The following is a 108,458-nucleotide window of genomic DNA, read 5'->3' on the forward strand; positions in this document are numbered from 1 at the left end:
CGCAAACCGCGTCAGAGCGCAGGTGCGCGGCACATTCAGCGTTGCCAGCCGTTGGGAGGGCGACAGTTTCATTCATGCCAGTCGAAAGGACCCGCCCATGACACAGGTCGGCAAGGACACGCTCGGAACCCGCGATACCCTCACCGTCGATGGCAAGGACTACGCCTATTACTCGCTCGCCAAGGCCGGCGAGAAGGTCGGCGACGTTTCCCGGCTGCCCTTCAGCATGAAGGTGCTGCTGGAAAACATGCTCCGCTTCGAGGACGAAGGCCACACCGTCGGGACCGAGCATGTGGAAGCGATCGCGAAATGGGCCGACAACCCGGTCCGGGGGCGGGAAATCCAGTATCGGCCGGCACGCGTCCTCCTCCAGGATTTCACCGGCGTTCCGTGCGTCGTCGATCTTGCTGCAATGCGCGATGCGATCAAGAAGCTCGGCGGGGATACGGCCAAGATCAACCCGCAGGTACCGGTCAACCTCGTGATCGACCACTCCGTGATGGTCGACGAATTCGGCCATCCGCAGGCGTTCGAAAAGAACGTGGAGCTCGAATACCAGCGCAACGAAGAGCGCTACGACTTCCTCAAGTGGGGGTCCAAGAGTTTCGAGAACTTCTCCGCCGTTCCTCCCGGAACCGGCATCTGCCACCAGGTGAACCTGGAATATATCGGCCGCGGCGTCTGGTCGACCGAGGACCAGGACGGCAACCTCACCGCCTACCCCGATACCTGCGTCGGGACGGACAGCCACACGACCATGATCAACGGTCTCGGCGTGCTGGGCTGGGGCGTCGGCGGGATCGAGGCCGAAGCGGCGATGCTCGGCCAGCCGATTTCCATGCTCATCCCCGAAGTGGTCGGCTTCAAGCTGACCGGCCAGATGGCGGAAGGCGTCACGGCGACCGATCTCGTGCTGACCTGCGTCCAGATGCTGCGCGAGCATCAGGTCGTCGGCAAGTTCGTCGAGTTCTACGGACCCGGTCTCGCCTCGCTGACGCTGGCCGACCGTGCGACCATTTCCAACATGGCGCCGGAATATGGCGCCACCTGCGGCTTCTTCGGCATCGACGACAAGACGCTCGAATACCTGCGCCTGACAGGCCGTGACGAACACCAGATCGCCCTCGTGGAAGCCTATTCGAAGGCGCAGGGCATGTGGATCGATCCGTCGATCGATCCGGTCTTCTCCAGCACCCTCGAACTCGACCTGTCCGCCGTGGTGCCCAGCCTTGCCGGACCCAAGCGTCCGCAGGACAAGGTTGCGCTTCCCCAGGTCGACGAACTGTTCAACAACGACCTGCGCGAAGTCTACAAGAAGAGCAGTCCGCACCGCGTCGATGTGGCCGGCAAGGACCACGATATCGGCGACGGGGATGTCGTCATTGCCGCTATCACGAGCTGCACCAACACCTCCAACCCCGACGTCCTCATTGCAGCCGGACTGGTCGCGAAGAAGGCACACGAGAAAGGCCTGAAGCCCAAGCCCTGGGTTAAGACCTCGCTCGCTCCGGGGTCGCAGGTGGTGACGGACTATCTCGAGAAGAGCGGCTTGCAGGACGATCTCGACGCGCTGGGCTTCGACCTGGTCGGTTACGGCTGCACCACCTGCATCGGGAACAGCGGCCCCCTGCCCGGCCCGATCAGCGACGCGATCAACACCAACGACCTAGTCGCGGCCAGCGTCCTTTCGGGCAACCGCAACTTCGAGGGCCGCGTGAGCCCGGATGTGCGTGCGAATTTCCTCGCCAGTCCGCCGCTCGTGGTCGCCTACGCCCTCAAGGGGACCGTTACGGAAGACATCACGACCACGCCGATCGGGCAGGACAGGGAAGGCAACGATGTGATGCTGGCCGATATCTGGCCGAGCAATGCCGAAATCGCCGAACACCGTGCCGCGAACATCGACCGCGAGATGTTCGAGAGCCGCTATGCCAAGGTCTACGACGGTGACGAGCACTGGCGTTCGATCAAGGCGGAAGCGAGCGACACCTACAGCTGGAATCCGGGCAGCACCTACATCGCAAATCCGCCGTTTTTCGACGGAATGGAAATGACCCCGAAACCGGTGGCCGACATTACCGGTGCCAAGCCGCTGGCGATCCTCGGCGATTCCGTGACGACCGACCACATCAGCCCGGCCGGTTCGATCAAGGAAGACAGCCCTGCCGGCGAGTATCTGAAGGAACGCCAGATTTCGAAGGCGGACTTCAATTCCTACGGCAGCCGCCGCGGCAATCACGAAGTGATGATGCGCGGCACCTTCGCCAATATCCGGATCCGCAACGAGATGGTCCCCGGCGTGGAAGGTGGATACACCATCTACAACGGCGAGCAGATGCCGATCTACGATGCCGCGATGAAGCACAAGGAAGACGGCACGCCGCTGGTCGTGATCGGCGGCAAGGAATACGGCACCGGTTCGAGCCGCGACTGGGCGGCCAAGGGCACCATCCTGCTGGGCGTGCGCGCCGTCATCGTCGAGAGCTACGAGCGAATCCACCGCTCGAACCTCATCGGGATGGGCGTTCTGCCGCTCCAGTTCCGCGAGGGCGAATCCCGCGACACGCTGGGACTGACGGCCGACGACAGCTTCACCATCAAGGGGCTCGCCAGCCTTAAACCGGGCCAAGACGTCGAGGTGGAAGTCACGCGTCCCGACGGCACCAGTGCCAGTTTCACCGCGCTTTGCCGGATCGATACGGCGAACGAGATGGAATACTACAAGAATGGCGGCATCCTGCATTACGTGATCCGCAAGCTGGCAGCCTGACAGGCGAACGGCTCCGCCTCGCCCGTTAAGCGGGCGGCAACGACGCATGGAGCAATCCTTCCCGACCGGGATCGGGGAGGATTGCCGTGCGGACAGAATACAAGTCGATCCTGATACTTGTCGCCCTGGTGTTGAGCCCGTCGCCTGCGAAGGCAAGGGAAGACCCGGCCGGAACCCGCATAGACTATAATGGCTTTGCCGCGCTCACGGCGGAAGTCGGGGGTTACCGTGAGGGTCGCCTTCTCGACCCCGAGCAATTTTTCGAAGAGGCTGCCCGCCAAGGCGCTCTGCTTCTCGACACGAGATCGGCCGACGCATTCGCGCGTGGTCACATAGAAGGCGCGGTCAACCTGCCGTTTTCCGATTTTACCGAGGCTTCGCTGGCCCGGGTTATCGGCGAAGATCGCGATCGGCCCATCTTCATCTACTGCAACAACAACTTCACCGACGATACCGAGCCCGTGGCCACGAAGAAGGCGCCGCTCGCACTCAACATCCCCACGTTCATAAACCTCTACGGCTATGGCTACACCGATGTCTGAGAGTTGGACGGAGCCATGAGCACGGCTGAGGTCGCATGGGTGTCCGCCGACTGAAGCCCTTGCGCAGCGCACGGCGACCATAGCCGGCAACGAAAAAGGGCGGCCCGCAAGGACCGCCCTTTCATTCGAGCCGTGCCGGAAGGGGGCGTCAGCCGCGGTCCTTGCCCTTGAGGTGCTTGCGGCCGAGAACGCCTGCGGCTGCCAGCCCGAAGAGGATCAGCATCGGCGGAGCCGGAACCGGCGTGCCGCCAGTCGTGCCGGGCGTCCCGGAGGTGCCGTGGCTGGTCGAACCGCCGCCACACTTGCGGCCCTTGCAGTCGCCACCGCTCGTGCTGCTCGTCATGTTGCCCGAGCTCGACGTGCTGGTGGAATTCTCGTTGTGATTGTTGTTCTCGTTCGAGTTGTTGTTCTCGTTATTGTTATTGTTGTTATTCTCGTTGTGGTTGTTGTTCTCGTTCGAGTTGTTATTCTCGTTGTGGTTGTTGTTATTATTGTTGTTGTGGTTTTCGTTGTTGTTCGACTGCTCTTGATCCTGGTTCTGGTTCTGGTTCTGATCCTGGCTCTGCTCGTTCGAGTTGTTGTTCTCGTTGTCGATGTCGATATTGCCGGAGCTGCTGGAGGACGTCGAAGTCGAGGTCGAGCTTCCGCCCGTCGAGGTCGAGGTGGAGCTACCGCCGGTCGATGTCGAAGTCGAGCTGGACCCGGTCGTGCCGCCGAAGCTGCTGTTGTCGATGTCGATATCGATATTGATGCCGTCATTGCCCGAGGTCGAGCTGCTGCCGGACGTCGATCCCGAACCGGAGGTGGTCGAGCTCACGACGACGCTGCCGCCGCTCGAACCGCCGCCGAAGAAGCCGCCGAAGAAGCCACCGCCGAAACCGCCACCGAAGCCGCCGCTTCCGCCGATGACCGTCACGCCGCCGCTTCCGCTACCGCCACCGCCGACGATCGGACCAACCGGGCCGAGCGGGAGGGGTGCAGGCACCGCCGCAAGGGCGACCTGGTAGGCAGGTGCGCAACCGTCGGCACCGCGAATGTAGCCCGCTTCGGAGTAGCTGCTGGAATAGGAACCGCCTTCCGCGTAGGCCGCTCCGCCAGCATGCGACCCGCCGCCTGCGTAGGACGCGCCGGCATGGGCCGGGCTGCCATAGGCCGCACCAGGCGCGCCCGGGCCGCCGATCGGTTCGCATTCTACCGTGCGATGGACGACGCGGCGACGCACTTCGACCGGCTCTTCGTCCGGGATGAAGCGAACGCGCTTGTCCTTGATGTAGCGAACTTCGGGCTCGCCCTTCACGCTCTCGACCTTGTCCGACTTGTAGGACGGCGCGTCGGTTACCATCGGTTCGGCGACATGGACTGCGCCACCGGCGAGGATCGCGGTGCCGGCCGCAGTGGCCGAAAGTTTTGCCAGGGCCATTTTGACGGACATGGTCGGGTTCTCTCTTTAGCCTGTGGGAAGACAGAACCGACGGCGGGTCCGCTGATTGCCACTTCCCTGTGCTCTCCAAGAACCCCAAGAACCGGCAGGTCGGCAACGCGATTAACCATCAAATGGTCGGGTGGGCGCAAAAAAATCGCTCGAAATTCGCGGTTTGGCGTGAGTTGTTCCACTATGGGACCGAAACCCGGCCAATCCTTTGCGGTGCATCAACCCTCTTCGTCAAACAGCCCCGTCTGAGCGCCTGCCGAGGGGGACGAGGGCGGCGCGAGTCCCAGATGCTGCCACCCGGCATCGTTGAGGCATCGCCCGCGCGCCGTCCGCGCGATCAGGCCGAGCTGGATCAGGTAGGGCTCGACCACCTCTTCCACCGTATCGCGCGGTTCGGCGAGCCCCGCCGCTAGCGTTTCGACGCCCACCGGCCCGCCCTTGTAGGTGGTGGCGATCATGGTGAGGTAGCGCCGGTCCATCGCATCGAGGCCGAGAGAATCGACCTCCAGCCGGGTAAGGGCGTCATCCGCCACCTTTGCCGTGATCGCGCCGTCGCCTGCCACGTGGGCAAAGTCGCGCACCCGGCGCAGCAGGCGTCCGGCCACCCGCGGCGTACCGCGCGACCGGCGTGCGATCTCCCGCGCGCCTTCCGGTTCGATCGCCATGCCCAGCTTGCCCGCGCCGCGCGTGACCACCCGTTCCAGTTCGGCGTGGGTGTAGAAGTTCAGCCGCACCGGGATGCCGAACCGGTCGCGCAGCGGCGTGGTCAGCAGGCCCTGCCGCGTGGTCGCACCCACCAGGGTGAAGGGCGGCAGGTCGATCCTCACGCTGCGCGCCGAGGGGCCTTCGCCGATGATGATGTCGAGTGCGCGGTCCTCCATTGCCGGATAGAGCACTTCCTCGACCACGGGATTGAGCCGGTGGATCTCGTCGATGAAGAGCACGTCCATCGGCTCGAGATTGGTCAGCAGCGCGGCGAGATCGCCCGCCTTGGCGATGACCGGACCGCTTGTGGCGCGGAAGCCCACGCCCATTTCCTTGGCGACGATCTGCGCCAGGGTGGTCTTGCCGAGGCCCGGCGGGCCGAAGAACAGGACATGGTCCATCGCCTCGCCCCGCCCGCGCGCCGCCTCGATGAAGACGCGCAGGTTCTCGCGCGCGGCCTCTTGCCCGACGAACTCGGCCAGCGACTGGGGCCGCAACGCCGCGTCCGGGTCCTCCGGCTGGCGGTCGGGCGAATGGAGGGGAACGGGGTCGGTCATCAAAACGGGTTCACCGTGTAGCCGTCCTGCTGCAGCAGGGCATGGGCGGTCATCGCGGAAGTGGCGACTTTCACGCCTTCCATCAGGTCGCTCGTCTCGTCCACGCCCTGGCCGACCGCGCTTTGGCCGCACACGATGATGCGCACGCCGTGGTCGAGAAGCGCGCGGACCAGTCCGGCGCTCGGGTTCTCGGCCCCGTCGAAGCGGGCGGCGTAGGCAGTCGCGTTCAGCACGTCCATCGTCGCGCCGCCATGGACGACGATCGCCGCCTGCGTCTGTGCGACCGGATGGCCGGCCCTGGCGTGCATGTTGATCAGCCGCGCGGCGCTGTTGAACGTGGTGTTGGACCGCTGACCGCTCGCCTGGCGCGCCGCATCGAACGCCACCTTGAATTGCGTATCGGCGGGGATCGTCACGGTCGATGCGATTTCGGCCGTCGCGCCGTACTCGGCAAAGACCGGCCCGTATTCGAAGCGCGAGGCGTCCGGGTCCTGCGCCATGGCAGGAGTTGTCAGGGCCATTGTGGCGAGCAGCAGCAACAGTCTCATCGCGTTCTCCATCATCCCGCCGCCCGCTTCAGGGCCACGCGGATCAGGTCGCCCTCGGTTGCGCCTTCGCCCAGTTCGGCCTGTGCGGTGGCGACGGCGCGGGCGGCCACGGCGGGCTTGAAGCCCAGGTTCTCAAGCGCGCTGACCGCATCGGAGCTGGCCCCGCCCACCGGCGCGGCGGCGCTCACGGCTCCGTTGCCTCCGCCGCCGGGCATCGCGCCCGCCTTGTCCCTCAGTTCGTTGACGATGCGGCCCGCCAGCTTCGGGCCCACACCCTGCGCGCGGGCGACCATCGCGGCATCGCCCTGCGCGCAGGCGGATTGCAGTTCGCCCGCCGAAAGGGCGGACAGGATGGCGAGCGCCACCTTGCTGCCGACGCCCTGCACGCTGGTGAGGAGGCGGAACCAGTCGCGTTCGCCAGCTTCCGCGAAGCCGAGCAGGCGCATGTCGTTCTCGCTCACCTGCAAGTCCGTATAGACCGTGCAGCCTTCGCCCTTCTCTCCCAGAGCGGAGAGCGTACGGGCCGAGCAATGGACGAGGTAGCCGACCCCGCCGACGTCGATCACCGCCCAGTCCGCGCCGGTTTCATCCAGCAGGCCTTTCAGCTTGGCGATCACGGCCGATGCGCTCCGCCAGCAAGGAGAGACATGGACCGCATGGACCACTGTCCTGGGGCAAGAAACGTCACTGAAAACCCGCGCTTTTTTTTGGGCGTTGTCGAATGGCTCGCGAGGCGGTGCATGGCGTGCAGATGGCACGAAAACCGCGTGTAGGAAAGCGCGGCGGCCTCGCAAGCCCCGGCTCGACACGTCGGGCAGGCACGGTATGGATGGCAGGCATGAGCTGGAACACGTTCGGGCGGGTCTTCCGCTTCACCACATGGGGCGAAAGCCACGGCCCCGCGATCGGCTGCGTGATCGACGGCTGCCCTCCGGGCATCGCGCTGTCGGAAAGCGATATCCAGCCGTTCCTGGATGCACGCAAGCCCGGGCAGAACAAGTTCACCACCCAGCGGCAGGAGGCCGACGCGGTGCGAATCCTGTCGGGCGTATTCGCGGACGAGGACGGGCAGCAACGGACCACCGGCACGCCGATTTCCCTGCTGATCGAGAACACCGACCAGCGATCGAAGGACTATTCGGACATCGCCGGCACCTATCGCCCGGGCCACGCCGACTACGCCTATGACGCGAAATACGGCTTTCGCGATTATCGCGGCGGCGGGCGCAGCAGCGCGCGCGAAACCGCCATGCGGGTCGCGGCGGGCGCGGTGGCGCGCCTGCTGCTGCCCGAAGTGAGCTTGCGCGCCTGGGTGAGCGAGATCGGCGGGGACAAGGTCGATCCGGCGAATTTCGACGCCGACGAGATCGCGCGCAATCCCTTCTGGTGCCCCGATGCCGAGGCCGCGAAGCGCTGGGAAACACTGGTGGACGATGCGCGCAAGGCCGGTTCCTCGCTCGGCGCCGTGGTCCAGTGCGAGGCGACCGGCGTGCCCGCCGGCTGGGGTGCGCCGATCTACGCCAAGCTGGATGCGGAACTCGCAGCCGCAATGATGAGCATCAACGCGGTCAAGGGCGTGGAGATCGGCGACGGGTTCGACGCCGCGCGGCTGACCGGCGAACAGAACGCCGACGCCATGCGGCCCGGCGAGGGCGACGAGGCCGCCCCGCGTTTCGAGGCGAACCATGCCGGCGGCATCGCCGGCGGCATTTCCACCGGACAGCCGGTGACGTGCCGCGTGGCCTTCAAACCGACCAGCTCCATCCTCACGCCGGTCGACAGCATCACGCGCGAAGGCGAAGCGGCGCAGGTGCGCACCAAGGGCCGCCACGATCCGTGCGTCGGCATCCGCGGCACGCCCGTGGTCGAAGCGATGATGGCGCTGGTTCTGGCCGATCAGAAGCTGCTACACCGGGCGCAATGCGGGTGAGGTTCGCTTTCGATCCGGTTGCGGAACCCGGCGCGACCTGACCGCCCATGCAGACCCTGCCCTCACCCGAATTCGCGATGCTGCTGACCGGCCTCCTGCTGGCGGGAACGGTGTGCGCGGGGCTGTTGACCAGCCGTATCGGCTTCCCAGCCATCGTCGGCTTCCTGGCGCTGGGTATCCTTGCCGGGGTGGAAGGGCCCGGCGGCATCGCCTTCGACGATTACCGGCTGACGCAGGGCGTGGGCATCGTGTGCCTCGCCTTCATCCTGTTTTCGGGCGGGCTCGACACGAAATGGCGGTCGGTCCGGTCCATGCTGGTCCCTGCGCTGGTGCTGGCGACGCTGGGCGTGGGCATCACCGCCGGCATCGTGGCGGTGGCGGCGATCTACCTGCTCGATTTCGCGCCCTTGCAGGCCTTCCTGCTGGGCGCGGTGGTCGCATCGACCGACGCGGCCGCCGTTTTCTCCGTCCTGCGATCGAGCGATCTCGACCTGCAGGACGAGGTGCCAGCCCTGCTGGAACTCGAATCGGGCTCGAACGACCCGATGGCGATTTTCCTCGTCACCGCATTGCTGGCCTTTACCGCAGCCACGCCCGTTTCGCCGCTGGCACTGGTACCGGAATTCGCCCAGCAGATGATCGTGGGCGCAGTGGTGGGGCTGGCCGTCGGCTATGTCCTGCCCGAAAGCCTGCAGCGCATGGGATTGCGGCAGGGAGGCCTCGCATTCGTCGTTTCCATCGCCGGGGCGTTGATTTGCTTCGGGACCGCGGATCTGCTCGGCGGGAACGGGTTCCTGGCAGTCTACGTCGCAGGCGTCTTCGCCGGAACGCGCGCCTTTGCCGCCAAGCCCATCGTGCGCACCTTCCAGGACGGGCTGGCCTGGCTGGCGCAGGTGGTCATGTTCCTGACGCTGGGTCTGCTGCTGACGCCGTCCAACCTCCTGCCGGTCGTGGGCGCAGGTATGGCGGTCACGCTGGTCCTCATCTTCGTGGCGCGCCCGCTGGCGGTGTTCGCCTGTCTGCTCCCCTTTCGCCGGTTCGATGCGCGCACGATGCTGTTCGTGTCCTGGGCAGGCCTGCGCGGCGCGGTGCCGATCGTGCTGGCGATCTTCCCCATCGTCGCTGGTGTGGAAGGCGCCTTCGCCATCTTCAACGTGGTGTTCTTCGTCGTGCTGGTTTCCAGTGTGGTGCAGGGCCCCAGCATCAACCGGGTGGCGAAACTGTTGCGGATCGGAGACGCGGCCGACCCCGCGAAAGCGCGGTCGGGAGCGTAACCGCCGCTAAAGTGCGGCTTTCCGTAAGTTCCAAATCGCTGATTGAAAATTCCGATGTTAGCAATCGCAACATATCGCTTTTGTGCACCGCAGCAGTGCCTATCTGACAGCCACGAGTTTCAACCCGAACACGGAGAAAAACCATGGGTATCATCGGAAGCCAGATCAAACCGTTCAAGGCCACCGCCTTCCAGGCCGGCAAGGACTTTTTCGAAGTCACCGACGAAGATGTGAAGGGCAAGTGGGCCGTCTTCTTCTTCTATCCGGCCGACTTCACCTTCGTCTGCCCGACCGAGCTGGAAGACCTCGGCGAGAAGTACGAGATGCTCCAGAAGATGGACGTCGAAGTGTACGGCGTTTCGACCGACACGCATTTCAGCCACAAGGCCTGGCACGACACCAGCGAGCGCGTCGGCAAGCTTAAGTTCCCGTTCCTGGGCGACCAGCTGCACACGCTGTCGAAGAACTTCGACGTACTGCGTGAAGAGATGGGCCTTGCCGATCGTGCGACCTTCGTGGTCGATCCGGACGGCGTCATCCAGATCATGGAACAGACCTGCGAAGGCGTGGGCCGCAATGCCAACGAACTGACGCGCAAGATCAAGGCCGCGCAATATGTCCGCGCCAACCCCGGCCAGGTCTGCCCGGCCGCGTGGGAAGAAGGCGAAGACACGCTGGCCCCCTCGCTCGACCTCGTCGGCAAGATCTAAGCTACAGCGACACGACTACCATGGCGGCCCGGGCCTCGCGTCCGGGTCGTCACTTCCTTTCCAATCTCCATCCGACAGGACATTCGCGCCATGCTCGACACCGCCATGACCCAGCAGCTCAAGCAATACCTCGCCAATCTGCGCGAGCCGATCGAGCTTGTCGCCACGCTGGGTGACGATGCGAAGAGCGCGCAGACGCGCGAACTGCTGGAAGAGATCGCGGCGCTGCACGACATGGTCAGCGCCGGTTTCGACGGTACGGACGAACGCGTACCCAGCTTCGTCATCCGCCGCGCGAGCGACCCGCAGAAATGGGTCCGCTTCGCCGGCCTGCCGATGGGCCATGAATTCACCTCGCTGGTGCTCGCCCTGCTGTGGGCCGGTGGCCACCCGCCCAAGGTGGACGCGGACCTTCTGGAACAGGCCGAGCGCCTGGAAGGCGATTTCGCGTTCGAGATGTTCTTCTCGCTCAGCTGTCACAACTGCCCCGACGTGGTGCAGGCGCTGACGCTGCTCGCCCTGACCAACAGCCGCGTGACCGCGACGCTGGTCGAAGGCGGCACCTTCAAGGACGAGGTCGAACGGCGCGACATCATGGCCGTGCCGGCGACCTTCCTGAACGGCGAACCGTTCTACAACGGCAAGATCGACCTCGCCGGAATCCTGGCGAAGCTCGACACAGGCGCGGACGCGCGCGAAGCCGAGAAGCTGAACGCCATGGACCCGTTCGAGGTACTGGTCGTCGGCGGCGGCCCGTCGGGCGTTTCCGCCAGCATCTATACCGCGCGCAAGGGCTTTCGGACCGGCATCGCGGCAGAGCGCTTCGGCGGCCAGCTGCAGGACACGCTCGGCATCGAGAACCTGCCTGGCACCAGCTACACCGAGGGCCCGAAGCTCTCGGACGATCTGGCGAAGCAGGTCGCGGACAACACGATCGAGCGCATGGACCGCCTGCAGGCCGAGGAGCTGGTGCCCGCCAAGGTGCGTGGCGGGCTGCACACAGTGCGCTTTGCCAATGGGGCCGAACTGAAGGCGCGGGCGCTGATCCTCGCGACCGGGGCGCGCTGGCGCAATCTGGGCGTGCCGGGCGAGCAGGAATACCGCAACAAGGGCGTCGCCTATTGCCCGCACTGCGACGGCCCGCTGTTCAAGGGCAAGCGGATCGCGGTCATCGGTGGCGGGAATTCCGGCGTCGAGGCGGCGATCGACCTTGCCAAGATCGTCGATCACGTGACGCTGCTCGAATTCGCGGACAGCCTGCGCGCGGACGAGGTGCTGCAGGCAAAGCTGCGCAGCATGGATAATGTCGACATCATCGTGAACGCGGCGACCACCCGCGTGAACGGGGACGGCAAGCGCGTAACCGGCCTCACCTACAAGGACCGCGCCACCGACGCCGAGCACGATATCGAACTGGCCGGTATTTTCGTCCAGATCGGCCTCGTCCCCAATACCGAGTGGCTGAAGGACAGCGGGCTCGCACTCAGCGAACATGGCGAGATCGAGATCGCCAAGGACGGCGCGACCAACATTCCCGGCATCTACGCCTCGGGCGATGCGACCACCGTTCCCTTCAAGCAGATCGTGGTGGCGATGGGCGCAGGTTCCAAGGCGGCGCTGGGCGCGTTCGATTACCTCATCCGCAACGAGGCGACCGACGAGGTCGCGCAGGCGGCCTAACGGTTAGCGACGCCGTTTGAGCACGAGATAAAGCGCACCGTCGCCCCCGTGGCGGCGGTGCGCTTTTCGTATGGCGGCGATGTCGCCCGCGTGCGGACCCGCGGCCAGCCAGTCGAGCATCTTGGCCCGGATCGCCCCGCGCCGCTGGCCCCTGTCCGCCGCATCGACCGGCCGCGAACGCCCCGCGATGACCAGCACCAGCCGCGCGCCCATCGTCTTCGCCTGGAACAGTCCGCTTTCGAGCCGGTGATACGCCCCGTCGAGCGTGTGCCCGTGCATGTCGAGAGTGAAGTCGGGCGCGACCTGCCCTGCCTTGAGCTTCCGGTCCCAGTGCGAATCGAGACCGCCATCGCCGCGCGGCACGGACGGGTTTGGCGGCGTGCGTGTGGGTAGGGAAAGATCGCGCCGCTTCGGCTCCGGACGCGCGACCGGGGAGGACGTAGCGGGAGCGGGTGAAGGTGGCGGCGCCGGCGCGGGGACAACCTTGCGCGGTCGCCGTGCCGGATGCAGCGGTTCGACCGTCGCCGCCAGCTTCTCCCACGCCTGCGCTTCGGCGTCGGTCAGGCCGCGCGGATGGGTCATTGCCCGCGCAGGCGGGCGAGCGTCCCTTTCGGCACCAGGATCAGCGCTTCGCCGCGACCGGTCATGCCGCCTGCGATGAGGCGCGAATCCTCGCCCGCACCCCAGAACGTATCGAACCGGTTGGTGCCCTTGATCGCGCCGCCGGTATCCTGCGCGACCCACAGGCCGTTGGCTTCCGGCCGGTCGAGTTGCAGCCAAACCGGAGCGCCATAGGGCACGAAGTTCGGATCGACCGCGACCGAGTTCTCGCGCGAAACCGCGACGCCGAGCGAGCCAAGCGGCCCGGCACCGGTCAGTTCGCGGAAGAAGATCCAGCTTTCGTTGAGGCGCATGAGATCGCGGCCCGCCTGCGGGTTCTCGCGAATATACTGCATGATGCCCTGCATGGAGCCGGAATACTTGCCGGGCCCTTCGCCCAGCAGCCCCCGCTCGCGCATAACGCCGCCGATGCCGGTATAGGCATGGCCGTTCTGGCCGGCATAGCCGATGCGCACGACATCGCCTTCGGGCGTGATGAGGCGGCCCGAACCCTGGATCTGGAGGAAGAAGACCTCGACCGGATCCGCAGCCCAGGCGATTTCCAGCCCGCGCCCTTCCAGCGCCCCGTCCTCGATTTCGGCCCGCGTGTAGTAAGGCACGTGGTTGCCGAATTCGTCCGTCCGGCCGAGCGGCGCACGCCCCTGTCGTTCGCTTTCGGGCGTGTCGGCGGGCCATGCGCGGACGAGATCCGCGGGCATCCCGTAGATCGGCACTTCGTAGCCCGGACGGCGGGTGCGAGAACCGCGGATCTCGGGCTCGAAATAGCCGGTCGCGAACGCCTTGCCGTCAGCGACGCGGACGGTTTCGAAATGGGTGACGAAGAAGGCGCGCGGATCGCCGGTCCAGCTGCGTGCCGCGTCGCACGGCACCTGCCAGTCGACGGGCCGCGTCAGGCCCGAGGCGTCTTCCCGGCTGGTCGCCCAGCCGCAGCTGCCGACGAACGCGGTCAGCGCGCCGGCTGCATCGTCGCGGCTTATCGGAAGAGCGGCGACGCCCTGCGCAGCGAACAGGGCGGTGCCCCCGGCGGTCGTCGCCACAGGGGCGATCGCCCCTCCGGCCCCGCCTGCGGGAATGACGGCACAGGCGGAAAGCAGCGCGAGGCCGCCCATCGCGAAGAGGCGAAGCGCGGCGCGCATAGTTTCGGGTCAGCCCTGGTCGGTTTCGTCGAGCAGCCAGTCCGGATCTTCCGAACGCACATCGCGCTTGAAAGTCCAGACGTCCACGCTCTCGATCGCGTCGTCAAGCGACCCGGCAACGACATTGCCGTCCCGGTCGCGCGTCACAGCCGCGATGTCGGAAACGAAGCGGACGCGGATACGCGCCGTCCTGTCGACCAGCGAAGCGGCATCGATCTTCGCATCCTCGATCCGCACCAGCGTGTTGTCGAGCGTTTCGCCCGCTTCCTCGCGCGCGGCGATCGCGGCGTCGAAACCGGCATAGACGTCTTCGTCGCACAGCTCGCGCAGCGTTTCGCGATCACCGGTCCAGAACGCTTCCAGGATCATCCCGTACGCCCCCTTCGCTCCTTCGAGGAAGGCGGTGATGTCGAACTGGCGATCCGCCGCGGCGATCGACCGCACGCCGCTTTCCACAGCCGGAAGGACTCCGGGCATTTCCTGCGGCAGCTGGCGGGCGGGCGCCAGCGCCGGCCGGGCCTGCGCAGCGTCGCGGCGCTGCTCCTCGAACCGCTTGGGAATCGATTCTTCCTCGCCCTCGTGCCGTTTGCCGAGCACCGAATAGAGCTTCATGCCCAGGAAGGCGGCAATGACGGCCAGGATGACGATCTGAATAATCACGGAAGAGTCCATACAAGTGTCCTGCGAACGGCACGGCCCGTTCCGAGCCGGAACAACCGCGCTTTCAACATGTGCCTTAAATAGGAGGCGATTACAAATGAACAACGCAGGGCGGCTTTTCGTTTCACCGCCGCCATCGCCCCCGCTGTCGCACGTTGCGGGGGGCGTGCGGCGGTGCTAGGCGCGCGGGCCGAAGACCCGATCCGGCGCGGCAGCCGCGCACAACAAGAAAGATTTCCGACATGGCCGACGAAGGCGACATCCTGACCGATCTTGACGCAGCGCAGAACAACGGTGCCAACGGGGCCGACAACCAGCCCGTGGCCGGCATCGTCTCGCAATATGTGAAGGACCTGTCGGTCGAAAACCCGAACGCGCCGGAATCCTTCCGCTGGGACCAGCAGCCGCAGATCGACCTGCAGTTCAACATCGCCGCGCGCCCGCTGGAAGGCGAAACGCACGAGGTGGAACTGAAGGTCAACGTGACGGCCAAGTCCGACAGGGGCAACGTGTACCTCGTCGAACTGTCCTATTGCGCCGTCGTCGGCATGCGCAACCTGCCGGAAGAACAGGGGCACATGTTCCTGTATGCCGAAGCGCCGCGCCTGCTGTTCCCCTTCGCCCGCCGGGTCCTTTCGGACGCGACTCGCGATGCCGGTTTCGCGCCGCTCGTCCTCGATCCGATCGATTTCAACGGGCTCTACGTCCAGCAGATGCAGCAGCGCCAGGCGCAGGGCGGCGATCCGGGCGCGATGTCGATCCCCGGTTCGGAAAACTGAGCCCATTTCCTGACGCGGGCCTGACGGCGTGAGCCTGCTCAAGAATGTCGGAACGATCGGCGGGCTGACCATGGTCAGCCGCGTCGCCGGCATGGCGCGCGAGATGATCTTCTCGCGCGTCCTCGGCGCCAATACGGTGACCGATGCCTGGTTCCAGGCCTTCATCATTCCCAACGTCTTTCGCCGCCTGTTCGCGGAAGGCGCCTTCTCCGCCGCCTTCGTGCCGATGTTCTCCAAGCGCCTGCACGGGGATGGCGGGATAGAGGATGCGCGCAGCTTCTCCGACGATGTGCTGAGCGTCTTTCTTCCGGTACTGATCGCGCTGTGCGCGGTGATGATGCTGGCGATGCCGTTCGTCATCCGCCTGCTGGGCGATGGCGGCGCGGCGCCTGCCGACTTCGCGATGGAAGTCGATTTCGCGCGCATCATGTTCCCCTACATCGTGCTGGTCAGCCTGGTGACGCTGTTCACCGGCATGCTCAATTCCGTCAGCCGCTTCGCGCCCGGGGCCAGCTTCCCGATCATCCTCAACCTGGTCCTGATCGCGGCGCTCCTCCTGGGCGACCACGCCATGGCCGAATGGGGCTGGACCGTCAGGCAGGTCGGCTACAGCCAGGCATGGGCCGTGACGGTAGGCGGCGCGATCCAGCTCGTCTGGCTCTATGTCTGGACGCGGGTCGAGGGCTTCCGCCCACGCCTCCTGTGGCCGCGCATCACACCCGAGGTGAAGCGCCTGTCGATCATCGCGCTGCCCGCCGCGATCGGCGGCGGCGCGTACCAGATCAACACGCTGGTGCAGCTCTACTTCCTGAACCAGCTGGAAAGCGGTTCGATCAGCTACATGAATTATGCCGACCGGCTGAACCAGCTGCCGCTGGGCATCATCGGCATCGCGCTTTCGACTGCCATCCTGCCCACACTTTCACGCTTCGTCAGCGCGAAGAACCGCGAAGGGGCGGACCGCATCCAGTCGGATGCGATCGAGCTGTCTATGCTGCTGACCATTCCCGCGGCCGTCGCCCTGGCGATCTGCGCCGTGCCCTTCGTCACCATGATCTTCCAGGGAGGCCGGTTCAGCCTCGATCAGGCCGTGGTGACGGGCGAGGTGCTGGGCGTGCTGGTCACGGGCCTGCCCGCCTATGTCCTCGTGAAAGTGCTGGTCCCCAATTTCTACGCCCGGTCCGATACAAGGACGCCGGTCTATGCCGCCTTCATATCGCTCGCGGTGTTCCTGGCCGTCTGCCTGGCGAACAACGGGCTCGCCTTCGGAGGACCGGTTTCGATCTTCGGCCAGTCGACAACACTGCCCGCGTTCGGGTTCGAAGGTGCGGGCTACGGCGTGGTGGGCATCGCGCTTGCCAGCGTGGTAGGGGCATGGATCAACGTCGCCTATCTCTACGCCGTACTGGTCAGGCGCGGCTATTACACGATCCCGCTGGGGCTCGTGGGGCGGGTCGGGCGGCAGGTGGTGGCGGCCGCGGCCATGGGCGCCGCCTTGTGGTTCGCCCGCGACTTGCTTACGGGCTGGTACGATGCCGGCCTGTTCGCGCGCGTAGGCGCCCTGCTCGCGCTTATCGGGTGTTCGGCGGTCGTCTATTTCGCCATCGCCTACGTGCTCGGCGCGATCGATCGCCAGCGCATCGTCACGCTGACCAGAAGAAGAGAGCCCTGATAAGCCATGCGCGTCGTTTCCGGCATCCAGCCGACAGGCAACCTCCACCTCGGCAATTATCTGGGCGCGATCCGCAACTGGGCGCGCATGCAGGACGAGCTTCCCGATGGCAGCGAGTGCCTGTTCTTCCTGGCGGACCTCCACGCGATCTCCATGCCGCACGATCCCGCGCAGTTGCGCAGCGCGACGCTGGAAATGGCCGCCGCGCTGGTCGCGTGCGGGATCGACCCGGACCGTTCGATCCTGTTCAACCAGGCGCAGGTTCCCCAGCACGCGGAACTGCAATGGCTGCTTAACGGCACGGCCCGGATCGGCTGGCTCAACCGGATGACGCAGTTCAAGGACAAGTCGGGCAAGAACCGCGAAGGCGCGAGCGCGGCGCTGTTCACCTATCCCGTACTGCAGGCGGCCGACGTGCTGGTCCATCAGGCGACCCACGTGCCCGTGGGCGAGGACCAGAAGCAGCACCTGGAACTGGCGCGCGACATCGCGGCCAAGTTCAACCACGATTTCGCATCGGAAGAGGAACCGGTCTTCACCCTTCCCGAGCCGATCAGCCCGCCCGATGCGGCCCGCATCATGAGCCTTCGCGACGGCTCGAAGAAGATGTCCAAGTCGGACCCCAGCGACATGAGCCGGATCAACCTCTCCGACGATCCGGACGAGGTGATGAAGAAGGTCAAGAAGGCCAAGACCGATCCCGAGCCGCTGCCGTCCGAGCGTGACGGACTGGAAGGGCGGCCCGAAGCGCTGAACCTCGTGACCATCTACGCCGCGCTGACCGATTCCAGCGTGGATGCGGTGCTTGCCGACCACGGTGGCGAAGGGTTCGGCGCGTTCAAGCCGGCGCTCGGCGAAGTGCTGGTCGAGACGCTGCGCCCCATCTCGGCCCGGTTCACCGACCTGCTGCAGGACCGGGAAGCGATCGATGCCATCCTGGCGCGCGGCGCTGCGAAGGCGCGCGAGCGGGCGGTGCCGACGCTGGAGGCGGCCTACTCGGCGCTGGGCTTCGTGCGCGGCGACGGAACGCGCTGAAACAGCGACGAATTCAAAATTCGTTCATTTTCCGTTCCTTATCTGTTACCCTAACGACTCGCGGCGTTGGTGGGAACGACCGTCAGAGCACAGCGCTTCTATCGGTACACACGGGAGGTGAGCGCCCCCGTTCCAAGGAACAGATGATGACACAGAACACACGCAACAGGGGCCGCATCGTCCGATGGGCGTCGGTTCCTCTTCTCCTCGCCAGCCTCGGTGCGTGCACCACGCCGTTCAGCGCCGATGTCTCGCGTTTCGAAAGCCAGCTCCCGGCGCCGCAGGGCCAGACCTTCGCCGTCGTGGCGGATGATCCCGATCTCGCCGGCGGGCTCGAGTTCGCGCAGTATGCGGACTTGGTCGAGGAAGAGATGAGCCGTCTCGGTTACAGGCAGGCCGGCTCGCCCGAAACGGCGAACCTGCTGGTCCGTTTCGATTACGGCGTCGATAACGGTCGCGAACGCATCCGGCAAAGCGCATTCTACGATCCGTGGTACGGTTACAGCCCCTACCGCTCGCGTTTCGGATACCCCTATCGCAGCCGCTTTCGCAGCTTCGGCGCCTGGGGCTACGGCTTCAGCGATCCCTGGCTCTATGGCGGCGGGCTCGACGCCACAACCGTCTATACCAGCGGCATCGACCTGAAGATCGACGATCGCGCGACCGGGCAGCGCCTGTTCGAAGGCAAGGCCGAGGCGGTCAGCCGCTCCAAGCGCCTGCCCTATCTCGTGCCTAACCTGGTCGAAGCGATGTTCACCGATTTCCCGGGTCGCTCCGGCGAGACAGTGCGCATCTCGATCAAGCCCGAAGACAGCTGATCGAACCACAGTATCGGACAAGCAAAGGCGGGCTGAAAGGCCCGCCTTTTTTGTTGACCAAACCGCCTTCGACTTTCACATCTTCGTCATGAGGGCGGGACTGTTTCTTACGATACTCGTGGCCGGGCTCGCGACGGCACAACCTGCCCATGCGCAGGGCGAACCGCATCATACCGACAAGTTCGGCGCGCCCGCCGGATGGATCAGCGGCGGATACGACAGGTCCTGCTACATCGAGCGCATCGGGGAGACCGACCTGCCCGACCTGGTCCTGCATTCCGAACCCGGGCTTGCGAACCAGCTGATCCTGCCCCTGTTCGATGCCGCCGGGGAGCCGTCGAATGCAGACCGGTTCGCCATCCGGATAGATGGCGACACCACACCGGTTCAGCGCAGCCCGCTCATCGCTTCGTCGGTGCTTCATGCGGTGGACGACCGGCTCGACCGCAAGTTGCGCACAGGCACCGAGCTGACGATCCTGGGTGACGGGAATGTCCTGCGCAGTATTTCCCTCAAGGGAAGTGCCGCTGCGATGCGGGCGTTCGACCGGTGCCTTGCAGCAGTAGCCGAAGGGCCCCTCCCGCCCACGATGCCGCTGCTGCAGACAATTCCCCCACCCCGGATGCTCGCCATCACGCCGCCCCCGATCGCGACAGCGCCGCCCATGCGTTTGGCGGCGGGGTACCCCGCCGTCCCCATCGACCGCGAGAGCTGGATCACGATCGACGACTATCCCGCGAGCGCGCTTCGCCAGCTGCAGGAAGGCCCGGTCGGTGTTTCGATGCAGATCGATAGCCTTGGGCGGGTGGAGCAGTGCGAAATCCGGAGTTCGAGCGGCTACGCCCAGCTGGACGACTGGACCTGTCGGATCCTCACAAGGCGCGCGACATTCGATCCCGCAACCGACGACAACGGCAATCCGCAGGCCGGCTCCTACGCGACCGTCGTTCGCTGGGTCCTGCCGCCGGATATCCTCGAAGAGGAAGATGAAGAAGGCGAGCCGACCTGCGGCGACTGAAGCGACGCGCGGCCTAGCGCCCGCGTCCGCGAATGGCGGCGATGCCGACACCGATGGCGACCGCGCCGATCAGGAAAGCAGGGGGAAAGCCCGCCGGGGGCGTTTCCGCTCCGTCCAGAAGGCTGAGCGCGTAGTTCCCGAAATGGATCGCGCCGACGAGGATCACGAACGAGGCCAGGACCGTGCGCCAGTCCCATGCCCCCCAGCCGAAATTGGCGGCGAATACCTGCCGCAGGATCGTGGCGAGGATCACCAGCACCACCAGCCCGAGGCCTAGCAGGACGAGCGCGCCCAAGGCGAACAGCGGGTTCGAGAAATCCATCATGCGCGGCCGGTCGATCCGAAGCCGCCAGCCCCGCGCGCCGTTTCATCGAGATCGCCCACTTCTTCCCAGGCTGCCCGGGTCACGGGAGCGATCACCAGCTGCGCGATTCGGTCGCCCCGCGCGATGCCGAAAGGCTCGGCCCCGTGGTTGATCACGATGACCTTCAGTTCACCGCGATAGTCGGAATCGATGGTCCCGGGCGTATTGGGAACGGTCAGCCCGTGCTTCAGGGCGAGACCAGACCGCGGGCGAACCTGGATTTCGTAGCCATCGGGTATCGCGACCGAAAGGCCGGTGGCGACCGCGTGGCGCATAGCGGGCTGGATCGTGATGTCCTCCGCTGCAAGGATGTCCATCCCGGCTGCGCCTTCGGTGGCGTAGCGCGGCAAGTCGAGCCCCTCCCCGTGCGGCAGGCGCTTTACCCGGACCGTGACCGGCTCACTCATCGTCCATATTCTCCAAAGCGTCGGCCACGCGGGCGATCAGTTCGTGCGCGACTATTTGCTTGGGCATCTGGGACAGCGATTCGACCCCCGTGCTCGTGACGATATGAATCTCGTTGTCGAGACCTCCCATCACGCCGTCCGACACGTCGTTGGCGACGATCCAGTCGACACCCTTGCGCTCCCGCTTGGTTTTCGCATTGCGCACCACATCCTCGGTTTCCGCCGCGAAGCCGACCAGCAGGCGCGGCCGCTGCGCGCCGCTTGCGACGGTCGCGAGGATGTCGGGGTTTTCCGCCAGCATCAGGGCCGGCGGGGCCGAACCGCGCTTCTTCATCTTCTCGGGCGCATAGTCCTTGGTCCGCCAATCGGCGACGGCGGCAACCATGATCGCCGCATCGGCCGGGAGTGCCCGCCGGACGGCCTCGGCCATGTCGCGCGCCGATTCGACGTCGATCCGGTCGACACCCGGCGGCGTCTGCAAGTGCACGGGACCGCTTACCAACGTTACGCGCGCCCCGGCGTTTGCGGCGGCGGCGGCGATGGCGAAACCCTGCCTTCCGGAAGACCGGTTGGCGAGATAGCGGACGGGATCGATCGGCTCGTGCGTTGGACCCGCCGTCACGAGGACGTGGCGGCCGTAGAGCGGTCGATGCTCGATATCCGTCTCGAACGCGGGCTGGCCGTCCAGTGGATCGAACCCGGACTCTTGCGTAACGGCATTGGGAAAACCGGCGGGTTCGTTCCAGCCCAGGGCTTCGGGACGCGCGCGGCCTGCGCCGGTGCTGACTTCGTGGTTGATCGCGTCGGGATCGGTCGGAGGCGCGGATGTCGCACCGCCCTTGCGCGCCAGCAGCGGCGCAGCGGGAGACGGTGCATCCACGTCCTCGCCTTCGTCCGGCAACGGTTCCGGTGCAGGTTCGGGCTGGCGCGACATGCCCCGCGGAATGATCGAGGAAAGCAGCCCTCCCAGACCACCGCGGCGGGGCTCGTCCTCGTTCGCTTCGTCGTCCAGCGTGTCTTCGAAGTCGTCCTCGCCCCCGGCCAGCGCCTCCGGTGCGTCGGCCGCCATGCCGAAGAAGGCGGCGATCTCGGCCCAGATGAGCTCCGGTTCGGGCAAGCGTCCGGGGCCGAACTCGCCGCAGGCCATGGGGCCGATATCCGGGTCCACGACCTCGACCCCCGCATGGCGCAGGACGCCGACATTGCGCTGCGTCGCGTCGTGCTGCCACATGCGGACATTCATGGCCGGTACCGCCATCACCGGCTTGTCCGTCGCAAGGATCAGCGTGGTCGCCAGGTCGTCCGCGATCCCGGTCGCCATCTTGGCCAGCATGTTGGCCGTGGCCGGACACACGACGACCAGATCGGCTTCGCGGCTGAGCTGGATATGGCCCATTTCCGCTTCGTTCTTCAGGTCCCACAATGTAGTGTAGACCGGGTTCTCGCTGAGGGCCGCGAGCGACATGGGGGTGACGAACTGCTGGCCGCCCTCCGTCACGACGCACGTGACGCTGCCGCCGCCCTTGCGGATCAGGCGGACCAGTTCGCAGCTCTTGTAAGCGGCGATCCCCCCGCCGACGATCAGGAGAATGCGCGGATACCCGGTCTCGTTCACCGGCGGCCCCACATCTGCGGCACGGGCGTGATCATGTTTCCGGGGCTCCCTTCCTCCATCGCGCGCAGCCTAGCGCGGCGTTCCGCGCCCTGCCAGTCCCCCAAACGGCCCGCGACGATTTCCTTGGCGTGCTGGCGGAAACGCCGGCTATGGTATCCGGAATATAGGAGGGGGTATCGATGCGACTGATCCTGACCGCGCTCATATTCGTGGGTGGCCTGTTCTTCCTTGTGACCGGCCTGTGGTTCCTGGTCGAACCCGTCAGTGCTGGCAGCAATTTCGGCCTGATCGCGAGGGACAGTTCCGGACTGGCCGCCATGCGGGCCGACTTCACGGCATTCTTCGTGATGGCCGCCATTTGCATGCTGGCGGGTGCATGGCTGCGTCGCGGGTCGCTGCTGCTGATCCCGGCCGCCCTGTTCGGCATCGCCTTGGCCGGACGGATCGTCAGCGCGCTGGTCGACGGCACGCAGGATGGCTTCTGGCAGCCCATGCTGGTCGAAGCGGGCACGGTCATCGTCCTGCTGATCGCGAGCCGGATCCTACCGCATAGGGTCTGACCGGAGCGGCGAGGAACCGGTGCAGCGCGATCAAGACGCGCGCCAGCCCGGCCCAGACGATGCCGAACAGCGCGCCGTTGGGGAGCAGGATTTCCGGCCGGCCCAGGACCAAATCCATTTGGAGGCTGACGAGCAGCAGCGCGAATACGCCGACCGGCACGCCTGCCGCCACGAAGGTGAACCATCCCAGGTCGCTCGTCAGCCGGCGAACGTTCATGGTGGCCAGCGCGGCTATCGGCCAGACGACGAAGAACGCGAACGGGATCGCTATCAGGAAATAGAACCAGAATTCGGCCGTCAGGCGCGCGGCCGCTCCTTCCAGTCCGGCCGGCGGGAAGGGCGTGCCGATATAAAGGTCGAACGCCAGCGCGGCATGGGCGATGCCGGTCGTCACGATGGCGCTTTCCAGCAATGCGAGCGCCTCGCCCTCGTCCGGGCGATAGGCCATCAGCCGATCCAGCCGAGGGCGACCGCCCCTCCCGCAAGCCCGGCCCCGATCACACCTGCCAGGAGGTATCCGAACAGCCCGCGTGAGCGGCGCCGGCTACGTTCCCACATCAATTCGATTTCGGGCAACGGCGGCGGTTCGGGTGCGCCGCCCTTCGCCGGGAAACGGTCCTCTATGCGGCGGATCAGGTCGGGCAGGCGCAGCAGCGTGTCGACATCGGTCCGGATCCGGTCGGCAATCGCGGCCTCGGGGCCCAGCTCGTCACGGATCCAGTTGCGGACATAGGGGGCGGACACGTCCCACATGTTGATCTGGGGATTGAGCTGCGTGGCGATCCCTTCGACCATGACCATGGTCTTCTGCAGGAGCAGCAGGTGCGGCTGGGTCTGCATGTCGAAATCGCGCGTGATCGCGAACAGCCCGTCGAGCATCTGGCCGACGCTGAGCTCGCTCACCGGCTTGCCGCGCATGGGCTCACCCACGGCGCGCAGCGCGGTCGCGAATTCGTCCACCGAATGATAGCTGGGCACATACTGCGCCTCGAAGTGGATTTCCGCGACGCGGCGATAATCTCCGGTCGTTAGGCCGTACAGGATTTCGGCCAGCCACATGCGCGCCTGCCGATCGATCCGGCCCATGATCCCGAAATCGATCGCAACGATGGTCCCGTCCGCCTTCACGAACAGGTTCCCCTGGTGCATGTCGGCGTGGAAGAACCCCGCGCTGATCGCCTGCGTCAGGAACGCGAGTACGAGCCGTTCGGCCAGCGCCGGCAGGTCGTGCCCCGCCTCGATCAGCGCCTCCCGGTTGCTGATCTTGATCCCGTCCACCCACGAAACCGTGAGGACCCGGCCATTGGTCCGGTCCCAATCGATGTCCGGCACCTCGTAGCCGGCGATCGCCCGCATCGCGACAGCGAGTTCGCTCGCCGACGCGGCTTCGCGCCGCAGGTCCAGTTCGCGATTGGTCCAGCGCTCGAAATTGGCGATGGTGAGGCGCGGACGCAGGCGACGCGCTTCTCCGCCCATCGCTTCCAAGTGCGCGGCGGCCCAGTGATAGGTCTTGATGTCGCGGGCGAACTGTTCGCGAATGCCCGGGCGCAGGACCTTGACCGCGACATCGCGGCCATCGGTAGTCACTGCGCGATGGACCTGCGCGATCGAGGCCGCGCCCACGGGTTCCTCGTCCAGCGACGCGAAAAGCGCTTCGACCGGCTGGCCGAAACTCGTCTCGATCGAGCGGCGTATCTGCTCGAACGGCGCAGGGGGGAGGTTGTCCTGAAGCGACAGCAGGTTTCGCGCGGCATCCTCGCCCACGATGTCCGGCCGGGTGGCGAGCGACTGGCCCAGCTTGATCGCAGCCGGACCGATCGCGCGAAAGGCGCTCGCGTAATCGGGCTCCTTCGGCTGGTGCGCGCCGAACCGGGCCAGACGCGCCAGGCGCTTGACCGGCAGCGGCGTGTTCGGATCGTTCTCGATCCCGCGCAGCGCACCGTGGCGCGCCAGTGTGCGCCCCCATTTCAGCAGGCGCCAGATATGCTTGGAAGGACGGCTCACGCGATCAGGTTTTCCATCCGGAATGGATCGCGACCGCCCCGCCCAGGATCGGCTCCACCCTCGTCTGGGTGAAGCCCGCGGCGCGGATCATCGATTCGAATTTTGGCATCGGCGGGAAGCGGCGGATCGATTCGGCCAGATAGCGATAGCTGTCCTCGTCCTGCGCGATGACCTTGCCCATCTGCGGCATGATTTTATGCGAGTAGACGTCATAGACATCCTTGAAGCCCGGCCAGGTAGTGGTCGAGAATTCGAGGCAGAAGAAGCGGCCACCGAATTTCAGCACCCGGTGCGCCTCGGCCAGGGCCCGGTCGATGCGTGTCACGTTCCTTATGCCGAACGCGATCGTGTAGGCATCGAAGCTGCGCGAGGGAAAGGTCAGCTCTTCCGCGTTCTGCCGGCTCCAGACGAGGCTGTCGTGCCCCCGTTCCATCGCCCGCTCGACGCCCACGTCGAGCATGTCCTGGTTGATGTCGGCGACCGTGACGCTCGCCCCCTGTTCGGCCATGCGGAAAGCGATGTCCCCGGTGCCGCCCGCCATGTCGAGGATCGATTCGCCTTCCTGCGGCTTCACCCGGCGCACGAAGCGGTCCTTCCACAGGCGGTGCATTCCGCCCGACATGGCATCGTTCATGATGTCGTATTTCGACGCGACGCTGGAAAAGACGCCGCCGACACGGGCGGTCTTCTCGTCCTCGGGAATGTCCTCGTAGCCGAAGGATACGGTCTTGGGTCCGGTCATGCCGCTCGCCTTACGGGAGTTTCCGGAGGGGGCAAAGGCTGATAGCGCGCGCCGGTGCCCGAACTACCCGAAGTCGAAACCACCGTGCGCGGACTGGCGCGCTTCCTCGATGGGCAGCGCATCGTCCACGCCGTGACCAACCGTCCGGACATGCGCCGCCCCTTCCCCCCGGAACTGGCCCAGATGCTGACGGGCGCACGAGTGACGGGCCTGGGGCGGAGGGCCAAGTTCGGGCTGATCCATACCGATCGCGACCAGACCCTGATCTTCCACCTGGGAATGAGCGGGCGCTGGCGGATCGATCCCGCGTCGGCGGAGAAACACGATCACCTGCTGATAGAGACCAACGCCCACCGCTTCGCGCTGCACGATCCACGGCGGTTCGGATGGGTGGACCTGGTGGCGAGCGATTCGATCGAACACTGGCCCAGCTTCGTCGGCATGGGGCCCGAACCGCTCGGTCCCGAGCTGACACCGGAATATCTCGCGCGTGCGCTCGCAGGGCGCAAACAAGCGATCAAGCTCTTGCTGCTGGACCAGCGGATCGTGGCGGGTCTTGGCAACATCTATGTCTGCGAGGCGCTCTACCGGGCGCGCATTCATCCACGAAAGCCGGGCGGCAAGGTCTCCGGCGCGGCGCTGGCGCGACTGGTCCCCGAAATCCGCGCCGTCCTCGAGCAGTCCATCGCGGATGGAGGCTCCACCTTGCGCGACTACGCCCGGCCCGATGGCGAGCTGGGCTATTTCGCGACTCGCTTCGACGTCTATGGCCGCACGGGGGATCCATGCCGCCGGGACGACGGGGGTACCATCCGCAGGATCGTGCAGGGCGGACGGAGCACCTGGTTCTGCCCCCGGTGCCAGCGATAGGCGCGGGGACCGGACCTGCGGGCAGGATTTCCTTGACGATTCGGAGCAGCGGACCTATGTGGCGCGCTTTCCGGCGGGCTTCCGCCGTTCCCAGAGACCACCGAGAGACCATCCGGTCGCCACTCGCGGCCCGAGACAAGGACGAACATGGCCAACACGCCGCAAGCCCGCAAACGCATCCGTCGCAACAATCGCCGTGCGGAAATCAATACCGCCCGCATGAGCCGTATCCGCAGCTTCCTGAAGAAGGTCGAATCGGCCGTCGATGCCGGTGACAAGTCTGCGGCGTCCGATGCCCTGAAGGCTGCGCAGCCGGAACTGGCACGCGGCGTTGCGCGCGGCGTGCTTCACAAGAACACGGCGGCGCGCAAGATGTCGCGCCTGTCGAAGCGCGTTTCCGCGCTCTAAGCCGACATTGCTGACCGGCCGACCCCGGACGGGGTATCGGCCTTGTTCGAAAACGGGCTCGCGCAGCTTCTGCGCGGGCCCGTTTCGCGTTGTCATAATGGCTCCGATACCGGCTTCGCGACAACGCAAGGAATCCTCGCGATTCGCATTTGAAAACCGCGATTGTGCAGGACAAATTACGAAGAAAATTCATGCTTTCCAGACCATTAAACGAAGGTCTGCGGGGTTGGTCGCTGTCAAGCAAACATTGTGACAGTAAAATGAAAATGTTTGCTTGCCTGACGCGTCTCCACCTGCCTATCTGAATGTCCGCTCGGTGCTGGACGGAACCGGGCTCACAAAGACCGAAACGCGACACACAGTCGAATCGAATCACGATTCCGGCGACGGGACAACCGTGTTTGCGGAACGGGGGGTAATGACGGAGAGCCGGCGGGGTCGCGCCGGACTGACAGAAGGTCGAGTGGAATGGCGAATGCAAACGGGAAAGCGACCGCCAAGCTGGAAGAGGCGGACGCGATGAGTGCAGAGGAAATGGAAGCGGTGAACCTGGCGGCCGACTGGGCCGACATCAGCACCGGCCTGCGCAAGGATCTGGGGCATCAGCTTCACAGTCAGTGGATCAAGCCGATCCAGCTTGGCGGTTTCTGCAAGCAGACGGGCACTCTCGATCTCTACCTGCCGTCCGAGTTCTACGCCAATTGGGTCCAGGACCGCTTCGCAGACCGCCTCTCGCTGGCCTGGAAGATTGCGCGCAGCGAAGTTCGCACCGTGCGCATTCAGGTGCACCCGGGCCGGCGCAAGCTGCAGGATCTCGACCTCAACGACGGGCGCCGCGCGGCGAACGACGGGGCCGACACCAGCATGATCGCAGTGAGCGCCGGCACGATGGGCGATGCGGGTTTCACGTCTTCTGTCGGGCTCGACCCGACGCTCACCTTCGCCGCATTCGTGACCGGCGAAGCGAATATCCTTGCCTGCAATGCCGCGCAGCGCATGGCAGCCACGGAACAGCCGCAGTTCAGCCCGCTCTACATCAAGGGCGCGACCGGACAGGGCAAGACGCACTTGCTGCACGCCATCGGCCACGCCTATCTCAACGCCCATCCGCGGGCGCGCATCTTCTACTGCAGCGCGGAGCGCTTCATGGTGGAATTCGTGCAGGCGCTGAAGAGCGGCAAGACGCTCGAATTCAAGGCGCGCCTGCGCGGTTTCGACCTCCTGCTGGTCGACGATATCCAGTTCATCATCGGCAAGGCGTCGGCGCAGGAAGAACTGCTTTACACGATCGATGCGCTGCTGGCCGAAGGCAAGCGGCTGGTCTTCGCAGCGGATCGCGCGCCTCAGGCTCTGGACGGCGTCGAGCCGCGGCTTCTGAGCCGCCTCTCCATGGGTCTCGTCGCGGACATCCAGGCGGCCGACATCGAGCTGCGCCGCAAGGTCCTCGAATCAAAGCTGACACGCTTTGCTCCGCTTAGCGTGCCCGAGGACGTCATCGATTTCCTCGCGCGCACCATCACGCGCAACATCCGCGAACTGGTCGGCGGACTGAACAAGCTGGTCGCCTATGCGCAGCTCACCGGGCAGGAAGTCTCGCTTTCCCTCGCCGAGGAACAGCTGACAGACATACTGAGCGCCAATCGCCGCCGGATCACCATCGACGAGATCCAGCGCACCGTCTGCCAGTTCTACCGGATCGACCGGAGTGAGATGAGCAGCAAGCGCCGTGCGCGTGCGGTTGTTCGTCCGCGGCAGGTGGCAATGTACCTCTCCAAGGTCCTGACCCCTCGCAGCTATCCGGAAATCGGACGCAAGTTCGGCGGACGCGACCATTCCACGGTCATCCACGCCGTCCGCCTGATCGAGGATCTGCGTCAGCGGGACGCGGACATGGACGGCGACGTGCGCAGCCTGCTGCGCCAGCTCGAAAGCTGATCCGACCCTTCCTTTCCTGCACATCCGGCGCACAGCTTTTCCGCAGGTCCATCCACGGGCCTGTCGACAGGCAGTGCACCGGTTCTTAACTGCCTTTCCATGGCCTTGTCCCCCGATCGGCTCGAGCGCTTCGCGCGCCATATCGTCATCCCGGAGATTGGCGGCGCCGGCCAGGTCGCGCTTTCCGACGCCCATGTGACGCTCGTGGGACTGGGCGGCATTGGATCGCCGGTACTGCAATATCTGGCCGGAGCCGGCGTGGCGCATCTCACCCTGATCGACGACGGGACGGTCGAGGAGAGCAATCTCCAGCGTCAGACGATCTACGCCGAACGCGATATCGGGCACGGCAAGGCGGCCTGCGCGCGGCGCTGGCTGGCCAATTTCGACAAGCGGATCGAAGTCGAACTGTCCGACCGGCGGATCGATACGTCGACCGCTCCGGAAATACTGTCCGGGACCGACCTGGTCATCGACGGGACCGACAATTTCGCCACGCGGCTCGCCGTGTCGGACGCATGCGTCGCGCATGGCATCCCGTTGCTTTCAGCCGCCGTGGGGCGCTTCCAGGGACAGGTCGCGGCATTTGCGGGCCACCGTCCCGACCAGCCCTGCTATCGCTGTTTCGTGGGCGACGCTTTCGATGCGGACGATTGCGACACCTGTGCCGATGAGGGGATGCTTGGCGCGATGGCCGGATGGGTGGGAAGCTTCGCCGCGATGCATGCCGTGCGCGTGCTGTGCGAAGGCAAGGCCGCGTTCGGCAAACCGCAATGGGGCACGCTCTTCCTGCTCGACGGAATGGCCCCCTCGATGCGTCCGCTGACGATCGCGAAGGATCCCGATTGCCGGACCTGCGGCGGATAACCGCCTATTCGCTGCCGCACACGACGAAGGTTTCGACCGGCTCGCCACTGCCGGGGCGGTAGCGTGCCGTGCCGTCGGCGTTGAGGGCGAGATAGATCGCGCGGGTGCTTTCCCCGTCCCCGACGGTTTCGCGCAGGGTTATCGCGACGCTGTTCCCGTCGGCCACGACATCGGTGACCGGGCCACCGGTCTCGAAGAAGCTGACCTCGCTGGCGCCCACCGTGACCGCGCGGAAGGCGGGATTGTAGGTGTAATCGAGGGCGCAGGCCTGCCGGTCCGGCGCATAGACCCCGCGGAAGCGTTCGGGCACCGTCGTCGAAGCCGCCCCCTGGGCAGACGCCACGGACGAAGGACAGCGGCGGTAAGTCGCGCTTTCCCCGCCCCCCCGGCGCACGCGCATTTGCCCGTCGCCTTCCATGGCGAGGTAGACGGCGGATTGCCCGGCCAGCGTCACGGCGAGCGCCTCGTCCCGGCCGCGAATGTCGCCTGCTGCGCCTCCGCCATCGAAGAAGCTGATCGCCTCGCCCGTCACGGTGAACCGGTTGCGGTTTTCCGCGCGGCATTCCTCGACGCTGCGCGCCCAGACACCGCGGAAGCGCGCCGGTATGCGGGCGAACTGGCGTGTCCCGCCCGGAATGCCAGCCTTCTCGGAAACCTGCGCGTCTTCCTCGGCTACCCGCTGGTCTACGCTAGGCGCGGCTTCTCCCGTCGCCGAGTCATCGCCACTGCCGACACCTCCGCCGCCCGAACAGGCGACCAAGCCGAAAGCGAGAGCGAAGCGGGCAAGGGCTTTGGTCGTCATGCGGCGAAAACGTCCGTCCCGCGTTTCGCGTTCCACCCGGACGACGGGCGCGTCAGGCGAGCAGATCCTCCACCCAGTCGGGCACCAGCTCGCCCGCCGGGCCGTGACGCGATTCGTCGAACCAGTGCGATCCCTCGCCCGGTTCGAGGTTGAGTTCGAGCGTGCGCGCCCCTGCCATCTTCGCTTCCTGCACGAAGCCTGCCGCCGGATAGACCGCGCCCGACGTGCCGATGCTGACGAACAGGTCCGCGTCCGCGAGCGCCGCGTAGATGCGCTCCATCTGGTAGGGCATCTCGCCGAACCAGACGACGTCGGGCCGCAATGCCCGCGCACCGCAGGCAGGACACGCCGGCCCCTGGCCTTCCACCGCCGACATCGGGGCATCCCACGGGCTGCGCGCACCGCATGCCGCACACAGCGCGCTCCGCAGTTCTCCGTGCATGTGCAGCACGTTCCGGGTGCCCGCGCGCTCGTGCAGGTCGTCCACGTTCTGCGTCACCAGCAGCAGATCGTGCCCGTCCCGTGCGGCCCACTCCGCTTCCAGCCGCGCCAGCGCCTCGTGCGCACGGTTGGGCGCAACCGCAGCCAGCGCGGCGCGGCGCGCATCGTAGAAGCCCAGCACCAGCGCCGGATCGCGGGCGAAGCCTTCGGGCGTGGCGACATCCTCCACCCGGTGCTTCTCCCACAGGCCGCCTGCATCGCGGAACGTGTCGATCCCGCTTTCCGCACTGATTCCGGCGCCCGTGAGGATGACGATGTTGCGAATATCCGGCATTTGTCCTCAGGCAGCGAAGCGGTAGGGCGACGCCTGCATCAACCACGCCTGCGAAGGGAGCACAATGGCACGCATCGGCATCATCGGCAGCGAAGGACGCATGGGGCAGGCCATCGCGGCGGTGCTGGAAGCGGATCCGGACCACGAGTGCGCGGGCGGGGCCGATCACGGGCACGATCCGGCGGAACTGGCGCGCCTGTCCGATGCGCTGGTCGATTTCTCCGCGCCCGGGGCGCTGGCCGGAACGCTGGACGCGGCGCGCGCCGCCGGCATCCCGGTCCTGATCGGCACGACCGGCCTTGCCGCGGAGCATCATGCGGCGATCGACGCGGCGGCGCGCACGATCCCCGTCCTGCAGACGGGCAATACCTCGCTCGGCGTCACGCTGCTGGCGCATCTGGTGCAGGAAGCGGCCACGCGGCTGGGGCCGGACTGGGACATCGAGATCGTCGAGATGCACCACCGGATGAAGGTCGACGCGCCGAGCGGGACCGCGCGCCTGCTGGGAGAGGCGGCGGCACGGGGCCGCGGGATCGAGCTGGACGCACACACCGAAAGCGGACGCGACGGCCATACCGGACGACGCGCGCAAGGCGCGATCGGCTTCGCTGCCTTGCGCGGCGGGACGGTGGCGGGCGAACACAGCGTGATCCTGGCGGGCGAGCAGGAACGCATCACCCTGTCGCACAGCGCGGAAGACCGGGCCATCTTCGCGCGCGGCGCCGTGCGCGGCGCGGCATGGCTCGTCGGGCGCGAAGCGGGGCGGTACCGGATGGAAGACGTGCTCGGTCTCTGACCGGCAGGAGCCGCAGCCATGACCAGGGACCAGATCTTCGAGTTCTTCCGCCGGCTGGCGGAGGACAATCCGGAACCGGAGACGGAGCTGGAATACGGCAATGCCTACCAGCTGGTCGTGGCCGTGGCGCTGAGCGCGCAGGCGACCGATGTGGGCGTGAACAAGGCTACGCGCGCCCTGTTCGCGCAGGTGGAAACGCCGCAGCAGATGCTTGACCTCGGATTCGAGGGGCTGGTCGCGCATATCCGCACGATCGGCCTGTTCAATTCCAAGGCGAAGAACGTGATCGCACTCAGTCGACTGCTGGTCGACGAGTATGGCGGGGAAGTGCCCGATACGCGCGACGACCTCGTCCGCTTGCCCGGCGTGGGGCGCAAGACGGCCAATGTCGTGCTCAATTGCTGGTTCGGGCAGGAGACCTTCGCGGTCGACACGCATATCCTGCGAGTCGGCAATCGCACCGGCCTCGCCAAGGGCAAGACGCCGGAACAGGTGGAAGCGAAGCTGGAGAAGCGCGTACCGCAGCCTTTCCGCCTGCACGCGCATCACTGGCTGATCCTGCATGGCCGCTACACCTGCAAGGCGCGCACGCCCGAATGCTGGCGCTGCCCGGTGGTGGACCTGTGCAGCTATCGCAAGAAGGTCACGGAGAAGCCGAAGGGTCGATAGCGCGAAGGCCGCGCAGACATGGACCGCTCTATCGATTTGGAAAGACCCGTGACTTTCGCCCGAAACCCGCGGAGTTCCGAGGTCCGAAAGGCCACGGAGCGCCGCCGAGTGTGGCTTTTGCATCCCACCGATTAGGGCCCGCCCGATGCTCCGAATCAGGGAGGCGCGATGACGGCCCGCGTGCAGGATGACGCCGTGCATGGATGCGACATGGCATTGCAGGGAGCCTGTAGGACAGCGAAAGTTTCGCCCACCCGCAGGCAGCACCGCGTCCGCCCTCAAAGGTTAACGGAACGGGGCTTCGTGCCAAAGCGCTTGGTAAGGGTCAGGACAATTTATGAACGCACCCTCCCCCGCCCCCGACCGACAGGCGCACAGCCGCTGGACCACCTTTGCCGCGATGATCGCGACGTCCATCGCGACCATGTTCGTGCTCAAATACTCCAACGTCTGGTCGGCGGATCACGTGTTCTTCAGCCAGACCCGGATGTGGATGGCGCTGATGATGGGCATGGCGATGATCGTCATCATGCTCGGTTTCATGTGGGGCATGTATCGCACGCGCACGACCAAGGTTCTGGTCATGACAGGAGCCGTGGTCGGCTTCGCAACCTTCCTGTTCCTGGCGCGCAGCCAGCGCACGGTCGATGACGAGGCGTGGATGAAAGCGATGATCCCGCATCATTCCATTGCCGTCCTGACCAGCGAGCGCGCGAAGATCAGCGATCCGCGCGTGCGTGATCTCGCCGACCGGATCATCGAGGCGCAGGTCCGGGAAATCGCGGAGATGGAAATGCTGCTGGCCGATCTCGAAGCGAACGGCGAACGCGGCAACGGCAGCGCAATCCCGCCCCGCACGGCGGACCTCACTCCGGAGCTAAAACGACGGGCCGAGGAGAACGCGACGGGGCGCTAGGTGCGGCAGGGAGCCGTTCCGAGCGGGCATGACCTTAGGCATGGCTCCGCAACCTCCCTGGAACCTCCGGACCAATTTGACAGCGAGCGACCCCATTGCGGACATTCGACTGGTGCTCCACGGGTCAATGATGAACCCTTTGAGTGCAGCTCGGCAATACCCGCGTCTTCCGAACGAACTTCGGAATAAGCTGTCGCAAATCGAGCCAACACAAGCGATCTACTTTCCGGCACTTGTAACGCTCCGCACTGGCGAACGGCGAAACGCGGTATACCTATGCCCTGCGGTCCAGTACTTCACGCAATGGGGGGTGTGGCCAGAGGAGGACACCGGCAAAGATTCGGTGCCGCTGGAGGAGGTGGTGGATCTGGAAGAAAGCCCATCGAGACTGCCGCGAGAGCTTGCGCAGACTATCTACGCCGCTGGCGAGAGCGGGATGGGATATCACTTGTTCCAGCTCACTTTTCGCGATGGCTCGGTTGTCTCATTCGGCACCGGGAACGCAGTCGATTTCCTTGACCTCCCACCCGATAGGTCGCCTCGTGACGCTGTAGCAGTAACCCCGCACGCTGGTCGCGAGGACCCAACCATGAGAAGCACTCTTGATTATGCTTGGTGCTTGTTCTCGTCCTAATGACCGCTTTCCACTGCAATAGCTGCCGTGGGCTCAATGAGCACAAAGCTTCAGAAGCATTTTAACCGATCGCCAAAGGTCCCCTTCCGCCTCACCTGACCAGCAGCGTCGCGACGACGCCGAAATGGTCGGAGGGATATTCGTCGCCGGTCGGGCGGTCGCCGATGATGCGGGCGTCGGCGATGTCGAAGGCGGCGCGCTCCACGAAGATGTGGTCGATCACGCGCGGATTGGCGTGTCCGCGGGCGGGATTGAGGGTGGTTTCGGCGGCACCGGCGGGCAGGGCCGAGACATAGCGCGCGCCGGCGAAGCCCGTCAGCGCAGGCTCGTCCAGCGGCGCATTGAAGTCTCCCATGACGATTGTCGGCACTCCGTCCGCCGGAAGCCAGCCCGCAAGGTCGGCCAACTGCTCCGCCCGCATGGGTCCCTGCTCCGCCTTCCATGCGAGATGCGTGCCGACCACGTCCACCGGCCCGGCCGCAGTGCGCACGCGCACCCGGACCGCGGTGCGATGGTCCTCCAGCGGCGCAAGCTTGCGCCGGGCCACATCCAGTACCGGGAGCCGCGAGAGGATGGCGTTGCCGTACCGCTTGGGCGCGCCTTCCGGCTCCGTCGCGACGAAATGGACGTGCGGATAGCCGAGCGCGGCGGCGAGCGTTTCCGCCTGGTTGGGAAGATCCTTGGCGGCATCCTGCAACACTTCCTGCAACGCGATCACGTCCGGATCGGCAGCGCGCAGCGTTTCGACCAGCAGGCCGAGGCGCACGGGCCAGTCCGGCCGGTCGTGCCAGATATTGTAGGTCGCGACCGTCATTGGCGCGCGCGTTTCGGCGGTCCCTCCACCCCGCATCGCGCATCCCGCCAGCGGGAGCGCGGCCAGCCCCGCCAGCACGCTGCGCCGGTCCGTACCCGATCGGATCGTCATGCGGTCGTTCTCCATTCTTCCCGTCAGCGGACCGTCCGCAGATCGCGGCATGGGCGCCTCTTGTCCAGCGGTCGCGGGCCTTCATTTTGACAGGTAAAGCGGGAGGAGGCCGCTCAGGACATTCCGGCCCTCTCCTGCGTTGAACAAGCAAGGAGATTCGAAATGGCAGGCGGTTGGACGCGCGATGGCGCGGTTCAGGATCAGATAGACGACACGGTGAACGACGCGGTGACGGCCGCGCGCCGCCGCATGGGTGCAGGCGTTGGCGCGACCCACTGCGACGATTGCGGCGAACCCATTCCCGAACAGCGGCGGAAGGCCCTGCCGGCGACGCGGACCTGCGTGGCGTGCCAATCCGCGCGCGACACCAGCGTGCGGCACAGCGGCTTCAACCGGCGCGGCAGCAAGGACAGCCAGCTGCGCTGACGCGCCTGCCATCAGCCTTCAGACATCGTCCGCGCTGGCCAGTTCCCTCTCGTCCACTTCGCACAGCATGCTGCCGATGACCACGGTCACGGTCACGACACCTGCAAGGCGCGCACGCCCGAATGCTGGCGGTGCGGTCTGGTCGATCTGTGCAACTTCAGGAAGAGGGTGCCGGAGAAGCCGAAGGGGCGATGAGGGTGTATTGTGGTTAGCCCCAATTTTCTGAAATTGAACGGACCCAAGATCAAATCCACATTTCTTTGCAATCGCCGTCGCGATAATTCTCGACTCGCTTGCGGAGGCTTGCGGCGTATTCGCGTGGGGATTGGTTCAATCCGGATGGCGGGCCTATCTCTTCCAATGGTGTGCCGATACGCGCCAGGGTAAGGTGCCAATATCGATCGCTGGCCAAGGTCTTGCCGATCCAGGTCGAGCGAAGCTTGCGGATTTCCGGCACGGCATCACGCGCTTCGGGTCCGATTTTGCACAGGGCCACCATCGCTGCATCAATCGGATTGATTTCGTTGACCGAATTTGCGCCCCCGCCCCAGTTTCGTTCCTTTCTTCTTACGTGTTCACGGATAATCTGGAGCAGAAGAGGCACCGATTGTGCCCCGTAGTCCGCTTGTTCGATTATGAGACCATCCGCAGCCACGCGTCTTTCGGGATCATTAAGTATCGCCAAATCCATTGGTAGCGGAGCATTGCTAAGGGGTGTTATGGCTGGCAGTTGCCTCGATAGGTCTCTCGCTACACTCGAAGGTACATTGTCTTGGGAAAGCCGTCTTTTTATAGGTGCTTCCAAAGTTTTCGCGTTACCTTCCAGCGCGTCAACAGCGTGATCGATACCGTAAAAATTGGTGACGCGTGGATCTTCGATGAGCGCGACGAATAAATCGAGGTCCGCATCGGTCAGCGAGACACGATTGAGCGACCGGAACCAAGTTTCCGACAAAGAGAAGCCGGGATTCGATGCAGCTATCGAAGAGTCGGCAAGTAGACGGCGCAACTCGGCGGCGATGGCGCTTCGCGGGTATCTTGGCGCATATGTCAGCGAGAGATCGGTATATTGTAAAAGGAATGCCGTGGAGTTGAATTCCGCATCGTCGGGCTGATTGCTTAGCGTGGTCCGCGCCCACCCAAATACCGGCAGATTCATCGGGCCGGTTGTAGCGACCGGTCCCGGATGGATCGGCCAGGCGAGCATGCGAGTGGAAACAAACGAACGGCGCGCAATCAGCCTACCATCTCTGGATAGAATTTCGAACCGCTGGGTCTCCACAGGCAGAGTGTCGAAAGTCCAAGCCCAATCATTTCTATATGTTGGCCGATCATAGTCAGTTTCATGCTCCGAGCGTATCTGGAAGTCCGGCTCAACTCTTGTTTGCTCGATGCGTATGCAGTTCTCTTTCGCAAGGCGCATCCGCCAGTATACAGCGAGCGTTTGGGATTCGATCATCCGTGACTGCATCATTTCCTGATGCGTTAGACTACTGTTGTCAGCGTCTGGCGCTTCGGCCGATCGCAAACTGTCCGGATTTTTCGGGACTATGCCATTACCATCGCAACGCGCGTAAGGCTGGATACTGAATCGCCATGGCTTTCCAGTCCTGTTAAGTCGGATAGTTACTCCGGAAATTGCTGGGTTGGCGAGCAAGGCGGCACATAGGGCATCACATACCGCTCTTTGCCGAGGCCTCTCGTTCGCGCCGGTTTTCGTGTGCCATTCGAACTCGGAGCGCCCGATCAGCAAGATTTCCCCGCTCAGTGCCACTTGCCGGTCCGGCAGAATGTCGGCGGTAACCTGCTTAGCAAATCTCTCTTTGCTCACAGCGCGACTTGAATGTCCGAAATACAACCAGATGACGAGCGCCATGACGATGCAGAACGCAGCAATCCTGCCGCAACCGGAGCTTGTCTTGAGGTCGTCAGCATACATGGTTTCAACGAATGCCGAAAATGGTGGAACAATTCATAAATCGACACGCATAAGTATCGTTACATTCTCGAAAATAAGCGCGTCCCGAGCCCTCTCATCTCTGCGCGCATCGCTGGCTGATTCTGCGCAGCCGCAATCGAATTCGGACTCTCTCCCCTTCAGGAGAGAGATACGCAAGCTTGGCGCGCTGCGCCTAACCGGTCTTGAGAGGGCTACTCGGCGTCGCAAGGGACATTCCCCTCTCCCAACCGGATCGAGGTCGGAATTGCCCCCGGTAATTCCTGAAACGATCCTTCCTGAGGGGAAAGGGCGTTAATCAGACATCGTCGGCGCTGGCCAGTTCCCGTTCGTCCACCTCGCCCAGCATGCTGGCGGTAACCACAGTCACAGTCGCGTCGCCGGTGACGTTGGTGGCGGTGCGCATCATGTCCATGATCCGGTCCACCCCGGCCACGAAGGCGATGGTTTCCAACGGCACGCCGACCGCGCTGAACACTGCGCCCATCATCACCAGCCCGCCGCCCGGAATCCCTGCCGCGCCGATCGACCCGATGGTCGCGAGCAAGGCGATGGTGAAATAATCCGCCCAGGTCAGGTCCACCCCGAACAGCTGCGCCCCGAACAGGGTGACGAGGCCCAGATACATCGCGGTGCCGTCCATGTTGATGGTCGAACCGAGCGAGACGATGAAGCTGGAGGTCGGCTTGCTGACACCAAGATTTCGCTGCGTGCAGCGCAGGGTGACCGGCAGCGTCGCCGAGGAACTGGCGGTGGAGTAGGCGACCGCGATCGCGTCGATCATCCCACGGAAGAAGCCGAGGATGGACACCCGCGCCATGAAGGCGATCATGGCGGCATACATGACGCCGATGATCAGGAAGCAGCCAGCGTAATTGAGCGCCACCAGCTTGCCCAGCGCGATGACCGCCGGGATGCCGAGCGTGCCGACCACCCAGGCCATCAGCGCGAAGACGCCGAAGGGGGTCAGTTCCATGATCAGGATGGTGATCTTCTGGAAGATCAGCGCGCCACCGTCGAACGCCCTGGCGATCATCGCCGCGCCGCGCGTGCCGCTGTCGGTTTCCGCCTCGTCGTCGTCCTCCACGTCGCCGCGCGCGAGCAGGATGCCCACGCCGACCAGCAGGCTGAACACGATCAGCGGCAGGACCTGCACGTTCGCCATCACGCCCACCGGGCTGACCGGGATCATCGACCGGACCATTTCGCGCCAGTCGAAGGCGGAGGGTTCGGGCGTCTCGCCCATCTGCAGGATCGAGGTATCGACCCCGATGCCCGGCTGGATCAGCGTGCCCAGCGTCAGGCCGAGGATGACTGCGATCTGCCCGGTCACGAGGAACAGCACGATGGCGCGCCAGCCGACACTGCCCAGCCGGCCGAGATTGCCGATCGAGGCGACGCCCGCGACCACGCTGAAGAAGATCAGCGGGACGATCAGCATCTTGATGAAATCGATGAAGACGTCGCCGACGATCTTGATCGATTCCGCGCCCGGCCCCCAGAGATAGCCGGTGATGCCCCCCAGTATCAGCGCCGCGATGACCCGCTGCCACAGCGGAATGGCGAACCAGGCTTTCATGTCAGGCTTTCTCCCCAAATCCTCAGGCACTTGCCTAGCGGAGCGGCAAGGGGAGTGGAAGCGGGCGTTGGCAGGCGTCCACCGGACCCGGCGTTACGCCCCCGCCAGCGCCGCCTTCGCAATGCGGGCGTAGATGCGCGCGAGTGTGTCGAGGTCCGCCATGGCGACCGCCTCGTCGCGCTTGTGCATGGTCGCGTTGACGAGGCCGAACTCGATCACCGGGCAAACCGCGCGCAGGAAACGGGCATCGGAGGTCCCGCCACTGGTCGAGGCTTCCGGCACCACGCCCGTTTCCGCTTCCACAGCATCCGCGATCATCTGCGAGAATTCGCCCGGCGGGGTCAGGAACGGCTCGCCGGAAATGACCGGCCGCGCCGTGCCGCCATGCCGTTCGGCTATGGTCGTGACCGTTTCCGCCAGCGAGGCGCCCGAATGGGTGTCGTTGAACCGAATGGAAATGCGCGCGCGGGCAGTTGCAGGAATGACGTTATGCGCCGGATTGTCGACTTCGATATCGGTGATCTCCAGATTGCTCGGCTGGAACCAGTCGGTCCCCTCGTCCAGCGCCAGCGCGTTGAGGTCCGCCAGCATCGCGACCAGCCGGGGGATCGGATTGTCGGCCAGGTGCGGATAGGCGACGTGGCCCTGCGTCCCCTCGACCTCAAGCCAGATGTTGACCGATCCGCGGCGGCCGATCTTCATCATGTCGCCCAGCCGGTTCACGCTGGTCGGCTCCCCCACCAGGCACAGGTCCGGCGCGTGGCCGTGTTCGCGCATGAAATCGATCAGAGCCTTGGTACCGTGCAGCGCCGGGCCTTCCTCGTCCCCGGTGATGATGAAGCTGATCGTGCCCGCATCCTGCGGCACGTCGTCCATCGCCGCCACCATGCAGGCGATCGCGCCCTTCATGTCGACCGCACCGCGCCCGTAGAGCAGCTCGCCGCGCTCTTCCGCGTGGAACGGGTCGCTGACCCAGCCGGTGCCGGGCGGCACCACGTCGAGATGGCCGGCAAAGGCGAGATGGCGCGATCCAGGGGGCCCACGGCGGATGGCGAACAGGTTCTCGACCGGCGCCTCGTCCGAACCTTCAGGGCCATCGCCCCGCACGAAGCGTGTGACGGTAAAGCCGTGGGGGTCGAGCAGCGCCTGCATCACGTCGAACACGGCGCCTGTCGCAGGCGTGATGCTGGGCGCTTCGATCAGTCGCTTGGCGTGGGCAAGGGCTTGGGACATAAGCGCCTCGCTAGCAGGAGTGTTCGCCCATGCCCAAGCTCGATCTCGACGCCATCGCGAAGACCAACGCCACCGGATACCCGCCGCCCTACGATGCGGACGTGGTGGGCCGCTGGTATCGCCGGCTGGCACCGGTGGCGGGGCTGACGAAGCTGGGTGCCAGCCATGTCACGCTGGAGCCGGGCGCCTATTCCTCGCAGCGCCACTGGCATCGCGGGCAGGACGAGCTCGTCGTGATGCTGGCGGGCGAAGCGGTGCTGATCGACGATGCGGGCGAGACGCCGGTCCGACCGGGCGACGTGCTCGCCTTCCCGGCCGGGGAAGAGAACGGCCACCGGCTGCACAACCGGTCCGACGGCGCCTGCGTGTTCGTAGCGGTCAGCGGCGGCGCGCGGGAAAGGGATTCGGGCGAATATCCCGACATCGACATGGTGTTCGACGCGCAAGGATACGCCCGCAAGGACGGCACCCGCTACGACGCGGAACGGCCGGCCTAGCGACGCTCGGGTTCGGGCAGAGCGCCGGGCGCGAATGCCTCGTCCAGCAGGCGCGCCATGCGCAGGCCCGCCTGGCGGATGCGCCGTTCCACGACCGGCAGGGCGGCCACGATGTCCTCCTGCGTCAGGCGGGTTTCGAAGGGCAAATCGCCCTCGCAGGCGTCCTCGTCGAAGGCGAGCGGGTAGACGATTTCGCGGCTGATCTGCCAGCTTTCCCGGCCCCATTCGGCCGCGTCGCCACCGGCAAGCTCGGCCCGTTCGGCGGCCGAATAGCGGCGCACCACCGGATCGCGCGTCTGGGTGATCGCACGTTCGGCCAGCGGCCCGTCCCAGATGGAATGCAGGTTCAGCCCCGGCACGATGTCGTAGGCGGCCTTGCGGTCGTTGCCGCCCCGGTCGTCCTTGTCGCCCGAATGGAGCGGCATGTGCACGTCGCCCACGAAATGGACGAGGAACGCCATCGCTTCCAGCCGGACATTGGCCGGCAGGCTCTCGTCCGCCAAGAGGCGCAGGTTCCGATCGACCTGCGCGGTCACGCAATTGCCGCCCGAGCAATTCTCGCCCGCGTCGTAGGCCTTGCAGATCGGCGCGGTGCGGTAGTGCCAGGCGCCGGTATAGCCCCAGCGCCAGCCCGTCCGGCGGATGCAGTCCGGCCACACGGCGGCATCCTCCAGCGTCTTCACCTCGCATTCCGGCGTGCCGAGCCGGTCCTCGTAGCGCAGCAGGCGCGCGATCCCGTCGCGTGTGCGGGGCGAGACGTTCTCCAGCGCGACGTCGGCTGTGGTGCGATGCCCGTATGCGCCCCAGGCGGCCGCTTCGACCGGCAGCAGCAGGGCGCACAGCGACGCGGCGAAGGCGATCAGCCCCGCTGCACGGTTTCGTATTGTTCGATGACCCATTCTTCGTCCTCTGCGCCCGCAATCCACTGCTGCAGCCACTGGTGTTCCCAGACCGCCTGCATGTAGCTTTCGGCGAAGCCCGGCATCTGGAAGCGATAGGTGATGAACCGGCTGACCACCGGCGCGTAATAGACGTCCGCCGCGCCGAACGTGCCGAACAGGAACGGCCCGCCCTGCCCGAACCGGGCGCGCGCTTCGGCCCATAGCTGGAGGATGCGCACTACGTCGCGCTTCGCCTCTTCGGTGATCGTCGCGTCGTCGAAGCGCTTGCGCACGTTCATGGGGCATTCGCGCCGGAGCGCGGCATATCCGCTGTGCATTTCGGCGACCATCGAGCGGGCCATGCCGCGCGCGGTATCGTCCTTCGGCCAGAACCGGTCGCGCCCGACCTTGTCGCCCAGATATTCGAGGATCGCGAGACTGTCCCACACGACCGAATCGCCGTCCCACAGGATCGGGACCTTGCCGTGGGACGGGGCCAGCCCGCCGTCCTGGTCCTTCACCGCGTCCCATTCCTCGCCGAACATGGGGACGATGATTTCCTCGAACGACAGGCCCGACTGCTTGGCGGCCAGCCAGCCCCGGAGGCTCCAGCTGGAATAGTTCTTGTTGCCGATGATCAGTTTCATGCCGCGCCTGTTTCCCACCAGCTTCGCAAGTCTGGTCGCGGGGTAGGCATTCAGCGTGACGCTGTCGAGAATGAATATCCCGGAACCCCGGCCATGCAATGCGTTGTCATCCCATGACCCTTCTGCGCGCCACCCCTTCGTCCGCAGCCGCACTCGCCCTTGCGGGGCTGGCCGCCGCCTGCCAGCCGGCCACGACCGGCGAGGACGCGGCCGTCGGTCGCGAGACCACGCCCGCCCCGGCCGCAAGCACGCCCGCGCCCTCGCCATCGGGTCCGGCCACGACGCCCGCCACGTCGACAGTCGCCGCCGATCCCGGCCAGACCGCATTCGACTGCGCACCCCTGCGCCAGGACCTGACGCCCGAGGCCATGCGCAGCGAAACCGGTGCGCGTTCGGCGCTTATCGACTGGAGTGCAGGTCTCGAATACGGACGGTACGACACTGCGTGGTGCCAGTTCGCCGATAGCGGCGCGGCCAGCGGAATGACCCGCGCCGAATTCACCCGTTACTGGAGCGCGTTCGACGATGTGCGCATCGCGGTCCCGGGTGGCAGGATGGAGGGCGCGGCGGGCACCAGCTACTACACCGTGCCGACGACCGTGACCGCGACCGACGCGAACGGAAATCCGGTCCGTTTCGAAGGGGAGGTTATCCTGCGGCGGGTGAACGACGTGCCGGGCGCGAGCGAGGAACAGCTTCGCTGGCTTTTCCGATCCGCCGACCTAAAACGCGTGGCGGGTTAGGCGGCACCCAGCGTATCGGCCAGCACCGCGGCACGCAGTTCCGGGATGCCGAGGCCTTTTTCCGCGCTGGTCACATGCAGTTCGGGAAAGGCGGCGACATGCTTGCGCGCTTCTTCCGCGGTGCGGGCGGCGACCGCATCCAGCTCGCTTGCCTTGATCTTGTCCGCCTTAGTCAGGACGATGCGATAGCTGACGGCCGTTTCGTCCAGCATTTTCATCATCTCGCGATCCACGTCCTTCAGGCCGTGGCGGCTGTCGACCAGCACCAGCGTGCGGGCGAGGACCTGGCGGCCGCGCAGATAGGTGCGCACCAGCTGCTTCCAGCGTTCGACCACTTTCACCGGCGCCTTGGCGAAGCCGTATCCCGGCATGTCGACCAGCCGGAACTGCGTCGGCTCGCCGACCTCGAAGAAGTTCAGTTCCTGCGTCCGGCCCGGCGTGACGGACGCGCGCGCGATGCTGCGGCGACCGGTCAGCGCGTTCAGCAACGTGCTCTTGCCCACGTTCGACCGTCCGCAGAACGCGATTTCCGGGCAGGTCGGTTCGGGCAGGAACTTGAGCTGCGGCGCGGACAGGAGGAAGTCCACCCGCCCCGAAAACAGCTTCGAGGCCTGCCGTGCGCGGGCTGCTCGCGCCGCCTCCTCGGCTGGATCGGCCGCATCCGCCGCCGGGCCGCCCTGCGCCGCCGGATCGAACCCGGTCACGCGCCCTTCGCCTCGCGTTCCTTCGCCCGCTCGCGGTCTTCCTTGTTCTTCGCCGCCTGCGCCTTCAACTGCGGGTGACGCGAATAGAGGTAGCTCTGCTGCGTCAGCGTCAGCACGTTGTTGGTGATCCAGTAGATCAGCAGGCCGGCCGCGAACGGCGCCATGACGAACATCAGGATCCACGGCATGATCGCGAAGATCTGCTGCTGCATCGGGTCCATGCTGGTCGGGTTGAGGCGGAAGGTCAGCCACATCGAAATGCCGAGCAGGACCGCCAGAGGACCGATCGCGAGGAGGCCGGGCACTTCGAACGGCAGCAGGCCGAACAGGTTCAGGATATGCGCCGGGTCCGGCGCGGAGAGGTCCCTGATCCACAGCGCGAAGGGCTGGTGGCGCATCTCGATCGCCAGGTAGAGCACCTTGTACAGCGCGAAGAAGATCGGGATCTGGATCAGCAGCGGAAGGCAGCCGGCCAGCGGATTGACCTTCTCCTTCTTGTACAGCGCCATGATCTCCTGCTGCTGCTTCTGCTTGTCGTCCTTGTACTTCTCCTGGACGGCTTTCATCTTCGGCTGGATCGCGCGCATCGCCGCCATGGACGAGAACTGCTTCTGCGCGATCGGGAACAGGACCAGGCGGATCAGCAGCGTCATCAGGATGATCGCCACGCCGAAATTCTTGACCAGGTCGAACAGGTGCGTGAGCAGCCACCAGATCGGCTTGGCGAGGACCGAGAACCAGCCCCAGTCGATCGAATTGTCGAACTTGGTGACGCCCGCCGCTTCGTATTGCGACAGGATGGCGCTTTCCTTGGCGCCCGCGAACAGCCGGGTGGTGCGCGTGACCTGCTGGCCCGCGGCCACCGTCACCGGCTCGTACACCAGGTCCGCGCGGTAGAGATCGTTGCCGAGCGAGGTGAATTCGCCGTCGACCGCCGCGCCGTCCTGCGGGATGAGGGTGGACAGCCAGTAGATGTCGGTGAAGCCGAGCCAGTCGACGTTGCCTTCCGGCGTAACCTGCCCTGCCTCCTGCACGTCGTCGTAATCGTTGCTGAAATCGACCGAGCCGCCGAAGGCGCCGATCGGGCCCGAATGGACCAGCCACTGGTCCGCGCTCGCCGTCGTGCTGGTGCGCGCGACATAGGCGAAGGGCTGCACCACCATCGCACCCTGGCCGGTATTGGCCGCGGTCTGGGTGGCGGTGATCATGTAGTGTTCGTCGATCTCGAACCGGATCGCGAAGCTCTGCCCGCCATCGCTGCGATAGCGCAGCGTGACCGGCGTTTCCTGCGTCAGCCGGTCGCCGTCGACCTGCCATTGCGTGTCGTCGGCAATCCGCTGCCCGTCGACCAGGAAGCCGAACTTGGCGAACTGCTGCACATCGGTGCCCTGCGGCGCGAACAGCCGGATCGGGCCGCTGTCCTTTTCCACCTCCTGCCGGTGGGTCTTGAGCGTGATGTCGTCGATCCGCGCACCGACCGAATTGAGCGATCCGGACACTTCCGGCGCATCGATCGGGACCCGGCCAGCCGCGCCCAGCGCGCCGTCCAGCGTGACCGGCACCACCGTGGTGGTGCCTTCGATATCGCCGGCTGGGACGGCAGCAGTCCCGGCGGGCGCGGTGCCGTCCGCCTGGCGGACCTGCGCGCGCTGCGCGGGATCGTCCACCCGGTCGGCCTGGGTCGTTCCGGTAACATCGGGATAGAGGAAGCGGGTTGCCGTGTCCCACCCGATCAGGATGAGACCGCACAGCACCACGGCGAGCAACAAATTGCGCTGATTATCCAAGATTCGTCTGTCCCGTTCGTCCGATCAAGGCCCGATATAGGCAAGTTTTCACGGTTGTCTTGCTTGCGTATCGCTTTCGCGTGTCAGGGCACCGGGTCGTAACCGTGGCCGCCCCATGGGTGGCAGCGCCCTATACGCTTAATCGCCAGCCATCCACCCTTGATGACGCCGTGCTTGCCCAGCGCCTGGATCGCGTACTCGCTGCACGATGGCGCGAAGCGGCAAGTGGGCGGCAGGATGCGCGACGGGCCGAGCTGCCAGCCGCGCGCGATCAGGATGAGGATCCGTTTCACGGCGCCAGCCTATGCGCGCATGCCGGGTGAAGTCGAGTAGCCATCAGGAGGACCGCCGCCTCGGCCCGCGCCGGTTTCGCGAGCGGCGCGGATCGCCCTTGCCCTCGGCAGCGCGCACCAGCGCGGCGGACAGTTCTTCCTGCAGTTGTGCGAAGTCGCGTTCGATGCCGCCGTCCCTGCCGATCAGCACGTGGTCGTGGTCCGGCAGGCCCTGCCCGGGCAGCGCCTGGCGCAGCAATTCGCGAAACCGCCGCTTCATGCGATTGCGCACGACTGCATTGCCGATTTTCTTGGTGACGGTGATGCCGTAGCGCTTGCCGCGCCCGCCATTGGGTCTCGCCAGCAGAACGAAACCGGGCCGCGCAACGCGCAGCCCGCTGTTCGCGGACAGGAAGTCCGCGCGTTTCCGGATTACGGCGATCTCTCGATCGCCCGCCTGCGGTTCAGGCGGTGAGCTTCTTGCGTCCACGACGACGACGCGCGCGCAGCACATTGCGGCCGCCAACGGTGGCCTTGCGGGCGAAGAAGCCGTGGCGACGCTTGCGCACGAGATTGCTGGGCTGGAAAGTCCGCTTCATGATATCCTCGAGATACGAAACAAAAAGGGCCGCCGTTGCCGGCAGCCGCCTTACAAGCCAGCGCCCTTATGGAAGAAGCGGCAGCGAGTCAAGAATTGTGGCGCCGGCATAGGCGATCTTCGGGGCGATGACCTGCGCGTCCTCTTCCCCGACCCATTCGCGCATCTCGCCCGCGTCGAGCCAGCGGGCCGCTGCATGGGGGACGGAGTTGGTCATGGCGTAGAAGCCGCGCGCGGATTGCTCGTCCAGCCCCATCTCGCGGTAATAGTCGATGTAGAGAAGGTGGGTCGGGTGGTCGGCGGCGAAATCGCTCGCTTCGCGCCCGCGCGTGTCCATCCAGCTGTGCACCGCGAATCGCGCGCCCTCGTCGATACGGCGGCTTTCCCCGGCGAGGAACAGTTCGACCGCGCCCGAGCGGACCGATCCGCCGGCGGGCACGTGCGTGGCAAGGCCCGCGGCCCTGATCCGCCGGCCCAGCGCGAGGTTCGCAATGTCGTTTTCCGTGCCCGGGCAATCGACGAGGCGCAGCGTCGCGATCTGCGGGAAGGCGCGCATCATGGCATCGAATTCGCGCAGGCTGGCCTCGTTGCTGACCCCGTTCATCTCGGCAGTCTGCGCGTCCAGCACCCGGAAGGCACCGAACTGCGCGAGCGCGGGCGCCGCCGGCTGGCGCGGCGCGGCGAGGAAACGTTCCGCGCCCGCTTCCGCTGTCTCGTCCACCCGCACCCACTGGCCCGTCTGCGGGTTCCATTCCTCAACATAGGTCTCGACGTAGAGGACCTGCGCCCGCGCCTGCACGGGGGCGAACGCGATGACGAGCGCGGAGGCGAGAACGGCAAGAAGGCGGGCGAAGGTGACCATCGATTGCCCGGATGCACCCCCGCCCGTTACGCACGCGCTTCCGATCAGGGTTGCCAACGGGTTTACGATGAGGCCGCGTTAATCATAGGTTGCGCTCGACTTGGCGGCAGGCTTGCGGCAATCCCTTGTGCGAGCAGGGGGAATCTTCACTTTTGGTCGCACTCGTCAGAACGGTCGCCTATCTCGGGCTGGAAGCACGCGCGGTGGAGGTGCAGTGCCAGCTGGCGCCCGGCCTGCCGCGTTTCGGCGTGGTCGGCCTGCCGGACAAGGCGGTCGGCGAAAGCCGCGACCGGGTGCAGGCCGCGCTGTCCGCCATGGGGCTGAGCCTCCCGCCCAAGCGGATCACGATCAACCTCTCGCCCGCCGATCTGCCCAAGGAAGGCAGCCACTACGACCTGCCGATCGCGCTGGCCCTGCTGGCCGCGATGGGCGTGACCGACGGTGAACAGCTGAACGACTGGATCGCCGTCGGCGAACTCTCGCTCGACGGACGGATCGCCCCGAGCCCGGGCGTGCTGCTCGCCGCGATCCACGCGAACGAAGAGGAAGCGGGCCTGATCTGCCCCGCGGCGCAGGGCGCCGAAGCGCGCTGGGCCAGCGGCGTCCCGGTCATCGCCGCGCCGGACCTCGTCGGCCTGCTCAACCATTTGAAAGGCACGCAGCAATTGCCCACGCCCCAACCGGGCGAGGTAGAGACGGCCGCGCCCGGCCCCGACCTGAAGCAGGTCAAGGGGCAGGAAACCGCCAAGCGCGCGCTGGAAATCGCGGCGGCGGGCGGTCACAACCTCCTGATGGTCGGGCCCCCGGGTGCGGGCAAGAGTCTGCTCGCCTCCTGCCTGCCGGGCATCCTGCCCGAGCTTTCCCCGGCGGAGGCGCTGGAAGTCAGCATGGTCCAGTCCGTCGCCGGCACGCTGGAAGACGGCCGCATCAGCCGCGCCCGCCCGTTCCGCGCGCCGCATCATTCGGCCAGCATGGCGGCGCTGACGGGCGGAGGGCTGAAAGTAAAACCGGGCGAGGTCAGCCTGGCGCATCTGGGCGTCCTGTTTCTTGACGAGTTGCCGGAATTCCAGCGAACGGTCCTCGATTCGCTGCGCCAGCCCCTGGAAACGGGCAAGGTCGATGTCGCCCGCGCCAATGCGCATGTCACGTTCCCTGCCCGGGTCCAGCTCGTCGCGGCGATGAACCCGTGCCGGTGCGGGCATCTGGGCGATCCCGCGCTCGCCTGCAGCCGCGCGCCGCGCTGCGCCGCCGATTACCAGAGCAAGGTCAGTGGCCCGATGCTCGACCGGATCGACCTGCACGTCGAGGTGGACCCTGTCAGCGCCGCGGACCTCGCCCTGCCGCCGGCCGCGGAAGGCAGCGCCGAAGTTGCCGCACGGGTGAGCGCCGCGCGCGAGCGGCAGACCGCGCGCGCGAAGGAGAGCGGTGCGCGAACCAATGCCGAACTGCAGGGCGATGCGCTGGACCGCTGGGCGACGCCGGACGAACCGGGCCGCACCCTGCTGATGCAGGCGGCCGAGGCGATGCGCCTGTCCGCCCGCGGCTACACCCGGATGCTCCGCGTCGCGCGCACCATCGCGGACCTTGCCGGATCGGACCAGGTCGGCCGGATCCACGTGGCCGAAGCGCTAAGCTACCGCAGGCAGGGCATTCGCGCCTGATTCTCCGGGCGGCTTTCCGGAACGCATCGACGCGCCTGCCGCTTTCCCATCGAACAGGAAAGGATGGCAATGGGTTACCTGAAGAACGGCACCTGGCACGACGAGTGGGCGCATAACGACGAGGATTCGGGCGAGTTCGAGCGCGACGAGAGCGCGTTTCGCAACTGGATCACGCCGGACGGATCCGCCGGCCCTACGGGAGAGGGCGGCTTCGAAGCCGAACCGGGACGCTACAGGCTCTACATCAGCCTAGCCTGTCCCTGGGCTCACCGGGCCAATGTGGCGCGCAATCTCAAGGGCCTGACCAACCAGATCGAGCTCGTCAGCGTCCACTGGCTGATGAAGGAAGGCGGCTGGTCATTTCGCGAAGGCGAATGCGTGACGCCCGATCCGGCGATCGGCGCGCAGAATCTTCACGAGCTCTACACCCACGCGAAGTCCGACTATTCAGGGCATGTCACCGTGCCTTTGCTGTGGGACACGAAGACCGGAACCATCGTCAACAACGAGAGCGCCGACATCCTGCGCATGCTCGGTTCCGCCTTCGATCGCGTCGGCGCGAACGATCGCGATCTCTATCCCGAAGCGAGCCGGGAGGAGATCGACGAGCTGAACGACCGGGTTTACGACGCGGTCAACAACGGCGTCTACAAGGCCGGCTTCGCGAGCAGCCAGGACGCTTACGAAAAGGCGGTTGGGCCGCTGTTCGCCATGCTGGACGAGCTGGAAAGCCGGCTGGACGGAAAAGACTGGCTGGTCGGCGGGCAACTGACCGAGGCCGACGTCCGCCTCTGGACCACGCTCGTCCGGTTCGACCCGGTCTATCACACGCATTTCAAGTGCAATGTCCGGCGTATCAGGGACTACCCCAATCTGGCGGCCCTGACGCTGCGCCTGTACGAACTGGAGGACGTGGCGGAGACGGTGAACTTCCACCACATCCGCCATCACTATTACGAGAGCCACGAACGCATCAATCCGCACGGCATCGTCCCGGCCGGTCCCGATCCGCTGCTCCCGATCCGGACCTAAAGGCATCCAAACTGACGGGACGCCACAATCGACGCTAATCGCGTGCGTAGGGCGTATTCTCGATTTTCCTGCGGGTCAGGTCCGGCGCGCCGTCGTCCCACCAGACGGGGCCGCGTTCGCCCAGCGCGACCTTGGCCTGGTGGACGCGCCGGCGGGCTTCCTTTTCCGCGTCCGCATCATCCGCGCGTTTCGCCGCGCCAACGGCGCGGCGTGCATCCATCAGGGTATTCACCAGTGCCTGGCGTCTGTCTTCCGGAATGGAGGGATCGGTAGCGCGCCACAGGACGCCGTCGACGATCAGGTAGCGCCCGTCCGGCGTGTGCTCGGGTCCGGCCAAGCTATTCGGCCGCCTGCGCCTCGACGGCGAAGTCGCCGAAGGCCAGGCTTTCGCTCCGGCTGGCGCGGGTACCATCGGCCCGCTGCCCTACGGCCTTGCGGTCCACCAAGTTGAGGTCCGCCGGGCCCAGGATCCGCCCGTCATGCGCCAGGATCGACACGGGCCCGATCGGCAGGCGATCGCGCTCGTCGACCAGCACCGGGTTTTCCGACACGAAATCGCCGCCGTATTTCTGGCCCCACTGGCGCAGCGCGACCATCGCGGGCAGCAGGTCGTAGCCCTTTTCGGTCAGCCGGTATTCGATCCGGCGCCGATCGTCCGCGCACGGTTCGCGCGTCAGGATGCCGTGCTCGACCAGCTTGACGAGGCGGTTGGACAGGATGTTGCGGGCGATGCCCAGTTCACTGAGGAATTCCTCAAAGTGGTGCAGCCCGTTGAAGCTGGCCCGGAGGATCATGAAGGCCCATCGCTCGCCCATGACCTCCAGCGCCTCGGGAAGGCCGCAAGCGGTCAGTTCGCGCAGCGGTTCGCGCAGTTCGGTACCCATATCCTCGTCTCCGTGCCCGGTGTGTAGCGCAGTTCCGTAGCGTCACAAAACCGAAACAAAGTTTTAAGTTGCAACTTACAACCTAGGCAGATAGGTAGCGATTCGCAACCGGAACTTCGGCACCCCGCCGGTGCGCCGGATGTCAGCGAACCAAACCAGATCGAAGGACAAACCGATGACCCTCTCCCTCCCCCGGACCCGCCTGCTCACCGTCGCCGCCGCGCTGGGCTACACCGCCTTCACCTTCGGCGCGCTGACCGCGCCGGTCGAAGCGCGCGACGCCGCCTATTACAAGGTCCAGCTCGCCGAGCCGACCGCGCAGGAAAAGGTGATCGTGCGTGGTACCGCCTTCGTCTGCCGGGACGACAAGTGCATCGCCGCCAAGGGCCGCTCGCGCGCCGAGGTGATGTGTGGCCGCCTGCGCAAGGAAGTGGGTCCCATCGTCAGCTTCAGCGCGGACGGCACGGCCTTCACTGCCGAACAGATCGCCGCCTGCAACGCGGACTGATCGGCGATCGCGGGGCGCACCCTCTCACGCCCCGCGTCCAGGCCCCCGGCAGCGATGCCGGGGGCTTTTTCATTCCGGCAGCAAACCCGCCTCAACGAGCGCGGACTCGAGCGAGGCCGCATCGGTGAAATGATGCACCTGCCAGCCGAGCCTGCGAGCGGCGGCGATGTTGTGCTCGTTGTCGTCGATAAAGAGCATGCTTTCGCGGCGATGGCCGAAGCGCTTTTCCGCCAAGTCGAATATGGCCGAGCCGGGTTTGAGCAACTTCTCCTCGCCCGAGACCACGATGTCGCGGAAACGGCCGAAAACGGGCTGCGTCGGGCGGAAGCGAGCCCAGAAATCCGCGCCGAAATTGGTGATGGCGTAGAGCGGCACGCCTAACGCATTGAGCCGCTCGATCAGCTCGATCGTCCCTGGCACCGGCCCGGGTATCGTTTCCAGCCAGCGGGTATCGTAGGCCGCGATCTGCTTGGCATATTCGGGGAAGATCGCCTGTCGTTCGGCCACCATCTCGGCGATTGCGCGGCCCGCATCGTGCTGGCCGTGCCAGTCGATCGTGACGACGTGGTCGACGAACCACTGCGCCTCGTCCGGATCGTCGAACAGCGTGCGCAGGAAATCGACCGGCTCCCAGCGCACGATCACGCGGCCGACATCGAACACCACGGCTTCGGGCCTGTTGGTCATTTACCGGGCCTCAGACATGCAAAAGCCCCCGCTTTCGCGGAGGCTTCCGTCAGCATCCATGCCGCGAGCAGCTCGCGGCATCGCGCGTTCAGCCCTGGCGGGCCTTGAAGCGGCGATTGGTCTTGTTGATGACGTAGGTGCGGCCGCGACGGCGAATCACGCGGCAGTCGCGATGGCGGTTCTTCAGCGACTTGAGGCTGTTGCGGACTTTCATGGCTCTATCCCGAATAAAAACAGGCACCGGAGACAGTCTCCGATGCCGGAAAATCGAACTGGCACGTAGTGGGCGAATCGGGCGAAGTCAAGATTCTCCGCGGATGCCGGACAGCGTGCGTTCCCACTGCAACGCGTGCCCGATGATGGCATCCAGATCGGCATGGCGCGGCTGCCAGGGAAGCGTGGCCCTGAGGCGCGAGGGATCGGAAATCAGCTCGCCCGGATCGCCCGCGCGCCGGCCTTGCAGCCGCCGCTCGATCCGGCGGTTCGTCACCCGGTCGACCGCGTCGAGTACTTCCATCACCGAAAAGCCCCGGCCGTAACCGCAATTCATGGTCAGCGACCGGCCCGGCTCCGCCATCAGCGTCTCCAGCGCGAGGACGTGCGCTGCGGCCAGGTCGCTCACATGGATGTAATCGCGCACGCCTGTCCCGTCCCGCGTATCGAAATCCGTCCCGTACACCGCGACATGGTCCCGCTTGCCGAGCGCCGCTTCCACAGCGACCTTGATCAGGTGCGTCGCGCCGGCGGTGGACTGGCCAGTCCGCCCTTCCGGATCGGCACCCGCGACGTTGAAGTAGCGCAGCGCGCAATAGTTCAGCGCATGCGCGGCGGCGGTATCCGCCAGCATCTGCTCGGTCATCAGCTTCGACCAGCCATAGGGATTGATCGGGCGTTGCGGCGTGTCCTCCGTTACGCGCGCGACATCGGGCACTCCATAGGTCGCAGCCGTGGAACTGAAGATGAAATGGGGCACGCCCGCCGCGACTGCCGATGCCAGCAGCGCGCGGCTCTTCACCGTGTTGTTGGCGTAGTAGTCGAGCGGCTTCTCGACCGATTCGGGCACCACCACCGATCCGGCGAAGTGCATGATCGCGCCCGTCCCGCCACCCATGCCTTGCTCCGCGAAGATGCGTTGCAGCAGCGCGTCATCCGCAATGTCGCCTTGGTAGAACGGGACGCCGTCCGGCACGGCGAAGCGGAAGCCGGTCACGAGGTTGTCGATCACCGCGACGGGCCAGCCCGCATCCTTCAGGGCAAGCACGGCGTGGCTGCCGATATAGCCGGCGCCGCCGGTGACGAGGACAGGTGTGCGTTGGGTCATGACCGCCGCGCTAGCAGCACCGGATTACCGGACGGTCAACCATCATCGCTGCCCCATGCAACCAGTGCCGTTCTCGCGCGTTGAGCGTCCATGAGAAAACCAGCCATCGCCTCGCTCGTCGCGGCACTCGCGCTTTCCGCCTGTGCCGGGTCCTATACCGGCCCCGCCGAAGTGACCCGCTTCGTCGCGCAGAATCCCGTCAATGCCGGCAATCGCACCATCGCCACGGTGGTCGATCGCGATGGCGGCGACGCATCCTTCTTCGCATCGGCTTACGAAGACGCGGTCGAGGCGGAACTCAGCCAGCTCGGCTATGCCGTCAATCCGGCCGACCGGTCCGGCCAGACCGCCGAAATCCGCGTGCAGCGCTTCGGCATCGACAGCGCGGGGCGCCGGTCCCCGGTCAATGTCGGCGTCGGCGGATCGACGGGCAGCTATGGCAGCGGGCTCGGCCTCGGCATCGGGTTCAACCTGGGCGGCGGGGAACGCCCGCGCGAAGTGACCGAGCTTTCGGTCCGCATCCGCGGGGTGGGCAACGAGACTTTGTGGGAAGGCCGTGCCGAGCTGGTGACAAGCGACAATGCCGACCTTGCCGAACCGCGCGCCAATGCGCAGGCGCTGGCCGAAGCGCTGTTCCGCGGCTTTCCCGGCAAAAACGGCGAAACCATTACCGTAGACGTGAAATAAGGGGGGCGACCCGCATAATGACCGATATCGCGATCGATTGCGCATTCGACAGTGGCAATATCGAGGTTCTGGGGGTCGACGGCGCAAAGGCGCGGCTCGCGGTGCGAAAGGACAACCAGTCCGAATTCAAGCAGTGGTTCCACTTCCGCGTCTCGGGCGCGGCGGGCCGCGAGCTGGAACTGACCATCGAGCAGATGGAAGACAGTGCCTATCCGCTGGGCTGGCCCAACTACAACGCCCGCGTCAGCGAGGACCGCGAATACTGGGCTGCTGCCCCATCCAGCTACGACAAGGGCAAGGGCGCTCTCACCATCCGTTACACCCCGGCCAGCGATATCGCCTGGTTCGCCTATTTCGCGCCCTATTCGATGGAACGACACCACGACCTCGTGGCAGAAGCCGCGGCCAGTGAAGGCGTGACCTACCGGCGGCTGGGCACCTCGATCGACGGTCAGCCGATCGACTGCCTGACGCTGGGCGAAGGGGACAAGATCGTCTGGCTCTATGCGCGCCAGCATCCGGGCGAAACGCAGGCCGAATGGTGGATGGAGGGCGCGCTGGAATGCCTGACCGATCCGTCCGACCCCGTCGCCATGAGTCTGCGGGAGAAATGCACCTTCCACATCGTGCCCAATTGCAATCCGGACGGATCGCGGCGCGGCCACCTGCGCACCAACGCCATCGGCACCAATCTCAACCGCGAATGGCACGAGCCGAGCGCGGAAAAGAGTCCTGAAGTGCTGGCGATCCGCGACGCGATGGATGCGGACAAGCCCGACTTCGCGATGGACGTCCACGGGGACGAAGCGATCCCCGCCATCTTCCTCGCCGGGTTCGAAGGCATTCCCAACTGGTCGGACGAGCAGGGCGAGCATTTCTACCGCTATCAGCGGATCCTCGCGCGGCGCACGCCCGACTTCCAGATGGAAAAGGGCTATCCCAAGTCGCGCCCGGGCGAAGCCAACCTGGCGATTTCCACCAACCAGGTGGCCGACCGCTACGGCTGCCCGGCCATGACGCTGGAAATGCCGTACAAGGACAATGACGACCGGCCCGACCCGGAGCAGAACTGGTCCCCCGAACGGTGCAAGCTGCTCGGCCGCGACTGCCTCGCCGCGCTGCTGGAATGGCTGGACGAGGACTGAGCATTCACAGGGCGGACGGTCTCGAAGTATCAGATCGCCGCGTAGATAACACCGATCCCCGCCATCACTGAGAGCGGTGAAATCGCGCGTACGGCAACAATCGGAAGGCGGTCAGCCCACCAGATGGCATAGGCGGAATGCCATCGAAGCGGGATGACCAGCAATACGATCGAGGAAAGCACGATAAACCATCCGGCAATCTCGAAGATTGCCGGCATTTTCGACGCCGTAGCACGCAGGACGAGCGCCACACCCGCGAGAAGTCGCAGCCCTTGTTCGACATTGTTGATCCTACGCGTCGCGGCCGTTTGTCTGAGGGTTCGCAGCGCGGCGTGCGGGCAGCCCGCCATGAAGCCTCCTGTGACGACCAGCCACAAGCCCAAGGCCACACTGCCGAAGACCGATCGTTTCCATAAACCGCGGTATGGCATTGCTTTCGCCGGCCGCAACGGGATCGTGATCTTGACCTCAAGTAACCCAAAGGTTACATGTAACCCATGAGTTACAAAGGGTGGTCCGATGGCCGACGATTTCGAAGCAGCCGATACCTTCAGCAATTCACGGGCGGTCATGGCTCCGTTTATGGGCCTGCTGGTCCTGGTCGTGCAGCAGGGAACGCTGTTCGCCTGGGACTGGGGCGACGACTCGCTGCTGCAGATCGCCGTCTGGCTCGGCTTCGCCGTTGTCATGCTGGCACTGCTGCTGACGGGCGGCGGCTGGTTCCTCTCGAAACGCGCGCGCGAACTGGCGAATGACGAGGTGACCAGGGCGAACCGTCAGGCGGCCATCCAGATCGGGTTCGTCGTCGCGATGGTCATGTGCTTTCTGGTCTGGGCGATCTCGCCCTTCGAACCGCTGCATGCGCAACGCGCCGCCAATCTCATCGCCAGCATGACACTGGGCTGCACCTTCGTCGCATTCGGAATGGCGGAGTTGCGCACCAATGCCGGCGGAGCTTGAGAACCGTGTCCGCCTGTTCCGCGAGGACCGTGGCTGGACACAGGCGCAGCTCGCCGAGGCGATGGGTGTCAGCCGGAAGACCGTGAACACGGTCGAAAACGGCGTGTTCTCGCCTTCGGTGATCGTGGCCCTGAAGTTCGCGGAAGCTCTGGACCAGCCGGTCGAACGCCTGTTTCAACTGGTCCGGTAGGATTGCCGCGCGGAGTCGATCAGCCAAGGCTCTCCGGTCCGAAGGCGCGCGGCAGCAGTGCGGACAAAGTCGTTTCGCGCACGATGTCCGGGCCCACGCACAGCACGCGCGGGTCGGTACCGCCGAGGGCGGCAAGTTCGTGCAGCACCTGCCGACAGCGACCGCAGGGCGTGATCGGGTCCTCTCCGGGGCCGGTCACCGCGACCGCGACGAGGCCCCCGCGACGCCCCTCGCCCATCGCCTTGGCGACTGCGACGGTTTCCGCGCACAGCGCGAGGCCGTAGCTCGCATTCTCTATATTGGTGCCGGTCACCACCCGTCCGTCCGCGAACAGCAGCGCCGCGCCCACGGGAAAGCTTGAATAGGGAGACCAGGAATTACGCGCCGCCTCGCGCGCGGCGGCGATAAGGGCGGTATCGTCCATCACGTCCTCGCTCATGGCCTCGCCACCATCCATTCCACCGGTTCCTCGCTCGCCTCGCTCATCAGGTCCTCGTTCGCGGTCCACAGCACCCAGGGGCGCGTCACGTAGTCGGGTTCGAACCGCGTGCGCGTCAGCCAGAGGTTGCGGTCCATCTTGCCCGCGATGCCGAACCGCTCCTCGAAAGCGGGCGACAGCTTCAGGATCGCGTGCATCCCGGTATGCGCTTCCACCTGGTTGACCAGCGTCAGCAGTTCGCTTTCCACCGCCGCGTCGGACACCCGGTCGGCACATGCGTTTTCCGGCACGTCGAGCGCGATGACCGGGGGCAGCATGTCGCCCGCGCGCGGCACCACGGTCACGAAATTGGCCGATTGCGGATCGGCACGCAGGCACGGGTCGAACAGGTGGACCGCGCCCGCCGGGATGCCTGCCTCGCGCGCCGCTTCCAGCCGTGCACCGAAGCGCGGCACGCGCCCGTCCCCGCCATCGCTGGCGTCGATATAGGCGAAGTCCGCCCCCAGCGCATGCGCGGCGACGAAATCGATCGCGCCGTCCGATCCGCGCGCGTGGATACCCTGCTCGGGGTAAGTGCCCTCGTCCGGCGTCCAATGCTGGACGCTCCACCACAGCCAGCCTGCCCCGATGGCGCAGGCCAGCACCAGCGCGGCGAGCGAGCGCCACAGCCATTTGCGCGGTCGTGCCTTGCGTCCCATGCCCCGTAAGCCCCCGCTCAGCCCTTGATGTGGAGGACGCAGATCAGCGTGAACAGGCGGCGCGCGGTGGCGAAATCGGTTTCGATCTTTCCCTCCAGCTTTTCAAGCAGCAATTCCGCCGCCCGGTTGTGGATGCCGCGCCGTGCCATATCGATCGTCTCGATCTCCGCCGGCGTCGCCTTGCGGATCGCCTGGTAATAGGAATCGCAGATCGCGAAATATTCGCGGATCGGGCGGCGGAAACGGGCGAGGCCCAGCACCAGCGTATCGAGCGGGATGCCCGCGGTGTCGGCAATGGCCAGCACCAGCCGCCCTTCCTGGACTGAGAGTTCGAGGTGGTAGGGTCCGTTGTGCCCATTGCCGGCAGCCTTCAGCGGCTTGAAACTGTTTTCCTCGATCAGGTCGAAGATCGCCACGCGCCGTTCCTGCTCGATGTCGGCGTTGCGCCACAGGATGGTCGCTTCGTCGAGTTCGACCTTGGCGATGCGCCAATCGGGAGCGGGCTGCGCGGACATTGCCCGATTCGCTTTCGCAGATCGAAGCGGGTGCCGACAAGTGCCATCGCGCCACACCTTCGAACGATCCCCGCTATCCACAACGCGGTATCGCTCGTGACCCCTTGCCATTGCCGGGCGGGAGCGACCAATACGCCCCGATGGCCGAACAAGACCTCCTCACCCGACCTGTCGGAAACGCGCTCGCCACGACCGAGAATGGCGGCGTGCAACCGCGCGCGCTGCCTGCGAATATCGACGCGGAAGCGGCGTTCCTGGGCGCGGTGCTGATCGACAACCGGGTGACCGAGGAACTGCCGGTGGAACTGCGCCCGGCGCATTTCTTCGATCCGCTGCACCAGCGAATCTACGAGCGGATCCAGACCCTGCTGGAACGCGGCGCGGTGGTCACGCCGGTGACGCTCAAGCCGTATTTCGAGGCGGACGAGGCGCTCAAGGACGTGGGCGGGATCACCTATCTCGCCCAGCTGACCGCCGACGGGCAGGGCCTGCTCGCGTCGCGCGAACTGGCGCAGCAGATCTACGACCTGGCGCTGCTGCGCGAGCTGGTGAGCGTCGGCCGTACGCTGGTGGAAGGCGCGCTCGACACGAGCGAGGACGTCGCGCCGCTCGACCGGGTGGCGCAGGCCGAGGCGGACCTGTTCCGGGTGGCCGAAGGGGCGACCGGCGGCGACGACACGGCGAGCTTCGCCTCTGCCACGCACAAGGCGCTCGGCCTGATCGAGCTGGCGATCAATTCCGGCGGACACATTTCGGGCAAGACGACCGGCTTCAATTCGATCAACGACAAGTGCGGCGGCCTGCACAATTCGGACCTCATCATCGTCGCCGGGCGCCCGGGCATGGGCAAGTCCTCGCTTGCGACCAACATCGCGTTCAACTGCGCGGATCGGCTGCTGCGCGACCGCCGCGACGGGATCGAGGAGGAGAAATCCGCCGGTGCCGGCGTCGCCCTGTTCAGCCTGGAAATGTCGAGCGACCAGCTCGCCACGCGTATCCTGGCCGAACAGGCGGAAATCAGTTCCGAAGCGCTGCGCATGGGCAAGATCAGCCGCGACGATTTCCAGAAGCTCAGTTTCGCCAGCCAGCGGCTGGCCGAACTGCCGCTGTTCATCGACGATACGCCCGCGCTCACCATCGCCGCGCTGCGCACCCGCGCCCGGCGGCTGAAGCGCAAGCACGACATCGGCCTCATCGTGATCGACTACCTGCAGCTGTTGCAGGGTTCGGGCCGGGCGACCGACAACCGGGTGAACGAGATTTCCGAGATCAGCCGCGGCCTGAAGACGCTGGCCAAGGAACTGCAGGTCCCGGTGATCGCCCTGTCCCAGCTCAGCCGCGCGGTGGAACAGCGCGAAGACAAGCGCCCGATGCTGTCGGACCTGCGCGAATCGGGATCGATCGAGCAGGACGCCGACATGGTCTGGTTCATCTATCGCGAGGACTATTATGTCGCCGCGCGCGAGCCCAAGCGCCCGGTGGAAACGGACGACGCCAAGACGCACGAGGCACACGCGGCCTGGATGGCGGAAATGGAACGGGTCTTCGGCCTTGCCGAACTGATCGTCGCCAAGCAGCGCCACGGCGCAACCGGCAAGGTGCGCCTGCGCTTCGAACCGCGCATCACCCGCTTCAGCGACCTCGCCGAAGGCGAGATGGACGGCGGATACGACTGAGGTCTGCCGGAGGTCCGGGCCTCAGAGCCCGAGGTTCAGCCGCCGCGACACCGTGTAATCGAGCACGGACACCAGCAGCCAGCTCGCCCGCCAGCGTATCCGGTTCCACAGGGTCGCGCGCCTGGCGTGCAGCTCCGGCGTGATCGCGCGCGAGGCCTCGATCTGGTGGTCGACGAATTCGCGCATCCGGTCCGCCAGCGCCGCATCGCGGATGCGCAGCATGATTTCCAGGTTCAGGTAGAGGCTGCGCATGTCGAAATTCGCGCTGCCCACATACACCACGTCGTCCATCACGATCAGCTTGGTGTGCAGCTTGCACGGCGTGAATTCCCATATTTCCACGTCGCGCTTCAGCAGCTTGGCGTAGAGCGACCGGCTCGCCCCGATGGTGGCGTTGTTGTCGCTCTTGCCCGCCATCACCAGCCGCGCTTGGCCACGCTGCGCGATCCGGCCGATCCGTTTGAGCGAGGACTTTCGCGGCGAGAAATAGGCCATGACCATATCCAGCCGGCTCGCCTTTTCCAGGTCCTCCCGCACGCAGCGCGCCCATGTGCTGAGCCCGCCGGTAGGCCCGCCGACCAGCCACTGCGCGTCCCCGTCGGACCACTCCCAGTCGCTGACCGTGTCGCGGATCGCGCGAAAATGCGCGCCATCGTCGTCGGTCCATTCGCGCAACCGTTCGAACCAGCGGGACAGACCGTCCACCGCCGACCCTTCGATAGCGACCGCGATGTCGTTCCAGCCATTGGCGGCGGGCGGCGCGAAATAGTCGTCCGAGATGTTGAAGCCGCCGAACATGGCGCGTTGCCCGTCCGAGATCACCATCTTCTGGTGGTTGCGGATGAGGTATCGCTGGCTGACCCGGTCGCTGAACCGGTAGACCGCGGCGCCGCCCGCGCGCAGCGGGGCAAGGAATTCGTCGCTCGCTTCCGCGCCGAACCCGTCCAGGATCAGGCAGACCGCGACGCCGCGCCCCGCCGCCTCGGCCAGCGCATCGCGCAGCGCCGTGCCGATCGCGTCCTCGGCAAAGATGTAGAAACAGAGGTCGAGCGTGTTCCTTGCCGACGCGACAAGGTCCAGCAGCGCCTCGCGCCGGTCCGCTCCGCCGGGAAGGATTCGCAAGGACTGGCCCGCGGCCTCGAGCGCGAAGGGCGCGGGATCGGCATAGCCTTCGCCCCCCGGCACGGCCGAACCGGCGTCCGCGTGCATCCGCACGTCCGTATCGGACGCTTCGACTGGCCCCCTCGAATTCATCCGTACCCGCATAGGACCCTCTCGCGGAGCGGGCAAATCCTTGACTTTCGGCGGTCCGCAAGCTAGTTGCGCGTCAATCCTGAAAACCTACTTTTTTGGAGTGCCCCTATGGCGCGCGTTACCGTCGAAGATTGCGTCGACAAGATTCCCAACCGTTTCGATCTCGTCCTGCTGGCCGCCCAGCGCGCGCGGGAGATTTCGGGCGGTGCGGAAATGACCGTCGATCGCGACCGGGACAAGAACCCCGTCGTCGCCCTGCGCGAAATCGCCGAACAGACGGTGAAGCCCAAGGAACTGCACGAAGCGGTCGTCACCAACCTGCAGAAGATCCTGCCGGACGACGAGGACGATGCGGATGAAGTGGCATCGCTGAGCCAGTCGGCCGAAGCCCTGCGAATCACCGCGTCGGCCCCGACCCGCTCCACTTCCGTCGGATCCGATTACGACGGCTGATCGGGCCCGACCCCGAAGCGAATCACGAAGGCCGCCCATCCGGGCGGCCTTTTTCGTTTCGGGTCCATTCTCTTCGAGCCGATTTCTGTCCGACATCGGGGCAGCGTTCAGCCTGCGTCGATCCGCGCTTGTCTTTTGTCGTGCATCGCGCACATCCAGCGAAGGCGCGCGCGGCACGAGAGAGGCTTTCGAACACCATCATGGCGGTCATCGCGATCTACAGCGTCAAGGGCGGGGTCGGAAAGACGACCTTCGCGGTCAACCTTGCCTGGTGCTCCGCCGCGATTTCCCGCCGCACGACCCTGCTCTGGGATCTCGATGCCGCGGGCGGGGCCGGCTTCATGCTGGGGATCGACCCGAAAAAGAAGCGCAGCGCGGACGAAGTCATCGCGCGCGAAAGCGATCCGGCGAAGCTCATCAAGTCCACCGGGTACAAGGACCTGGACCTGCTGCCGGCGGACGATACGCTACGCGCGCTCGACCGCCAGTTCGACCGGCTGGGCAAGAAGAAGCAGCTTGCCAAGATCACCGGAACGCTGGGCCGGACCTACGAACGGATCATCTTCGATTGCCCGCCGGTGCTGAACGAGACGAGCGCGCAGGTGGTCCGCGCCGCCGATCTCATCATCGTGCCCCTGCCGCCCTCACCGCTGTCGTCGCGCGCGTTCGATATCGTGGTGGACGAGGTGAAGGAGCAGACCAAGAAGCACCCGCCGATCCTGCCTGTGCTGTCCATGCTAGACCTGCGCCGCAATCTCCACCGCGAGGCACGCGAGCAGAATCCGAAATGGCCCGCCATCCCGCAGGCGAGCGCGATCGAGCAATGCGCGGTGCGCCGGGAGCCGGTTGGGGCGTTCGCTCCCCGGGCCGCCGGCGCGCGCGGTTTCGCGCAATTGTGGACCGCGATCGAGCGGAAGCTGGCGAAGCTTTAATGCCCGCGGCCGGTTTCGGCCTGCAGTTCGTCGATCATGCGCGAGGCGTCCGCCTTGCTGAGGTCCGTCTTGTAATCGTCCGGCCGTCCGGCTTCCTCGCACAGCGTCTTGAGATAGCTCGCCTGCGCGCCGGTCATGCGCTCGTCGCCGGTGGTCCAGTTGTCCGGATCCTTCTGCGCGTTGGATACCGGATCGGCCTTGGGATGGTCTGTCGGGGTGGGGGCAGTCATGGGTAATCTCCTTTCCCACCGAACGTCCATGTTCTATTTCTGTTCCGGCTCGACCGCACCCCTTCCGGTTTGGTAAGGGCCGGGGTGGAGGAGACGGGGGAATGAACGATCTGCCGGATGCGTTGGGCACGGCCGCGGAAGGCGGACTGTATGCGCGCGCTGTCGATGGCCCCGCCGGCTCCCGCCCCGACGGCACGGGGCATTTCGCGGAAGGGAACTGCCTCAATTGCGGGACTGCGCTGGTCGGCAGCCATTGCCATGCCTGCGGGCAGCAGGCGCACTTGCACCGGACCATCGGTGCCTTCCTGCACGATCTCCTGCATGGCGCGCTTCATTTCGAGGGCCGGATCTGGACCACGCTGCCGATGCTGCTGCGCAAGCCCGGGGAACTGACGCGCCGCTATATCGAGGGGGAGCGGCGCCGCTTCGTGTCGCCAATGGCGCTTTTCCTGTTTTCCATCTTCCTGATGTTCGCCGTGTTCCAGGCGATCGGTTTCACCACGCCGACCACGCTGAACGGCCCTTCGCGCGAGCAGATCGGTTCGGCCATCGCGGAAGACATCGGCGAGATGGAAGAAAGGCTGGCCGGACTGGATGCCGATCTGGCCGACCCGGATACGAGCGCGGAGCGGCGCGACCGCCTGACGGAACAGCGCACGCAGATGGCAGCCGAGCTGGACGCGGCGCGCGCGGCGACTTCCAATCCCTTCATCCAGGGGATGCTGGACGGATCGGGTAATGGCAACACCGGCGGCGGGTTCACTCCCACCGGCGACACGGGCGTCGGCTTTCTCGACAAGCTCAACACCAAGTGGCGCGAGAACCCGGGGCTGATGCTCTACAAGCTGCAGGCGAACAGCTACAAGTTCAGCTGGCTGCTGATCCCGCTGTCGATCCCCTTCGTCTGGTTGCTGTTCGCGTGGAAGCGGCGCTTCCGCGCCTACGACCACGCGGTCTTCGTGACCTATTCGCTGTCCTTCATGTCGCTGCTGTTCGTCGCGGTCTCGATACTGGGGACGCTCGGGCTGGCGAGTATCTGGAGCTTCACGATACTGACCACGGTCGGATCGGCGCATCTCTACAAGCACCTGAAGCACAGTTACGGCCTGTCGCGCTTCTCCACCGTCTGGCGCTTCCTGATGCTGCTGTTCTTCATCCTCGTGATCGTGCTGTTGTTCGTGCAGATCCTGGTGGTGCTGGGCGCGTTCTAGGTCACGCGCCGCAGCGCTCGACCTGCCGCGGCACGACTTCCTCGAAACTGCACAGGGCCTGCCCGTCGGCGGCGCACACGGTCCCGCTGCCGATCGTGCTGCATTCGTAGGAGAGGCCTTGTGTGCGCGCTTCCAGCCCCTGCCCGCCGACCGTCTCCACAAGGCCGCCGCAAACCCGCTCCGCCTCTTCCAGCGCGCGGGCCTGCGCATCGGCCTGCGCCGCGGGACGCCCCGCCAGCGGACGCGCATCGCCGATCCCGGCATAGAGCGGGAGCGTCTGCGAGGTCGGCGAAAACGTCTCCCGCTCTTCCACGCTGCGCCCGTCGAGCAATGCGCGCGCCTCGTTGGCGTAAGCGCCTTCGGGATGGCGCGAGAGGAACAGGCGCAGGTCCTTGCAACTGCCCGGCTCCCGCCCATCCCATGCGGCCTGCTCCTGCGCCGAGGCCATGTCGGCAAAGCCCAGCCCCTGGTAGAGCGCGATCATGCTTTCGGTGAAGGTGAGGAAGCCGATGACGGGCAGCGCCAGCGCGGAAAAGACCACTGCGAGCTGGCGCATCAGCAGCTTGCGCGGCGCGCTCGGGGCCATCGGATCGCGCCCGGCCGCCTTGTAGCGCGCGGCCGCGATCACGTCCCGCGTGTAGCTGTCGCCGATCAGCCGTCGGCGCCACCCGCTGGGATGCGACCGCCAGCCGCTGAGGTCGTAGACGGTGCAGTCGATATCCGCCGGGACCGAGCCGCGATCGAGTTCGACCGCGATACCCTTGTTGGCGAGGCAACCGTCCCTGGCGATGGCATGAAAGGCGACGGCCTCGTCCGATCCGGACAGCGCGGCCGCGCCGAAGAAGAAGACGATCGCCCGAGCCTCCGCCGCCCGCACGCCGGTCTCCAGCCATTGCGGCGAACCGGGTTCGGCCCGGTCCCAGTAGACGTCGAGCCCGGCCTCGATCATCTCGTCCACGATCAATTCGACCCGGGCGGCATCGGCCGGCATGGACAAGGCAAGTATCATGTGTCTGGCTCCTGTTCCGGAACCTGATCGAGCGCTTCAGTCGCACTTTCCGATACACTATTTTCCGCCTCCGCCTCGGCCCGGGACTGCAGCGCGCGGTCGATCGCCGCTGCGAAACCCAGCGAATCCATCCGGTCGAAATTGTCGCGAACCTGCTCCCAGCCATGCCCTTCGGCCCCGGATTCCGCCAGTTTCGCAAGCGCCTCGCCCCGCGCAGCCCACCATTGCGGCAGGTCCGACGTGTGCCCCTCGCCCGACGCCGCCGCGTCCTCGATCACCGCCTGCGCCGTCTCCAGCGCCAGCGTGTATCCCATCACCTTGCTCTGCGCATTTCCGCGCTTTCCCTCCACTTCGCCAAAGGCGATCATCGCGCGGAAACCGATGACGTGGACCTCGTCCACTTGCGGGAAATCGCGGCCGATGGCGCTCGCCTTGATCGCGGCCTGGCCGAAATGGTTGCGCGCCGCATCGAGGTCCCCCGCCCGCACCGCGGCGCCGCCGGCCAGCAGATGCGAGCGTGCGAGCGCGAGGCGCGCGATGCCGTTCGGGTTGCAACTGCCGCTCTCGGCCGGTTCGAAGACGTCCTGCTCCTCGCGGCAGGCCGCTACGCCCAGCTCGTCCGCGGCGACGATCTCTTCTGCCAGCGGGACAAGCTTCGCAACGAACGCGTCCGCAGGCGCAAACGCTCCACCGTGCCGGTATAGCTCCGCACGGGCCGACAGCGCGCTCCACCGGATACCCTTGAGCGCAAGCGAATCCGGGAATTTCGCAGCAAGGGTGTCGAGCTCGGCCAAGGCATTTTCGAGGAAGGCCGCGGCCCCGATCGCCTCGGTTTCCGGGTCGAGGGAACTGCCCAGCGCCGTGTAAACCGCGGCGCGGGCCTGCCGGAGCGCCCCTTCGCCGGGTGCATCGGCGAGCGCCCGGTCCAGAAGAGCGCGCGCTTCCTGCAGCAACGCCAGTCCCGTCTCGCGATCGCCCGCCGCGACGGCGGCCTGCCCCTGCGCGATCAAGGCATCCTGCAGGAGCAGCAGGGTTCCCTGATCCCCGTCGGCCTGATCGTGCATCCGCCTCGCGGCATCGACAGCGGTGGCGAATGCGCGCCGGGCGAAGTCCTGATCGTCGGTCAGGATCGCGGTGCGCCCGATCGTCATCGCGGCGACAGCCAACTCGAGGTCGGTCTCACCAAGCTCCAGTGCCCGGGCCGCCGCTTCGTAGGAATCCTGCAGGCGAAGCGTACGCAGGTAGAGCTCGGCCAGCATCAGCCAGTCGCCGGACCGGGTGTCGTCGAAATCGACCACTTCCTCGTAAAGCGTGATGACCGTCGCGAGCGTCTCCTGCCCGTCATCGACCTTCTCGTAATAGAGCGCCGCCTCAGCACGCGCCTCGGCCGCGAACCGTTCCCGCCGGCTGAGTTTGCGGTCTTCCAGCATGGCCTTCGCCCGCGCCCAGGCCGATGGCGAGCCCTCGTTGAAGAGCCGCAGGACTTCCTGACCTTCCTCGGTTGCGGAAAGCTGGGCCGCATTGTCGAGCAAGCGGCGGTGCTGCGCGGCGTATTGCTGCTCCAGCGATGCCAGACGGGTAGTGAATTCTTCCTGCTGCGCGGCGTTTTCGTCCTGCAACCGGTCCAGCTGCGCCCGCAACTGCCCCGCCTGACCCGAGCTCTTGCGGACGTCGGAGTTCAGCCGCCTGATCTGGGCTTCGCGATTGCTGATCTGGCGGCGCAGTTCGAGCAGCTGGGCATCGGTCTGCCGCCGATAGGCGCGCAAGGTCTGCTCCGACTTGTAGACATAGGCTGCGGCCTGCCGCGACTGGGCCTGCGCCAGTGCGGGCGGTCCCAGCACAAGCGCGCAGAGCGCCGTCAGCAGTATCGCAATCGATCGGAAACCGGACCCGGCCAAAAAGAAAACCCTCCGTTCGCACCGTAAGGCGCGAACGGAGGGAATTTTGGATCAGAATTCGGGAGGCGCTCAGCCCCGGTGGACGATCAGGCGCCTTGCGGGGCGGTTCCGCCTTCGCCGGAGCCGCCGAAGCGCTTGCCGGCTTTCGGGATCGCGGACCCGGCTACCGGGCGCACCGTGCCCGGACCGGAAGGCTGGTCGGGCCGGTTAAGCTTGCCGTCGGCCATCAGCTGATCGATTTCCTCGCCCGTGAGCGTCTCGTATTCCAGCATCGCCTGGGCGAGCAGGTGCAGCTTGTCCTCCTGCTCCTTCAGGACTTCCCGCGCGCGGGTATGGGCATCCTCGACCAACTTCTTGATCTCCTGGTCGATCAGCTTGTTGGTTTCGGCCCCGGCCATCGTGCGCTGGGTTTGCCCCATGCCGAGATAGCCTTCTTGGCTCGCTTCATACTGTAGCGGGCCGAGCTTGTCGGACATGCCCCACTTGGTGACCATGTTGCGGGCCAGATCGGTGGCGTACTGGATGTCCGAAGACGCGCCCGAGCTTACCTTGTCATATCCGAAGATGATCTCTTCGGCGACACGGCCGCCCATCGCCACCGCGAGGTTCGCGTGCATCTTGTCCCGGTGGTAGCTGTAATTGTCCCGCTCCGGCAGGCGCATCACCATGCCGAGCGCACGACCGCGCGGGATGATTGTGGCCTTGTGGATGGGATCGGATGCCGGCTCGTTCAGGCTGACGAGGGCGTGACCGGCTTCGTGATAGGCGGTCATCTTCTTCTCGTCGTCGGTCATGACCATCGAGCGGCGTTCGCTGCCCATCATGACTTTGTCCTTGGCGTCCTCGAATTCCTGCATCGCGACGAGGCGCTTGTTCCGCCGCGCGGCCAGCAACGCAGCCTCGTTCACCAGGTTGGCGAGATCGGCACCGGAAAATCCGGGGGTTCCGCGCGCGATCGTGCGGCTGTTCACGTCGGGCGCCAGCGGCACCTTCTTCATGTGAACGCCCAGGATCTTCTCGCGCCCGTCGATGTCGGGGATCGGCACGACGACCTGGCGGTCGAAGCGGCCGGGCCGCAGCAGCGCCGGGTCGAGCACGTCGGGCCGGTTGGTGGCGGCGATGATGATGATGCCTTCATTGGCCTCGAACCCGTCCATCTCGACCAGCAGCTGGTTCAGCGTCTGCTCGCGCTCGTCGTTCGAGTTGCCGAGGCCGTGACCGCGCGACCGGCCGACCGCGTCGATTTCGTCGATGAAGACGATGCAGGGCGCGTTCTTCTTGGCCTGTTCGAACATGTCGCGCACACGGCTTGCACCGACACCGACGAACATTTCGACGAAGTCGGAGCCGGAAATGGTGAAGAACGGCACGCCCGCTTCCCCCGCGATAGCGCGGGCGAGCAGGGTCTTGCCGGTACCGGGCGAACCGACCAGCAGCGCGCCCTTGGGAATCTGTCCACCGAGCTTGGAGAAACGCGACGGGTCCTTCAGGAACTCAACGATCTCTTCCAGTTCCTCGCGCGCTTCGTCGATGCCCGCGACGTCGTCGAAGGTGACCCGGCCCTGGCGTTCGGTCAGCATCTTAGCCTTGGACTTGCCGAAGCCCATCGCGCCGCCAGCACCGCCGCCCTTCTGGACCTGGCGAAGGGCGAAGAACGCGATCCCGAGGATCAGGATGAAAGGCAGCGACTGGATCAGGATAAGGAGCAGCGGGTTCATCCGCTCCATCGGCGCGCCCGAATACTGCACGCCCTGCTCCTCGAGAAGCTTGGGCAGGTCGGAGTCGCCCTGTACCGGAACGGTCGAGAAAGCCTCTCCATTCTTGAGAGTGCCGGTAATGCGCTCCGGCCCGATCTTGACCTCTTCGACCGAACCGGCCGCAACGTCCGACCGGAACTTGGAATAAGTGACTTCCTCGGCCGCGCCCTGCCCTCCATTGGAGAACATCGTCACCAACAGGACGAGCGCCACGAAAATGCCGCCCCAGATCATCAGGCTCTTCAGCCAGGGGTTCGGACCCTGCGGTTCGTTTTCGTCGCTCATTTCTCGGCAAGTCCTTTCAGCCCGTCAATGTAAGGGCGGCCGGGTGAATGGCAAGTTGACGCCGGGGTTGCGCGAGAAGCGAATTTATCGATCGCAGCCATCGACCGCGTAGGAGCGACAGAACACTTCGACCGCGCCGGTAATCCGGTCCCTGTCGCGCTCCGGATCGATCGGCGCGCCGAAGCGCCGTTCCAGGTCGCCCATCCCCTTGCACATCGCGACGAACTGCTCCGCCGCAAGGTCCGCATCCTCGATTCTGACTTCGCCCGCCTCGTTCTTCGCTTTCAGAAACGCGGCAAACGCGGCCTTCATCTTGTGGGGACCGGCTGCGAGGAACGTCGCGCCGATGGCCGGATCCCGCTCGGTTTCGGCGGCGATCCGGCGCTCGAACTGGATCATCTTGGGCCGCGAAAGGAAAGCCGCCATGGCCTCCCCGATCGCCGTCAACCTCTCGCGCAGCGTTCCGCCGGTTTCGCCGTCGATATCGAATGCGCCGCGCATCCGGTCGCACTCCCGCTCGACCGCCGCGGTGAAAAGGCCGTCCTTGTCACCGAACTGGTTGTAGATCGTGACCTTCGAAACGCCGGCTTCCGCCGCGATCGCCTCGATCGAACTGCCGGCGAATCCATGCAAGAAAAACGACTGGGTGGCCGCCGCCAGGATGGCCGACCGCTTTTCGGCATCGATCGTCCGGCCGCCACGACGGTTTTCGGATATTGACAATCTGAACGCTCCCGTTCATTTGAACGACATCGTTCACTTATGCGCAAGTCGGCGGCGCTTGGCAAGCGTTCGCCCGCAAACGAGGCTAGGCGAAACAATGCTTTGGATCGCGATCCGAATGCTGACCGGCGACAAGCAGAAGTTCTACGGCCTGCTGTTCGGAATCGCCTTTTCCACCCTCCTCATCACGCAGCAGCTGACGATCTTCGTGAACCTGCTCGAGCGCGGGGCGAGCGGCGTTTACAACGTCTCCGATGCCCAGGTCTGGGTGATGGATCCGGTCAGCCGGACCACGGAGGTGGCTTATCCCATGCCCTCCACCGCGCTGGACAGGGTGCGCGGCGTACCGGGCGTCGAATGGGCCGTACCCCATATCCGCGCCAGCGCATCGGTGCGCACGTCCGAGGGCGACCTGGAAGGCGTCTCCGTCATCGGCGTGGACGACGCGACACTGATCGGCTTGCCCGCCCGGATGGCAGAAGGCGACGAGAATGTGCTGGCCCAGCCCGACTCGGTCATCATCGACGATGTCGGCACGACCAACATGTTCGCTGAAGGCGTCGATCCGATCGGCCAGCGGCTCGAACTGAACGACCAGCGCGCCGTCATCCGGGGTATCGCGGACTCCATTCCCAGCTTCACCAGCCAGGTCACCCTCTATACGAAATACAGCCAGGCCCTGCGATACGTGCCCGGCACGCGCAACAGGATGAGCTTCGTCCTGGCGGCTCCGTCGGACGGCCTGACCCCGGAAGCGCTCGCCCAGCGGATCGAGGAGCGGACCGGGTTGCGGGCGCGCACGCGCGACGAGTTCGCGCAGGACGGCATCGACTTCATCATCGAGAACACCGGGATACCACTCAATTTCGGGATTACCGTAGCTTTGGGATTCATCGTCGGCGTCGCGATCGTGGGGCTGACTTTCAGCCTCTTCATACGAGACAACATCCGGCAGTTCGGTGCCCTGAAGGCGATCGGCGTCACCAACGGCAAGATCCGCGGCATGGTCGCGGCGCAGGCCGCGCTCGTCGGCCTCGTGGGCTATTCGCTCGGGGTGCTGGGGACCATCGGGTTCATCGTCGCCAATTCTGGCGTCCCCACCTTCAAGGGGTTCTATATCCCCTGGCAGGTCCCGATCATCTCGTTCGTGGCAATGGTGTTGATCATCGGCATAACCGGATGGCTCGCGCTGCGAAACGTCATGAAGACCGAACCGGCGGCGGTGTTCCGATGACGCAGGAACCGACCGGCCAGCCCGCGATCGAAACGCGCGGCGTTACGCGCGACTTCACCGCGGGACAGCAGATCATCACGGTGCTGCACGGCATCGACCTGCAGGTAAAGGCGGGAGAGCTTACCTATCTCGTCGGCGAAAGCGGTTCGGGCAAGACGACGCTGATTTCCATCATGTGCGGCATATTGTGGCCGACCGAAGGCGACGTGCGCATCTTCGGCACCGATATCTACGACCTGTCGGACGACGACCTCGTCCGCTTCCGGCTGAACAATATCGGCTTCATCTTTCAGCAGTACAATCTGATCCCCGCCATCGATGCCGCATCGAATGCGGCCGTGCCGCTGATCGCGCAGGGGGTGGAACGCGCGGAGGCGACCGAACGGGCGACGGCCATGCTGGAGCGGCTCAATATCGCGGACCAGGCGAAGAAGCTCCCCAGCCAGCTTTCCGGCGGCCAGCAGCAGCGCGTCGCCATCGCGCGCGCATTGGTCCACGAACCGCGCCTTGTCGTCTGCGACGAACCCACGGCCGCACTCGATGCCAAATCCGGGCGCAGGGTGATGGACCTGCTGCGCGAAGTCGCCGTGGCCGAAGACCGGGCCTGCATCATCGTGACGCACGACAATCGGGTCTTCGACCTCGCGGACCGGATACTGGTGCTGGAAGACGGCCACATCACTCACGACGGCACGGAAATGCCGGACCACGAAGACGCCTAGGAGCTCGCTTGCCATGGGACTTTTGCCCGACAATGTCAGTTTCTCCCGCCGGGTCCTCCCGGTCATCGCGGTGTTGGGACTGGTGTTCGCCGCCGTCTTCGTGGTGTCGGGCCTGCCCGAACGCGAGATCACGCAACCGGAGAACGAGCCGCCGCGCGCCACCGGGACGCTGGCGGACGGTGCACGCGTGGCGGGTGCCGGGGTGGTCGAACCGTCGAGCGAGATCATCGATATCGGCACCGCACTGCCGGGGCTGGTGACCGACCTTCTCGTCCGACCGGGCGACTTCGTGGAGCAGGGACAGCCGCTGTTCGTGGTCGATACGAGGGCGCTGCAAGCACGCGCGGCGGAGACCCGCTCCCAGATCGGCGAAGCGCAGGCCGCCGTTGGCGAGGCGGAGGCCGCAGTGCGCGAGGCGCAGGCGGCGATCGCCGAGGCGCGCGCGGCGGAAGCGACAGCGGCGCGGCAACTGGCGCTCTACCGGGATATAGACGATCCCGCAGCGGTCAGCCGCGCCGAAGTGATCCGGGCCGAGGGCGAGGCCGCGACCGCGCGCGAACGGCGGCAGCTGGCGGAAACGCGGCTCGGTCAGGCCCACGCACGTCTCGCGCAGGCCCGCCAGCGTGTCGCGAGCGCAAGGGCACAGGCCGGCTCGACCGAAACGGAAATCGGCCGCTCCACCGTGCGCGCGCCGATGTCGGGGCAGATCCTCGCCGTCAATATCCGGCCCGGGGAGTTCGTCTCTACCGGCGGGGCCGGTGGCAACACGACGCCGTTCATCCAGATGGGCGAAACCCGCCCTCTCTACGTGCGGGTCGATATCGACGAGAACGAGGCGGGCCGGGTCGAACTCGGCAAGCCGGCGATCGTGAGCCCCCGCGGGGGCGCGGACCGGCAGGTGCGCGCCCGCTTCGTTCGCGCGGAACCACTCGTCACGCCGAAGCGATCGCTGACCAACAGCGCGTCGGAGCGAGTCGACGTACGCGTGTTGCAGGTCCTCTACGAGCTGCCGGAGAGCGACGGCCTGTTCCGGGTCGGGCAGCAGATCGACGCCTTCATCCCCGCGCGCGCCGGGAGCCGGACCAGCCAGCAGACCAGTGAGCGCGGAGAGGAATGATGCGCCGGTCTTCTGTCATTGCCCTGGCGGCAAGCCTTGCGCTTGCCGGCTGCGTCGCGGGGCCACCGCCGCGGATCGACACCGCGCCGCCGGACCTGCCGGGCGATTTCGCGCTCGCCGTCGACCCTTCAGCACAGGCGACACTGGATGCGCTGCTGCCCACGAGCGATCCCGCTTTCGCCATTCTCTCCCATGTGGCGCTTGCCGAGGGGCCGCGGCTGGCGGAGGCGGTGGCGCGGATCGATGCGGCGCGGGCGGCGGCCGACCGGGCCGGGGCGAACTGGTTGCCTTCGGTCGGTGCAGAGGCGTCCGTGACGGGGCAACGGACCAATCCGAACCAGTTCGGGGCGGCCCTGCCGCCGGGCATCGCCTTCGATACTGAGCGCGTCGCCTACGCGGCGAACCTGACGGCGAGCTGGGATCCGGACCTGTTCGGCAGGCTTCGGGCCCGGGAAAGGGCAGCATCGGCGCGCGTCGATGCCGCTGGTGCGGAGGCGGCCGCAGTGCGGGTCGCGCTGCTGTCCGAGATCGCCGCCGCGGTGGTCGACTGTCGCACTCTGGACCAGCGCGAGGCCGCGCTGCGGTCCGACCTTGCAGCGGCGCAGCGGCTGGTCGAGCTGTCCCTCAGCCGCGAGCGGGCCGGGATCGCGCCCGGTTTCGACCGCGTCCGGGCCGAAAGCGCGGCCGAGGCGAGCCTGACGCGCATTGAAGCGCTCGAAAGCGAACGGGCGCGTCTGATCGGACGGCTGGTGACGCTGACCGGCCAACCGGCGCAGACGGTGCTGGATGCGCTGGACGAGCCCGTCCCGGAAACCACCCTCCCGGCACCTCCGGCGAGCCTGCCGTCGGAACTGCTTTCGCGCCGGCCCGACGTGCAGGCCGCCGCGGCCCGTCTCGCGGCCAGCGATGCGGACCTCTATGCCACCGCGGCGCAACGCTTCCCGCAATTCAGCCTGAGCGCGGTGCTGGGCCTGCTCTCCTTCGATCTGGGCGGACTGTTCGACGAGGATGCGGTCGTGGGCTCGGCGGGCGCGGGCTTGCTGGCGCCGATCCTCGATTTCGGGCGGATCGAGGCGGAAATCGATGGCGCCGCCGCGGACAAGCGGGCGTCCTTCCAGGCGTACAGGAACGCGGTCTTCACCGCTCTGGGCGATGCGGAGACAGGCTACGGCCTGGTCGCCGCCGCCGACAGGGAACTGGCCGCCGCCACGCGGGAAGCCGCCAGTGCCGAAAGAGCCGCGAACCTTGCCGACACGCGCTTTCGCGCAGGCCTCAGCAATTTCCTCGAAGTGCTGGAAGCGCGCCGGTCCGCGGACACTTCAGGAGAGCGGGCCGCCGCTGCCAGAGGTCGGGCGCTGCGCGCGCGCATCCTCCTGTGGCAGGCGCTGGGCGGTGGCGATGCCGGCCGCGCCGGGGCGCCCGGATCGGGTCAGCCCCCTCCGCCCATCAGCGAATAGGCGAGCACGGCGATGGAACCGGTCGCCAGCGCTCCGGCCAAGACGGTCAGCAGGCCGTCACGCACCAGCATGGCAAGTCCGAAGGCGGCGATCGCCATCATCGGCGCGGAACTGGCGAAGGGTATGACTTCCAGCGGCGGGACCATGGCGCACAGGACGATGATCGCCAGCGCCTGCATGCGGACCGAGAAGCGTCCGGTCAGCCATTCCAGCCGCTTGTGGAAGACGGTGTCGATCCGCTCGGCATAGCGGTCCGCCTTGTCGGTGATCGCGGTAATCGTGTCGCTCTTCACCGTGCGCTTCTGGACGAATTGCGGGAGCCAGACGTGGTCCTTCCCCAACGCGATCTGGACCGCGATCAGCGCGATGATGGCGGCAATGACCGTGGGAACGCCGGGAATTGCGCCGGCCGGGCTCAGCTCGATCAGCGGCAGCAGCACGAGGAAGGGGCCGTAACTGCGCGATCCGAATTCATCGAGCACGTCCGCGACACTGACGCGGTCCCTGGTCTCGGCCAGATGCTCCAGCCCTTCCAGGACGTCTTCCAGGTTTTCCGGATCGTGATCCAATGCGTGCGGTCCTTGCCCGGAGTCGGCTATGCGGCAGGCGATCGTTTCAGCAGAGCGCTGCGAAGGCACCGGCACACCACCTCGTCGCGCTGGTTCAGCGCCTCGTGGGTGAAGGTGACGATGCCGGCTTCGGGCCGCGAACGGGATTCGCGCAGTTCGGTGACTTCGCTGGTCGCGCGCAGGGTATCGCCCAGGAAAACGGGCTTGGGCATGACCAGCTTGTCGTAGCCCAGATTGGCGACCAGCGTGCCGAGCGTCGTGTCGCCGACCGAGAGGCCCACCATCAGCGAGAAGGTGAAGGTGCCGTTGACGAGGATCCGGCCGAACTCGCTCGCCTTAGCCGCTTCCGCGTCCAGGTGCAGGGGCTGCGGGTTGTGGGTCATGGTCGTGAACAGGAGATTGTCGGTTTCGGTCACCGTCCGGCGGATATCGTGCTCGATCCGGTCGCCCACCTGCCATTCGTCGAAATACCTGCCGGCCATGTCATGCTCCTGATAGGGAATTTTCACAAAGGTTGCATGGGAGGCGCGCGGGGTCCAGATCGTTCCCCGCGATACCGCACCCCCGAATCCCCCCAAGAGGCTCAATGACCCATCCCGTTTCGCTCGACCGTTCAGCCATTCGCCGCGCCTACCGCGAGGAAGAGCAGGCCTGCGTCGAGACGCGACTGAAACAGGCGAGCGTCTTTTCCAAGATCCATCCCGAGACCGAAGGCCTGGCCGTCAAGCTGGTCGAAGGCGCACGCGCCGAAAAGGCGAGCGGGATCGACGCCTTCCTGCACCAGTACGGGCTGGATACCGAAGAAGGCATCGCCCTCATGTGCGTGGCCGAAGCGCTATTGCGCGTGCCGGACGGGGCGACCGCCGACGCGCTCATCCGCGACAAGATCGGCGCGATCGACTGGGGCGAGCATCTGGGCGAGAGCAGTTCGACCTTCGTCAACGCGGCCACCTTCTCGCTCATGCTGACGGGCGAGGTGCTGGAGCGGCCCGAGGAACACCAGCGCGGCATGCGCCGGACCTTCCAGAAGACGATGAACCGGCTGGGCGAGCCGGTAATCCGGCAGGCCACCACGCGGGCTATGCGCATCCTGGGCGGCCAGTTCGTCTTCGGCCGCAACATGGAAGAGGCGCTGAAGCGCGCCGCACCCGAGCGGCGCGAAGGGTGGACCCACAGCTTCGACATGCTGGGCGAAGCGGCGATGACGATGGCCGATGCGGAGCGGTACCGCGTGGCCTATTCGAACGCGATCGACCGGCTGGCGCGCGAGGCCGAGGGCACGATCGCCACGTCCCCCGGCATTTCGGTGAAGCTGTCCGCGCTCTATCCGAAATACGACATCTACCACGCCGAATCCGCCATCAAGTTCCTCGTCCCCATCGTCCGCGACTTGGCGGGCAAGGCCGCGGCGGCGAACATCCACTTCACCATCGATGCCGAGGAAGCCGAGCGGCTCGAACTCTCGCTCGACATCATTGAGGAAATCGCGGCGGACAATTCGCTGTTCGAAGGCGGCTGGAGCGGGTTCGGCATGGCGATCCAGGCGTACCAGAAGCGCGGCGTGCCGCTGTGCGAATGGATCGCGAAGTTGGCCCGCCGCCACGACCGGCGCTTCATGGTCCGGCTGGTCAAGGGCGCGTACTGGGACACGGAGATCAAGCTCAGCCAGGTTGGCGGCTTCACCGATTTCCCGGTCTTTTCCCGCAAGATCGCGACCGACGTGTCCTATCTCGCCTGCTCCGCGAAGCTGCTGGAAGCGCCCGACGCGATCTATCCCGCCTTCGCCACGCACAACGCCTATACCATTGCCGCGATCAAGACGCTGGCCGCCGACCGCCAGTTCGACGGGCCTTACGAATTCCAGCGGCTGCACGGCATGGGGGAGGATGTCTATGGCGCGCTGTCCGAGATCGAGCGCAACGACACAACGCCGGTGCGTATCTACGCCCCCGTCGGCGGTCACAAGGACCTCCTCGCCTATCTCGTCCGCCGTCTGCTGGAGAACGGCGCCAACAGCAGCTTCGTCAACCGGATGGCCGACGCGGACCTTCCCGCGGCGGAACTGGCGACCGATCCCGTGGCCGAACTGGCCGCACTGGAGCCCAAGCGCAATCCGAACATTCCGCTGCCCAAGGATATCTTCCCGAACCGCAGGAACAGCGCGGGGATCGACATTTCCGATCCGCTGGTGCGCGAACCGCTGCTGAAGCGGCTGGAAGCCCTGACGTCCAAGCGGTGGGATGCATCGCCCACTTTCAAGGCGCCCACGAGCGGGGAAATCGCCCCGATCACCAGCCCGCAGGACCTGACCCACGAAGTCGGCCTGCGCCGTGACGCGACCCAGGAAGAAGTCGAGGCGGCAATCACGCAGGCGGCCGAAATCCAGCCCGGCTGGGATCGGCTGGGAGGGGAGAAGCGCGCCCTGCTGCTGGAAGCGGCAGCCGACCTATTCGAGGAGCATACCGACGATTTCCTGTCGCTGTGCCAGCGCGAGGCGGGCAAAACGCTGCTCGACGCGATCCTGGAACTGCGCGAGGCGGTGGACTTCCTGCGCTTCTACGCCGGCGAAGCGCGGCGACAGTTCTCGGGTCCGATAATGCTGCCCGGACCGACGGGCGAGGAGAACCGGCTGTCCCTGCATGGAAGGGGCGTGTTCGCGACCATCAGCCCGTGGAACTTCCCGCTGGCGATCTTCATCGGTCCGGCCGCTGCGGCGCTGGCCGCGGGCAATACGGTCATCGCCAAGCCCGCCGAGCAGACCCCGCTGATCGCGGCCCTGGCGGTGCGCCTGTGCCACGAGGCCGGCATTCCCGAAGAAGCGTTCCAGATCCTGCCCGGTGCGGGCGAGGTCGGGCAGATGATCACGTCCGACCCGCGGGTTGCGGGCGTAGCCTTCACCGGTTCGACCGCGACGGCGCAGGCGATCAATCGCGGGCTGGCGGCGCGCGAAGGTCCGATCGCGACCTTTATCGCCGAAACCGGCGGCCAGAACGCCATGATCGTCGACAGTTCCGCCCTGCCCGAGCAGGTCACGCGGGACGTGGTCGCCAGCGCCTTCCAGAGCGCCGGCCAGCGCTGTTCGGCGCTGCGCATGCTGTACCTGCAGGACGATATCGCGGACGAGATGCTGGAGATGATCCGCGGCGCGTTCGAGATCCTGAATGTGGGCGATCCGGCCCTGTTCAAGACCGATGTCGGCCCGGTCATCGACCCCGACGCCCAGGCCGCGCTGGACCGCCACGTCGCCCGCCGGCAGCAGAACGGCCGCCCCGTCTGGCAGCACGACCTGCCGATCGACCTTTCCAAGGGCTGTTTCGTCGCGCCGACCATCATCGAACTCGACTCGATCCTCGACCTGCGACGGGAAAATTTCGGACCGGTCCTGCACGTCGCGCGCTTCAAGGCGAACCAGCTTGAGCGCGTGATCGAGGATATCAACGCGACCGAGTACGGCCTGACGCTAGGGCTGCACAGCCGCATCGACAGCGTGCGCGCATTCGTGGAAGCGCGGGCGAAGGTCGGCAATTTCTACGTCAACCGCAACCAGATCGGCGCGGTCGTGGAAAGCCAGCCCTTCGGCGGGGAAGGCATGTCCGGCACCGGCCCCAAGGCCGGCGGCCCGCACTACGTCGCGCATTTCGCGACCGAGCGCGTGGTCAGCATCGACACGACGGCGGCCGGCGGCAACGCCACCTTGCTGGCGAGCTGACGGCTTATCATGGCGGGGCAAATGGACTAGAGCGCCGTCATGCAACGGTTTCTCACGCTTCTCCTCGCGCTGGTCGCGCTCGGCTGGTCGGGCGCGGCCTCGGCCGAAGTCACGGTCCACTTCCACAGCTTCAACGGCAGCGTGCTGTGGGGCCGGTATCCGCACACCTTCGTCGTTCTCGAAGGCACGCTGGAAGACGGGACGCGGATCGACGAGAATTACGGGTTCTCCGCCCTCAAATCGAATACCGACGCGTTGCGGGGCCCGGTCAAGCAGACAATCCTGATCGAGAAGCCGAAGACGATCCGCAGCACCAACCGGCATTTCTCGGTCGAGGTGTCGGACGCCAAGTACCGCCAGATCCGCGATACGATGGTCGCGTGGCGTGACGCGCCAGGGCCCTATTACGACCTCGACAAGCGCAACTGCATCCATTTCGTCGGCACCATCGCCAAGATCGTCGGCCTGAAAGTGACTTACCCGTCGAACATGCTGCGCCGGCCGAAGAAGTGGCTGAACCACATCACAAGCCTCAATCCGCAACTGAACGCCAAGGAAATCTAGCAGGGGATAGACGCGTCGTCCGCTTGCCCGCACGCACCGGTCCGGAGAACATGGCACCATGACGATACTTTCGGACCGCTGGATTCGCGAAGCTGCCACGCAGCGCGGCATGATCGAACCCTTCGTGGAAGCGCAGCGGCGCGACGGCTGCATATCCTACGGCCTGTCGAGCTTCGGCTATGACGCGCGCGTGGCGGACGAGTTCAAGATCTTCACCAATGTCGACAATGCGGTGGTCGATCCGAAGGACTTCGCCGCGACCAGCTTCGTCGACCGCCAGACCGACATCTGCACCATCCCGCCCAACAGCTTCGCGCTCGCCCGGACGGTCGAATATTTCCGGGTGCCCGAAGATGTGCTGGTGATCTGCCTCGGCAAGAGCACCTACGCCCGGTGCGGCATCATCGTGAACGTGACGCCGCTCGAACCGGGCTGGGAAGGCCATGTGACGCTGGAGTTTTCCAACACCACCCCGCTGCCCGCGAAGATCTACGCCAACGAAGGCGCCTGCCAGTTCCTGTTCCTGCAGGGCAACGAACGGCCCGAAGTGACCTACGCGGACCGGGCGGGCAAATACATGGGCCAGCAGGGCGTCACCCTGCCGCGGTTGTAGGCGTACCGCCCAACGGCTTTGACACCGGCCGTCCGCCCCTGCATCTCTCCCCGCAAAGGAGAGCAGCCATGACCACGTCCGACCGCGAGTTCGATATCATCATCTACGGTGCCACCGGCTATACCGGGCGCCTGGTGGCGGAGCATTTCGTGCGGCGCTTCGGTTCGGCGAGCGACGGTCCGAAATGGGCGATGGGCGGACGCAACCAGGCGAAGCTGGAAGACGTGCGTACGCTGGTCGGCGCCTCTCCCGACACCCCTGTCGTGGTGGCCGACGCATCCAGCCGCGAAGCGATGGAGGCGATGTGCAAGCGCGCCCGCGTGGTCATATCGACCGTCGGCCCCTACCAGCTTTACGGAGACGAACTGGTCGCCGCCTGCGCGCGCACCGGGACCGATTACGCCGACCTGTGCGGCGAACCTGCATGGATGGCGGAGAAGATCGCCGAACTGCACGACACCGCGAAGGACAGCGGCGCGCGGATCAGCTTTTCATCGGGGTTCGATTCCATTCCGTTCGATCTGGGCGTGCTGATGCTGCAGGACCATGCGCGATCGAAGTTCGGCAAGCCGGCACCGCGCGTCAAGGGACGCGTCAGGGCCATGAAGGGCACGTTTTCCGGCGGGACGGCAGCCAGTCTTGGCGCGACGATGAAGGCGGCGGCCAAGAACCCGAAGCTGTTCGGCGTGCTCGGCAATCCTTTCGCGCTGACGCCCGGCTTCGAAGGTCCGAGCCAGCCGAACGGCATGATCCCGTCCTACGACGATGCGCTGGGCAAATGGGCGGCGCCGTTTGTCATGGCGCCGATCAACACCAAGAACGTGCACCGCACCAATTTCCTGCTCGGCTTCCCGTATGGCGAAGACTTCCGCTATGACGAGATGATGCTGACCAGCCCCGGCGATGCCGGGAAGGCAGCGGCCAACGCAGCTCTCGACATGATGAAGAACCCGTTCGGCGCCAAGCCTCCCAAGCCGGGCGAAGGCCCGACCGAGGAAGAACGCGAGAACGGCTTCTACGACGTGCTGTTCATCGGCGAATATCCGGATGGCGAGACCGTCCGATATGCGGTGAAAGGCCGTTACGATCCCGGCTACGGATCGACCAGCCGGATGCTGGGCGAAACGGGTCTGGCCCTGCTGGAAAGCGATGCCCCCGGCGGCATCGGCACGCCGGGGTCGATCCTGGGCAAGGACCTGGTCGAACGCCTGCGCGAACACGCCGAGCTGACCTTCGAACCCGAAGGCTAGCCCGGCGTATCGGCCCGGTCAGAAGCTGGTCAGCACGCTGACCTTGAAGTTGCGGCCGGGCAGCGGGACGAAGTCCTTGGTGAAGCTGGAATGGCGGCGTCCTTCGACGTCGAAGATATTGTCCGCCTTCAGCAGGATGCGAACCGTGTTGTCGCCGCGGATCGGAGTGAAAGCGAGCGAGGCGTTCACGAAGGTGAACTCGTCGGTCGTGGTCTCGAACGGCGCGATTTCGTCCTGCTCGGCGAAATACTGCACTTCGACGCGCGCATCGACCGGACCGGTCTGGGCCTCCAGCGCGCCGAGCAGGCTCAGCGGCGGGATGCGCGGCACGTTCGTGCCATCGTCCAATTCGGCTTCCACGTAGTCGCCGCGCAGGTCGGCAAGCAGGGTGAAGCCGTCCTGCTCGACCAGCGGCATGGTGATCTGCCCTTCAATCCCGAAATAGTCCGCATCGGCTTGCAGGAACTGGTAGACGGGGAGATCGTCCTCTTCCGCGCCCGTGTCCTGAAGATAGATGTAGTTGTCGAACCAGTTCTTGAAGACCGACAGCGACAGCGAGGCCGGGCCGATCCGCCCGCGCACGAAGGCTTCCGCGCCCCACGCACTTTCGGTCTGGAGGTCGGGATCGCCGATTTCGAATTGCTGGGTGGCGATATGCGGTCCATTGGAGAACAGTTCTTCCCCGCTGGGCGCACGCTCGGCGCGCGAACCGGTTACGCCGAAGCGAATACCGTCCTCGCCCGAAGGTTCGAAGACGAGCGACGCCGCGCCCGAGAACAGGTCGAAGTCGCGCCGGATACCGAGCGTGCGGGAATCGACGTCCACTGTCTCGTACCGCGCCGCGCCTTCGAGCTGCACGCCGCCAAGGTCGAGTTCCTGAAGTGCGAAGACCGAGAACTGGTCGGTCCGGTTCGGTTGTACGAAAGCTTCGGCGCCGATCGCCTCGAAATCGCGGAAATAATACTGGACGCCGATGGAACCGCCCAGATTGCCCATGGTGTTCTGGACGAGCTCCGCGCGTGCCTCGATACCCTGGACATCGAAAACGGTGCCTACTTCCTCGCCTTCGAATTCCGTGTGGGTATAGTCGCTGTACCCGACCCGGGTGCGCAACATCGAAAAGAAGCCGTCGCCAAGGTCCAGCTCGCCGCGCAAGTCGGCGCGGTACTGGCGAAGGTCGATCGAAACGCGCTCTTCGCCTTCCTCCTCGCCCGCCTCTTCTTCGGCACCCTCTTCCTCGCCGTGATGATGGCCGGCGCCGGGGCGACCGGGCACGCCGTAGAGCGTGTCGTACACTCCAAAGGAAAAGCCCAGATTGCTGTCGCCCGCGAAGAGCGTCAGGCCGGTGTTGGCAGACCAGGTTTCGGTATAGCTATTGGGCAGTATACCTTCCTGATTGGCCGCTTCGCGCAGTTCGTCCGCTTCCTCGAATTCGCCTTCCTCTTCCTCTTCGGCAGCATCGGCGAGGAGGTCGGCGCGCAGCGCGTCGGAGACCGAGAAGCCGGGTATCTCGATATCGTCCGTGTTGCGATAGGATCCGTCCACGTGGAAGACGAACATGTCGCCCAGCGGCACGTCCAGCGATCCGGCGCCGGACAGCAGGTTCCGGGCCGTGTCGGCTTCCGCCAGCACGTCGACATGGAAGGGCTCGTTCAGGCGACGCAGCGGGATGCGCTTGTCGATGATGTTGACCGCGCCTCCGATGGCCTGGCTGCCGTAGAGCAGGACCGCGGGGCCACGCAGGATTTCGACGCGTTCGGTCGTGAGCGGATCGACGGTGACGGCATGGTCGGCCGACGTGTTAGAGGCGTCGATCGCGCCAATCCCGTCGATGAGCACCCGCACGCGTTCCCCGTCGAAGCCGCGCAGAACGGGACGCGATGCGCCGGGCGAGAAGCTGGTCGCAGATACGCCGGGCTGCTTGGCAAGGACTTCGCCGATTTGGCCATCGAGTTCACGCTGCAGTTCGCGGCCCTCTACTACGGTGCTGCCCGCCAGAACGTCCAATTCGTCGACGCCGGGGGCCGTCACGACGATGACGCCCGAGGTATCAACCCGGCGATTGTGCAGGTCGTCGTCCTCGACCGTTTGTTCGGAAGACGCCGTGGTGCGATCCTGGGCCGAAGCCACGGGAGACGCCATGACGGCAGTGAAAGCGAGGAGCGAAGCACCGAAACGAAGCGGCGCGCGATAATTATGATACAACATAACGCGCGCCATACGCATCGACGGCAGCCATGCAACCCCTAACATCGCAGGCACGACGAATGTGCCTCCAACATCGACGAACGGCCTGCCCGTTTGCGCAGACGCGGCGCACGGCATCGTGCGGGACGGCGTGAACGCCGCATCGGGAGATGACCTGTCGGAAAAATGGAGCGGGCGAGGCGATTCGAACGCCCGACCCCAACCTTGGCAAGGTTGTGCTCTACCCCTGAGCTACGCCCGCTCACTGGCGCCGAACCGGATCCGCATATGCGTCTTCCGGTGGGGAAGCGGGCATCTAGCGACGGTGCGCAGATGCCGCAAGGGAAAATTCGTGGCCGCGGAACGTCTCGTCCTGTGGCCTTTCACTTCCGCCCGTAATACCCACATGGCAGGCAGACTCTAACAGCAGACTAACAGGAGCACCCCTTGGCCAGCATGGGATTGAATATCGAGGAACAGAAGGCCGTCGACCGGTTCCGCAAGGACGTGGTCGAACCGTCCATGTCGAAACTGGTGATCCTCGATTTCTGGGCCGAATGGTGCGGTCCGTGCAAGGCGCTGACGCCGGTGCTGGAAAAGGTCGCGGCCGAATATGCCGACAAGGGCGTTGTCCTGAAGAAGGTCAATGTCGACGAGGAGCAGTTCATCGCGAGCCAGTTCCAGGTGAAATCGATCCCGACCGTCTACGCCATGTTCCAGGGACAGCCAGTGGCCGACCTCACCAACGCGCGCTCCGAGAGCCAGCTGAAGCAGACGCTGGACCAGATCCTGGCACAGGTGCCCGTCGAAGGGGGCGCGGGTTCCGACGAGCAGGCCGGGCAGGATGTCTCCCAGTTCGTGGAAATGGCCGAGCAGGTGCTGGCAGAAGGCGATGCCGAGCGGGCCGCAGGGATCCTGTCGCAAGTCGTCGAAATGAAGCCGGATCATGCCGCCGCCCATGCCGGGCTGTTGCGCGCGCTGGTCGCCATGAACCGCGTTGACGAGGCGAAGGCGCATCTGGCCGCACTGCCGCAGGATGTCGCGTCCGATCCACTGGTACAACAGGCGGGCAGCGCGATCGAACTGGCCGGCACCCAAGTGGATCAGGGCGAGCTGGATGCGCTGCGCGCCGCGGCGGCCGAACGGCCGGCGGACATGGAAGCACAATATGCGTTTGCGGAAGCCGCCTTTGCCGCCGGCCAGCGCGACGACGCGGCCGATACGCTGCTATCCATGGTCGAAAGCGACCGGGAATGGAACGAGGGCGCGGCGCGCGCCAAGCTGCTGCAGATTTTCGAAGCCGTCGGGCTCGAGGATCCCTGGGTCGTCCAGACGCGGCGGCGCCTTTCGAAGATCCTGTTCGGCTGAGCGATGCCGACCCGTCTTTCCATCTTCCCCCTGACCGGCGCGATCCTGTTTCCCGGGTTGCAACTGCCGCTGCACCTGTTCGAGCCGCGCTATCGCGCGCTTGCGAGCGACGCGCTGGCCCGGGACCGGCGGATCGCGATGATCCAGCCCAAGCGGCAGGAGGAAGGCGCACCGCTGTACGAGATCGGCTGCGTCGGGCGGATCGAACAGGTCGAGGCGATGGAGGATGGGCGTTACAACCTGGTCCTCGAAGGGGAGAACCGCTTCCGGATACTGAGGGAGCTGGAAGTCACGACACCCTTCCGCCAGGTCGAAGCCGAATTGCTGGACGAGCCTGAGGAAGAGGCACTTTCCAGTGTGGAGCGGGCGGGTTTCGAACAGGAAGCGCGGCGGTTTGCGGATCTGCAGGGCTACAGCGTTGACTGGGACTCGGTCGCGCGGCTCGACGACGTCTCGCTGATCGACGGTGTCTCCCAGATCGCGCCGTTCGATCCGGCAGCCAAGCAGGCGCTGCTGGAAGCGCGCGACATCAACGCAAGGTGCGAATTGCTGGTCCAGCTGATGCAGTTCTATTCCCGGCGCGACGGCGACACCGAGATCGTGACGCTGCAGTAGCCGGCGCTAGATCCCGAAGGCCCCGCGCAGCCCGTCGATCACGTATTGGGCCGCCAGCGCGGCCAGCAGGACACCCAGCAGACGCGTGATGACCGCCTCGACCCGCGTGCCGAGCATGCGCATCAGCGGTCCCGCGGCAATCAGGGCCAGCATGGTCAGCAACAGGACCAAGGCGAGCGCTCCCAGCACCACCAGCGACTGGTCCAGCCCCTGGGCCGTGTTCATCAGCAGCATGATCGCGGCGATCGCGCCCGGCCCGGCCAGCATCGGCATGGCCATCGGGAAGACGGAAACGTCCTCGATTTCGGGATCGGCAGCGATCTTCTCCGCCCGGTCCTCGCGCCGCTGGGTGCGTTTCTCGAACACCATTTCCAAAGCGATCCAAAACAGCATGATGCCGCCTGCGATGCGGAAACTGTCGAGCTCGATATGCAGGGCGCCCAGCAGGGCTTCCCCGAAGAGCGCGAAGACCAGCAGGATGATCGCGGCGATCACGGCCGCGCGGATCGCCATAATGCGGCGCTGCGCGGAGGTCGCGCCCTTGGTCAGGCCCGCATAAATCGGAGCGCAGCCGGGCGGGTCGATGACCACGAACAGGGTTACGAAGGCCGAGATGAAGAGTTCGATCATGGCCGGACTATCGCGGGGAGCCGGTGGGCCAGCGCTGGTCGATCACGCGCTCCCACGCGCCCCCCGTCACCGCATCGACGGCGATCGCCCGTTCGCCGCTGTCGTACTGCATCCAGCGCCATGTCAGGGCACCGTCGGCCGACCGGCCGCTTCCCGTGCTTGCAGGCGCCGGGACTATGCCGTCCGGCTGTTCCGGCAGCGGATTGGCCGAACCGGGACAATCGGTCACCCGGCCCGACACCAGTTCGGGCGCGGTCACCAGGATCAGGCCTTCTTCGGCCTGCTGCGCCGGAGCCGGCTGCGGATCATCGAGTGCCATGGTGTTGTAGACCCACTCGTAATCCTCGCCGTCGTCCGATTCCCAGACCGTGACATAGGTACCGACGCGGCCCTCCCCGTCGACATAGCGTCCGCGGCTGACGGCATTGCGCGCGTCGCAGCTCATCCAGACGAGGCGCGGGTTCCACTGGATCGCCTCGGCGGGGTCGGGGCGACCGGACAGCCATGATCCCGCCTCGACCACACCGTCGGCGAGATGGATTCGGGCTGCCGAACCGGCGAATTCACGATAGGCGGTCCACTGGCCGTCCTCGCGCGCGGTGCGGGCAAAGGCGATCTCGCGCGCCACGATCTTGCTCGGCTGCGCCTTGCCGGGCGCGCTTTGCAGGACCCGGTCCACGCGTCGCTCGTATTCGCGCACCGCCGCCGAACTTGTGCAGGCCGACAGGAAGGCAAGAGCGAGAAGGGCGAGAGCGGCCTGTTTCATCATCGCTTCCTTACCCGCGCCGCCGGCATTGTCGAACCCCTGCCGGATCGAATTCTCAGAGGCCTTCCGGAACCTCGAGCCCCGCATTGCGATGCGCTGCGACCAGCGTGTTGCGCAACAGGACCGCGATGGTCATTGGACCGACACCGCCCGGGACGGGCGTGATGGCACCGGCGCGCGCGCTCGCTTCCTCGAACGCGACATCGCCGACCAACCGGCCTTTGTCCGCGCCCGTTTCCGGGGCCAGACGGTTGATCCCGACATCGATCACCGTCGCCCCGTCCTTCAACCAGTCGGCGCGGACCATTTCCGGCCGACCGACGGCGGCGACGACGATATCCGCCCGGCGCACCACGTCCGGCAGGTTCTTCGTGCGGCTGTGTGCGATGGTGACAGTTGCGTTGGCATCGAGCAGCAGCTGCGCCATCGGCTTGCCCACGATATTCGACCGGCCGATCACAACCGCTTCCAGGCCCGACAGGTCGCCCAGCCGATCCGCCAGCAGCATCATGCAGCCCAGAGGCGTGCACGGGACGAAACCGCTGCGCCCGACCGACAGCTTGCCGGCATTGATGACGTGGAAACCGTCGACGTCCTTATCGGGCGCGATCGCTTCGATAATGGCCTGCTCGTCCAGGTGACCGGGCAGCGGCAGCTGGACCAGTATCCCGTCAACGGCCTCGTCTGCGTTCAGCCGTTCGACCAGCGCGAGCAGGTCCGCTTCGCTCGTATCGGCAGGCAGGCGGTGCTCGAAGCTTTCCATGTTGGCGGCAAGCGTCGCCTTGTTCTTGCTGCGCACATAGACGTCGCTTGCCGGGTCTTCCCCGACGAGCACGACGGCCAGTCCGGCTTTGCGCCCCGCCTGCGTCTCGAACTCCGCCGCGAGCGCGCCCACGCGCTCGCGCAGCCGGGCGGCGAACGCCTTTCCGTCGATCCGCTCGGCACTCATGCGTAGGCGAGGTTCTGCAGGATGATGATGAGCGCGTTGATCCCGAGCAGCAGGATCATCGGCGAAAAGTCGATCGCGCCCGTGTCCGGCATGATCCTGCGGATCGGGTTGAGCAGCGGCGAGAGCAGCGATTCGATCGAAGTGTAGACCTGCATCAGGAACATGTTGTCCCGACCCACGACATTGAAGGCGAACAGCAGTCCGATGACGAACCAGACGATGATGATCATGCTCAGCGCCTGGGCGAGCATGGCGAGGATCTGGACGAGGGCAATCATGGGTGGGCTTGCTTTCGGTTCGAGTGTGCAGGGTTCATCTATGATGCGACGCGCGGTGTATCAACTTTCTAATACGCTGGCGATCACCCCTTGCGGATCAGCGTGCCTGCCCCGCGAGCGGTGAAGAATTCGAGCAGCATGGCATGCGGCACGCGCCCATCGAGGACGACGGCCGCCTCGCACCCCGCCTCTACTGCTTCGACGCAGGTTTCCAGCTTCGGGATCATACCGCCGGAAATGACGCCGTCCTCGCGCAGGCCGGCAATGCGTTCCGGCGTGAGGTCGGTGATCAGGTTCTTCTCACCATCCAGCACGCCTTCGACGTCGGTCAGCAAGAACAGCCGCGCCGCGCCCAGCGCCGCGGCGACCGCACCTGCCATCGTGTCGGCATTGATGTTGTAGGTGTGGCCGTCCTCCCCGGCACCGATCGGCGCCACCACCGGAATCATGCCGGCGGCGATGGACGTCAGCAGGACCCCGGGATCGACGCGCGACGGACGCCCGACGAAACCGAGATCGACTACCTGTTCGATGAGGCTGTCCGGATCGCGCACGGTCCTTTCAAGCTTTGCCGCCGTCACCAGGCCGCCATCCTTGCCTGACAGGCCGATCGCCTTGCCGCCGGCATTGGCGATCCAGCCGACCAGTTGCTTGTTGATCGCGCCCGACAGGACCATCTCCGCGATCTCGGCCGTGGCCGCATCGGTCACGCGAAGGCCGTCCACGAACTTCGTCTCCACGCCCAGCTTCTGCAGCATGGCACCGATCTGCGGTCCGCCGCCATGGACCACCACCGGGTTGATGCCGACCGCCTTCAGCAGCACGATGTCCTCGGCGAAATCGCGCGCCGCGCGCTCGTCGCCCATCGCGTGGCCACCATATTTCACCACGAAGGTGCGGCCGGCGTAGCGCTGGAAATAGGGCAGCGCCTCGATCAGCGTTTCCGCCTTGCCGATCATCGCGTCCCTGTCCGTATCCGTCATCTCGCCTGCCGCCGCGTTGTTGTCGCCGCGCCTGTAGCGGGCACGGGGAAGGTAGGAAAGGCCGCGCTTCCTTTCGCCTTGCGGCTGGTCTATCCCTGCCGGGGGTTCAAGGAGGAGACGAGGATGTCAGAGTTCGACCGCGACGGTACGCCCGGAACGCCACCGCCACCGACGCAGGGCAGTTTCGACCTCAACTATCCGACGGTCATCAGCCTTCTCTACCTGTCCAGTTTCCTCGTCGGGATCACCGGTATCATCGGCGTCGTCCTCGCCTATGTGTGGAAGAACGAACCGCACGATCCATGGATGACCTCGCACTACACCTATCACATCCGCACCTTCTGGCTCGGTCTGGTGGGCATGGTGATCGGCTTCATCCTGACGATGGTCCTGATCGGCGTGCTGGTGCTCATGGCCGTGGCGGTGTGGACCATCATTCGCACCGTGCTCGCCATGCTGAAGGCGCAGCGGCGCGAGCCGATACCCGATCCGCAGACGCTTGGTTTCTAGGGTTCGCACCATCGACCAAGGGGAGTTTCGTTCATGGCCCAACTGTTTATCAAGTACCAGCTGGCCGACGGGGTAACGCGCGAGCAATTCGAGCAATGGGTGAAGGATGCCGACCAGCCGACGATGCGCGGCATCAGCCGGATCGAAAGCTTCGAGACCTATCGCGTCACCGGCCGGCTGATCGGTGAGGGCGAGCCGAGCGTGTCCTACGTGGAGCTGTTCGACATACCCGACATGGACGGTTTCACGTCCGAAGACATGGCGGGCGAGACGGTGCAGGGCATCATGGGCGAGTTCATGCAGTTGGTGCAGGATCCCGAGTTCCTGATCGCCGAGAAGGTCTGACATGCCCCCCACCTTCACTCGTGTTGCCGTGCTGGTCCTCGCCACGCTTGCGCTGGCGGGGTGTGCCTCGTTTCCCGACACGCCGGCACTGCCGGTCACGCAGGAGCGGTTCTGGTCCGCACTGGAGAGCCATTGCGGCAACGCCTATGCCGGCGAACTGGCGAGCGGGGATGCGCGCGATGCCGACTGGCAGGGGCAGGCGATGATCGCGCACTGGGCCGATTGCGAGCCGGACCGGATTTCCATCGCACTGCATGTGGAAGACGACGACGCGCCCGGCGGCTGGAACCGAAGCCGCACCTGGGTGGTCACGCGCACCGGCGAAGGGCTGCGGCTGAAACACGACCACCGGCAGGAGGACGGGTCGGAGGACGACGTGACGCAGTATGGCGGAGACACCCTTTCCGCCGGGACCGCGCGGATCCAGGACTTCCCGGTCGACGCGTTCTCGATCGCCCTGTTCGAGCGCGAGGGGCTGGACGTGTCCACCACCAATGTCTGGCGGATGGAAGTCGACCGGGCAGACGATGCGCGGCCCCGCTTCGCCTACCAGCTGACCCGCCGCAACGATCCCACGCGCCTGTTTCGGCTCGAATTCGACGCGGGCGACCCGGTCCCGCCGCCGCCGCCCGCCTGGGGGCACGAATAGCGCGCGACATGGACCGCCGAACCGGGTTCGAAAGCCGTGACCTTAGCCGGTCGCGGCACCGCCCGTTCGCGCCCTGTCGCACTGGCCCAGATGCTGGAGCAGGGCGTTATCGTCCTGTTTTCGCTGGATTTTGACCAGCCGCCCGCGCTCCATCACCACCTTCAGCAAGCCATGCGCGAAGCGATAGGAGGCGGGCAGCCCCGTGGCCTTTGCGGAAGTCAGGTCCACACCCGCATGTGACTTTCCCAGCGCCGCGTCCCACGCCGCCGCGAACCCGGCCGCGCCCGGCCTCCGCCTGAGGCGATAGGCGCTTTCCCGCCCCATGCAGACCAGCCGCGCCGCCGTGGCCACGCAGCCCGTCTGCGCCAGGTAACCGATGAAGGCCGCCTGCCGCTGGTGCGTCCAGCCATCGGCGCGCGCCTTTACCGGCACGGGATGGAAACAGGGCAGCCGGCGCATCGCGCGCCGACCGCCGGGCGATGGAGGGTAATAGAGCTTCATCGCACAGGATGGAGCAGAAAAATCCCGTGTAGGAAAACCTATTTTTTTGCGGCTGTTCTTCCGCTCCCGTTTCATTTACTTTTCCTACCTGAATAATCCCTATGACGTGCGGGAGCGGGGATCGGAAGTTACTGGATCGGGGGAGATTTCGAATGGCGTCGGAAAACGAAATGCCGGGCGGTGACCCCGGAGAAATGCGGGATGCGGAAGATCGCCGGGGGGAAGACCGGCGCAAGGACACCAAGCCCTATACCGGCCCGGAACGCCGCAAGCACGAACGCCGCAGCGTGGAAGACCCCGACGACTGATCGATTCCCGTAATCGCCGCGGGACACGGGCGCCACCGCCGCGCCCTCACGGCGCGAGGAACACCAGCAATCCGGCCGCCGCGGCGACCTGTAGGATGGCGATGGTGTGGAGCCTGCCCGAAAAGGGCTGCTTGCGCGTCTTGTGGCGGAACAGGGCGCGTCCGGCATAGGCACCCGCCGTGCCGCCGAGCGCGGCCACCGACAGCAGTTCTACCTCCGGCGTGCGCGAGGCACCGGCGACGGCGCGCATCTTGTCGAACCCGAACATCGAGAAGGCGATGAGGTTGATGACCGCCAGGTAGAGCGCGAGCATCGCCAGCGCGAATTCGAGCATGAAGCGGGTCCGATCGCCTAGCTGCCAGCGCCCCAACCGCCATCGGCGTCGGGGTCCGAAGCGGCGGGATCGTCCGCCCAGCCCGATCCATCGGACATTTCGCTGCTGACTTCGCGGAATTCACCGCCGGTACCGGGCGCCATATCGGGGTTGCAGCCCGCGGCCATCAGGTCCTTGTGCAGCTTGTTCACGGCGACGATCGCGCCCGGTCCGACATTGGTCGCCGCCATCTCGTCGCCCGGTTCGCCGTACAGGAGGCGGTCGCGCAAATCTTCGCATTCCGGGCCCCAGCCGCCGGCGATCATCTCGTCGAGTTCCCTTTGCAGCGCCATCTGGAACAGCCCCATGGTCACTCCGCTATCGGTAAAGGCCGGAGACACCTGGCTATCGGGAGCCGGGCCGCGTTCGATGTACGGCGTGATGCGCGTGCGTTTACCGCCGTCGACCGGTTCGAACATCGCGGTCATGGTCATGGCGACCTGCGAATTGCTGGTCACGATCCATTCGATCCGGTCCGCGCCGCGCTTCGTGCGGAATACGGGCATCACCCCGCCCGCCGCGTCCGCCGTGCTGCCCGGTTCTCCCGGCAATTCGCGAATATCGAGATCCGCTAGCTCGTCCATCAGGCGCGCGGGCGACCCGTCGACCACCTTGGGGAACTGGTCCGAACAACCGGCAAGCGCCACACAGGCGACGAGTGCGACAATGACGAGACTTCTCATGCGATGGCTCCGTTGGAGTTATGCTTATCGCCGCCGGGGTTCGCAGGCGATGCCGTCGCCGTCGCCATCCATTTCGGGACGGTAGCCGGGCTGGTGGCTGTAGAGCGGCGCGCGGCCGGCGGCGCGCACGGCCTTGCAACCGGAATAGTAGACGTTGCTCGCTGCCGCCGCCCTGCCCGGACGGGGTGCGGGGCGGGCATTGCTGACGGGCACGTCGCGCGGCATGGTCGTGTCGATCGGTCCGGCCTGGTGCGCGGCATCGCTTCCGGCGCCGGGCCGCGCCTCCGCATCGCGCTGCGCCTCTTCCGGATCGAAGTCCTTCACCCAGCTATTGCCGCCGGCAGGCGCGCTATCGCCCCCGGCCAACGGATCGCCGCCATCGGCCAGTGATTGCGAGGCCGCATCGCATCCCGCGAGGGACAGCGCGGCCAGGAAAGTGAGCGGCTTGGCCGGTCGAAGACGGAACTGCATCGCCACCGTGTAGCGCAACAGGGTTTCCAACCGGTTTCCGGGCGCCTCCCCATTACGGCCTCTCCCCGCCGCGACGGGCGATTGATCGCCCGCGCGATCGGTCCTAATCCGGCAGGGCAGTGCGCGCGACACGGTGAATCTCCCTGCCGTAGCCTTGGCCTGGCCCCGGTCCGGTCATGAGCGCCATGTGAGGGACTGCGGGAGTCCTCACCGCGCACTGCACCTATCTGTTCTCCCCTCCCGCTTGCGGGAGGGGTTGGGGGTGGGCAAGACCAGCGTATGCCCGCATGGAAACCACGCGACACAACCCGTGCCCGTGCACTGCGAAACGCCGCCACCCCGGCGGAACGGCTGCTGTGGCAACACCTCGCCCGTGGCCAGACCGGCGCGAAGTTCAGCCGCCAGATGCCCGTCGGCCCGTATCATGCCGATTTCCTGTGCCGGTCGCTCCGGCTGGTGGTGGAATGCGACGGCATCAGCCATGACCGCGAACCGGACCGGGACGCGCGCCGCGACGGATGGATGCGCGCGGAAGGTTACGCTGTGCTGCGCTTTACCAATGCCCAGGTGCTGGGGAACGTGGAGGGCGTGGTCATGGCGATCCGGGCGGAGGTTGCCCGCCTGCAATCTGTAGACTGACCCACCCCCGGCCCCTCCCGCAAGCGGGAGGGGAGAAGAAAGGGCTTTACGAATCCCCCACTAACAAGCGGGAGCTGAGTGGAAGAAGCGCAATGAGTCCCCCTCCCGCCTGCGGGAGGGGTTAGGGGTGGGCTCGCAACGCCTGATGAAAAACACCCCACTTCTCAATCCCCGATTAGCGAAAAATTGACCGGGCCGGGTGCATCGGGCGGGGATGGCGAAGCTGCGTCAGATCTGGCCTGTCAGGCCCCCGCCGCGGCGGTCGGGCTGGTTTCCGTTCGCGCTGGTGGCGGCGCCGCTGGCGGTGTTCTTCGCGATCCTGCTGGCGCCGACGATCGGCGGCGGCATTCCGCAATCGCAGGCGGGATCGGGCCAGAGAGCCGGCGCATCCGCCGCGGGCGCGGCCTCGCGCGATGCGGAGCAGGCGCTGTTCGGCATCTGCACCGGCGGGGCGCGGGTGACCTGCGTGGTTGACGGCGACACCATCTGGTATCGCGGTACCAAGATCCGCATCGCCGATATCGACACGCCGGAAGTCTCCCGCCCCGGTTGCCCGCACGAGGCGATGATGGGCGACCTGGCGACGCGGCGCCTGGTGGACCTCCTCAACGAAGGCCCCTTCACGCTCGAACCCAACCCGGACGGCAGCGCAACCGACCGCTACGGCCGCGACTTGCGCGTGGTCACACGCGACGGGCGCAGCCTGGGCGATACGCTGGTGGCCGAGGGGTTGGCAGGACAATGGGGTGCGGGGGAGGTGGCGTGGTGTTGAGGCTCGCTGGGCCTTGCCCGAACCCGGAGCGATCTCTATCGGCGCGTTTCCACAACCGCAGGAGGCGACCATGACCCAGTATCACGATCACGACGCGCTCCCGTCCTTTCGAGCGGACCTCGAAGCGGCGTAAGGGCTTCCCGAGCGAAACGCGCGTTAAGCGCGGTCGCCGGACCATCAAGGGCGGACAGATCGAACTGCTCGAGAAACTCGGGCGCGAAGATCCGTGCCCGTGCGGTTCGGGGAAGAGATTTCAAGCGATGCTGCATGAAATCGGGCCGGTTTCGACGGCGCCGAGCGGCGGGACTATTGGCGGTGAGAGATAGCGTCGCGCTATCTCTCACGCGTTCAGACTCTCACTCCGCCGCGACGCTCTCCGATGCGGCGTCGCCGAACAGGCCCGGGCCGTCGTCCTGGGCGCCGTCTTCCTCGTTGGCGGCCTGGCCTGCGCCCTTGCGCTTGTCGAAGGTGCTCCAGACGTCCTGCCAGTTGCCGCGCGTCGCGCCCTTGGAATATTCGGTGGCGCGGGTTTCGAAGAAGTTGGCGTGTTCCACCCCGTTCAGCAGCGGGGCGAGCCAGGGCAGCGGGTGATCGTCGATCATGTAGATCGCCGGCAGGCCCAGCTGCTGCAGGCGCCAGTCCGCGATGTAGCGGATATACTTCTTGATTTCCTTCGCCGTCATGCCGGGGACCGGGCCGTCCTCGAAAGCGAGGTCGATGAAGGCATCTTCGAGCCGCACCGTCTTCTGGCACATGTCGAGGATGTCTTCCTTGACCGCCTTGGTCAGGCAATCGCGTTCCTTGGTGAAGGCGTGGAACAGGCGGATGATGCCTTCGCAATGCAGCGATTCGTCGCGCACCGACCAGCTGACGATCTGGCCCATGCCCTTCATCTTGTTGAAGCGCGGGAAGTTCATCAGCATGGCGAAGCTGGCGAACAGCTGCAGCCCTTCGGTGAAGCCGCCGAACATGGCCAGCGTGCGGGCGATGTCCTCGTCATTGTCGACGCCGAATTCCTGAAGGTAGTCGTGCTTGTCCTTCATCTCCTCGTATTCGAGGAACATGCCGTATTCGCTTTCCGGCATGCCGATCGTGTCGAGCAGGTGCGAATAGGCCGCGATGTGGACCGTTTCCATGTTGGAGAAGGCGGCCAGCATCATCTTGATCTCGGTCGGCTTGAACACCCGGCCGTATTTCTCGTGATAGCAGTCCTGCACTTCCACGTCGGCCTGCGTGAAGAAGCGGAATATCTGCGTCAGCAGGTTGCGCTCGTGATCGGTGAGGTTCTGCGCCCAGTCGCGGCAATCCTCGCCCAGCGGCACTTCCTCGGGCATCCAGTGGATCTGCTGCTGGCGTTTCCAGAAGTCGTAGGCCCACGGATATTCGAAGGGCTTGTAGGTCTTGCGGGCTTCGAGAAGGGGCATCGTGTACGACTCCGGCTGGCATGTCTGGCGTGACGGCCTTTTGCAAGACCTAGTGGTTCCGGGCACCGGGGACCATCGACATCTGGTATGGCGAGCCCCCCGGCGCGAACATCCCATATAGTGAATCACGCTGCCAATTCGAAGGCAAGCACAATCGATTCGGCGGGGATAAGCGGTGGACCGTTTCCTGTACGGGCGGGACGAATGGCGGGAACAGGGCGCGCGCCGCCGCCGTTCCTTTTCCGACACGCGAAAAAGGAGAGCCCCCATGGGTGAGTACGAACCGAACGACAGCCGCAACGTGACCCAGAGCGACACGAGCGCCCCGGGCGAGCCCGAGCGTACCGGCCCTCGCGAAGGCGAAACGCGCGAGCGCAGCCAGGAACGGCAGGAAGAGGAACGCCGCCGCACCGCGGGCGTGGACGGCGAGCGCACGCCCGGACCCGCCGGCGAGGCGCCGGGCGAGCAGGCCGGCTATGGCAGCGGAGAAACTGCGGACGGCGCGCGCGAGGACGACATGGCCCGGCGAACCAGCGGCGGCTCCCAAAGCCAAGGCCAGTCGCAGGGCTGACGGGCCGGTGGTCCGATCCGTGGCTGGCGAGCGCCGAGCCGTGGAACGGGCCGCCCCGCTCGGCCGTTGGAAAGACATAACCAATCAGGAAAACGCCCGGCCTTCCGGGCAGAAAGACAGACTATGTTCGAGAAGATCCGCATCAAGGAACACATGGAAATCGCCGATGCCAGCGGCCAGCATGTCGGGACCGTCGACGAGGTCGATGGCGACAACATCAAGCTGACGAAGTCGGACAGCATGGACGATATGCACCACTTCATCGCCATGAGCGATGTCGAGAAGATCGACGAAAACCGCGTCGTCCTCAAGCAGGGCGCGCGCATCCCGGAAGGGCTCGGCAACAAGGCCAGCGCTTCGTAAGGCGACACACGAAATTCGCTCCGGTCCATGGACGGGAGCAAAGAGGAACCCGGCACTGCCACATGGCGCTGCCGGGTTCTCTTGTGTGAAATCCTAAATTTCTGGAGAGGATCGTCCTAGCTTAGAAAATTCCTCCAAAGATCTGAATTGCTAGAGACGCGACGGAGGATGATGATCCTGCGAGATTTATAAGGTCCACGTAAGCGGACCTATTTTTTGTTTTTGAGCCGCCCTGAGAGATCGCCTCAATCATCTTGAGGCAGGCGTTTTTATCGGACACGGAAAGGTTCGAGGCGTTGAGAGCAGTCTCAAACTCCTCTCGAATACGACTTCGAGCTTCCGGATTCACCGAATAGTGATCATTATTATCTACAACAGCATCTGAGAGAAACAATTTCGAATTAGATGCTTTAACACCAAAATCTTCATTATCTTTGATCGTGGCGCGATTGAAAGAGGCAAATGAATTCTTGAGGATGACACCACCACCCCGATTGCCCGTGATTTTCGCACCATCAGCGATCACATAGCAACCATCTTCGATGATCATACCAACCATTCTTTATTTCCTCTACTGGCAGCTCAGGCATTCCTCGTAATCGGTCTGCTCGCCGGCAGCGGCGCTCAGTTCGATCTTGGTCGCCTCGGCCGTGTTGTCGGCTTCCACGCCGCCGGCAAAGCCTGCCCGCTGCACCGATTTCGAGCGCAGGTAGTAGAGCGACTTGATGTTCTTCTCCCACGCCTGGAAGTGGAGCATCATCAGGTCCCACTTGTCGACGTCGGCCGGGATGAAGAGGTTGAGCGACTGCGCCTGGTCGATGAAGGGCGCGCGGTCGGCCGCGAATTCGAGCAGGTAGCGCTGGTCGATCTCGAAGCTGGTCTTGAAGACCGCCTTTTCCTCCGGCGTCAGGAAGTCGAGGTGCTGGACCGACCCCCCCTTCTCCAGGATGGAGTTCCAGACATTGGTGCTGTCCTTGGACTTCTTCGCCAGCACCTTTTCCAGATAGCGGTTCTTGACCACGAAGCTGCCCGACAACGTCTTGTGGGTGTAGATGTTGGCCGGGATCGGTTCGATGCAGGCGCTGGTGCCGCCGCAGATGATGCTGATGCTGGCCGTCGGCGCGATCGCGGTCTTGCAGGAGAAGCGCTCCATCGCGCCCATTTCCTCCGCATCCGGGCACGGCCCGCGCTCCTGCGCCAGCACCATGCTCGCCTCTTCCGCCTTGGCCGCGATGTGCTTGAACATTTTCAGGTTCCACACCTTGGCCATCGTGCCTTCCAGCGGCAGGTTCTTGGCCTGCAGGAAGGAGTGGAAGCCCATCACGCCCAGCCCCACGCTGCGTTCGCGCGCAGCGGAATACTTGGCGCGCGCCATCTCGTCCGGGGCACGGTCGATATAGTCCTGCAGCACGTTGTCGAGGAAGCGCATGATGTCCTCGATGAACTGCTTGTCCGTGTTCCACTCGTCCCAGGTTTCCAGGTTGAGCGAGGACAGGCAGCACACGGCCGTGCGATCGTTGCCGAGGTGGTCGATGCCCGTCGGCAGGGTGATTTCGGAACACAGGTTGGAGGTGGAAACCTTCAGGCCCAGGTCGCGATGATGCTTGGGCATCATGCGGTTCACCGTGTCGGAAAACACGATGTAGGGCTCGCCCGTGGCAAGGCGCGTTTCGACCAGCTTCTGGAACAGGCTGCGCGCGTCCACTTCGCCGCGCACGCTGCCGTCGCGCGGGCTCTTGAGCTCGAACTTCTCGCCCGCGCGCACCGCTTCCATGAATTCGTCGGTCAGCAGCACGCCGTGGTGCAGGTTCAGCGCCTTGCGATTGAAATCGCCCGACGGTTTGCGGATTTCGAGGAATTCCTCGATTTCCGGATGGCTGACGTCGATGTAGCAGGCGGCCGATCCGCGGCGCAAGCTGCCCTGGCTGATCGCCAGCGTCAGGCTGTCCATCACGCGTACGAAGGGGATGATGCCGCTGGTCTTGCCGTTGAGGCCGACCGGTTCGCCGATGCCGCGCACATTGCCCCAGTAGGTGCCGATGCCGCCGCCCTTGGAAGCCAGCCAGACGTTCTCGTTCCAGGTGCCGACAATGCCTTCCAGGCTGTCCTCGACACTGTTGAGATAGCAGCTGATCGGCAAGCCGCGCGTGGTGCCGCCATTGGACAGCACCGGCGTCGCGGGCATGAACCAGAGCCGGGAAATGTAATCGTACAGGCGCTGCGCATGCTCCGCATCGTCGGCGTAGGAATCGGCGACGCGCGCGAACAGGTCCTGGTAAGTTTCCTTCGGCAGCAGGTATCGGTCGCGCAGCGTTTCCTTGCCGAAATCAGTCAGCTTGTCGTCACGCGAGGGATCGGTCGTGATCGTGAAGCGGCGCGGCAGCACGGTCTTGCTGTCCGGCTTGGCCGCAACGGCCGCCTTCGCCACTTCCGCCATGGCGGATGCGGTCGCGGTGGTCAGCGCATCGGTGCCTTCGTCTGTCTTTTCCATGCTCACGGCAGCCTTGTCCTGCGATCCGGCGGTGGTGCGCGCGGGTCGTTCGGTTACATCGGTATCCGGCGTTTCCACATCCATCGCTGCGTCGTCTCCAGCCTTGAAATCCATTGCATGCCCCATCCAGACCAACGGGTGCGCACACCCGGGTGTTCCACATTCGTTCGACTCGCGGGTCGTGTCCCGTCCTAGCCGAAAACGTCCTGGCACCGATGCGAAATCGCTCCCCCGCCGGTCCCCCGTTGCGCCCACAGCCCTGTCCACACCTGCGGCCCCTTTCCCGTCGCGGCATCGCCGTCGGGCGAGTGGGGCAGCTAGGTCTTGTGGTGTTCGACCTCGACCAACCCCTAGATGATGAATCAGAGCGGACTCGCACGCAAGGGGTAAATGCAACGGAAACCATCCGGCGGAGCCTGTGCACAGGGGTGGTCTAATACCCTGATACACCGCGACGCGCGGAGCGAGCTTGAGTCGACGAACGCGCAAGAGACAAAATGAAACTGTGAAGAAAAATTTGGTGATTGAATCATTTGAATCAATCGTTGAATCAGGCTGTCGCAGCGGCGCAATTTCCGTCCGGTCGGCGCCGCCGACGCAACGGGAAGAGGGGGACAAGATCCATGTTGAACTTTATCGGCGCGCTCATTGCAGGCCTGATCGTGGGCGGGCTGGCCCGGTGGTTCTATCCGGGCGAAATCGACATGAACTGGCTGGAAACGATCCTGCTCGGCGTGGGCGGATCGCTGCTCGCGGGGCTCTTCTCCAGCCGCGGCCACCAAGGTTTCCACCGGGCCGGATGCCTTGCCAGCATATTGGGCGCGATGGCGCTGATCTTCATCGGCCGGCTGATCCTGGCGGGCTAGGCAGCGCCCTTCGCATGGGCCGCGATGGCATCGGCTATCTCGTGCGTCAGGGGCTCGGGCAGGTCGTGCCCCCAGCCCGGGATTGTCTTCAGCTTCGCGCCGGGAATGATGGCGGCCGTGTCGTGCCCGCCTTCCACCGGTACCAGCGGATCGGCCTCTCCGTGCAGGACCAGCGTGGGCACGGTGATATCGCGCAGCATGGCGCTCCGGTCCCCGTCATGCAGCACCGCCGCCAGGTGCCGGGTCGGTCCCTCGGCATAGACGCTGCGACGCACATTGGCCGTCACCCGATCGCGCAGTTCGTCCTCCTCTGCCGGGTAGCCGGGGCTGCCGATGGTGCGCGCCAGCATCATGCCATGCGCGACCAGCACGTCTTCTTCGGTGCTGTCCGGCCGCTTGGTCAGCGCATCGAGCGCTTCCTTGCGCGCCGCGGGCAGCTTCGGATTGCCGGTGGTCGAGAAGATCGAGGTGAGCGAAAGGCATCGACCGGGATATTTTGCCGCGATGTGCTGCGCGATCATGCCGCCCATGCTGCCGCCCACGATATGCGCCCGCTCGATCCCCAGCGCATCCAGCAGGCCCACCCCGTCCGCGGCCATGTCCGCCATGGTGTATGGCACCTTGGGCCGCAGGCCGATCTTTCCGAGGAGGACCTGCTTCACGGGTGACGGCGGCCTGTGGCCGGTGAACTTCTGGCTGAGGCCGACATCGCGATTGTCGTATCGGATGACCCGGAAGCCGTGCGCAACCAGCGCATCGACCAGCGCCATCGGCCACAGCGTCAGCTGCGCCCCGAAGCCCATGATGAGCAGCATCGCCGGATCGGCGGGATCGCCGTATTCCTCGTATTCCAGCTCGATATCGTTGGCGGTGGTCCGGGGCATCGCAGTCTCCTTCAGGGGACGAGCACGGTATCCTTCGCGACCGGATCGGTCGCGGGATGGTCGAGCGTGTAATGCAGTCCGCGGCTCTCGTGCCGGCGCAGGGCGCTCTGCACGATGAGGTCCGCCGCCTGCAACAGGTTGCGCAATTCGATCAGGTCGGTCGTGACGCGGAAGCTGCCGTAGTAATCCTCGACCTCCGCCTTCAGCAGCCGGATGCGGTTGGCGGCCCGCTCCAGCCGCTTGGTGGTGCGCACAATGCCGACATAGTTCCACATGAAACGGCGGATTTCCGTCCAGTTCTGCTTGATGACGACTTCCTCGTCCGAATCGGTCACGCGGCTTTCGTCCCATTCGCGGATCGCGGGCGGCTCGGGCAGGTCGTCCCAGCCGTCGAGGATGTCGTTCGCAGCCGCCTCGCCGAAGACGAAGCATTCGAGCAGGCTGTTCGATGCCAGCCGGTTCGCGCCGTGCAGGCCGCTTTCGGTGCATTCGCCCGCCGCCCACAGGCCCGGCAGGTCGGTGCGCGCATCGAGACCGACGATCACGCCGCCGCAAGTGTAATGCTGCGCCGGGACGACCGGGATCGGCTGGGTGGTCATGTCGATCCCCAGGCCGGACAGCTTCTCGTCGATCGTGGGGAAATGCTCGCGCACGAATTCGGGGGGCTGGTGACTGATGTCGAGATGGACGCAGTCGAGACCGAAACGCTTGATCTCCGCATCGATCGCGCGGGCGACGACATCGCGCGGGGCGAGTTCCATTCGCTCCGGATCGTAGAATTCCATGAACCGCTTGCCGGTGCGCGGGTTGATCAGCCGCCCGCCTTCCCCGCGCACAGCCTCCGTGATGAGGAAGTTCTTGACGTCCAAATTGTAGAGGCAGGTCGGGTGGAACTGCATCATCTCCATGTTGGAGACCCGCGCACCCGCCCGCCATGCCATGGCGATGCCGTCGCCGGTCGCGCCGCGCGGGGCCGTGCTGAACTGGTAGACGCGGCCTGCCCCGCCTGCCGCCAGAACGGTGGCGCGCGCGACATGGGCTTCCACCCGGCCGGTTTCCTCGTCGAGCGCATAGGCGCCCCAGACGTGACCGTCGCCCGAATAGGTCCGGCCATGGCGCCCGGTAATCAGGTCGATGCAGCTGCGCCCGGGCAGCAGGGTGATGTTGGGGTTGGCCTTGGCGGCGTTCAGCAACGCTTCCTGCACCGCCCAGCCGGTCGCATCGTTGACATGCACGATGCGGCGATGACTGTGCCCGCCCTCGCGCGTGAGATGCAGGTCGCCCGCCTCCCGGTTGAACGGGACGCCGAGCTTAGAGAGCCGATCGATGGAGTCGGGAGCCCGCTCGATCACAAATTCGACCGTCTCCCGGTCGTTGAGCCCGGCGCCCGCGATCATCGTGTCGCGCACGTGGTTCTCGAACGTGTCGCCTGCATCCAGCACGGCGGCGATCCCGCCTTGCGCCCAAGCAGTGGACCCGCCGGTGAGCGATCCCTTCGCCAGCACCAGCACGCGCCGGTGCTCCGCCAGCGCCAGTGCGGCCGTCAGTCCGGCCGCGCCGGACCCGATCACCAGTACGTCGTGGGACATAGACAGGGTCACGCTTCGCTCCGTTTGCAGGGAGGGGGTGTTTGTGTCAGTTCGAAGACGAGGTCAAACTGACGAACACGTCCTCCAGATCCGCCTCCCGGGTGGTCACGTCTTCCACTTCCAGCCCCTGATCCTGGAGGCGCGCGAGGACCTGGCCCGCCGTGACGCGGTCCTTGTCGTAGGTCACTTCGATGGTCCGGGGGCCGTCGAGCTCCGACTTGACGAAGTCCGGGTCGGACGGCGGTCCGGTCAGGTCGTGGCCCACCGTCACCCGCACGATCTTCTCGCGCGCCATTTCCACCAGTTCACGGGTCGGCTTTAGCGCGATCAGTTCGCCGTGGTTGATGATGGCGATGCGGTCGCACAGCTGCTCCGCCTCTTCCAGGTAGTGCGTCGTCAGCACCACGGTCACGCCCTGATCGTTCAGTTCGCCCACGAGTTCCCAGAGCTGGCGACGCAGTTCGACATCGACGCCCGCGGTCGGCTCGTCCAGCACCAGGATCGGCGGCGAATGGACCATCGCCTTCGCGATCAGGAGGCGCCGCTTCATGCCGCCCGAAAGCGTGCGGGCATAGGCGTCGCGCTTGTCCCAGAGGCGCACCGCCTTCAGCAATTCCTCGCTGCGCCGCTCGGCCTTCGGAATGCCGTAGAACCCGGCCTGGTTCTCAAGCACCTCGAAGGGCGTGAAGAAGGGGTCGAACACGATCTCCTGCGGCACGATCCCGATCGCGCGCTTCGCGTTCCGGCGGTGCTCGTCGATATCGAAGCCCCAGATCTCGGCGCTTCCGCCGGTCTTGGTGACCAGCCCTGCAAGGATGTTGATGAGAGTGGACTTGCCAGCGCCGTTCGGCCCCAGCAGACCGAAAACGCCGCCTTCGGGCACGTCGAAGCTCACGCCCTTCAGCGCCAGCTTGCCCTGGCCGCCCTTGTCCCCGGCATAGCGTTTGACGAGGTTGTCGATGCGGATGGCGGGTGGCGGGCTCATGACGCGCCACGTAAGGACGCAGGCCGCCCGGCGCAAACCCTGCTTGCATCGTCACGGACGACAATTTATCGCGCCGGCCATGAGCATAGCCCCGCCCGAGATCGTGAAAGTGGATACCCGCCGCGTCTGGTGCGACGGCGCCAGCGACATCCGGGGCGGGCCGAACTACCGCCCGGCGGCGCTCGGCCATCCGAAAATCTATCTCAACATCGACGAGCACGGCTATGTCGATTGCGGGTATTGCGATCGGCGCTTCGTGCTGATCGACGGGCCGGCCGACGGTGCCGACCAGTCCGCACTGCCCGACATTTCCGAAGGCGGCGATCCGGGCCACCGTTGAATCGGACCCACGCCGACACTTTCGGCAACCATTGCGGCGCTCAGGCGTAATTCATTTACGTCGTGTAGGATTGCGCCATGAAAAGAATCGCCACTCTCGCCTTCGTTTCCGCTCTCGCCTCCGCCACCGGCGCCACTGCGCAGGATGACGACAAGCGCAATGCGAAGGGCGAAGCCGAACTCGCCAAGATCCTCGAGGACCGCGTCGCGGGCGAACCGCAGCGCTGCCTTGCCGAAACGAAGCGTCGCAACCTGGAGATCGTCGACGGCACGGCGATCGTCTGGCGCGACGGCGACACGATCTGGGTCAACCGGACCCGTTCGCCCCAGTTCCTCGACGATTTCGATCTGCCGGTCTTCAAGATTTTCGGTAACGATCTGTGCCGTCTCGACCAGGTCGAGATGCGCGACAGGACCGGCGGAGTACCCGGGCCGGTGATCGGTCTGGCCGATTTCGTTCCATACCGAACGGTTGATTCCGACACAGGAGCCTAAGCATGTCCACTTTCAAATTTCTCGCCGGAGCCACGCTTGCCATGGCAGTCGGCCTCGCCGCGCCGGCAGTGACCGCCGATGACGCGAAAGCGACCAAGGGCCAGGAAAAACTTGCCAGAATGCTGGAAGGCAAGGTGGCCGGGGAACCGGTCGGCTGCATCAACAACACGCGCGGTCTCGACCTGACCGTGATCGACGAGACCGCCCTGGTCTACAAGCGCGGCAGCACGCTGTACGTGAATTACACGACCGATCCGGAAGACATCGACGACGATGACGTGCTGGTCCTGCGTACCACCATCGGCAGCCTGTGCAGCACGGACGTGCTGACCACGCGCGACCGGGCGGGCGGTTTCTTCACCGGCAACCTGTTCCTGGAGGAATTCATTCCGTACCGTCCTGCCGAGCGCTGACGAACCTTGGCGCTCGCGGCGCGTCCCTGGGCGGCAGAACTGCTTCATGTCTGGTTTCGCGTGCTGCGCCCGTCCGACTGGTTCGGATCGAGCGATGCGGTCGACAGGCTCCTTGCCGAACGTTTCGCGGATGACCTCGACCGATTGGGCTCATGCGGCGCGGAGGATTTCCTGGACGATCCCGGCACCGCGCGCGCGGCCATCCTCCTTTTCGACCAGGTCCCGCGCAATCTCTTTCGTGACGATCAGCGTGCCTTTGCTTACGATCCGCTCGCCCGGGCGCTAACCCATGGCGTCCTGAGGCGCGCATGGCATCGGGGGCTGGACGGTCCCGGCCGCCAGTTCATCGCCATGCCGCTGATGCACAGCGAAGATATTGCGGACCAGCTTCTGGCCCTGCGCTTCTTCGCGCAGGAAGGCCTGCATGAAGCATTGCGTTTCTCCCGCGCACACTACCGGATGATCGCGCGCTTCGGCCGATTCCCGCACCGGAACGCGACGCTGGGGCGAACCAGCACGCTGGCTGAAAAGCGGGCGATCGAGGCGGGATTCGCCTGGTAGGAAACCGAGCACCTCTTCCGCCGTTCACAGCGGCAGGAGACGCCCTTGCCCGAACTGCCCGAATCAGACGCCATGCGTCTCGTCATCGAACGCGAATGCCTCCATCGCACGATCGAAACGGTCGAACTCGGCGACGATACCGAATATATCGATCTGCCCGGCGCCAATGCGCGCCAGCGCCTCGTAGGCCGGCAATTCACCGAGACGGGGCGGCACGGGAAGTTCATTTTCGCAGGGTCTAAGACCGGACCGTGGATGGCGGTGCATCTCGGCATGACCGGGAGCCTCATCGCTTTCGACCATCCCGACGATCCGCCCGACTATACCAAGTTCCTGATCCGGTTCGAAGGCGACCGGCGGCTGGCCTTCCGGTGTCCGCGCAAGCTGGGCCGCGTCGAAATCTTCGACGATCCGGACGCATTCGTCGCCGAGGGCGGTTACGGCCCTGATGCCCTTTCGATCGACCGCGCGACCTTTCGCGAAGTCGTCGGCAGCACGAACGGCGCGATCAAGTCGGCCCTGATGAGCCAGAAGAAAGTCGCGGGGATCGGCAACCTTTGGTCGGACGAAATCGACTATCGCATGGGCCTCGACCCGGAACGCACGGCAAGCGCCCTGTCGGACGACTGTCTAGACCGGATGTACGATGCGATGGGCGACGTACTGTGCGCGATCATGGAGACCGAGGCGACCTATTCGAAACTCCCGGAGGACTGGCTGGTGCGCAATCGCAAGGCGGGCAAGACCTGTCCGGAATGCGGCGGGACGATTGCGAAGAAGACGGTCGGCGGTCGGACTGCCTACTGGTGCCCGGACCACCAGACCTGACGGATCGGCTCAGGCAGCCTCTGCCATACCATTCATCCGCGCGAGTATGACCTCGGCCTCTCTCATAATCCTGTCGATGAGGTCCTGGCAGGACGGGATGTCGTCGATCAGCCCGGCAACCATGCCGCAACTCCACGCGCCTGCGTCCATGTCGCCTTCCATCATGATGCGCGGATAGACGCCTGCGACTTCGGGCAGGATATCCTGAATGGTCAGGTCCTCACCCAGTTCGCGCTCCTTTTCCAGCAGGCGTTCAACCGCTTTGTTGGTCATCACGCGCTCCGTATTACGCAGCGGCCGCATCACCAGCCGCGTGTCCAGCTCGCTCGCCGCGACGATGGCCTTTTTCACGTTTTCGTGAACCGGCGCTTCCTTCGTCGCGATGAAGCGGGTGCCCATGTTTATGCCGGCGGCCCCCATGGCGAGGCTGGCAACGAGGCTGCGCCCGTCCGCCATTCCGCCGCTGGACACGAACGGTATCTCGAGCTCGTCCGCGGCGCGCGGCAGCAGGATGAAATTGGGAACATCGTCTTCCCCGGGATGGCCGCCGCATTCGAAGCCGTCCACGCTGACGGCATCGCATCCGATGCTCTGCGCTTTCAGCGCGTGGCGCACGCTGGTGCATTTGTGGATGACCTTGATCCCCGCGTCCTTCAGCGCTGGCAGGACTTCCTGCGGATTGCGCCCGGCCGTCTCCACCACCGGGATCCCGGCATCGATGATGACCTTCACCAGTCCAGGATAGTCCGGCGGCGTCAGGCTGGGGAGGAAGGTCAGGTTCACGCCGAACGGCTTGTCCGTCATGTCCTTGCAGCGCGCGATTTCGTCCGCCAGCTTCTCCGGCGTGCCTTGCGTTAGCCCGGTGATGATCCCTAGCCCGCCGGCGTTCGATACCGCAGCCGCCATTTCCGCGAAGCCGACATAGTGCATCCCTCCCTGGATGATCGGGTGGCGGATGCCGAACATTTCGGTGATGGCGGTCTTCATGGCTATGCCTCCTGTGTCTCGTCCTGATGTGCCGCATACCACTCGCACATATCGCTGACGGGACAAGTCTCGCACTGCGGTGCGCGGGCCTTGCAGACGCGCTTGCCGAACTGGATCAGCCAGAAATGGCCATCCGCCAGCGCCCAGCCGGGTGCGCGATCTTCCAGTTGCTGCGCGGTCCGGTCGGCGGTTTTCGCGTGCGTCAGTCCGATGCGGTTGCAGACACGGTGCACATGCGTGTCCACCGCGATGACGTCCTTACCGAAGGTGAAGCTCATCACGATGTCCGCACATTTGCGACCGATCCCGGGCAGCGAAAGCAATCCCTCGCGCGTATCGGGCACCGTCCCGCCATGTTCGGCCAGCAAGGTTTCGCAGAAGCGGCGAATGGACCGCGTCTTGTTGTTGTAAAGCCCGCACGGCTTGATAGCCGCCGCGATCGTCGTATCGTCGAGTTCCAGTATCCCTTCGGGCGTCGTCGCCAGCGCGAACAGGGCGTCCGCGGCCTTCGCGGTGTTACGGTCCAGCGACTGTGCGCTCAGCATGCAGGAGATGCAGCTTCGAAAGGCATCGGGCTGGCCCTTGGGACCCTTGGCATTGCGCGTGCGGCCGGGCATCGCCTCGCGCAGCCGCTCGAACACGGTCTCGACCTGTTTCTCATCCAGCATGGACTTAGGAACGAGCCCGAAGCCGGTCGGTTGCCAGTGCGGAGCTTCAGGAGAACCGGACATGGCGGCAAATCCGCACGGATACACGTTCAATCACACCATGCTGCGGGTGAAGGACCCCGCGAAGAGCCTCGAGTTCTATTGCGACGTCCTCGGGATGACACTGCTGCGCAAGAGCGATGTCGAAGCGGGCGAGTTCTCGCTCTACTTCCTCGGTTTCACCGATGACGAGGACGAGGTGCCGAAGGACGAGAAGGCCGCGGCGGAATACGTTTTCTCCCGCCAGGGTGTCCTCGAACTCACGCACAACTGGGGTACGGAGGACGAGGACGGTCCCGTCTATCACGACGGGAATGCCGAGCCGCAGGGCTTCGGCCATATCGCGCTCGACTTGCCCGATCTTGAAGAAGCCGTGGCGCATTTCGACCGGCTCGGCGTCGAATTCCAGAAGCGTCCGGAAGACGGGAAGATGCGGCATATCGCCTTCATCAAGGACCCGGACGGCTACTGGATCGAGATCCTGAGCGCGAAGGCGATGGCGGGCGGCTAGTCCGCCATCCGGCGGCCGGTATCGCACAGGGACTGCGCGGGACACCCCGCGCATTCGGGCGCGGCCGGCCGGCAATATGTCTGCCCGACCTTCTTCATCAGCAGGTGATGTTCGTCATACTCCGCGGCCGTCCATTCGGCCGGCAGGACGGGTTCGAGCGCGGTGTACGCACGCTTCGTGTCGGCGCGCGGCGGGACGATACCCATGCGGCGCAATATCCGGAGGTGATGACTGTCCAGCACCATCGCCTTCCGATTGAGCGTGGAGGCGTTGACGACACCGGCGGCGATCTTTCGCCCGATTCCGGGCAGGTCTTCGAGCCAGCGCATGGCCGCATGGGTGTCGAGATCCTCGAGGTGCGCAAGATCGACCGCCCCTCGCTCGACGAAGATTGCCTGCAATGCCGCTTTCAGTCGCTCCGCTGCGACGTTGGGGTAGGTCTGCGTGGCGAGTTCCGCCTGCAGTTCGTCCAGCGATGCGGCGGCCACCGCCTCCCAGCTTCCAAAACGGGACACCAATCTGTCGGTGGCGGCGTTGGACACTTCCGACTTCGTCCGCGCCCCGATCACCCCCTGCACCAGGACCCATTCCGGCTCCCGCCACTCCGCCGCCGCGCGCTCGATCCTCCCGAAACGTTGGACCAGGAGTGGCTGGAGGCGGCGTAG

General features: G+C 65.6%; 123 protein-coding genes and 1 tRNA gene (1 of these 124 only partly in view). 60 read left to right on the plus strand and 64 right to left on the minus strand.

Annotation, left to right across the window (positions count from 1 at the left end; all coding sequences use genetic code 11):
- Window positions 1–97: 97 nt before the first annotated feature.
- Window positions 98–2,770 (plus strand): aconitate hydratase AcnA, encoded by a 2,673-nt coding sequence (gene acnA / locus AB1K63_RS09380; protein ID WP_366959846.1) that lies wholly within the window; start codon window positions 98–100, stop codon window positions 2,768–2,770.
- Window positions 2,771–2,856: 86 nt separating this feature from the next.
- Complete coding sequence (locus tag AB1K63_RS09385; RefSeq protein ID WP_366959847.1) at window positions 2,857–3,312, plus strand: rhodanese-like domain-containing protein; 456 nt, start codon at window positions 2,857–2,859, stop codon at window positions 3,310–3,312.
- 148 nt (window positions 3,313–3,460) lie between these two features.
- Here AB1K63_RS09385 and AB1K63_RS09390 read toward each other — a convergent pair whose 3' ends face one another.
- From AB1K63_RS09390 to ruvA, 4 genes are all read right to left on the minus strand, one after another.
- Window positions 3,461–4,732 carry a hypothetical protein gene (locus tag AB1K63_RS09390; RefSeq protein ID WP_366959848.1) on the minus strand — a complete coding sequence of 424 codons (1,272 nt, stop codon included), beginning with the start codon at window positions 4,730–4,732 and terminating at the stop codon, window positions 3,461–3,463.
- Between the two features lie 230 nt (window positions 4,733–4,962).
- Entirely contained in the window at window positions 4,963–6,006 is a 1,044-nt protein-coding gene (gene ruvB, locus AB1K63_RS09395) for a Holliday junction branch migration DNA helicase RuvB (RefSeq protein WP_366959849.1), read from the minus strand.
- Window positions 6,006–6,554, minus strand: a complete 549-nt coding sequence (locus AB1K63_RS09400) for a DsrE family protein (protein WP_366959850.1) — start codon at window positions 6,552–6,554, stop codon at window positions 6,006–6,008. Before AB1K63_RS09400 ends, ruvB begins: the two co-directional genes overlap by 1 nt.
- An 11-nt stretch (window positions 6,555–6,565) precedes the next feature.
- Complete coding sequence (gene ruvA / locus AB1K63_RS09405) at window positions 6,566–7,171, minus strand: Holliday junction branch migration protein RuvA (RefSeq protein WP_366959851.1); 606 nt, start codon at window positions 7,169–7,171, stop codon at window positions 6,566–6,568.
- Between the two features lie 221 nt (window positions 7,172–7,392).
- Between ruvA and aroC the strand changes: the two genes are divergently transcribed.
- From aroC to ahpF, 4 genes are all read left to right on the plus strand, one after another.
- Entirely contained in the window at window positions 7,393–8,484 is a 1,092-nt protein-coding gene (gene aroC / locus AB1K63_RS09410) for a chorismate synthase (protein ID WP_366959852.1), read from the plus strand.
- A gap of 47 nt (window positions 8,485–8,531) precedes the next feature.
- A complete protein-coding gene (locus AB1K63_RS09415; RefSeq protein WP_366959853.1) occupies window positions 8,532–9,758 on the plus strand; it encodes a potassium/proton antiporter in 1,227 nt (408 codons plus the stop codon).
- 143 nt (window positions 9,759–9,901) lie between these two features.
- Window positions 9,902–10,468, plus strand: a complete 567-nt coding sequence (gene ahpC, locus AB1K63_RS09420) for an alkyl hydroperoxide reductase subunit C (RefSeq protein WP_366959854.1) — start codon at window positions 9,902–9,904, stop codon at window positions 10,466–10,468.
- A gap of 90 nt (window positions 10,469–10,558) precedes the next feature.
- A complete protein-coding gene (gene ahpF, locus AB1K63_RS09425) occupies window positions 10,559–12,148 on the plus strand; it encodes an alkyl hydroperoxide reductase subunit F (protein ID WP_366959855.1) in 1,590 nt (529 codons plus the stop codon).
- A gap of 3 nt (window positions 12,149–12,151) precedes the next feature.
- On the opposite strand, the gene AB1K63_RS09430 is transcribed toward ahpF, so the two are convergent.
- From AB1K63_RS09430 to AB1K63_RS09440, 3 genes are read right to left on the minus strand one after another with little or no spacing between them, the layout of a single operon-like run.
- Window positions 12,152–12,730: a Smr/MutS family protein gene (locus tag AB1K63_RS09430; RefSeq protein WP_366959856.1), complete on the minus strand. Its 579-nt coding sequence runs from the start codon at window positions 12,728–12,730 to the stop codon at window positions 12,152–12,154.
- Complete coding sequence (locus tag AB1K63_RS09435) at window positions 12,727–13,905, minus strand: murein transglycosylase A (RefSeq protein ID WP_366959857.1); 1,179 nt, start codon at window positions 13,903–13,905, stop codon at window positions 12,727–12,729. The genes AB1K63_RS09430 and AB1K63_RS09435 overlap by 4 nt, the downstream gene beginning before the upstream one ends.
- Before the next feature lie 9 nt (window positions 13,906–13,914).
- Window positions 13,915–14,565, minus strand: coding sequence for a Tim44/TimA family putative adaptor protein (locus tag AB1K63_RS09440; RefSeq protein ID WP_366959858.1), 651 nt, complete (start codon window positions 14,563–14,565; stop codon window positions 13,915–13,917).
- A 242-nt stretch (window positions 14,566–14,807) separates the two neighbouring features.
- Here AB1K63_RS09440 and secB point away from each other — a divergent pair, with 242 nt between their 5' ends.
- From secB to AB1K63_RS09465, 5 genes are all read left to right on the plus strand, one after another.
- Complete coding sequence (gene secB, locus AB1K63_RS09445) at window positions 14,808–15,344, plus strand: protein-export chaperone SecB (RefSeq protein WP_366959859.1); 537 nt, start codon at window positions 14,808–14,810, stop codon at window positions 15,342–15,344.
- Window positions 15,345–15,372: 28 nt separating this feature from the next.
- On the plus strand, window positions 15,373–17,016 hold the full coding sequence (gene murJ, locus AB1K63_RS09450; protein WP_366959860.1) for a murein biosynthesis integral membrane protein MurJ: 1,644 nt from the start codon (window positions 15,373–15,375) through the stop codon (window positions 17,014–17,016).
- 6 nt (window positions 17,017–17,022) lie between these two features.
- Window positions 17,023–18,051, plus strand: coding sequence for a tryptophan--tRNA ligase (gene trpS, locus AB1K63_RS09455; protein ID WP_366959861.1), 1,029 nt, complete (start codon window positions 17,023–17,025; stop codon window positions 18,049–18,051).
- Between the two features lie 146 nt (window positions 18,052–18,197).
- Window positions 18,198–18,869: a DUF4136 domain-containing protein gene (locus tag AB1K63_RS09460; RefSeq protein ID WP_366960687.1), complete on the plus strand. Its 672-nt coding sequence runs from the start codon at window positions 18,198–18,200 to the stop codon at window positions 18,867–18,869.
- A gap of 88 nt (window positions 18,870–18,957) precedes the next feature.
- Window positions 18,958–19,887, plus strand: a complete 930-nt coding sequence (locus tag AB1K63_RS09465) for an energy transducer TonB (protein WP_366959862.1) — start codon at window positions 18,958–18,960, stop codon at window positions 19,885–19,887.
- 13 nt (window positions 19,888–19,900) lie between these two features.
- On the opposite strand, the gene AB1K63_RS09470 is transcribed toward AB1K63_RS09465, so the two are convergent.
- From AB1K63_RS09470 to AB1K63_RS09480, 3 genes are read right to left on the minus strand one after another with little or no spacing between them, the layout of a single operon-like run.
- A complete protein-coding gene (locus tag AB1K63_RS09470) occupies window positions 19,901–20,212 on the minus strand; it encodes a hypothetical protein (protein WP_366959863.1) in 312 nt (103 codons plus the stop codon).
- Window positions 20,209–20,658: a dUTP diphosphatase gene (gene dut, locus AB1K63_RS09475; protein WP_366959864.1), complete on the minus strand. Its 450-nt coding sequence runs from the start codon at window positions 20,656–20,658 to the stop codon at window positions 20,209–20,211. Before dut ends, AB1K63_RS09470 begins: the two co-directional genes overlap by 4 nt.
- A complete protein-coding gene (locus tag AB1K63_RS09480; RefSeq protein ID WP_366959865.1) occupies window positions 20,651–22,273 on the minus strand; it encodes a bifunctional phosphopantothenoylcysteine decarboxylase/phosphopantothenate synthase in 1,623 nt (540 codons plus the stop codon). Before AB1K63_RS09480 ends, dut begins: the two co-directional genes overlap by 8 nt.
- A gap of 179 nt (window positions 22,274–22,452) precedes the next feature.
- Between AB1K63_RS09480 and AB1K63_RS09485 the strand changes: the two genes are divergently transcribed.
- Window positions 22,453–22,833 carry a hypothetical protein gene (locus tag AB1K63_RS09485; RefSeq protein ID WP_366959866.1) on the plus strand — a complete coding sequence of 127 codons (381 nt, stop codon included), beginning with the start codon at window positions 22,453–22,455 and terminating at the stop codon, window positions 22,831–22,833.
- On the opposite strand, the gene AB1K63_RS09490 is transcribed toward AB1K63_RS09485, so the two are convergent.
- Genes AB1K63_RS09490 through AB1K63_RS09500 form a run of 3 tightly spaced genes read right to left on the minus strand, consistent with a single transcriptional unit; the run spans window position 22,787 to window position 25,579 of the window.
- Window positions 22,787–23,281, minus strand: coding sequence for a hypothetical protein (locus AB1K63_RS09490; protein WP_366959867.1), 495 nt, complete (start codon window positions 23,279–23,281; stop codon window positions 22,787–22,789). The two genes, AB1K63_RS09485 and AB1K63_RS09490, sit on opposite strands and share 47 nt — an antisense overlap.
- Window positions 23,281–24,837, minus strand: coding sequence for a 2-polyprenylphenol 6-hydroxylase (ubiB, locus tag AB1K63_RS09495; protein ID WP_366959868.1), 1,557 nt, complete (start codon window positions 24,835–24,837; stop codon window positions 23,281–23,283). Before ubiB ends, AB1K63_RS09490 begins: the two co-directional genes overlap by 1 nt.
- Window positions 24,838–24,841: 4 nt before the next feature.
- On the minus strand, window positions 24,842–25,579 hold the full coding sequence (locus tag AB1K63_RS09500) for a class I SAM-dependent methyltransferase (RefSeq protein WP_366959869.1): 738 nt from the start codon (window positions 25,577–25,579) through the stop codon (window positions 24,842–24,844).
- A 54-nt stretch (window positions 25,580–25,633) separates the two neighbouring features.
- Between AB1K63_RS09500 and mutM the strand changes: the two genes are divergently transcribed.
- From mutM to AB1K63_RS09520, 4 genes are all read left to right on the plus strand, one after another.
- The gene (gene mutM / locus AB1K63_RS09505; protein ID WP_366959870.1) at window positions 25,634–26,449 is read left to right on the plus strand and encodes a bifunctional DNA-formamidopyrimidine glycosylase/DNA-(apurinic or apyrimidinic site) lyase; all 816 of its coding nucleotides are present in this window, start codon (window positions 25,634–25,636) and stop codon (window positions 26,447–26,449) included.
- A 147-nt stretch (window positions 26,450–26,596) separates the two neighbouring features.
- The gene (gene rpsT, locus AB1K63_RS09510; protein WP_366959871.1) at window positions 26,597–26,857 is read left to right on the plus strand and encodes a 30S ribosomal protein S20; all 261 of its coding nucleotides are present in this window, start codon (window positions 26,597–26,599) and stop codon (window positions 26,855–26,857) included.
- Window positions 26,858–27,325: 468 nt separating this feature from the next.
- The gene (gene dnaA, locus AB1K63_RS09515) at window positions 27,326–28,792 is read left to right on the plus strand and encodes a chromosomal replication initiator protein DnaA (protein ID WP_366959872.1); all 1,467 of its coding nucleotides are present in this window, start codon (window positions 27,326–27,328) and stop codon (window positions 28,790–28,792) included.
- A 99-nt stretch (window positions 28,793–28,891) separates the two neighbouring features.
- On the plus strand, window positions 28,892–29,659 hold the full coding sequence (locus AB1K63_RS09520) for a HesA/MoeB/ThiF family protein (RefSeq protein ID WP_366959874.1): 768 nt from the start codon (window positions 28,892–28,894) through the stop codon (window positions 29,657–29,659).
- A gap of 4 nt (window positions 29,660–29,663) precedes the next feature.
- Here the strand turns inward: AB1K63_RS09520 and AB1K63_RS09525 are convergent, their stop codons facing one another.
- The gene (locus tag AB1K63_RS09525) at window positions 29,664–30,461 is read right to left on the minus strand and encodes a hypothetical protein (protein ID WP_366959876.1); all 798 of its coding nucleotides are present in this window, start codon (window positions 30,459–30,461) and stop codon (window positions 29,664–29,666) included.
- Window positions 30,462–30,513: 52 nt separating this feature from the next.
- On the minus strand, window positions 30,514–31,236 hold the full coding sequence (locus AB1K63_RS09530; RefSeq protein ID WP_366959877.1) for an NAD-dependent deacylase: 723 nt from the start codon (window positions 31,234–31,236) through the stop codon (window positions 30,514–30,516).
- A 64-nt stretch (window positions 31,237–31,300) separates the two neighbouring features.
- Between AB1K63_RS09530 and dapB the strand changes: the two genes are divergently transcribed.
- The 3 genes from dapB to AB1K63_RS09545 all read left to right on the plus strand — a co-directional run bounded on the left by dapB (window position 31,301) and on the right by AB1K63_RS09545 (window position 33,617).
- On the plus strand, window positions 31,301–32,032 hold the full coding sequence (gene dapB, locus AB1K63_RS09535; protein ID WP_366959878.1) for a 4-hydroxy-tetrahydrodipicolinate reductase: 732 nt from the start codon (window positions 31,301–31,303) through the stop codon (window positions 32,030–32,032).
- A gap of 18 nt (window positions 32,033–32,050) precedes the next feature.
- Window positions 32,051–32,701: an endonuclease III gene (nth, locus tag AB1K63_RS09540; protein ID WP_366959879.1), complete on the plus strand. Its 651-nt coding sequence runs from the start codon at window positions 32,051–32,053 to the stop codon at window positions 32,699–32,701.
- A gap of 337 nt (window positions 32,702–33,038) precedes the next feature.
- The gene (locus AB1K63_RS09545) at window positions 33,039–33,617 is read left to right on the plus strand and encodes a DUF305 domain-containing protein (protein ID WP_366959880.1); all 579 of its coding nucleotides are present in this window, start codon (window positions 33,039–33,041) and stop codon (window positions 33,615–33,617) included.
- 725 nt (window positions 33,618–34,342) lie between these two features.
- On the opposite strand, the gene AB1K63_RS09550 is transcribed toward AB1K63_RS09545, so the two are convergent.
- Window positions 34,343–35,176, minus strand: coding sequence for an endonuclease/exonuclease/phosphatase family protein (locus AB1K63_RS09550; RefSeq protein ID WP_366959881.1), 834 nt, complete (start codon window positions 35,174–35,176; stop codon window positions 34,343–34,345).
- Between the two features lie 162 nt (window positions 35,177–35,338).
- On the opposite strand from AB1K63_RS09550, the gene AB1K63_RS09555 reads away from it, so the two are divergent.
- Both AB1K63_RS09555 and AB1K63_RS09560 read left to right on the plus strand, forming a co-directional pair.
- Complete coding sequence (locus tag AB1K63_RS09555; RefSeq protein WP_366959882.1) at window positions 35,339–35,602, plus strand: DksA/TraR family C4-type zinc finger protein; 264 nt, start codon at window positions 35,339–35,341, stop codon at window positions 35,600–35,602.
- Window positions 35,603–35,626: 24 nt separating this feature from the next.
- Window positions 35,627–35,797: a hypothetical protein gene (locus AB1K63_RS09560; RefSeq protein WP_366960688.1), complete on the plus strand. Its 171-nt coding sequence runs from the start codon at window positions 35,627–35,629 to the stop codon at window positions 35,795–35,797.
- Between the two features lie 49 nt (window positions 35,798–35,846).
- Here AB1K63_RS09560 and AB1K63_RS09565 read toward each other — a convergent pair whose 3' ends face one another.
- The 3 genes from AB1K63_RS09565 to dapE all read right to left on the minus strand — a co-directional run bounded on the left by AB1K63_RS09565 (window position 35,847) and on the right by dapE (window position 40,371).
- A complete protein-coding gene (locus AB1K63_RS09565) occupies window positions 35,847–37,478 on the minus strand; it encodes a hypothetical protein (RefSeq protein ID WP_366959883.1) in 1,632 nt (543 codons plus the stop codon).
- A 379-nt stretch (window positions 37,479–37,857) separates the two neighbouring features.
- Window positions 37,858–39,138: a dicarboxylate/amino acid:cation symporter gene (locus AB1K63_RS09570; protein WP_366959884.1), complete on the minus strand. Its 1,281-nt coding sequence runs from the start codon at window positions 39,136–39,138 to the stop codon at window positions 37,858–37,860.
- Window positions 39,139–39,231: 93 nt separating this feature from the next.
- A complete protein-coding gene (gene dapE / locus AB1K63_RS09575) occupies window positions 39,232–40,371 on the minus strand; it encodes a succinyl-diaminopimelate desuccinylase (protein WP_366959885.1) in 1,140 nt (379 codons plus the stop codon).
- Window positions 40,372–40,400: 29 nt separating this feature from the next.
- Between dapE and AB1K63_RS09580 the strand changes: the two genes are divergently transcribed.
- Window positions 40,401–40,868 (plus strand): cupin domain-containing protein, encoded by a 468-nt coding sequence (locus AB1K63_RS09580; RefSeq protein ID WP_366959886.1) that lies wholly within the window; start codon window positions 40,401–40,403, stop codon window positions 40,866–40,868.
- On the opposite strand, the gene AB1K63_RS09585 is transcribed toward AB1K63_RS09580, so the two are convergent.
- Together AB1K63_RS09585 and AB1K63_RS09590 are read right to left on the minus strand one after the other, a co-directional pair.
- A complete protein-coding gene (locus AB1K63_RS09585) occupies window positions 40,865–41,767 on the minus strand; it encodes a S1/P1 nuclease (RefSeq protein ID WP_366959887.1) in 903 nt (300 codons plus the stop codon). The two genes, AB1K63_RS09580 and AB1K63_RS09585, sit on opposite strands and share 4 nt — an antisense overlap.
- Window positions 41,728–42,396 carry a glutathione S-transferase family protein gene (locus tag AB1K63_RS09590; RefSeq protein WP_366959888.1) on the minus strand — a complete coding sequence of 223 codons (669 nt, stop codon included), beginning with the start codon at window positions 42,394–42,396 and terminating at the stop codon, window positions 41,728–41,730. The genes AB1K63_RS09585 and AB1K63_RS09590 overlap by 40 nt, the downstream gene beginning before the upstream one ends.
- Before the next feature lie 113 nt (window positions 42,397–42,509).
- On the opposite strand from AB1K63_RS09590, the gene AB1K63_RS09595 reads away from it, so the two are divergent.
- Window positions 42,510–43,139, plus strand: a complete 630-nt coding sequence (locus AB1K63_RS09595) for a hypothetical protein (RefSeq protein WP_366959889.1) — start codon at window positions 42,510–42,512, stop codon at window positions 43,137–43,139.
- On the opposite strand, the gene yihA is transcribed toward AB1K63_RS09595, so the two are convergent.
- From yihA to AB1K63_RS09625, 6 genes are all read right to left on the minus strand, one after another.
- Window positions 43,136–43,741 carry a ribosome biogenesis GTP-binding protein YihA/YsxC gene (yihA, locus tag AB1K63_RS09600; RefSeq protein WP_366960689.1) on the minus strand — a complete coding sequence of 202 codons (606 nt, stop codon included), beginning with the start codon at window positions 43,739–43,741 and terminating at the stop codon, window positions 43,136–43,138. The genes AB1K63_RS09595 and yihA overlap by 4 nt on opposite strands.
- Before the next feature lie 98 nt (window positions 43,742–43,839).
- Entirely contained in the window at window positions 43,840–45,630 is a 1,791-nt protein-coding gene (yidC, locus tag AB1K63_RS09605; RefSeq protein WP_366959890.1) for a membrane protein insertase YidC, read from the minus strand.
- Window positions 45,631–45,713: 83 nt separating this feature from the next.
- Window positions 45,714–45,923: a membrane protein insertion efficiency factor YidD gene (gene yidD, locus AB1K63_RS09610; RefSeq protein ID WP_366959891.1), complete on the minus strand. Its 210-nt coding sequence runs from the start codon at window positions 45,921–45,923 to the stop codon at window positions 45,714–45,716.
- A 43-nt stretch (window positions 45,924–45,966) separates the two neighbouring features.
- A complete protein-coding gene (gene rnpA, locus AB1K63_RS09615) occupies window positions 45,967–46,335 on the minus strand; it encodes a ribonuclease P protein component (protein ID WP_366960690.1) in 369 nt (122 codons plus the stop codon).
- Window positions 46,336–46,366: 31 nt separating this feature from the next.
- Window positions 46,367–46,501 (minus strand): 50S ribosomal protein L34, encoded by a 135-nt coding sequence (rpmH, locus tag AB1K63_RS09620; protein WP_366959892.1) that lies wholly within the window; start codon window positions 46,499–46,501, stop codon window positions 46,367–46,369.
- A gap of 66 nt (window positions 46,502–46,567) precedes the next feature.
- Window positions 46,568–47,362, minus strand: a complete 795-nt coding sequence (locus AB1K63_RS09625) for an alpha/beta hydrolase (RefSeq protein ID WP_366959894.1) — start codon at window positions 47,360–47,362, stop codon at window positions 46,568–46,570.
- Between the two features lie 152 nt (window positions 47,363–47,514).
- On the opposite strand from AB1K63_RS09625, the gene AB1K63_RS09630 reads away from it, so the two are divergent.
- The gene (locus AB1K63_RS09630; RefSeq protein WP_366959895.1) at window positions 47,515–49,023 is read left to right on the plus strand and encodes a YifB family Mg chelatase-like AAA ATPase; all 1,509 of its coding nucleotides are present in this window, start codon (window positions 47,515–47,517) and stop codon (window positions 49,021–49,023) included.
- 69 nt (window positions 49,024–49,092) lie between these two features.
- Window positions 49,093–50,055 (plus strand): glutathione S-transferase family protein, encoded by a 963-nt coding sequence (locus AB1K63_RS09635; protein WP_366960691.1) that lies wholly within the window; start codon window positions 49,093–49,095, stop codon window positions 50,053–50,055.
- 34 nt (window positions 50,056–50,089) lie between these two features.
- Here AB1K63_RS09635 and AB1K63_RS09640 read toward each other — a convergent pair whose 3' ends face one another.
- Both AB1K63_RS09640 and AB1K63_RS09645 read right to left on the minus strand, forming a co-directional pair.
- Window positions 50,090–50,392: a hypothetical protein gene (locus AB1K63_RS09640; RefSeq protein ID WP_366959896.1), complete on the minus strand. Its 303-nt coding sequence runs from the start codon at window positions 50,390–50,392 to the stop codon at window positions 50,090–50,092.
- A gap of 1 nt (window position 50,393) precedes the next feature.
- A complete protein-coding gene (locus tag AB1K63_RS09645; protein WP_366959897.1) occupies window positions 50,394–50,939 on the minus strand; it encodes a helix-turn-helix domain-containing protein in 546 nt (181 codons plus the stop codon).
- A 175-nt stretch (window positions 50,940–51,114) separates the two neighbouring features.
- Here AB1K63_RS09645 and AB1K63_RS09650 point away from each other — a divergent pair, with 175 nt between their 5' ends.
- Window positions 51,115–51,447: a hypothetical protein gene (locus AB1K63_RS09650; protein WP_366959898.1), complete on the plus strand. Its 333-nt coding sequence runs from the start codon at window positions 51,115–51,117 to the stop codon at window positions 51,445–51,447.
- Between the two features lie 69 nt (window positions 51,448–51,516).
- Here the strand turns inward: AB1K63_RS09650 and AB1K63_RS09655 are convergent, their stop codons facing one another.
- The 3 genes from AB1K63_RS09655 to galE all read right to left on the minus strand — a co-directional run bounded on the left by AB1K63_RS09655 (window position 51,517) and on the right by galE (window position 53,455).
- Entirely contained in the window at window positions 51,517–52,134 is a 618-nt protein-coding gene (locus AB1K63_RS09655) for an HAD-IA family hydrolase (protein ID WP_366959899.1), read from the minus strand.
- An 88-nt stretch (window positions 52,135–52,222) separates the two neighbouring features.
- Window positions 52,223–52,348 carry a type B 50S ribosomal protein L36 gene (ykgO, locus tag AB1K63_RS09660; RefSeq protein ID WP_011415100.1) on the minus strand — a complete coding sequence of 42 codons (126 nt, stop codon included), beginning with the start codon at window positions 52,346–52,348 and terminating at the stop codon, window positions 52,223–52,225.
- A gap of 87 nt (window positions 52,349–52,435) precedes the next feature.
- Complete coding sequence (gene galE, locus AB1K63_RS09665; RefSeq protein ID WP_366959900.1) at window positions 52,436–53,455, minus strand: UDP-glucose 4-epimerase GalE; 1,020 nt, start codon at window positions 53,453–53,455, stop codon at window positions 52,436–52,438.
- Window positions 53,456–53,545: 90 nt separating this feature from the next.
- On the opposite strand from galE, the gene AB1K63_RS09670 reads away from it, so the two are divergent.
- Both AB1K63_RS09670 and AB1K63_RS09675 read left to right on the plus strand, forming a co-directional pair.
- Window positions 53,546–54,142, plus strand: coding sequence for a hypothetical protein (locus tag AB1K63_RS09670; protein WP_366959901.1), 597 nt, complete (start codon window positions 53,546–53,548; stop codon window positions 54,140–54,142).
- Between the two features lie 17 nt (window positions 54,143–54,159).
- Window positions 54,160–55,287: a M14-type cytosolic carboxypeptidase gene (locus AB1K63_RS09675; protein ID WP_366959902.1), complete on the plus strand. Its 1,128-nt coding sequence runs from the start codon at window positions 54,160–54,162 to the stop codon at window positions 55,285–55,287.
- 29 nt (window positions 55,288–55,316) lie between these two features.
- Here AB1K63_RS09675 and AB1K63_RS09680 read toward each other — a convergent pair whose 3' ends face one another.
- Window positions 55,317–55,859, minus strand: coding sequence for a hypothetical protein (locus tag AB1K63_RS09680; RefSeq protein WP_366959903.1), 543 nt, complete (start codon window positions 55,857–55,859; stop codon window positions 55,317–55,319).
- Between AB1K63_RS09680 and AB1K63_RS09685 the strand changes: the two genes are divergently transcribed.
- Window positions 55,858–56,247, plus strand: coding sequence for a hypothetical protein (locus AB1K63_RS09685; RefSeq protein WP_366959904.1), 390 nt, complete (start codon window positions 55,858–55,860; stop codon window positions 56,245–56,247). The genes AB1K63_RS09680 and AB1K63_RS09685 overlap by 2 nt on opposite strands.
- Window positions 56,231–56,437 (plus strand): helix-turn-helix transcriptional regulator, encoded by a 207-nt coding sequence (locus AB1K63_RS09690; protein ID WP_366959906.1) that lies wholly within the window; start codon window positions 56,231–56,233, stop codon window positions 56,435–56,437. The genes AB1K63_RS09685 and AB1K63_RS09690 overlap by 17 nt, the downstream gene beginning before the upstream one ends.
- Window positions 56,438–56,456: 19 nt before the next feature.
- On the opposite strand, the gene AB1K63_RS09695 is transcribed toward AB1K63_RS09690, so the two are convergent.
- The 3 genes from AB1K63_RS09695 to AB1K63_RS09705 are packed head-to-tail and all read right to left on the minus strand — an operon-like array spanning window position 56,457 to window position 58,089.
- Entirely contained in the window at window positions 56,457–56,861 is a 405-nt protein-coding gene (locus AB1K63_RS09695; RefSeq protein WP_366960692.1) for a cytidine deaminase, read from the minus strand.
- Between the two features lie 11 nt (window positions 56,862–56,872).
- Complete coding sequence (locus AB1K63_RS09700; protein ID WP_366959907.1) at window positions 56,873–57,574, minus strand: glycoside hydrolase family 25 protein; 702 nt, start codon at window positions 57,572–57,574, stop codon at window positions 56,873–56,875.
- A 17-nt stretch (window positions 57,575–57,591) separates the two neighbouring features.
- Window positions 57,592–58,089, minus strand: a complete 498-nt coding sequence (locus tag AB1K63_RS09705) for a UPF0262 family protein (protein ID WP_366959908.1) — start codon at window positions 58,087–58,089, stop codon at window positions 57,592–57,594.
- 140 nt (window positions 58,090–58,229) lie between these two features.
- On the opposite strand from AB1K63_RS09705, the gene AB1K63_RS09710 reads away from it, so the two are divergent.
- A complete protein-coding gene (locus tag AB1K63_RS09710; protein WP_366959909.1) occupies window positions 58,230–59,765 on the plus strand; it encodes a replicative DNA helicase in 1,536 nt (511 codons plus the stop codon).
- A gap of 21 nt (window positions 59,766–59,786) precedes the next feature.
- Here AB1K63_RS09710 and AB1K63_RS09715 read toward each other — a convergent pair whose 3' ends face one another.
- A complete protein-coding gene (locus AB1K63_RS09715; protein WP_366959910.1) occupies window positions 59,787–61,019 on the minus strand; it encodes a cardiolipin synthase B in 1,233 nt (410 codons plus the stop codon).
- 108 nt (window positions 61,020–61,127) lie between these two features.
- On the opposite strand from AB1K63_RS09715, the gene rpoZ reads away from it, so the two are divergent.
- Both rpoZ and AB1K63_RS09725 read left to right on the plus strand, forming a co-directional pair.
- On the plus strand, window positions 61,128–61,472 hold the full coding sequence (rpoZ, locus tag AB1K63_RS09720) for a DNA-directed RNA polymerase subunit omega (protein WP_366959912.1): 345 nt from the start codon (window positions 61,128–61,130) through the stop codon (window positions 61,470–61,472).
- Window positions 61,473–61,672: 200 nt separating this feature from the next.
- Window positions 61,673–62,404, plus strand: a complete 732-nt coding sequence (locus tag AB1K63_RS09725) for a ParA family protein (RefSeq protein WP_366959913.1) — start codon at window positions 61,673–61,675, stop codon at window positions 62,402–62,404.
- On the opposite strand, the gene AB1K63_RS09730 is transcribed toward AB1K63_RS09725, so the two are convergent.
- Window positions 62,401–62,634 (minus strand): DUF3072 domain-containing protein, encoded by a 234-nt coding sequence (locus tag AB1K63_RS09730; RefSeq protein ID WP_366959914.1) that lies wholly within the window; start codon window positions 62,632–62,634, stop codon window positions 62,401–62,403. The two genes, AB1K63_RS09725 and AB1K63_RS09730, sit on opposite strands and share 4 nt — an antisense overlap.
- A 101-nt stretch (window positions 62,635–62,735) precedes the next feature.
- Between AB1K63_RS09730 and AB1K63_RS09735 the strand changes: the two genes are divergently transcribed.
- Window positions 62,736–63,845 carry a DUF3667 domain-containing protein gene (locus tag AB1K63_RS09735; protein ID WP_366959915.1) on the plus strand — a complete coding sequence of 370 codons (1,110 nt, stop codon included), beginning with the start codon at window positions 62,736–62,738 and terminating at the stop codon, window positions 63,843–63,845.
- A gap of 1 nt (window position 63,846) precedes the next feature.
- On the opposite strand, the gene AB1K63_RS09740 is transcribed toward AB1K63_RS09735, so the two are convergent.
- From AB1K63_RS09740 to AB1K63_RS09755, 4 genes are all read right to left on the minus strand, one after another.
- On the minus strand, window positions 63,847–64,854 hold the full coding sequence (locus AB1K63_RS09740; RefSeq protein ID WP_366959916.1) for a hypothetical protein: 1,008 nt from the start codon (window positions 64,852–64,854) through the stop codon (window positions 63,847–63,849).
- A complete protein-coding gene (locus AB1K63_RS09745) occupies window positions 64,851–66,695 on the minus strand; it encodes a hypothetical protein (RefSeq protein WP_366959917.1) in 1,845 nt (614 codons plus the stop codon). Before AB1K63_RS09745 ends, AB1K63_RS09740 begins: the two co-directional genes overlap by 4 nt.
- Before the next feature lie 143 nt (window positions 66,696–66,838).
- Window positions 66,839–68,794 (minus strand): ATP-dependent zinc metalloprotease FtsH, encoded by a 1,956-nt coding sequence (ftsH, locus tag AB1K63_RS09750; protein WP_366959918.1) that lies wholly within the window; start codon window positions 68,792–68,794, stop codon window positions 66,839–66,841.
- An 84-nt stretch (window positions 68,795–68,878) separates the two neighbouring features.
- Window positions 68,879–69,517: a TetR/AcrR family transcriptional regulator gene (locus AB1K63_RS09755; RefSeq protein WP_366959920.1), complete on the minus strand. Its 639-nt coding sequence runs from the start codon at window positions 69,515–69,517 to the stop codon at window positions 68,879–68,881.
- A 97-nt stretch (window positions 69,518–69,614) separates the two neighbouring features.
- Between AB1K63_RS09755 and AB1K63_RS09760 the strand changes: the two genes are divergently transcribed.
- From AB1K63_RS09760 to AB1K63_RS09775, 4 genes are read left to right on the plus strand one after another with little or no spacing between them, the layout of a single operon-like run.
- On the plus strand, window positions 69,615–70,751 hold the full coding sequence (locus AB1K63_RS09760) for an ABC transporter permease (protein WP_366959921.1): 1,137 nt from the start codon (window positions 69,615–69,617) through the stop codon (window positions 70,749–70,751).
- Window positions 70,748–71,473 carry an ABC transporter ATP-binding protein gene (locus AB1K63_RS09765; protein WP_366959922.1) on the plus strand — a complete coding sequence of 242 codons (726 nt, stop codon included), beginning with the start codon at window positions 70,748–70,750 and terminating at the stop codon, window positions 71,471–71,473. Before AB1K63_RS09760 ends, AB1K63_RS09765 begins: the two co-directional genes overlap by 4 nt.
- 13 nt (window positions 71,474–71,486) lie before the next feature.
- The gene (locus AB1K63_RS09770) at window positions 71,487–72,590 is read left to right on the plus strand and encodes an HlyD family efflux transporter periplasmic adaptor subunit (RefSeq protein ID WP_366959923.1); all 1,104 of its coding nucleotides are present in this window, start codon (window positions 71,487–71,489) and stop codon (window positions 72,588–72,590) included.
- Window positions 72,587–74,047 (plus strand): efflux transporter outer membrane subunit, encoded by a 1,461-nt coding sequence (locus AB1K63_RS09775; protein WP_366959924.1) that lies wholly within the window; start codon window positions 72,587–72,589, stop codon window positions 74,045–74,047. The genes AB1K63_RS09770 and AB1K63_RS09775 overlap by 4 nt, the downstream gene beginning before the upstream one ends.
- On the opposite strand, the gene AB1K63_RS09780 is transcribed toward AB1K63_RS09775, so the two are convergent.
- Window positions 74,020–74,616: an exopolysaccharide biosynthesis protein gene (locus AB1K63_RS09780; RefSeq protein ID WP_366959925.1), complete on the minus strand. Its 597-nt coding sequence runs from the start codon at window positions 74,614–74,616 to the stop codon at window positions 74,020–74,022. The genes AB1K63_RS09775 and AB1K63_RS09780 overlap by 28 nt on opposite strands.
- A gap of 26 nt (window positions 74,617–74,642) precedes the next feature.
- Window positions 74,643–75,098, minus strand: coding sequence for a MaoC family dehydratase (locus AB1K63_RS09785; RefSeq protein ID WP_366959926.1), 456 nt, complete (start codon window positions 75,096–75,098; stop codon window positions 74,643–74,645).
- A gap of 104 nt (window positions 75,099–75,202) precedes the next feature.
- On the opposite strand from AB1K63_RS09785, the gene putA reads away from it, so the two are divergent.
- The 4 genes from putA to AB1K63_RS09805 all read left to right on the plus strand — a co-directional run bounded on the left by putA (window position 75,203) and on the right by AB1K63_RS09805 (window position 80,752).
- On the plus strand, window positions 75,203–78,325 hold the full coding sequence (putA, locus tag AB1K63_RS09790) for a bifunctional proline dehydrogenase/L-glutamate gamma-semialdehyde dehydrogenase PutA (RefSeq protein ID WP_366959927.1): 3,123 nt from the start codon (window positions 75,203–75,205) through the stop codon (window positions 78,323–78,325).
- Between the two features lie 39 nt (window positions 78,326–78,364).
- Window positions 78,365–78,889, plus strand: coding sequence for a hypothetical protein (locus tag AB1K63_RS09795; RefSeq protein WP_366959928.1), 525 nt, complete (start codon window positions 78,365–78,367; stop codon window positions 78,887–78,889).
- 58 nt (window positions 78,890–78,947) lie between these two features.
- The gene (gene dcd, locus AB1K63_RS09800; RefSeq protein ID WP_366959929.1) at window positions 78,948–79,502 is read left to right on the plus strand and encodes a dCTP deaminase; all 555 of its coding nucleotides are present in this window, start codon (window positions 78,948–78,950) and stop codon (window positions 79,500–79,502) included.
- Between the two features lie 68 nt (window positions 79,503–79,570).
- Window positions 79,571–80,752, plus strand: a complete 1,182-nt coding sequence (locus tag AB1K63_RS09805) for a saccharopine dehydrogenase NADP-binding domain-containing protein (protein WP_366959930.1) — start codon at window positions 79,571–79,573, stop codon at window positions 80,750–80,752.
- Window positions 80,753–80,770: 18 nt separating this feature from the next.
- On the opposite strand, the gene AB1K63_RS09810 is transcribed toward AB1K63_RS09805, so the two are convergent.
- Window positions 80,771–82,882, minus strand: coding sequence for a TonB-dependent receptor (locus tag AB1K63_RS09810; RefSeq protein ID WP_366959932.1), 2,112 nt, complete (start codon window positions 82,880–82,882; stop codon window positions 80,771–80,773).
- 244 nt (window positions 82,883–83,126) lie between these two features.
- A tRNA-Gly gene (locus AB1K63_RS09815) sits at window positions 83,127–83,201 on the minus strand.
- Between the two features lie 194 nt (window positions 83,202–83,395).
- Between AB1K63_RS09815 and AB1K63_RS09820 the strand changes: the two genes are divergently transcribed.
- Window positions 83,396–84,307: a tetratricopeptide repeat protein gene (locus tag AB1K63_RS09820; protein ID WP_366960693.1), complete on the plus strand. Its 912-nt coding sequence runs from the start codon at window positions 83,396–83,398 to the stop codon at window positions 84,305–84,307.
- A 3-nt stretch (window positions 84,308–84,310) separates the two neighbouring features.
- The gene (locus AB1K63_RS09825; protein ID WP_366959933.1) at window positions 84,311–84,922 is read left to right on the plus strand and encodes an LON peptidase substrate-binding domain-containing protein; all 612 of its coding nucleotides are present in this window, start codon (window positions 84,311–84,313) and stop codon (window positions 84,920–84,922) included.
- Between the two features lie 6 nt (window positions 84,923–84,928).
- Here the strand turns inward: AB1K63_RS09825 and AB1K63_RS09830 are convergent, their stop codons facing one another.
- The 5 genes from AB1K63_RS09830 to argB all read right to left on the minus strand — a co-directional run bounded on the left by AB1K63_RS09830 (window position 84,929) and on the right by argB (window position 88,528).
- Window positions 84,929–85,552, minus strand: a complete 624-nt coding sequence (locus AB1K63_RS09830; protein ID WP_366959934.1) for a MarC family protein — start codon at window positions 85,550–85,552, stop codon at window positions 84,929–84,931.
- 7 nt (window positions 85,553–85,559) lie between these two features.
- On the minus strand, window positions 85,560–86,321 hold the full coding sequence (locus AB1K63_RS09835; RefSeq protein WP_366959935.1) for a hypothetical protein: 762 nt from the start codon (window positions 86,319–86,321) through the stop codon (window positions 85,560–85,562).
- 52 nt (window positions 86,322–86,373) lie between these two features.
- Entirely contained in the window at window positions 86,374–87,267 is an 894-nt protein-coding gene (gene folD / locus AB1K63_RS09840) for a bifunctional methylenetetrahydrofolate dehydrogenase/methenyltetrahydrofolate cyclohydrolase FolD (protein WP_366959936.1), read from the minus strand.
- Window positions 87,264–87,545 (minus strand): YggT family protein, encoded by a 282-nt coding sequence (locus AB1K63_RS09845; protein WP_366959938.1) that lies wholly within the window; start codon window positions 87,543–87,545, stop codon window positions 87,264–87,266. Before AB1K63_RS09845 ends, folD begins: the two co-directional genes overlap by 4 nt.
- 83 nt (window positions 87,546–87,628) lie before the next feature.
- Window positions 87,629–88,528, minus strand: a complete 900-nt coding sequence (argB, locus tag AB1K63_RS09850; RefSeq protein ID WP_366959939.1) for an acetylglutamate kinase — start codon at window positions 88,526–88,528, stop codon at window positions 87,629–87,631.
- A gap of 123 nt (window positions 88,529–88,651) precedes the next feature.
- Here argB and AB1K63_RS09855 point away from each other — a divergent pair, with 123 nt between their 5' ends.
- From AB1K63_RS09855 to AB1K63_RS09865, 3 genes are read left to right on the plus strand one after another with little or no spacing between them, the layout of a single operon-like run.
- Entirely contained in the window at window positions 88,652–89,038 is a 387-nt protein-coding gene (locus AB1K63_RS09855) for a DUF4870 domain-containing protein (RefSeq protein WP_366959940.1), read from the plus strand.
- Between the two features lie 33 nt (window positions 89,039–89,071).
- Entirely contained in the window at window positions 89,072–89,383 is a 312-nt protein-coding gene (locus tag AB1K63_RS09860; protein ID WP_366959941.1) for a hypothetical protein, read from the plus strand.
- A gap of 1 nt (window position 89,384) precedes the next feature.
- On the plus strand, window positions 89,385–90,032 hold the full coding sequence (locus AB1K63_RS09865; RefSeq protein WP_366959942.1) for a hypothetical protein: 648 nt from the start codon (window positions 89,385–89,387) through the stop codon (window positions 90,030–90,032).
- Between the two features lie 42 nt (window positions 90,033–90,074).
- Here the strand turns inward: AB1K63_RS09865 and AB1K63_RS09870 are convergent, their stop codons facing one another.
- A complete protein-coding gene (locus tag AB1K63_RS09870; RefSeq protein ID WP_366959944.1) occupies window positions 90,075–90,533 on the minus strand; it encodes a hypothetical protein in 459 nt (152 codons plus the stop codon).
- A gap of 152 nt (window positions 90,534–90,685) precedes the next feature.
- Here AB1K63_RS09870 and AB1K63_RS09875 point away from each other — a divergent pair, with 152 nt between their 5' ends.
- A complete protein-coding gene (locus AB1K63_RS09875) occupies window positions 90,686–90,841 on the plus strand; it encodes a hypothetical protein (protein ID WP_366959945.1) in 156 nt (51 codons plus the stop codon).
- Window positions 90,842–90,887: 46 nt separating this feature from the next.
- Here AB1K63_RS09875 and AB1K63_RS09880 read toward each other — a convergent pair whose 3' ends face one another.
- The 3 genes from AB1K63_RS09880 to AB1K63_RS09890 are packed head-to-tail and all read right to left on the minus strand — an operon-like array spanning window position 90,888 to window position 92,398.
- Window positions 90,888–91,175 (minus strand): DUF1294 domain-containing protein, encoded by a 288-nt coding sequence (locus AB1K63_RS09880; RefSeq protein WP_366959946.1) that lies wholly within the window; start codon window positions 91,173–91,175, stop codon window positions 90,888–90,890.
- Between the two features lie 17 nt (window positions 91,176–91,192).
- Window positions 91,193–91,897, minus strand: a complete 705-nt coding sequence (locus AB1K63_RS09885) for a hypothetical protein (protein ID WP_366959947.1) — start codon at window positions 91,895–91,897, stop codon at window positions 91,193–91,195.
- Between the two features lie 24 nt (window positions 91,898–91,921).
- Window positions 91,922–92,398 carry an excalibur calcium-binding domain-containing protein gene (locus tag AB1K63_RS09890; RefSeq protein WP_366959948.1) on the minus strand — a complete coding sequence of 159 codons (477 nt, stop codon included), beginning with the start codon at window positions 92,396–92,398 and terminating at the stop codon, window positions 91,922–91,924.
- Between the two features lie 249 nt (window positions 92,399–92,647).
- Here AB1K63_RS09890 and AB1K63_RS09895 point away from each other — a divergent pair, with 249 nt between their 5' ends.
- From AB1K63_RS09895 to AB1K63_RS09905, 3 genes are all read left to right on the plus strand, one after another.
- Complete coding sequence (locus tag AB1K63_RS09895) at window positions 92,648–93,007, plus strand: endonuclease domain-containing protein (protein ID WP_366959949.1); 360 nt, start codon at window positions 92,648–92,650, stop codon at window positions 93,005–93,007.
- Between the two features lie 214 nt (window positions 93,008–93,221).
- Window positions 93,222–93,779 carry a thermonuclease family protein gene (locus AB1K63_RS09900; RefSeq protein ID WP_366959950.1) on the plus strand — a complete coding sequence of 186 codons (558 nt, stop codon included), beginning with the start codon at window positions 93,222–93,224 and terminating at the stop codon, window positions 93,777–93,779.
- Between the two features lie 197 nt (window positions 93,780–93,976).
- On the plus strand, window positions 93,977–94,105 hold the full coding sequence (locus tag AB1K63_RS09905) for an SEC-C metal-binding domain-containing protein (protein ID WP_366960695.1): 129 nt from the start codon (window positions 93,977–93,979) through the stop codon (window positions 94,103–94,105).
- A gap of 30 nt (window positions 94,106–94,135) precedes the next feature.
- Here the strand turns inward: AB1K63_RS09905 and AB1K63_RS09910 are convergent, their stop codons facing one another.
- Complete coding sequence (locus AB1K63_RS09910) at window positions 94,136–95,203, minus strand: ribonucleotide-diphosphate reductase subunit beta (RefSeq protein WP_366959951.1); 1,068 nt, start codon at window positions 95,201–95,203, stop codon at window positions 94,136–94,138.
- 268 nt (window positions 95,204–95,471) lie between these two features.
- Between AB1K63_RS09910 and AB1K63_RS09915 the strand changes: the two genes are divergently transcribed.
- Together AB1K63_RS09915 and AB1K63_RS09920 are read left to right on the plus strand one after the other, a co-directional pair.
- Window positions 95,472–95,774 (plus strand): hypothetical protein, encoded by a 303-nt coding sequence (locus AB1K63_RS09915; RefSeq protein ID WP_366959952.1) that lies wholly within the window; start codon window positions 95,472–95,474, stop codon window positions 95,772–95,774.
- A 123-nt stretch (window positions 95,775–95,897) separates the two neighbouring features.
- Complete coding sequence (locus AB1K63_RS09920; RefSeq protein WP_366959953.1) at window positions 95,898–96,137, plus strand: DUF2171 domain-containing protein; 240 nt, start codon at window positions 95,898–95,900, stop codon at window positions 96,135–96,137.
- A 121-nt stretch (window positions 96,138–96,258) separates the two neighbouring features.
- Here AB1K63_RS09920 and AB1K63_RS09925 read toward each other — a convergent pair whose 3' ends face one another.
- Entirely contained in the window at window positions 96,259–96,696 is a 438-nt protein-coding gene (locus tag AB1K63_RS09925; protein ID WP_366959955.1) for a hypothetical protein, read from the minus strand.
- Between the two features lie 12 nt (window positions 96,697–96,708).
- On the minus strand, window positions 96,709–98,742 hold the full coding sequence (locus AB1K63_RS09930; protein ID WP_366959956.1) for a ribonucleoside-diphosphate reductase subunit alpha: 2,034 nt from the start codon (window positions 98,740–98,742) through the stop codon (window positions 96,709–96,711).
- 509 nt (window positions 98,743–99,251) lie between these two features.
- Here AB1K63_RS09930 and AB1K63_RS09935 point away from each other — a divergent pair.
- On the plus strand, window positions 99,252–99,494 hold the full coding sequence (locus AB1K63_RS09935; RefSeq protein WP_366959957.1) for a GlsB/YeaQ/YmgE family stress response membrane protein: 243 nt from the start codon (window positions 99,252–99,254) through the stop codon (window positions 99,492–99,494).
- On the opposite strand, the gene AB1K63_RS09940 is transcribed toward AB1K63_RS09935, so the two are convergent.
- The 3 genes from AB1K63_RS09940 to AB1K63_RS09950 are packed head-to-tail and all read right to left on the minus strand — an operon-like array spanning window position 99,491 to window position 102,952.
- Complete coding sequence (locus tag AB1K63_RS09940; RefSeq protein ID WP_366959958.1) at window positions 99,491–100,378, minus strand: alpha/beta fold hydrolase; 888 nt, start codon at window positions 100,376–100,378, stop codon at window positions 99,491–99,493. The two genes, AB1K63_RS09935 and AB1K63_RS09940, sit on opposite strands and share 4 nt — an antisense overlap.
- Before the next feature lie 11 nt (window positions 100,379–100,389).
- Window positions 100,390–101,967, minus strand: a complete 1,578-nt coding sequence (gene nadB / locus AB1K63_RS09945; protein ID WP_366960697.1) for an L-aspartate oxidase — start codon at window positions 101,965–101,967, stop codon at window positions 100,390–100,392.
- Between the two features lie 46 nt (window positions 101,968–102,013).
- Complete coding sequence (locus tag AB1K63_RS09950; protein WP_366959959.1) at window positions 102,014–102,952, minus strand: ABC transporter ATP-binding protein; 939 nt, start codon at window positions 102,950–102,952, stop codon at window positions 102,014–102,016.
- A 79-nt stretch (window positions 102,953–103,031) separates the two neighbouring features.
- On the opposite strand from AB1K63_RS09950, the gene AB1K63_RS09955 reads away from it, so the two are divergent.
- The 5 genes from AB1K63_RS09955 (at window position 103,032) to AB1K63_RS09975 (ending at window position 105,588) form a co-directional block, all read left to right on the plus strand.
- Window positions 103,032–103,292 carry a zinc-finger domain-containing protein gene (locus tag AB1K63_RS09955; RefSeq protein ID WP_366959960.1) on the plus strand — a complete coding sequence of 87 codons (261 nt, stop codon included), beginning with the start codon at window positions 103,032–103,034 and terminating at the stop codon, window positions 103,290–103,292.
- Window positions 103,293–103,369: 77 nt separating this feature from the next.
- Complete coding sequence (locus AB1K63_RS09960; protein ID WP_366959962.1) at window positions 103,370–103,786, plus strand: hypothetical protein; 417 nt, start codon at window positions 103,370–103,372, stop codon at window positions 103,784–103,786.
- Window positions 103,787–103,788: 2 nt separating this feature from the next.
- Complete coding sequence (locus tag AB1K63_RS09965; RefSeq protein ID WP_366959963.1) at window positions 103,789–104,199, plus strand: hypothetical protein; 411 nt, start codon at window positions 103,789–103,791, stop codon at window positions 104,197–104,199.
- A gap of 6 nt (window positions 104,200–104,205) precedes the next feature.
- On the plus strand, window positions 104,206–104,760 hold the full coding sequence (locus tag AB1K63_RS09970; protein WP_366959964.1) for a DUF924 family protein: 555 nt from the start codon (window positions 104,206–104,208) through the stop codon (window positions 104,758–104,760).
- 45 nt (window positions 104,761–104,805) lie between these two features.
- The gene (locus tag AB1K63_RS09975) at window positions 104,806–105,588 is read left to right on the plus strand and encodes a DNA-formamidopyrimidine glycosylase family protein (RefSeq protein WP_366959966.1); all 783 of its coding nucleotides are present in this window, start codon (window positions 104,806–104,808) and stop codon (window positions 105,586–105,588) included.
- Window positions 105,589–105,597: 9 nt separating this feature from the next.
- Here AB1K63_RS09975 and AB1K63_RS09980 read toward each other — a convergent pair whose 3' ends face one another.
- Window positions 105,598–106,575, minus strand: a complete 978-nt coding sequence (locus AB1K63_RS09980) for a nitronate monooxygenase family protein (RefSeq protein WP_366959967.1) — start codon at window positions 106,573–106,575, stop codon at window positions 105,598–105,600.
- Between the two features lie 2 nt (window positions 106,576–106,577).
- The gene (nth, locus tag AB1K63_RS09985) at window positions 106,578–107,243 is read right to left on the minus strand and encodes an endonuclease III (protein WP_366959968.1); all 666 of its coding nucleotides are present in this window, start codon (window positions 107,241–107,243) and stop codon (window positions 106,578–106,580) included.
- A 61-nt stretch (window positions 107,244–107,304) separates the two neighbouring features.
- Between nth (AB1K63_RS09985) and gloA the strand changes: the two genes are divergently transcribed.
- Window positions 107,305–107,793, plus strand: a complete 489-nt coding sequence (gene gloA, locus AB1K63_RS09990) for a lactoylglutathione lyase (RefSeq protein ID WP_366959969.1) — start codon at window positions 107,305–107,307, stop codon at window positions 107,791–107,793.
- Here the strand turns inward: gloA and AB1K63_RS09995 are convergent.
- A protein-coding gene (locus AB1K63_RS09995; RefSeq protein WP_366959970.1) for an endonuclease III crosses the window boundary here: on the minus strand, window positions 107,790–108,458 show its 3' portion. Its footprint extends 39 nt past the window's final position; only the last 669 of its 708 coding nucleotides appear in the window; its start codon lies beyond the right edge, outside the window — the gene reads right to left on this strand; the stop codon is at window positions 107,790–107,792. The two genes, gloA and AB1K63_RS09995, sit on opposite strands and share 4 nt — an antisense overlap.

Origin of the sequence: Qipengyuania sp. JC766, assembly GCF_040717445.1 — a bacterium.
GTDB lineage: Bacteria > Pseudomonadota > Alphaproteobacteria > Sphingomonadales > Sphingomonadaceae > JC766.

Bases quoted from the DNA above. Each gene is read 5' to 3' on its own strand.
- acnA (WP_366959846.1), top strand. From the start codon at position 98: ATGACACAGGTCGGCAAGGACACGCTCGGAACCCGCGATACCCTCACC.
- AB1K63_RS09390 (WP_366959848.1), bottom strand. From the start codon at position 4,732: ATGGCCCTGGCAAAACTTTCGGCCACTGCGGCCGGCACCGCGATCCTC.
- ruvB (WP_366959849.1), bottom strand. From the start codon at position 6,006: ATGACCGACCCCGTTCCCCTCCATTCGCCCGACCGCCAGCCGGAGGAC.
- AB1K63_RS09400 (WP_366959850.1), bottom strand. From the start codon at position 6,554: ATGAGACTGTTGCTGCTGCTCGCCACAATGGCCCTGACAACTCCTGCC.
- aroC (WP_366959852.1), top strand. From the start codon at position 7,393: ATGAGCTGGAACACGTTCGGGCGGGTCTTCCGCTTCACCACATGGGGC.
- AB1K63_RS09415 (WP_366959853.1), top strand. From the start codon at position 8,532: ATGCAGACCCTGCCCTCACCCGAATTCGCGATGCTGCTGACCGGCCTC.
- ahpC (WP_366959854.1), top strand. From the start codon at position 9,902: ATGGGTATCATCGGAAGCCAGATCAAACCGTTCAAGGCCACCGCCTTC.
- ahpF (WP_366959855.1), top strand. From the start codon at position 10,559: ATGCTCGACACCGCCATGACCCAGCAGCTCAAGCAATACCTCGCCAAT.
- AB1K63_RS09430 (WP_366959856.1), bottom strand. From the start codon at position 12,730: ATGACCCATCCGCGCGGCCTGACCGACGCCGAAGCGCAGGCGTGGGAG.
- AB1K63_RS09435 (WP_366959857.1), bottom strand. From the start codon at position 13,905: ATGCGCGCCGCGCTTCGCCTCTTCGCGATGGGCGGCCTCGCGCTGCTT.
- secB (WP_366959859.1), top strand. From the start codon at position 14,808: ATGGCCGACGAAGGCGACATCCTGACCGATCTTGACGCAGCGCAGAAC.
- trpS (WP_366959861.1), top strand. From the start codon at position 17,023: ATGCGCGTCGTTTCCGGCATCCAGCCGACAGGCAACCTCCACCTCGGC.
- AB1K63_RS09460 (WP_366960687.1), top strand. From the start codon at position 18,198: ATGACACAGAACACACGCAACAGGGGCCGCATCGTCCGATGGGCGTCG.
- AB1K63_RS09465 (WP_366959862.1), top strand. From the start codon at position 18,958: ATGAGGGCGGGACTGTTTCTTACGATACTCGTGGCCGGGCTCGCGACG.
- AB1K63_RS09470 (WP_366959863.1), bottom strand. From the start codon at position 20,212: ATGATGGATTTCTCGAACCCGCTGTTCGCCTTGGGCGCGCTCGTCCTG.
- dut (WP_366959864.1), bottom strand. From the start codon at position 20,658: ATGAGTGAGCCGGTCACGGTCCGGGTAAAGCGCCTGCCGCACGGGGAG.
- AB1K63_RS09485 (WP_366959866.1), top strand. From the start codon at position 22,453: ATGCGACTGATCCTGACCGCGCTCATATTCGTGGGTGGCCTGTTCTTC.
- AB1K63_RS09490 (WP_366959867.1), bottom strand. From the start codon at position 23,281: ATGGCCTATCGCCCGGACGAGGGCGAGGCGCTCGCATTGCTGGAAAGC.
- AB1K63_RS09500 (WP_366959869.1), bottom strand. From the start codon at position 25,579: ATGACCGGACCCAAGACCGTATCCTTCGGCTACGAGGACATTCCCGAG.
- rpsT (WP_366959871.1), top strand. From the start codon at position 26,597: ATGGCCAACACGCCGCAAGCCCGCAAACGCATCCGTCGCAACAATCGC.
- dnaA (WP_366959872.1), top strand. From the start codon at position 27,326: ATGGCGAATGCAAACGGGAAAGCGACCGCCAAGCTGGAAGAGGCGGAC.
- AB1K63_RS09520 (WP_366959874.1), top strand. From the start codon at position 28,892: ATGGCCTTGTCCCCCGATCGGCTCGAGCGCTTCGCGCGCCATATCGTC.
- AB1K63_RS09525 (WP_366959876.1), bottom strand. From the start codon at position 30,461: ATGACGACCAAAGCCCTTGCCCGCTTCGCTCTCGCTTTCGGCTTGGTC.
- AB1K63_RS09530 (WP_366959877.1), bottom strand. From the start codon at position 31,236: ATGCCGGATATTCGCAACATCGTCATCCTCACGGGCGCCGGAATCAGT.
- dapB (WP_366959878.1), top strand. From the start codon at position 31,301: ATGGCACGCATCGGCATCATCGGCAGCGAAGGACGCATGGGGCAGGCC.
- nth (WP_366959879.1), top strand. From the start codon at position 32,051: ATGACCAGGGACCAGATCTTCGAGTTCTTCCGCCGGCTGGCGGAGGAC.
- AB1K63_RS09545 (WP_366959880.1), top strand. From the start codon at position 33,039: ATGAACGCACCCTCCCCCGCCCCCGACCGACAGGCGCACAGCCGCTGG.
- AB1K63_RS09550 (WP_366959881.1), bottom strand. From the start codon at position 35,176: ATGACGATCCGATCGGGTACGGACCGGCGCAGCGTGCTGGCGGGGCTG.
- AB1K63_RS09555 (WP_366959882.1), top strand. From the start codon at position 35,339: ATGGCAGGCGGTTGGACGCGCGATGGCGCGGTTCAGGATCAGATAGAC.
- AB1K63_RS09565 (WP_366959883.1), bottom strand. From the start codon at position 37,478: ATGGCGCTCGTCATCTGGTTGTATTTCGGACATTCAAGTCGCGCTGTG.
- AB1K63_RS09570 (WP_366959884.1), bottom strand. From the start codon at position 39,138: ATGAAAGCCTGGTTCGCCATTCCGCTGTGGCAGCGGGTCATCGCGGCG.
- dapE (WP_366959885.1), bottom strand. From the start codon at position 40,371: ATGTCCCAAGCCCTTGCCCACGCCAAGCGACTGATCGAAGCGCCCAGC.
- AB1K63_RS09580 (WP_366959886.1), top strand. From the start codon at position 40,401: ATGCCCAAGCTCGATCTCGACGCCATCGCGAAGACCAACGCCACCGGA.
- AB1K63_RS09585 (WP_366959887.1), bottom strand. From the start codon at position 41,767: ATGGGTCATCGAACAATACGAAACCGTGCAGCGGGGCTGATCGCCTTC.
- AB1K63_RS09590 (WP_366959888.1), bottom strand. From the start codon at position 42,396: ATGAAACTGATCATCGGCAACAAGAACTATTCCAGCTGGAGCCTCCGG.
- AB1K63_RS09595 (WP_366959889.1), top strand. From the start codon at position 42,510: ATGACCCTTCTGCGCGCCACCCCTTCGTCCGCAGCCGCACTCGCCCTT.
- rpmH (WP_366959892.1), bottom strand. From the start codon at position 46,501: ATGAAGCGGACTTTCCAGCCCAGCAATCTCGTGCGCAAGCGTCGCCAC.
- AB1K63_RS09625 (WP_366959894.1), bottom strand. From the start codon at position 47,362: ATGGTCACCTTCGCCCGCCTTCTTGCCGTTCTCGCCTCCGCGCTCGTC.
- AB1K63_RS09635 (WP_366960691.1), top strand. From the start codon at position 49,093: ATGGGTTACCTGAAGAACGGCACCTGGCACGACGAGTGGGCGCATAAC.
- AB1K63_RS09645 (WP_366959897.1), bottom strand. From the start codon at position 50,939: ATGGGTACCGAACTGCGCGAACCGCTGCGCGAACTGACCGCTTGCGGC.
- AB1K63_RS09650 (WP_366959898.1), top strand. From the start codon at position 51,115: ATGACCCTCTCCCTCCCCCGGACCCGCCTGCTCACCGTCGCCGCCGCG.
- AB1K63_RS09655 (WP_366959899.1), bottom strand. From the start codon at position 52,134: ATGACCAACAGGCCCGAAGCCGTGGTGTTCGATGTCGGCCGCGTGATC.
- ykgO (WP_011415100.1), bottom strand. From the start codon at position 52,348: ATGAAAGTCCGCAACAGCCTCAAGTCGCTGAAGAACCGCCATCGCGAC.
- galE (WP_366959900.1), bottom strand. From the start codon at position 53,455: ATGACCCAACGCACACCTGTCCTCGTCACCGGCGGCGCCGGCTATATC.
- AB1K63_RS09670 (WP_366959901.1), top strand. From the start codon at position 53,546: ATGAGAAAACCAGCCATCGCCTCGCTCGTCGCGGCACTCGCGCTTTCC.
- AB1K63_RS09675 (WP_366959902.1), top strand. From the start codon at position 54,160: ATGACCGATATCGCGATCGATTGCGCATTCGACAGTGGCAATATCGAG.
- AB1K63_RS09685 (WP_366959904.1), top strand. From the start codon at position 55,858: ATGGCTCCGTTTATGGGCCTGCTGGTCCTGGTCGTGCAGCAGGGAACG.
- AB1K63_RS09680 (WP_366959903.1), bottom strand. From the start codon at position 55,859: ATGACCGCCCGTGAATTGCTGAAGGTATCGGCTGCTTCGAAATCGTCG.
- AB1K63_RS09690 (WP_366959906.1), top strand. From the start codon at position 56,231: ATGCCGGCGGAGCTTGAGAACCGTGTCCGCCTGTTCCGCGAGGACCGT.
- AB1K63_RS09695 (WP_366960692.1), bottom strand. From the start codon at position 56,861: ATGGACGATACCGCCCTTATCGCCGCCGCGCGCGAGGCGGCGCGTAAT.
- AB1K63_RS09700 (WP_366959907.1), bottom strand. From the start codon at position 57,574: ATGGGACGCAAGGCACGACCGCGCAAATGGCTGTGGCGCTCGCTCGCC.
- AB1K63_RS09705 (WP_366959908.1), bottom strand. From the start codon at position 58,089: ATGTCCGCGCAGCCCGCTCCCGATTGGCGCATCGCCAAGGTCGAACTC.
- AB1K63_RS09710 (WP_366959909.1), top strand. From the start codon at position 58,230: ATGGCCGAACAAGACCTCCTCACCCGACCTGTCGGAAACGCGCTCGCC.
- AB1K63_RS09715 (WP_366959910.1), bottom strand. From the start codon at position 61,019: ATGAATTCGAGGGGGCCAGTCGAAGCGTCCGATACGGACGTGCGGATG.
- rpoZ (WP_366959912.1), top strand. From the start codon at position 61,128: ATGGCGCGCGTTACCGTCGAAGATTGCGTCGACAAGATTCCCAACCGT.
- AB1K63_RS09725 (WP_366959913.1), top strand. From the start codon at position 61,673: ATGGCGGTCATCGCGATCTACAGCGTCAAGGGCGGGGTCGGAAAGACG.
- AB1K63_RS09730 (WP_366959914.1), bottom strand. From the start codon at position 62,634: ATGACTGCCCCCACCCCGACAGACCATCCCAAGGCCGATCCGGTATCC.
- AB1K63_RS09735 (WP_366959915.1), top strand. From the start codon at position 62,736: ATGAACGATCTGCCGGATGCGTTGGGCACGGCCGCGGAAGGCGGACTG.
- AB1K63_RS09740 (WP_366959916.1), bottom strand. From the start codon at position 64,854: ATGATACTTGCCTTGTCCATGCCGGCCGATGCCGCCCGGGTCGAATTG.
- ftsH (WP_366959918.1), bottom strand. From the start codon at position 68,794: ATGAGCGACGAAAACGAACCGCAGGGTCCGAACCCCTGGCTGAAGAGC.
- AB1K63_RS09760 (WP_366959921.1), top strand. From the start codon at position 69,615: ATGCTTTGGATCGCGATCCGAATGCTGACCGGCGACAAGCAGAAGTTC.
- AB1K63_RS09765 (WP_366959922.1), top strand. From the start codon at position 70,748: ATGACGCAGGAACCGACCGGCCAGCCCGCGATCGAAACGCGCGGCGTT.
- AB1K63_RS09770 (WP_366959923.1), top strand. From the start codon at position 71,487: ATGGGACTTTTGCCCGACAATGTCAGTTTCTCCCGCCGGGTCCTCCCG.
- AB1K63_RS09775 (WP_366959924.1), top strand. From the start codon at position 72,587: ATGATGCGCCGGTCTTCTGTCATTGCCCTGGCGGCAAGCCTTGCGCTT.
- AB1K63_RS09785 (WP_366959926.1), bottom strand. From the start codon at position 75,098: ATGGCCGGCAGGTATTTCGACGAATGGCAGGTGGGCGACCGGATCGAG.
- putA (WP_366959927.1), top strand. From the start codon at position 75,203: ATGACCCATCCCGTTTCGCTCGACCGTTCAGCCATTCGCCGCGCCTAC.
- AB1K63_RS09795 (WP_366959928.1), top strand. From the start codon at position 78,365: ATGCAACGGTTTCTCACGCTTCTCCTCGCGCTGGTCGCGCTCGGCTGG.
- dcd (WP_366959929.1), top strand. From the start codon at position 78,948: ATGACGATACTTTCGGACCGCTGGATTCGCGAAGCTGCCACGCAGCGC.
- AB1K63_RS09805 (WP_366959930.1), top strand. From the start codon at position 79,571: ATGACCACGTCCGACCGCGAGTTCGATATCATCATCTACGGTGCCACC.
- AB1K63_RS09820 (WP_366960693.1), top strand. From the start codon at position 83,396: ATGGGATTGAATATCGAGGAACAGAAGGCCGTCGACCGGTTCCGCAAG.
- AB1K63_RS09825 (WP_366959933.1), top strand. From the start codon at position 84,311: ATGCCGACCCGTCTTTCCATCTTCCCCCTGACCGGCGCGATCCTGTTT.
- AB1K63_RS09830 (WP_366959934.1), bottom strand. From the start codon at position 85,552: ATGATCGAACTCTTCATCTCGGCCTTCGTAACCCTGTTCGTGGTCATC.
- AB1K63_RS09835 (WP_366959935.1), bottom strand. From the start codon at position 86,321: ATGATGAAACAGGCCGCTCTCGCCCTTCTCGCTCTTGCCTTCCTGTCG.
- folD (WP_366959936.1), bottom strand. From the start codon at position 87,267: ATGAGTGCCGAGCGGATCGACGGAAAGGCGTTCGCCGCCCGGCTGCGC.
- AB1K63_RS09845 (WP_366959938.1), bottom strand. From the start codon at position 87,545: ATGATTGCCCTCGTCCAGATCCTCGCCATGCTCGCCCAGGCGCTGAGC.
- argB (WP_366959939.1), bottom strand. From the start codon at position 88,528: ATGACGGATACGGACAGGGACGCGATGATCGGCAAGGCGGAAACGCTG.
- AB1K63_RS09855 (WP_366959940.1), top strand. From the start codon at position 88,652: ATGTCAGAGTTCGACCGCGACGGTACGCCCGGAACGCCACCGCCACCG.
- AB1K63_RS09860 (WP_366959941.1), top strand. From the start codon at position 89,072: ATGGCCCAACTGTTTATCAAGTACCAGCTGGCCGACGGGGTAACGCGC.
- AB1K63_RS09865 (WP_366959942.1), top strand. From the start codon at position 89,385: ATGCCCCCCACCTTCACTCGTGTTGCCGTGCTGGTCCTCGCCACGCTT.
- AB1K63_RS09870 (WP_366959944.1), bottom strand. From the start codon at position 90,533: ATGAAGCTCTATTACCCTCCATCGCCCGGCGGTCGGCGCGCGATGCGC.
- AB1K63_RS09875 (WP_366959945.1), top strand. From the start codon at position 90,686: ATGGCGTCGGAAAACGAAATGCCGGGCGGTGACCCCGGAGAAATGCGG.
- AB1K63_RS09880 (WP_366959946.1), bottom strand. From the start codon at position 91,175: ATGCTCGAATTCGCGCTGGCGATGCTCGCGCTCTACCTGGCGGTCATC.
- AB1K63_RS09885 (WP_366959947.1), bottom strand. From the start codon at position 91,897: ATGAGAAGTCTCGTCATTGTCGCACTCGTCGCCTGTGTGGCGCTTGCC.
- AB1K63_RS09895 (WP_366959949.1), top strand. From the start codon at position 92,648: ATGCCCGCATGGAAACCACGCGACACAACCCGTGCCCGTGCACTGCGA.
- AB1K63_RS09900 (WP_366959950.1), top strand. From the start codon at position 93,222: ATGGCGAAGCTGCGTCAGATCTGGCCTGTCAGGCCCCCGCCGCGGCGG.
- AB1K63_RS09910 (WP_366959951.1), bottom strand. From the start codon at position 95,203: ATGCCCCTTCTCGAAGCCCGCAAGACCTACAAGCCCTTCGAATATCCG.
- AB1K63_RS09915 (WP_366959952.1), top strand. From the start codon at position 95,472: ATGGGTGAGTACGAACCGAACGACAGCCGCAACGTGACCCAGAGCGAC.
- AB1K63_RS09920 (WP_366959953.1), top strand. From the start codon at position 95,898: ATGTTCGAGAAGATCCGCATCAAGGAACACATGGAAATCGCCGATGCC.
- AB1K63_RS09925 (WP_366959955.1), bottom strand. From the start codon at position 96,696: ATGGTTGGTATGATCATCGAAGATGGTTGCTATGTGATCGCTGATGGT.
- AB1K63_RS09930 (WP_366959956.1), bottom strand. From the start codon at position 98,742: ATGGATTTCAAGGCTGGAGACGACGCAGCGATGGATGTGGAAACGCCG.
- AB1K63_RS09935 (WP_366959957.1), top strand. From the start codon at position 99,252: ATGTTGAACTTTATCGGCGCGCTCATTGCAGGCCTGATCGTGGGCGGG.
- AB1K63_RS09940 (WP_366959958.1), bottom strand. From the start codon at position 100,378: ATGCCCCGGACCACCGCCAACGATATCGAGCTGGAATACGAGGAATAC.
- nadB (WP_366960697.1), bottom strand. From the start codon at position 101,967: ATGTCCCACGACGTACTGGTGATCGGGTCCGGCGCGGCCGGACTGACG.
- AB1K63_RS09950 (WP_366959959.1), bottom strand. From the start codon at position 102,952: ATGAGCCCGCCACCCGCCATCCGCATCGACAACCTCGTCAAACGCTAT.
- AB1K63_RS09955 (WP_366959960.1), top strand. From the start codon at position 103,032: ATGAGCATAGCCCCGCCCGAGATCGTGAAAGTGGATACCCGCCGCGTC.
- AB1K63_RS09960 (WP_366959962.1), top strand. From the start codon at position 103,370: ATGAAAAGAATCGCCACTCTCGCCTTCGTTTCCGCTCTCGCCTCCGCC.
- AB1K63_RS09965 (WP_366959963.1), top strand. From the start codon at position 103,789: ATGTCCACTTTCAAATTTCTCGCCGGAGCCACGCTTGCCATGGCAGTC.
- AB1K63_RS09980 (WP_366959967.1), bottom strand. From the start codon at position 106,575: ATGAAGACCGCCATCACCGAAATGTTCGGCATCCGCCACCCGATCATC.
- nth (WP_366959968.1), bottom strand. From the start codon at position 107,243: ATGCTGGATGAGAAACAGGTCGAGACCGTGTTCGAGCGGCTGCGCGAG.
- gloA (WP_366959969.1), top strand. From the start codon at position 107,305: ATGGCGGCAAATCCGCACGGATACACGTTCAATCACACCATGCTGCGG.